107 protein-coding genes are annotated in these 113,546 nt (G+C 71.7%); 54 read left to right on the top strand and 53 right to left on the bottom strand.

From position 1 onward, the window contains the following. Nucleotides 1-46 precede the first annotated feature (46 nt). Together ACGFW6_RS12910 and ACGFW6_RS12905 are read left to right on the top strand one after the other, a co-directional pair. Nucleotides 47-847: a helix-turn-helix domain-containing protein gene (locus tag ACGFW6_RS12910; RefSeq protein ID WP_393507606.1), complete on the top strand. Its 801-nt coding sequence runs from the start codon at nt 47-49 to the stop codon at nt 845-847. 256 nt (nt 848-1,103) lie between these two features. Beyond that, a complete protein-coding gene (locus tag ACGFW6_RS12905; protein WP_393507604.1) occupies nt 1,104-1,790 on the top strand; it encodes a LuxR C-terminal-related transcriptional regulator in 687 nt (228 codons plus the stop codon). A 50-nt stretch (nt 1,791-1,840) separates the two neighbouring features. Here the strand turns inward: ACGFW6_RS12905 and ACGFW6_RS12900 are convergent, their stop codons facing one another. After that, nucleotides 1,841-2,818 (bottom strand): aldo/keto reductase, encoded by a 978-nt coding sequence (locus ACGFW6_RS12900; protein WP_393507602.1) that lies wholly within the window; start codon nt 2,816-2,818, stop codon nt 1,841-1,843. Between the two features lie 235 nt (nt 2,819-3,053). Here ACGFW6_RS12900 and ACGFW6_RS12895 point away from each other — a divergent pair, with 235 nt between their 5' ends. The 10 genes from ACGFW6_RS12895 to ACGFW6_RS12850 all read left to right on the top strand — a co-directional run bounded on the left by ACGFW6_RS12895 (nt 3,054) and on the right by ACGFW6_RS12850 (nt 11,003). Continuing rightward, a complete protein-coding gene (locus tag ACGFW6_RS12895) occupies nt 3,054-3,545 on the top strand; it encodes a hotdog fold thioesterase (RefSeq protein WP_393507600.1) in 492 nt (163 codons plus the stop codon). After that, on the top strand, nt 3,542-4,552 hold the full coding sequence (locus ACGFW6_RS12890; RefSeq protein ID WP_393507598.1) for an AvrD family protein: 1,011 nt from the start codon (nt 3,542-3,544) through the stop codon (nt 4,550-4,552). Before ACGFW6_RS12895 ends, ACGFW6_RS12890 begins: the two co-directional genes overlap by 4 nt. Beyond that, entirely contained in the window at nt 4,549-5,550 is a 1,002-nt protein-coding gene (locus tag ACGFW6_RS12885; RefSeq protein WP_393507596.1) for a beta-ketoacyl-ACP synthase III, read from the top strand. Before ACGFW6_RS12890 ends, ACGFW6_RS12885 begins: the two co-directional genes overlap by 4 nt. A 66-nt stretch (nt 5,551-5,616) precedes the next feature. Beyond that, complete coding sequence (locus ACGFW6_RS12880; RefSeq protein WP_393507594.1) at nt 5,617-5,877, top strand: phosphopantetheine-binding protein; 261 nt, start codon at nt 5,617-5,619, stop codon at nt 5,875-5,877. 3 nt (nt 5,878-5,880) lie between these two features. Then, complete coding sequence (locus ACGFW6_RS12875; RefSeq protein WP_393507592.1) at nt 5,881-6,573, top strand: histidine phosphatase family protein; 693 nt, start codon at nt 5,881-5,883, stop codon at nt 6,571-6,573. Continuing rightward, a complete protein-coding gene (locus ACGFW6_RS12870) occupies nt 6,570-6,863 on the top strand; it encodes a putative quinol monooxygenase (protein ID WP_393507590.1) in 294 nt (97 codons plus the stop codon). Before ACGFW6_RS12875 ends, ACGFW6_RS12870 begins: the two co-directional genes overlap by 4 nt. Nucleotides 6,864-6,878: 15 nt before the next feature. Next, nucleotides 6,879-8,441, top strand: coding sequence for an FAD-dependent monooxygenase (locus ACGFW6_RS12865; RefSeq protein WP_393507588.1), 1,563 nt, complete (start codon nt 6,879-6,881; stop codon nt 8,439-8,441). Between the two features lie 41 nt (nt 8,442-8,482). After that, nucleotides 8,483-9,037: a carboxymuconolactone decarboxylase family protein gene (locus tag ACGFW6_RS12860; protein ID WP_393507586.1), complete on the top strand. Its 555-nt coding sequence runs from the start codon at nt 8,483-8,485 to the stop codon at nt 9,035-9,037. 10 nt (nt 9,038-9,047) lie between these two features. After that, entirely contained in the window at nt 9,048-10,028 is a 981-nt protein-coding gene (locus tag ACGFW6_RS12855) for an aldo/keto reductase (protein WP_393507584.1), read from the top strand. 18 nt (nt 10,029-10,046) lie between these two features. Beyond that, a complete protein-coding gene (locus ACGFW6_RS12850; protein WP_393507582.1) occupies nt 10,047-11,003 on the top strand; it encodes a 3-oxoacyl-ACP synthase III family protein in 957 nt (318 codons plus the stop codon). Between the two features lie 72 nt (nt 11,004-11,075). Here ACGFW6_RS12850 and ACGFW6_RS12845 read toward each other — a convergent pair whose 3' ends face one another. Together ACGFW6_RS12845 and ACGFW6_RS12840 are read right to left on the bottom strand one after the other, a co-directional pair. Further along, nucleotides 11,076-11,936 carry a helix-turn-helix transcriptional regulator gene (locus ACGFW6_RS12845; protein ID WP_393507580.1) on the bottom strand — a complete coding sequence of 287 codons (861 nt, stop codon included), beginning with the start codon at nt 11,934-11,936 and terminating at the stop codon, nt 11,076-11,078. Between the two features lie 129 nt (nt 11,937-12,065). Then, nucleotides 12,066-13,505, bottom strand: coding sequence for an MFS transporter (locus ACGFW6_RS12840; protein ID WP_393507578.1), 1,440 nt, complete (start codon nt 13,503-13,505; stop codon nt 12,066-12,068). A gap of 1,167 nt (nt 13,506-14,672) precedes the next feature. On the opposite strand from ACGFW6_RS12840, the gene ACGFW6_RS12835 reads away from it, so the two are divergent. Further along, a complete protein-coding gene (locus tag ACGFW6_RS12835; protein ID WP_393507576.1) occupies nt 14,673-16,253 on the top strand; it encodes an alpha/beta hydrolase in 1,581 nt (526 codons plus the stop codon). 127 nt (nt 16,254-16,380) lie between these two features. Further along, nucleotides 16,381-16,587 carry a hypothetical protein gene (locus ACGFW6_RS12830; RefSeq protein WP_393507574.1) on the top strand — a complete coding sequence of 69 codons (207 nt, stop codon included), beginning with the start codon at nt 16,381-16,383 and terminating at the stop codon, nt 16,585-16,587. On the opposite strand, the gene ACGFW6_RS12825 is transcribed toward ACGFW6_RS12830, so the two are convergent. Continuing rightward, nucleotides 16,577-18,115 carry a phytoene desaturase family protein gene (locus ACGFW6_RS12825; protein ID WP_393507572.1) on the bottom strand — a complete coding sequence of 513 codons (1,539 nt, stop codon included), beginning with the start codon at nt 18,113-18,115 and terminating at the stop codon, nt 16,577-16,579. The two genes, ACGFW6_RS12830 and ACGFW6_RS12825, sit on opposite strands and share 11 nt — an antisense overlap. A gap of 247 nt (nt 18,116-18,362) precedes the next feature. On the opposite strand from ACGFW6_RS12825, the gene ACGFW6_RS12820 reads away from it, so the two are divergent. From ACGFW6_RS12820 to ACGFW6_RS12760, 13 genes are all read left to right on the top strand, one after another. Further along, a complete protein-coding gene (locus ACGFW6_RS12820) occupies nt 18,363-18,713 on the top strand; it encodes a hypothetical protein (RefSeq protein ID WP_393507570.1) in 351 nt (116 codons plus the stop codon). After that, on the top strand, nt 18,710-19,369 hold the full coding sequence (locus tag ACGFW6_RS12815; protein ID WP_393507568.1) for a DUF5819 family protein: 660 nt from the start codon (nt 18,710-18,712) through the stop codon (nt 19,367-19,369). The genes ACGFW6_RS12820 and ACGFW6_RS12815 overlap by 4 nt, the downstream gene beginning before the upstream one ends. Nucleotides 19,370-19,461: 92 nt before the next feature. Further along, nucleotides 19,462-20,391 carry an HTTM domain-containing protein gene (locus tag ACGFW6_RS12810; RefSeq protein ID WP_393507566.1) on the top strand — a complete coding sequence of 310 codons (930 nt, stop codon included), beginning with the start codon at nt 19,462-19,464 and terminating at the stop codon, nt 20,389-20,391. Continuing rightward, entirely contained in the window at nt 20,388-21,236 is an 849-nt protein-coding gene (locus ACGFW6_RS12805) for a serine hydrolase domain-containing protein (protein ID WP_393507564.1), read from the top strand. Before ACGFW6_RS12810 ends, ACGFW6_RS12805 begins: the two co-directional genes overlap by 4 nt. Nucleotides 21,237-21,427: 191 nt before the next feature. Beyond that, nucleotides 21,428-22,324: a phosphorothioated DNA-binding restriction endonuclease gene (locus ACGFW6_RS12800; protein WP_393507562.1), complete on the top strand. Its 897-nt coding sequence runs from the start codon at nt 21,428-21,430 to the stop codon at nt 22,322-22,324. Nucleotides 22,325-23,037: 713 nt separating this feature from the next. After that, a complete protein-coding gene (locus ACGFW6_RS12795) occupies nt 23,038-23,496 on the top strand; it encodes a DUF5990 family protein (RefSeq protein ID WP_393507560.1) in 459 nt (152 codons plus the stop codon). 296 nt (nt 23,497-23,792) lie between these two features. After that, nucleotides 23,793-23,996: a cold-shock protein gene (locus tag ACGFW6_RS12790; RefSeq protein ID WP_004986771.1), complete on the top strand. Its 204-nt coding sequence runs from the start codon at nt 23,793-23,795 to the stop codon at nt 23,994-23,996. Nucleotides 23,997-24,239: 243 nt separating this feature from the next. Then, nucleotides 24,240-25,733, top strand: coding sequence for a DEAD/DEAH box helicase (locus ACGFW6_RS12785; protein WP_393507558.1), 1,494 nt, complete (start codon nt 24,240-24,242; stop codon nt 25,731-25,733). Nucleotides 25,734-25,780: 47 nt separating this feature from the next. Beyond that, nucleotides 25,781-26,146 carry a hypothetical protein gene (locus tag ACGFW6_RS12780; protein WP_393507556.1) on the top strand — a complete coding sequence of 122 codons (366 nt, stop codon included), beginning with the start codon at nt 25,781-25,783 and terminating at the stop codon, nt 26,144-26,146. After that, a complete protein-coding gene (locus tag ACGFW6_RS12775) occupies nt 26,110-26,421 on the top strand; it encodes an SCO5918 family protein (protein ID WP_393507554.1) in 312 nt (103 codons plus the stop codon). Before ACGFW6_RS12780 ends, ACGFW6_RS12775 begins: the two co-directional genes overlap by 37 nt. A gap of 744 nt (nt 26,422-27,165) precedes the next feature. After that, nucleotides 27,166-27,519: a helix-turn-helix domain-containing protein gene (locus tag ACGFW6_RS12770; RefSeq protein ID WP_393507553.1), complete on the top strand. Its 354-nt coding sequence runs from the start codon at nt 27,166-27,168 to the stop codon at nt 27,517-27,519. 509 nt (nt 27,520-28,028) lie between these two features. Then, nucleotides 28,029-28,664, top strand: a complete 636-nt coding sequence (locus ACGFW6_RS12765; protein ID WP_393507551.1) for a class I SAM-dependent methyltransferase — start codon at nt 28,029-28,031, stop codon at nt 28,662-28,664. After that, complete coding sequence (locus tag ACGFW6_RS12760) at nt 28,631-29,335, top strand: aldo/keto reductase (protein WP_393507549.1); 705 nt, start codon at nt 28,631-28,633, stop codon at nt 29,333-29,335. The genes ACGFW6_RS12765 and ACGFW6_RS12760 overlap by 34 nt, the downstream gene beginning before the upstream one ends. On the opposite strand, the gene ACGFW6_RS12755 is transcribed toward ACGFW6_RS12760, so the two are convergent. Further along, a complete protein-coding gene (locus ACGFW6_RS12755) occupies nt 29,290-29,895 on the bottom strand; it encodes an FMN-binding protein (RefSeq protein WP_393507547.1) in 606 nt (201 codons plus the stop codon). The two genes, ACGFW6_RS12760 and ACGFW6_RS12755, sit on opposite strands and share 46 nt — an antisense overlap. An 849-nt stretch (nt 29,896-30,744) precedes the next feature. On the opposite strand from ACGFW6_RS12755, the gene ACGFW6_RS12750 reads away from it, so the two are divergent. The 5 genes from ACGFW6_RS12750 (at nt 30,745) to ACGFW6_RS12730 (ending at nt 39,861) form a co-directional block, all read left to right on the top strand. Then, nucleotides 30,745-32,847: a bifunctional polysaccharide deacetylase/glycosyltransferase family 2 protein gene (locus ACGFW6_RS12750; protein ID WP_393507545.1), complete on the top strand. Its 2,103-nt coding sequence runs from the start codon at nt 30,745-30,747 to the stop codon at nt 32,845-32,847. Further along, nucleotides 32,844-34,004, top strand: a complete 1,161-nt coding sequence (locus ACGFW6_RS12745) for an LCP family protein (RefSeq protein WP_393507543.1) — start codon at nt 32,844-32,846, stop codon at nt 34,002-34,004. Before ACGFW6_RS12750 ends, ACGFW6_RS12745 begins: the two co-directional genes overlap by 4 nt. A 534-nt stretch (nt 34,005-34,538) precedes the next feature. Further along, complete coding sequence (locus ACGFW6_RS12740) at nt 34,539-35,738, top strand: 4-hydroxybenzoate 3-monooxygenase (protein WP_393507541.1); 1,200 nt, start codon at nt 34,539-34,541, stop codon at nt 35,736-35,738. Nucleotides 35,739-35,861: 123 nt separating this feature from the next. Next, nucleotides 35,862-37,592 carry a methyltransferase gene (locus ACGFW6_RS12735; RefSeq protein ID WP_393507539.1) on the top strand — a complete coding sequence of 577 codons (1,731 nt, stop codon included), beginning with the start codon at nt 35,862-35,864 and terminating at the stop codon, nt 37,590-37,592. Nucleotides 37,593-37,725: 133 nt separating this feature from the next. Next, the gene (locus tag ACGFW6_RS12730; RefSeq protein ID WP_393507537.1) at nt 37,726-39,861 is read left to right on the top strand and encodes a PQQ-binding-like beta-propeller repeat protein; all 2,136 of its coding nucleotides are present in this window, start codon (nt 37,726-37,728) and stop codon (nt 39,859-39,861) included. A gap of 82 nt (nt 39,862-39,943) precedes the next feature. On the opposite strand, the gene ACGFW6_RS12725 is transcribed toward ACGFW6_RS12730, so the two are convergent. The 5 genes from ACGFW6_RS12725 to ACGFW6_RS12705 are packed head-to-tail and all read right to left on the bottom strand — an operon-like array spanning nt 39,944 to nt 45,679. After that, on the bottom strand, nt 39,944-40,588 hold the full coding sequence (locus ACGFW6_RS12725; RefSeq protein ID WP_393507535.1) for a hypothetical protein: 645 nt from the start codon (nt 40,586-40,588) through the stop codon (nt 39,944-39,946). 54 nt (nt 40,589-40,642) lie between these two features. After that, nucleotides 40,643-42,160: an ATP-binding protein gene (locus ACGFW6_RS12720; protein WP_393507533.1), complete on the bottom strand. Its 1,518-nt coding sequence runs from the start codon at nt 42,158-42,160 to the stop codon at nt 40,643-40,645. Beyond that, complete coding sequence (locus ACGFW6_RS12715; RefSeq protein ID WP_393507531.1) at nt 42,157-42,840, bottom strand: response regulator; 684 nt, start codon at nt 42,838-42,840, stop codon at nt 42,157-42,159. The genes ACGFW6_RS12720 and ACGFW6_RS12715 overlap by 4 nt, the downstream gene beginning before the upstream one ends. Nucleotides 42,841-42,863: 23 nt before the next feature. Continuing rightward, complete coding sequence (gene murJ / locus ACGFW6_RS12710) at nt 42,864-44,486, bottom strand: murein biosynthesis integral membrane protein MurJ (RefSeq protein ID WP_393507529.1); 1,623 nt, start codon at nt 44,484-44,486, stop codon at nt 42,864-42,866. Next, nucleotides 44,483-45,679 (bottom strand): lipid II:glycine glycyltransferase FemX, encoded by a 1,197-nt coding sequence (locus ACGFW6_RS12705; RefSeq protein ID WP_393507527.1) that lies wholly within the window; start codon nt 45,677-45,679, stop codon nt 44,483-44,485. The genes murJ and ACGFW6_RS12705 overlap by 4 nt, the downstream gene beginning before the upstream one ends. A gap of 277 nt (nt 45,680-45,956) precedes the next feature. Here ACGFW6_RS12705 and ACGFW6_RS12700 point away from each other — a divergent pair, with 277 nt between their 5' ends. Together ACGFW6_RS12700 and ACGFW6_RS12695 are read left to right on the top strand one after the other, a co-directional pair. Continuing rightward, nucleotides 45,957-47,120 (top strand): Ig-like domain-containing protein, encoded by a 1,164-nt coding sequence (locus tag ACGFW6_RS12700; protein WP_393507844.1) that lies wholly within the window; start codon nt 45,957-45,959, stop codon nt 47,118-47,120. Between the two features lie 317 nt (nt 47,121-47,437). Further along, nucleotides 47,438-48,001: a lamin tail domain-containing protein gene (locus ACGFW6_RS12695; RefSeq protein WP_393507525.1), complete on the top strand. Its 564-nt coding sequence runs from the start codon at nt 47,438-47,440 to the stop codon at nt 47,999-48,001. Nucleotides 48,002-48,076: 75 nt separating this feature from the next. On the opposite strand, the gene ACGFW6_RS12690 is transcribed toward ACGFW6_RS12695, so the two are convergent. Beyond that, nucleotides 48,077-48,655: an SRPBCC family protein gene (locus tag ACGFW6_RS12690; RefSeq protein ID WP_393507524.1), complete on the bottom strand. Its 579-nt coding sequence runs from the start codon at nt 48,653-48,655 to the stop codon at nt 48,077-48,079. A gap of 318 nt (nt 48,656-48,973) precedes the next feature. After that, nucleotides 48,974-50,005 (bottom strand): medium chain dehydrogenase/reductase family protein, encoded by a 1,032-nt coding sequence (locus ACGFW6_RS12685; protein ID WP_393507522.1) that lies wholly within the window; start codon nt 50,003-50,005, stop codon nt 48,974-48,976. 105 nt (nt 50,006-50,110) lie between these two features. Here ACGFW6_RS12685 and ACGFW6_RS12680 point away from each other — a divergent pair, with 105 nt between their 5' ends. The 5 genes from ACGFW6_RS12680 (at nt 50,111) to ACGFW6_RS12660 (ending at nt 54,143) form a co-directional block, all read left to right on the top strand. Continuing rightward, complete coding sequence (locus tag ACGFW6_RS12680; protein ID WP_393507520.1) at nt 50,111-50,767, top strand: TetR/AcrR family transcriptional regulator; 657 nt, start codon at nt 50,111-50,113, stop codon at nt 50,765-50,767. 183 nt (nt 50,768-50,950) lie between these two features. Beyond that, entirely contained in the window at nt 50,951-51,640 is a 690-nt protein-coding gene (locus tag ACGFW6_RS12675) for a DUF4232 domain-containing protein (protein ID WP_393507518.1), read from the top strand. Nucleotides 51,641-51,819: 179 nt separating this feature from the next. Next, entirely contained in the window at nt 51,820-52,587 is a 768-nt protein-coding gene (locus ACGFW6_RS12670) for a polysaccharide deacetylase family protein (RefSeq protein WP_393507516.1), read from the top strand. 173 nt (nt 52,588-52,760) lie between these two features. Then, nucleotides 52,761-53,333, top strand: coding sequence for a dihydrofolate reductase family protein (locus tag ACGFW6_RS12665; RefSeq protein ID WP_393507514.1), 573 nt, complete (start codon nt 52,761-52,763; stop codon nt 53,331-53,333). A gap of 27 nt (nt 53,334-53,360) precedes the next feature. Beyond that, complete coding sequence (locus tag ACGFW6_RS12660) at nt 53,361-54,143, top strand: DUF899 family protein (protein WP_393507512.1); 783 nt, start codon at nt 53,361-53,363, stop codon at nt 54,141-54,143. A gap of 82 nt (nt 54,144-54,225) precedes the next feature. On the opposite strand, the gene ACGFW6_RS12655 is transcribed toward ACGFW6_RS12660, so the two are convergent. Continuing rightward, nucleotides 54,226-55,056, bottom strand: a complete 831-nt coding sequence (locus ACGFW6_RS12655) for an alpha/beta fold hydrolase (RefSeq protein ID WP_393507510.1) — start codon at nt 55,054-55,056, stop codon at nt 54,226-54,228. Between the two features lie 241 nt (nt 55,057-55,297). On the opposite strand from ACGFW6_RS12655, the gene ACGFW6_RS12650 reads away from it, so the two are divergent. Beyond that, nucleotides 55,298-55,936, top strand: coding sequence for a DNA alkylation repair protein (locus ACGFW6_RS12650; RefSeq protein ID WP_393507843.1), 639 nt, complete (start codon nt 55,298-55,300; stop codon nt 55,934-55,936). Here the strand turns inward: ACGFW6_RS12650 and ACGFW6_RS12645 are convergent. The 4 genes from ACGFW6_RS12645 to ACGFW6_RS12630 are packed head-to-tail and all read right to left on the bottom strand — an operon-like array spanning nt 55,927 to nt 58,734. After that, nucleotides 55,927-56,283 (bottom strand): MmcQ/YjbR family DNA-binding protein, encoded by a 357-nt coding sequence (locus ACGFW6_RS12645; RefSeq protein ID WP_393507508.1) that lies wholly within the window; start codon nt 56,281-56,283, stop codon nt 55,927-55,929. The two genes, ACGFW6_RS12650 and ACGFW6_RS12645, sit on opposite strands and share 10 nt — an antisense overlap. Further along, nucleotides 56,280-56,714 carry a VOC family protein gene (locus ACGFW6_RS12640; protein WP_393507506.1) on the bottom strand — a complete coding sequence of 145 codons (435 nt, stop codon included), beginning with the start codon at nt 56,712-56,714 and terminating at the stop codon, nt 56,280-56,282. The genes ACGFW6_RS12645 and ACGFW6_RS12640 overlap by 4 nt, the downstream gene beginning before the upstream one ends. After that, complete coding sequence (locus ACGFW6_RS12635; protein WP_393507505.1) at nt 56,711-57,394, bottom strand: hypothetical protein; 684 nt, start codon at nt 57,392-57,394, stop codon at nt 56,711-56,713. Before ACGFW6_RS12635 ends, ACGFW6_RS12640 begins: the two co-directional genes overlap by 4 nt. Continuing rightward, complete coding sequence (locus tag ACGFW6_RS12630) at nt 57,391-58,734, bottom strand: APC family permease (protein WP_393507503.1); 1,344 nt, start codon at nt 58,732-58,734, stop codon at nt 57,391-57,393. The genes ACGFW6_RS12635 and ACGFW6_RS12630 overlap by 4 nt, the downstream gene beginning before the upstream one ends. A gap of 72 nt (nt 58,735-58,806) precedes the next feature. Between ACGFW6_RS12630 and ACGFW6_RS12625 the strand changes: the two genes are divergently transcribed. From ACGFW6_RS12625 to ACGFW6_RS12615, 3 genes are all read left to right on the top strand, one after another. Beyond that, nucleotides 58,807-59,814: a GlxA family transcriptional regulator gene (locus tag ACGFW6_RS12625; protein ID WP_393507501.1), complete on the top strand. Its 1,008-nt coding sequence runs from the start codon at nt 58,807-58,809 to the stop codon at nt 59,812-59,814. 80 nt (nt 59,815-59,894) lie between these two features. Next, the gene (locus ACGFW6_RS12620; protein ID WP_393507499.1) at nt 59,895-61,124 is read left to right on the top strand and encodes an amidohydrolase family protein; all 1,230 of its coding nucleotides are present in this window, start codon (nt 59,895-59,897) and stop codon (nt 61,122-61,124) included. Between the two features lie 17 nt (nt 61,125-61,141). Next, nucleotides 61,142-61,501, top strand: coding sequence for a hypothetical protein (locus ACGFW6_RS12615; RefSeq protein ID WP_393507497.1), 360 nt, complete (start codon nt 61,142-61,144; stop codon nt 61,499-61,501). 177 nt (nt 61,502-61,678) lie between these two features. Here the strand turns inward: ACGFW6_RS12615 and ACGFW6_RS12610 are convergent, their stop codons facing one another. From ACGFW6_RS12610 to ACGFW6_RS12530, 17 genes are all read right to left on the bottom strand, one after another. Next, a complete protein-coding gene (locus tag ACGFW6_RS12610) occupies nt 61,679-62,953 on the bottom strand; it encodes an MFS transporter (protein ID WP_393507495.1) in 1,275 nt (424 codons plus the stop codon). Between the two features lie 6 nt (nt 62,954-62,959). Then, nucleotides 62,960-64,249, bottom strand: a complete 1,290-nt coding sequence (locus tag ACGFW6_RS12605) for an ATP-grasp domain-containing protein (RefSeq protein ID WP_393507493.1) — start codon at nt 64,247-64,249, stop codon at nt 62,960-62,962. 121 nt (nt 64,250-64,370) lie between these two features. Then, complete coding sequence (locus ACGFW6_RS12600; RefSeq protein ID WP_393507491.1) at nt 64,371-65,699, bottom strand: cation:proton antiporter; 1,329 nt, start codon at nt 65,697-65,699, stop codon at nt 64,371-64,373. Nucleotide 65,700: 1 nt separating this feature from the next. Then, nucleotides 65,701-67,491, bottom strand: a complete 1,791-nt coding sequence (locus ACGFW6_RS12595) for an ABC transporter substrate-binding protein (protein WP_393507489.1) — start codon at nt 67,489-67,491, stop codon at nt 65,701-65,703. Further along, nucleotides 67,491-67,817 carry a hypothetical protein gene (locus tag ACGFW6_RS12590; protein ID WP_393507488.1) on the bottom strand — a complete coding sequence of 109 codons (327 nt, stop codon included), beginning with the start codon at nt 67,815-67,817 and terminating at the stop codon, nt 67,491-67,493. Before ACGFW6_RS12590 ends, ACGFW6_RS12595 begins: the two co-directional genes overlap by 1 nt. Then, nucleotides 67,814-68,608, bottom strand: coding sequence for a dimethylargininase (gene ddaH, locus ACGFW6_RS12585; protein ID WP_393507842.1), 795 nt, complete (start codon nt 68,606-68,608; stop codon nt 67,814-67,816). The genes ACGFW6_RS12590 and ddaH overlap by 4 nt, the downstream gene beginning before the upstream one ends. A gap of 137 nt (nt 68,609-68,745) precedes the next feature. Continuing rightward, nucleotides 68,746-70,026 carry an ATP-grasp domain-containing protein gene (locus tag ACGFW6_RS12580; RefSeq protein ID WP_393507486.1) on the bottom strand — a complete coding sequence of 427 codons (1,281 nt, stop codon included), beginning with the start codon at nt 70,024-70,026 and terminating at the stop codon, nt 68,746-68,748. Continuing rightward, nucleotides 70,023-71,639 carry a class I tRNA ligase family protein gene (locus tag ACGFW6_RS12575; protein WP_393507484.1) on the bottom strand — a complete coding sequence of 539 codons (1,617 nt, stop codon included), beginning with the start codon at nt 71,637-71,639 and terminating at the stop codon, nt 70,023-70,025. The genes ACGFW6_RS12580 and ACGFW6_RS12575 overlap by 4 nt, the downstream gene beginning before the upstream one ends. Continuing rightward, entirely contained in the window at nt 71,636-72,004 is a 369-nt protein-coding gene (locus tag ACGFW6_RS12570) for a cupin domain-containing protein (RefSeq protein WP_393507483.1), read from the bottom strand. The genes ACGFW6_RS12575 and ACGFW6_RS12570 overlap by 4 nt, the downstream gene beginning before the upstream one ends. 59 nt (nt 72,005-72,063) lie before the next feature. Further along, the gene (locus ACGFW6_RS12565) at nt 72,064-73,359 is read right to left on the bottom strand and encodes a lysine N(6)-hydroxylase/L-ornithine N(5)-oxygenase family protein (protein WP_393507481.1); all 1,296 of its coding nucleotides are present in this window, start codon (nt 73,357-73,359) and stop codon (nt 72,064-72,066) included. A 17-nt stretch (nt 73,360-73,376) separates the two neighbouring features. Next, entirely contained in the window at nt 73,377-73,616 is a 240-nt protein-coding gene (locus ACGFW6_RS12560; protein ID WP_393507479.1) for an acyl carrier protein, read from the bottom strand. After that, on the bottom strand, nt 73,609-75,483 hold the full coding sequence (locus tag ACGFW6_RS12555; RefSeq protein WP_393507478.1) for an HAD-IIIC family phosphatase: 1,875 nt from the start codon (nt 75,481-75,483) through the stop codon (nt 73,609-73,611). The genes ACGFW6_RS12560 and ACGFW6_RS12555 overlap by 8 nt, the downstream gene beginning before the upstream one ends. A gap of 27 nt (nt 75,484-75,510) precedes the next feature. Next, nucleotides 75,511-76,539, bottom strand: a complete 1,029-nt coding sequence (locus tag ACGFW6_RS12550) for a 3-oxoacyl-[acyl-carrier-protein] synthase III C-terminal domain-containing protein (RefSeq protein ID WP_393507476.1) — start codon at nt 76,537-76,539, stop codon at nt 75,511-75,513. 218 nt (nt 76,540-76,757) lie between these two features. After that, on the bottom strand, nt 76,758-77,783 hold the full coding sequence (locus ACGFW6_RS12545; RefSeq protein WP_393507474.1) for an NAD(P)/FAD-dependent oxidoreductase: 1,026 nt from the start codon (nt 77,781-77,783) through the stop codon (nt 76,758-76,760). A gap of 7 nt (nt 77,784-77,790) precedes the next feature. Beyond that, nucleotides 77,791-80,283: an aminopeptidase N gene (gene pepN, locus ACGFW6_RS12540; RefSeq protein ID WP_393507472.1), complete on the bottom strand. Its 2,493-nt coding sequence runs from the start codon at nt 80,281-80,283 to the stop codon at nt 77,791-77,793. A 128-nt stretch (nt 80,284-80,411) separates the two neighbouring features. After that, on the bottom strand, nt 80,412-81,515 hold the full coding sequence (locus tag ACGFW6_RS12535) for a ParB/RepB/Spo0J family partition protein (RefSeq protein ID WP_393507470.1): 1,104 nt from the start codon (nt 81,513-81,515) through the stop codon (nt 80,412-80,414). Nucleotides 81,516-81,908: 393 nt separating this feature from the next. Beyond that, a complete protein-coding gene (locus ACGFW6_RS12530) occupies nt 81,909-82,838 on the bottom strand; it encodes a LysR family transcriptional regulator (RefSeq protein WP_393507468.1) in 930 nt (309 codons plus the stop codon). A gap of 108 nt (nt 82,839-82,946) precedes the next feature. Here ACGFW6_RS12530 and ACGFW6_RS12525 point away from each other — a divergent pair, with 108 nt between their 5' ends. Further along, on the top strand, nt 82,947-84,146 hold the full coding sequence (locus ACGFW6_RS12525; protein WP_393507467.1) for a cysteine desulfurase-like protein: 1,200 nt from the start codon (nt 82,947-82,949) through the stop codon (nt 84,144-84,146). Here the strand turns inward: ACGFW6_RS12525 and ACGFW6_RS12520 are convergent. Both ACGFW6_RS12520 and ACGFW6_RS12515 read right to left on the bottom strand, forming a co-directional pair. Further along, nucleotides 84,143-84,859 carry a hypothetical protein gene (locus ACGFW6_RS12520; RefSeq protein WP_393507465.1) on the bottom strand — a complete coding sequence of 239 codons (717 nt, stop codon included), beginning with the start codon at nt 84,857-84,859 and terminating at the stop codon, nt 84,143-84,145. The genes ACGFW6_RS12525 and ACGFW6_RS12520 overlap by 4 nt on opposite strands. After that, the gene (locus tag ACGFW6_RS12515) at nt 84,849-85,364 is read right to left on the bottom strand and encodes a SigE family RNA polymerase sigma factor (protein WP_393507464.1); all 516 of its coding nucleotides are present in this window, start codon (nt 85,362-85,364) and stop codon (nt 84,849-84,851) included. Before ACGFW6_RS12515 ends, ACGFW6_RS12520 begins: the two co-directional genes overlap by 11 nt. 294 nt (nt 85,365-85,658) lie before the next feature. On the opposite strand from ACGFW6_RS12515, the gene ACGFW6_RS12510 reads away from it, so the two are divergent. Then, a complete protein-coding gene (locus tag ACGFW6_RS12510; protein WP_393507462.1) occupies nt 85,659-86,723 on the top strand; it encodes a sigma factor-like helix-turn-helix DNA-binding protein in 1,065 nt (354 codons plus the stop codon). A gap of 5 nt (nt 86,724-86,728) precedes the next feature. Next, the gene (locus ACGFW6_RS12505; protein WP_393507460.1) at nt 86,729-88,459 is read left to right on the top strand and encodes a transglycosylase domain-containing protein; all 1,731 of its coding nucleotides are present in this window, start codon (nt 86,729-86,731) and stop codon (nt 88,457-88,459) included. 150 nt (nt 88,460-88,609) lie between these two features. On the opposite strand, the gene ACGFW6_RS12500 is transcribed toward ACGFW6_RS12505, so the two are convergent. Next, complete coding sequence (locus ACGFW6_RS12500; RefSeq protein WP_393507458.1) at nt 88,610-89,962, bottom strand: MFS transporter; 1,353 nt, start codon at nt 89,960-89,962, stop codon at nt 88,610-88,612. 247 nt (nt 89,963-90,209) lie between these two features. On the opposite strand from ACGFW6_RS12500, the gene ACGFW6_RS12495 reads away from it, so the two are divergent. Genes ACGFW6_RS12495 through ACGFW6_RS12485 form a run of 3 tightly spaced genes read left to right on the top strand, consistent with a single transcriptional unit; the run spans nt 90,210 to nt 92,106 of the window. Beyond that, entirely contained in the window at nt 90,210-90,386 is a 177-nt protein-coding gene (locus tag ACGFW6_RS12495; RefSeq protein WP_393507456.1) for a hypothetical protein, read from the top strand. A 58-nt stretch (nt 90,387-90,444) separates the two neighbouring features. Next, nucleotides 90,445-91,473: a Ppx/GppA family phosphatase gene (locus ACGFW6_RS12490; protein WP_393507454.1), complete on the top strand. Its 1,029-nt coding sequence runs from the start codon at nt 90,445-90,447 to the stop codon at nt 91,471-91,473. A 36-nt stretch (nt 91,474-91,509) separates the two neighbouring features. Beyond that, complete coding sequence (locus ACGFW6_RS12485; protein ID WP_393507452.1) at nt 91,510-92,106, top strand: isochorismatase family cysteine hydrolase; 597 nt, start codon at nt 91,510-91,512, stop codon at nt 92,104-92,106. Here the strand turns inward: ACGFW6_RS12485 and ACGFW6_RS12480 are convergent. After that, a complete protein-coding gene (locus ACGFW6_RS12480; protein WP_393507450.1) occupies nt 92,081-92,206 on the bottom strand; it encodes a hypothetical protein in 126 nt (41 codons plus the stop codon). The genes ACGFW6_RS12485 and ACGFW6_RS12480 overlap by 26 nt on opposite strands. Nucleotides 92,207-92,385: 179 nt before the next feature. On the opposite strand from ACGFW6_RS12480, the gene ACGFW6_RS12475 reads away from it, so the two are divergent. The 4 genes from ACGFW6_RS12475 (at nt 92,386) to ACGFW6_RS12460 (ending at nt 95,323) form a co-directional block, all read left to right on the top strand. Further along, the gene (locus ACGFW6_RS12475) at nt 92,386-92,706 is read left to right on the top strand and encodes a GYD domain-containing protein (RefSeq protein ID WP_393507448.1); all 321 of its coding nucleotides are present in this window, start codon (nt 92,386-92,388) and stop codon (nt 92,704-92,706) included. 138 nt (nt 92,707-92,844) lie between these two features. Then, a complete protein-coding gene (locus ACGFW6_RS12470) occupies nt 92,845-93,414 on the top strand; it encodes a tellurite resistance TerB family protein (RefSeq protein ID WP_393507840.1) in 570 nt (189 codons plus the stop codon). Nucleotides 93,415-93,566: 152 nt separating this feature from the next. Further along, complete coding sequence (locus ACGFW6_RS12465; protein WP_393507446.1) at nt 93,567-94,223, top strand: RNA polymerase sigma factor; 657 nt, start codon at nt 93,567-93,569, stop codon at nt 94,221-94,223. After that, nucleotides 94,220-95,323, top strand: a complete 1,104-nt coding sequence (locus tag ACGFW6_RS12460; protein WP_393507444.1) for a CU044_5270 family protein — start codon at nt 94,220-94,222, stop codon at nt 95,321-95,323. The genes ACGFW6_RS12465 and ACGFW6_RS12460 overlap by 4 nt, the downstream gene beginning before the upstream one ends. A gap of 48 nt (nt 95,324-95,371) precedes the next feature. Here the strand turns inward: ACGFW6_RS12460 and ACGFW6_RS12455 are convergent, their stop codons facing one another. The 5 genes from ACGFW6_RS12455 to ACGFW6_RS12435 form a co-directional block, all read right to left on the bottom strand. After that, nucleotides 95,372-95,890 (bottom strand): universal stress protein, encoded by a 519-nt coding sequence (locus ACGFW6_RS12455; RefSeq protein WP_393507442.1) that lies wholly within the window; start codon nt 95,888-95,890, stop codon nt 95,372-95,374. A gap of 4 nt (nt 95,891-95,894) precedes the next feature. Continuing rightward, nucleotides 95,895-97,154, bottom strand: a complete 1,260-nt coding sequence (locus ACGFW6_RS12450; protein ID WP_393507839.1) for an SLC13 family permease — start codon at nt 97,152-97,154, stop codon at nt 95,895-95,897. 318 nt (nt 97,155-97,472) lie between these two features. Beyond that, a complete protein-coding gene (locus tag ACGFW6_RS12445) occupies nt 97,473-98,465 on the bottom strand; it encodes a phosphotransferase family protein (RefSeq protein WP_393507440.1) in 993 nt (330 codons plus the stop codon). A 148-nt stretch (nt 98,466-98,613) separates the two neighbouring features. Beyond that, a complete protein-coding gene (locus ACGFW6_RS12440) occupies nt 98,614-99,462 on the bottom strand; it encodes a DUF2993 domain-containing protein (protein WP_393507439.1) in 849 nt (282 codons plus the stop codon). Nucleotides 99,463-99,522: 60 nt separating this feature from the next. Further along, entirely contained in the window at nt 99,523-100,206 is a 684-nt protein-coding gene (locus tag ACGFW6_RS12435; protein ID WP_393507437.1) for a TetR/AcrR family transcriptional regulator, read from the bottom strand. A 120-nt stretch (nt 100,207-100,326) separates the two neighbouring features. Here ACGFW6_RS12435 and ACGFW6_RS12430 point away from each other — a divergent pair, with 120 nt between their 5' ends. Continuing rightward, a complete protein-coding gene (locus ACGFW6_RS12430; RefSeq protein ID WP_393507435.1) occupies nt 100,327-102,003 on the top strand; it encodes an MFS transporter in 1,677 nt (558 codons plus the stop codon). A gap of 260 nt (nt 102,004-102,263) precedes the next feature. Here the strand turns inward: ACGFW6_RS12430 and ACGFW6_RS12425 are convergent, their stop codons facing one another. The 10 genes from ACGFW6_RS12425 to ACGFW6_RS12380 form a co-directional block, all read right to left on the bottom strand. Further along, a complete protein-coding gene (locus tag ACGFW6_RS12425; RefSeq protein ID WP_393507434.1) occupies nt 102,264-102,920 on the bottom strand; it encodes a TetR/AcrR family transcriptional regulator in 657 nt (218 codons plus the stop codon). Nucleotides 102,921-102,985: 65 nt separating this feature from the next. Continuing rightward, nucleotides 102,986-104,233, bottom strand: coding sequence for a sensor histidine kinase (locus tag ACGFW6_RS12420; protein WP_393507432.1), 1,248 nt, complete (start codon nt 104,231-104,233; stop codon nt 102,986-102,988). Nucleotides 104,234-104,346: 113 nt separating this feature from the next. Beyond that, nucleotides 104,347-106,551: an MMPL family transporter gene (locus tag ACGFW6_RS12415; RefSeq protein WP_393507430.1), complete on the bottom strand. Its 2,205-nt coding sequence runs from the start codon at nt 106,549-106,551 to the stop codon at nt 104,347-104,349. Between the two features lie 161 nt (nt 106,552-106,712). Then, complete coding sequence (locus ACGFW6_RS12410; RefSeq protein WP_393507428.1) at nt 106,713-108,209, bottom strand: VWA-like domain-containing protein; 1,497 nt, start codon at nt 108,207-108,209, stop codon at nt 106,713-106,715. Then, nucleotides 108,206-109,459, bottom strand: a complete 1,254-nt coding sequence (locus ACGFW6_RS12405) for an AAA family ATPase (protein ID WP_393507426.1) — start codon at nt 109,457-109,459, stop codon at nt 108,206-108,208. Before ACGFW6_RS12405 ends, ACGFW6_RS12410 begins: the two co-directional genes overlap by 4 nt. A 56-nt stretch (nt 109,460-109,515) precedes the next feature. Beyond that, a complete protein-coding gene (locus ACGFW6_RS12400) occupies nt 109,516-111,198 on the bottom strand; it encodes a hypothetical protein (RefSeq protein WP_393507425.1) in 1,683 nt (560 codons plus the stop codon). A 151-nt stretch (nt 111,199-111,349) separates the two neighbouring features. Then, nucleotides 111,350-111,886: a hypothetical protein gene (locus ACGFW6_RS12395; protein ID WP_393507424.1), complete on the bottom strand. Its 537-nt coding sequence runs from the start codon at nt 111,884-111,886 to the stop codon at nt 111,350-111,352. Further along, nucleotides 111,870-112,361, bottom strand: coding sequence for an RNA polymerase sigma factor (locus ACGFW6_RS12390; RefSeq protein ID WP_393507422.1), 492 nt, complete (start codon nt 112,359-112,361; stop codon nt 111,870-111,872). The genes ACGFW6_RS12395 and ACGFW6_RS12390 overlap by 17 nt, the downstream gene beginning before the upstream one ends. Before the next feature lie 131 nt (nt 112,362-112,492). Continuing rightward, the gene (locus ACGFW6_RS12385) at nt 112,493-113,122 is read right to left on the bottom strand and encodes a class F sortase (protein ID WP_393507421.1); all 630 of its coding nucleotides are present in this window, start codon (nt 113,120-113,122) and stop codon (nt 112,493-112,495) included. Next, nucleotides 113,119-113,529: a sortase-dependent protein gene (locus ACGFW6_RS12380; protein WP_393507419.1), complete on the bottom strand. Its 411-nt coding sequence runs from the start codon at nt 113,527-113,529 to the stop codon at nt 113,119-113,121. The genes ACGFW6_RS12385 and ACGFW6_RS12380 overlap by 4 nt, the downstream gene beginning before the upstream one ends. Nucleotides 113,530-113,546 lie beyond the last annotated feature (17 nt).

The following is a 113,546-nucleotide window of genomic DNA, read 5'->3' as shown; positions in this document are numbered from 1 at the left end:
TCCGACTAGTGTTTGATCGTTAAGGCATGACGCGAACGGGGGAGACATGACGAAGGCGCGTAATTCGGATATATCCGAACCAGCGGAATTCCAGCTCGAATTCGCCGACCTTCCACACCTGTTGCGGGCCTGGCGCGCCGAGGCGGGCACCAAGCTCGGGCGCGGCAAGGCACTGCCGCAGAGGGAGGTCGCCCAGCGGATGGGCGTCAGCGAGCGCTGGTACCGCGCGCTGGAGAGCGGGGCTCAGGTTCCGCTCACCCTGGACACATTGACCCAGCTCGCGGAGGCGCTGGCCCTCGGGCCGGACGAACGTACGGCGTTGTACTGGTACCGGCTGACCGAGGTGTCGGACGAGAGGCAGACGGCGGACGACAGCGGCAGACTGGGCCGGCTCAAGGATTTGGTCGACGCGCAGACAACGTTTCCCGCCTATCTCATCGACCACGCATGGAACATCATCGCCTACAACGCGCTCATGGCCCGATGGTTTCCCTGGGTCCGTGAGCCGGAAGCCAATCTGATGCGCTGGGTTCTACAGAGTCCGGAATCGCGTGAACAGATAGTGGACTGGAAGAAACAGGCCGCGCTGTATCTCGCACAGTTGAGATTCGCGCTTTTTCGCAGTCCGGACGATCCGACCCTCAATGATTTACTGACGAGTGTCCAGCACGAGCCGGTGTGCCGTGAACTCTGGAACGCCGGGCCACGCATCATCGCGTTCCGGCAGGGCGGAAGATTCCGCCTGGCACTCCCCCATGTTTCCCAGACCGAGTTGGTTGTCACCGCCCAGGTCCTCCTCCCCGCTTACCGTCCAGGCGCCCGCTTCGTGGCACTGATGCCGGCGTAGCGGCGCCCGCCCCGCGGCCAACTCTACACAGAGAGAGACGGCTGCCAAGCGGCAAGTTTTTGCCGCTTGACAAACATTGAACGACCCTTGCAACCTCAATAGTGCGCAACCTGAGACCCGTTTGGCTTCTGCCAACTTCATCGGCAGTTCTTTACCTTCCGTTCCGGGTCTTTACCTCTTCTTGGGGATGGGTGACTGCGCTGCACGGGGGGTCCGTGCCAGGTCCGGGTATCTCTTTTTGCTGCGGAATGGTGACATGGAAAGTCAGACGCTCGTCAGATCCGACACCACACGGACGGCACTTCAGCCGCTCATCGACTCCGACTCCGTGGCGAACCAACTGGACGCCCTGCACGGCCGCGCGGTGCGCGAGTTACGGCTCGCGCTGCCCCGGCGCCCCTACGACCGCCGAGTGCGGGAGCGGGCGGCACTGCTCAGCGCGGAGCTGGTGCGCCGTGGCGCGCGGGTGCGCGTCCTGCATCTGGCAGACGTCGCCCGCGATCCTGCCCAGGCCGAGGACTTGCGGCGGATCGCGGCGTCCGGCGCGCAGCTGCGGGCCCTGCCGCGTCTGCCGGTCTGGATGGCCGTGGTCGACCGCGATCTGGCGATCGTGCCGTCGGACCCCGCTCTGGGGGAATCCTCGGCCACACTGCTGCGCGGGCGGCCCCTGGTGGCAGGCCATCAGGCCCTGTTCGACCAGGTGTGGGCGAGCGGCGCGCCGATGGACAGGCGCGTCGGCGGGCCCGGGCGCGGCGGGCTGGACGAGCGGGAGCGGGAGGCACTCGTGCTTCTCGCCGAGGGGCTGACCGACGAGGGCATCTCCCGCCGCACCGGCCTGTCGGTCCGCACGGTCCGCCGGACCATAGCGGGCGTGATGTCCAGGATGGGCGTCCAGAGCCGCTTCCAGGCGGGAGTGGAAGCGGCCCGGCGGCAGTGGATCTGATACGGCCATGACCCATGACCGGGGCCCCTCGTGCGGGCCCCGGCGAGGTCCTACAGTCCCGTACGGGCCAGGTCCTGCTCGGCGTAACGGTCGCCGACGGGCGGGGTGAGGGCGTCGAGCCGGGCCAGTTGCCCGGCCGTGAGGACGACCCCGGCCGCGGCGGCGTTCTCCTCGACGCGGGTCACCCGCCGGGTGCCGGGGATGGGGACGATGTCGTCGCCCTGGGCGAGCAGCCAGGCGAGCGCGATCTGCGCGGGGGTGGCCCCGACGCTCCGGGCCACGCTCTCCACCTCGTCGACGATCCGCAGGTTCCGCTCGAAGTTGCCCTCGGCGAACCGGGGCGTGGACAGCCGGAAGTCGTCCGGGGCGAACTCCTGGGTGGAGCGGATCGTGCCGGTCAGGAAGCCCCGGCCGAGCGGCGAGTAGGCGACGAGCCCGGCACCCAGCTCACGCAAGAGCGGCAGCAGCGTCTCGGCGGGCTCGCGGGACCACAGCGAGTACTCGGTCTGCACCGCCGTCACCGGGTGCACGGAGTGGGCGCGCCGGATGGTGTCCGGGCCGGCCTCGGAGAGTCCGACGTGCCGGACCTTGCCCTCGCGCACCAGCTCGGCGAGTGCGCCCATGGTGTCCTCGATCGGCGTGTCCGGGTCGACGCGGTGCTGGTAGTACAGGTCGATGCGGTCGGTGCCCAGGCGCCTGAGCGAACCCTCCACCGCCTTGCGCACATTGGCCGGTGAGCTGTCGAGCACATCGGGACCGGCGCCGTCGTGCGAGACCAGCCCGAACTTGGTGGCGATCACCACCTCGTCACGCCGTCCTGCGACGGCCCGCCCGACCAACTCCTCGTTGACGAACGGGCCATAGATCTCGGCGGTGTCGATGAGATCGACGCCGAGGTCCAGCGCCCGCCGGATCGTGCGGACGGCCTCCTCCTCGTCGCTGCCCGCTCCCGTGTAGTAGTCGGACATCGACATGGCGCCCAGGCCGATGCCTGATACATCGAGACCGCCGAGCGAAACGCGCTGCACTGAGACCGCGCCCCTTCCTTTTCTCAACTCCGTACCCATCCAAGCGCAATTGGGCGTGCGCACCGAAGCATTCCCAGTTTTCCTTCGGGTTACCTGGCGAGAACAAGTCTTCCTGGATTTGGCAAAAGTGGCAGCGACTTGGCAGCAACAGGCCATGAGGCTGTCGCTGTTCGCACCGCGGTGTTTGACTCGAATCGGCCCGCCGGTGCGGGCCCGGAAACAGACGGAGACCGTGATGCCGAACATCATGCTCGGCCCGATGCGGGTCGACGGCGCATACGAAGGCGAACAACTGACCCGACGCATGGGTATTGAAATCATCACCTGCGAACCGGGACTTGTGGTGGGCACCATGCCCATCTCCGGCAATCGCCAGCCGGTGGGGATTCTGCACGGCGGCGCAAATGCCGTTCTCGCGGAGACCCTGGGTTCCCTCGCTGCGTTCCTTCACGCGGGCCCCGGCGGCAACGCCGTGGGGGTTGACCTGTCGTGCACCCACCATCGCTGGGTCTCCTCGGGGACCGTCACCGGGGTGTGCCGGCCCCTGGGCGAGCGGCAGGCCATGGCCTCGTACGAGATCGTCATCACCGATGACTCCGGCAACCGGACCTGCACGGCGCGGCTCACCTGCGCCATCCGGCGCGGCGATCGCCGCGGACCGGGCGGGCGCACGGCGTCCGGCCGACGGACCCCGCGGGACCAACCCCGACGAACGGAGCACCGATGACCCCGACTTCAGCACGGACCGTGGTGGCGTCCGTCGACGATCACCTCGGCCCGGCCGAGCAGCGCTTCTTCGGCCGCGGCTTCCGCCGGGTCGGCTACGACATCGGCGAACTGCGCCTCACCCGCGGGGCGGACGGGACCGTGCGGGCCGCTTCCTCGGTGGGCGTCAGCTACCCCGCCGATTGGTCGAAGAAGGCGGCCGGCACCGATCTGCTCCCCCACTTCAGCACCGTCGACGGCCTCGTCGTCGCCGCCCAGCTTGCCGAGGCGTGCCTCGCCGGTCTCGTCCCGGATCTGCGCGACGGCTGGCTGCGCAAGGTACGCATCACAGCCGGCACCAGCCCGCAGGAGGACCTCGCGCGGCTGCCGGCCGAGGCGACGCTGCGCCGCACCGACTCGCTCACCGGGGAACCCGGGCGCGCGGTCTCCCTGGTCGACTGCACGGTCGGCACCATGCGGATGCGGTGCGAGGTCGTCCACGCCCTGCCCACGGGGACGGTGCGGGACGCCGGCACGTACGCCGGCCTGGACGCCCTCCTCGGCCCGGCGGCGGACCGGTACTTCGGTACCGGGTTCACCACCCGGCGGCAGTTCATCCGCGAAGTGGCGGTGGACCACCGGGCGCTGAGCGCCGACGCCGCGCTGACCGTCGTCCATGAGGACGGCGCGGTGGTGCCCACCGCGGGTCTGGAGGGGGCGCACCAGCCGTCCATATCGATGATCGACGCCTTTGTCACGGCCCTTCAGCTCGCCCAGATCATGCTCTACGACCTCGACGGCATGCGCCGCCAGGACAGCAACACCCTGTGGATGCGGCAGACCACGCTGACCGCCGCCCGCCCCGACCGCCCCACGGCGGCGGCGGTGACGACCAGGCTGGACGAGCCCGGACTGCTGCGCATGGGCGGCGGCACCTGGCGCACGCTGGACGTCGTGGCCGAACTCGCCGGCCTCCGGGTGCGCTCCGCGGTCGCCCACCAGCTCCCGGAAGGGAACGTGCCGGCATGACCCGGGCCGCCGTACTCGCCGGCGTGGGCGGCTTCGTACCCCCGCGCGTGGTGACCAATGACGAGCTGTCCCGGCAGCTGGACACGTCCGACGCCTGGATCCGGACCCGGACCGGCATCGCCGAGCGCCATGTCGTCGACCCGGGCACCAGCACCGGCGACCTGGCCGTCGAGGCCGGCGGGCGGGCGCTGAAGAGCGCCGGTGCGGACGGCGCCGACCTGGTGATCGTCGCCACCACCACGCCGGACCGCCCGTGCCCGGCGACCGCGCCGGCCGTGGCCGCCCGACTGGGCCTGACCGACGTACCGGCGTACGACGTCGCGGCCGTGTGCTCCGGCTTCGTCTATGGCCTCCAGGCCGGTGCCGCCGCCGTGACCGCGGGATTCGCCGAGCGGGCGCTGGTCATCGGCGCCGAGTCGTTCAGCACCATCCTGGACCCGGCGGACCGCACCACGTCCGTGATCTTCGGCGACGGGGCGGGCGCGGTCCTGCTGCGGGCCGGGGAGCGCACCGAGCCGGGCGCGGTACTCGACGTCCACCTGGGCAGCGACGGCTCGATGGCGGACCTGATCACGGTGCGGGGCGGCGGAGCCGAGGAGCGGTCCCGGGGCGAGGCACCCCGTCCGGAGGACCGGTACTTCCGGATGGACGGCAAGTCCGTGTTCTTCGCCGCGGTGCGCCGGATGGCGGAGTCCTCGCGCACGGTCCTGGCCCGCACCGGCTGGGAGGTCGCCGACGTCGACCGGCTCGTGGGGCACCAGGCCAACACCCGCATCATCCACGCCGTGGCCGAACAGCTCGGACTGCCGCCGGAGCGCGCCGTGCTCAACATCGAGCGCGTCGGCAACACCTCCGCCGCCTCCATCCCACTCGCCCTCGCCGACGGCCTGGCCGACGGCACCCTCACGGCGGGCGACCGGGTGCTGCTGACCGCGTTCGGCGGCGGCGCCACCTGGGGCTCGGCCACCCTCGTCTGGCCCGACCTGCCGATCGGCTGAACCCGGCGGGCCCCATCGTCGTGGCCTGCTCAACTCCCGTACACCCCTCACGTTTCGAGGTGCCCCATGACCGGTTCCGTGTCCACGATGATCATCGAGATCCTCACCGGAAAGTTCGAGATACCGCAGGAGGAGGTCGCCCAGAGCACCGTCTTCGAGGACCTCGCGGTGGATTCCCTGGCCCTGCTGGAGATGTCGCTGCTGCTGGAGAAGCGGCTCGGCGTCTCCATCGCCGAAGGTGTGCTGACCTCCCAGCAGAGCATCGACGAAGCCGCCCGCGCCGTCGAGGCCCTCGGTGCCCCGGCCGCCGCCGGCAGCACCGTCTGAGCCGTGCGCGTCGTCCTGCTCCGGCACGCGGAGACCGACCGTAACGCCGCCGACCGTTTTCAGGGCCAGGCCGACATCCCGCTCAACGACGAGGGGGTGCGGCAGGCCCAGCGGGCCGCACGCTCGCTGCCGCCCGGCGACTGGGCGGCGGTCTACTCCTCGCCGATGGCCCGGGCGGCCCAGACCGCCGCGTACGCCGCGGGCCGGCTCGACGTACCCCATCACCGGATCGACGACCTGCGCGAGCGCCATCTCGGCAGCTTCGACGGGCTGCCCCGCGCCGAGTTCGGCCGGACCCGGCCCGCGACCATGCGGCAGCTGGTGGGCGACCCCGACTACGCGCCGCCGGGCGGCGAGAGCGGCCATGATGCGCGCGCCCGGTTCTGCGCGGCGCTGCACGAGGTGCTCGCCGCCGAGCGGACCGCCGAGCAGGTCCTGGTGGTCGCGCACGGCGGGGTGCTGAACCTGCTGGCCAGGGCCCTCCTCGCGGCCGGTGACGAGCCGCCCCGCGGCATGGTCGGCACCTGCCGCGCGCTCCGCCTGGACACCGAGTGGACCGCGCAGGGCCGTGCCCGGATCGCCCTGCGCCGCTGGAACGCCGACCCGCGGGAGTGCGCCGGAACGGACCGCCCCTCCACACCTGTGACCTTCGTCGACCTCGACGACCTCACCGCCAAGGAAGTGACCCACACATGAGCATCGAGATCACCGTTCTCTTCGACGTCGTGCCGGACCGCATGGACTCGGTCGTGGCCGCGTTCCAAGGGCTGTGCGAGGCGACCCGCGAGGAGGAGGGCGCACTGCGCTTCGACGCCCTCCGGTCCGAGGAACACCCGCACGTCGTCGTGCTGGTGGAGGACTGGGCCGACCAGGCGGCCATCGACCTGCACATGAAGGAGCCGTACGTCGCCGATTTCCTGGCCCGCACCGAGGGCTCGTTCCTCCGCCCGCCGTACGTCCACCGCCTGCGCGCGCTCGACGCCTGAGCCGTGGTGAGCGACATGCAGCGACCGCGCGTCCTCGTCGTCGGGGCCGGTCCCGTGGGGATGGTGCTCGCCGCCGAACTCCTCGCGCACGGTGTCCGGGCCGACGTCATCTCCAAGCTCCGCAGGCAGAGCCCGCACTCCCGGGCCACCATCCTGTGGCCGCGCATCCTGGAACTGCTGGACCGGGTGGGCGTGGGCCGGAAACTGGTCGAAGGCGGTCACTACTTCGACCAGATGAACTACTACTCGAACAAGAAAATGATCGGTCTGGTCCGCTTCGACCGGCTGCGGGGCGTCGGCTATCCCTTCGCCATCACCATCCCGCAGTGGCGCACCGAGGCGATCCTCGAGGAGCACCTCTCCGGGCTCGGCGGCGGCATCGACTACGACCACACGTTCCTCGACGGCACCCGGCACCCGCACGGCGTGGACTGCCGACTCCGCCTGCCCGACGGTTCGGAGCAGACGCGTACCTACGACTACGTGGTGGGCGCCGACGGCTACGGCAGCGTCGTCCGCGAGGCGTTCGGCTTCCGGTTCGCCGGCCGCACCCTCAGGACCCGACTGGCCATCACCGACGCCGAGATCCTGGGCGAGACGACCAGCAGCGAGGCTGCGTACTACCTGACCCGCACCGGCAACATGGTGCTGGCGCCGCTCGGTGACGGCGTCTTCCGGGTCGGCGCGAGCGTGCCCGACGACTACACCGGCGACTCCCCCGACCGCGCCTTCTTCGAGACACTGCTCGCCGAACGCGTCCCCGGGGCGCGGCGGCTCGGCGAGATGCGGTTCAGCGGCATCTTCACCGCGCACGTGCGCTCGGCGGGCACCTACGGCAGCGACCGCGTCTTCCTCGTCGGCGACTCGGCACACGCCATGAGCCCGTCCGGCGCGCAGGGCCTGAACACCGGCATCCAGGACGCGGTCAACCTGGGCTGGAAGCTGGCCGGTGTGGTGCGCGGCGACTACCGCCCCGAACTGCTGGACAGCTACGACACCGAGCGCAGGCCAGCCGTCGACCATGTGGCCGCCCTGTCCACCCGGCTCGCCCGGATCGGCCTGTATTCCACCCGGCACCAGACCATCGCCCGCGACGCCATCTACCGGCTGGGCAGCGCGACCCAGACTCTGGAGAAGGCGCTCGCGCCCCGGCTCGCCCAGATCGACACCCACTACGGTGTTCGGCCGAGGCGGCGCACGCTGGTGCCGGGCGAGCGGCTGCCGCTGGGCTGGCGCGGGTCCAGCACCCAGCCCGTGCTCGCCGTGGACCGCTTCACGGTCCTGCTGTGGCCGGGGCTTCGGTACCGCCACGAGCACTGGACACGGGTCGTCGACGCGGTGCGCGCCAAGACGTCCGGCGCCGCGCTCGCCGACCTCGGCGGCCGGCCGCCCGGTCCGCTCCTCGGCAAACTCCCGCGCGAGGCCCACGCGTTGCTCGTCCGGCCGGACGGCCACCTGGACACCCTCGTCCCGCTGGACACGCACTCCCCCGAGACCTGCGTGCACACGGTCGCCCGGGCCCTTGCCCGCCATGTGCGCGACACGGCACCGGCGCCCCTCACCGCCGTACCCGCATGACCCCTCACCTCATCCCCGTACCGAAACCCAAGGAGCTCCCGATGGCCCCCCGCGTCACCCTCACCGAAGTCGCCGACATGACGCCCGAACAGCGCGCGGTGTACGAGAAGTTCGAGTCGAACCTGACCCGTGCGCTGCTGCTGACCAAGAACTCGGCCGCCGCCCACCTCGCACTCGGCGGCACCTTCACGGTCGGGCTGCTGAGCCTGCTGGACCGCGAGGTGATCGTGCTGCGCGTGGCCAAGCTGCGTGACAGCGAGTTCGAGCGCCTCCTGCACTACCCGCTGGCGAAGAAGGCCGGCCTGGAGGACACCGAGATCAAGGCGATCGAGGACGCCCTGTACGACGAGCTGCCGGCCGAGCGCGCCGCGCTGGTCCGCTACGTCACCGACTGCATGGTCGACCACAAGGCGAGCGAGGAGGCGTACTGGGGGTTGCGCAAGTACTACTCCCAGAACGAGATCGCCGAGGTCACCCACCTCGCCGGCCACAGCGCCATGACCGCCATGTACCTCGCCAGCCTGGACATCCCCCTCGACGAGGGCATCGCCTCCTGGGGCCGGCTGACCGAGGTCCAGGACGAGGTCAAGGGCTGAGGTAACCGACGTGCAGTACGTACGACTGGGCTCGTCCGGCCTGAAGGTGTCCCGCCTCGCGCTGGGCTGCATGAGCTACGGCGAGCCCGGCCTCGGCACGCACCCTTGGTCGCTGCCCGAGGAGGAGAGCCTGCCCTTCCTCGCGCAGGCCCTCGACCTCGGCGTCAACTTCTTCGACACCGCGAACATCTACTCCCTCGGCACCAGCGAGGAGTTCCTCGGCCGCGCGCTGCGGAAGCTGACCCGCCGTGAGGACGTCGTCGTCGCGACGAAGGTGTACGAGAAGCTCGACCCCAACCCGCTGTCCGGCGGCCTGTCCCGCTCGGCGATCATGCGCGAACTCGACGCCAGCCTGCGCCGGTTGGACACCGACTACATCGACCTCTACATCGTCCACCGCTGGGACTACGGCACACCGATCGAGGAGACGATGGAGGCGCTGCACGACGTGGTGCGCGCCGGAAAGGTCCGCTATATCGGCGCGTCGTCGATGCACACCTGGCAGTTCGTGAAGGCGCAGTACGTCGCCGACCTGCACGGGTGGACGCGGTTCGTGAGCATGCAGAACCACTACAACCTCATCAACCGCGAGGAAGAGCGGGAGATGCTGCCGTACTGCCTGGCCGAGGGCGTCGGTGTCACCCCGTGGAGCCCACTGGCCCGCGGCCGACTCGCCCGGGACTGGGAGACGGAGTCGGTGCGCACGGCCGGCGATCCGATCCAGGACCGGTTCTACGGCCCCACCGAGGAGGCCGACCGCGCGGTCGCCCGGGTGGTCGCGCAGATCGCCGCCGAGCGGGGCGTGCCCATGGCACAGGTGGCCCTGGCGTGGCTGCTGCGGCAGCCGGCGGTCACCGCACCCGTCGTCGGCGCGACGAAGCCGCATCACCTCCAGGACGCGGTGGCCGCCCTGGAACTGGAACTCGACGACACCGAAGCGGCCCGGCTCGAGGCGCCCTATGTGCCGCACGCCGTCGTGGAATACGTCTGACAGACAGGTGGAGAAACCGTGGGAATAGCCGACTACGCCCTGGCGATGCCCAGTGGCAAGCGCAGCGTCGACGAGGTCAGCCGGGAGTCCGGCTACGGCCTGGACAAGCTCGGGCAGGTCCTGCCGTCGGGGAAGTTCTCGGTGCTGGCCGAGGGGGAGACCGCCTGGGGCCTGGGCCGGGACGCCGCGGCCCGGCTGCTGGACCGCAGCCCCGTACCGCTGGACGAGATCGGCCTCGTCCTCTACGCGGGCTCCAGCGAATGGGGTACGCCGTTCTGGTCGCCCGCGGCCAAGATCGCGGCGGAGCTGGGGATCACGCAGGCGCACTGCTACGAGGTCTCCAACTTCTGCAACGCCGGCATGGTGGCGGTGAAGCTGGCCGACGACCAGGTGCGGGCGGGCACGCACCCGCACGCGCTGGTGATCATCGCGGACCGACTCAGCGAACTCGTCGAGTACGGCACCGGTTACATCGAGCTGTTCAACTTCGCGGACGGCGCGGCCGCGGTGCTGCTCACCGCCGACGCCGCGGCCACCCGGTACGAGGTGCTGGGCGGGGCCCACCACACCGACCCGCAGTGGGTGGACTCCTACTACGGCGAGATCAAGAACGGCGAGATCAAGGTCGAGCGGGGCGAGAAGCTGGACGGCCTCGGCGAGGCCTTCCTGGACAACTTCACCACCCTGACGCACAAGGTCCTCGCCGGCATCGGCGCCGGTGTGGCCGACGTGGCCCACTTCCTCGTCACGCACGGCAACCAGGACACCCACCGCAAGTACCTGGCCGCGCTGGGGGTGGACGCCTCCCGCAGCGTGTTCCAGTACGAACGCGACGGCCACCTGGGCGGCGCCGACCCGCTTCAGGCCCTTGAGGAGCTGGAGCGGGAGGACCGGATCGGCTCCGGCGACCTGGTGATCGTGGCGACGGCCGGGTCGGGCTTCACCTGGGGGGTCACGGCGCTGCGGCGGACGTGACACCCCCGTCAGCCGACTGCACCCCGGTCCATGCGGGCCGGGGTGCAGTAGTCGTACGGTCGTTTCCGCAGCTCAGCGGTGGTGCACCGAGTCCAGGTCCACCATCAGCAGCTGGAGTGCCGCCTCGTGCGGGGAGTCCGGTTCCGCGTGGTAGAACTTCAGGATGTTGCCGTCCTGAAGATCCGCGGACTGGTACATCAACTCCAGCTCGCCCACGACCGGATGGTCGAAGAGCTTGGTGCCCTCGATGCAGTTGGACACCCGCTGACGGCACCACAGCGCGGCGAACTCCTCGCTCTGGATGGTGAGTTCGCCGATCAGCTCGGCCAGCTGCGGATCGTGCCGGTGGTCCCCGGAGATGAACCGCAGATACGTCACGTTCGACTCCGACTCCGCGGCCCAGTCCGCGTACAGCGACCGGACGTTGTCGTCGAGGAAGTTCATCTTGATGATGTTCGGCCGCTGTTCGGTGCGTTCGGGGGCTTCGAAGTCGATGTGCGGCGCGAACAGCCGGTGGTAGAGGGAGTTCCAGCTGAGGATGTCGCAGCGGTAGTTCAGCACGGCCGCCGCCACGTTCCCGAGCGATTCCACCAGCATCCTCGTGTACGGGCTCACCTGGTCGCCGCTCGGCGCCGGCTCATGCGGGTTCTGCACCGGCGTGCCGATCTTGAGCAGGTAGTCCCGTTCGTCGGCGCTCAGTTGCAGGGCACGGGCGATGGAGAGCAGGACCTGCGGCGAGGCATGCGCGGTCTGCGACTGCTCCAGCCGCGTGTAGTACGTCTGGCTCACCCCCGCGAGCGCGGCCACCTCCTCGCGCCGCAGACCCGGAACCCGCCGGGAGCCGCTGGACCGCAATCCCATCTGCTCGGGCCGGACGCGCTCGCGCATCTGCCGCAGGTAGCTGCCGAGGTCCGTGTTCACGATGTGCTCCACCCTTTCGATTATGAAGTGCCGTACGGGATCGGCAATGCCGCCCCGAAGAGGGGTGACCGATGCCACGACGGCCGGGAAGGCGGTACGGGGGATCCGCCTTCCCGGCCGCGTGGGGCCGCTGCCCGGGTCTCAGCCCGGCAGGGCCGTCTTGCGGCGCAGCACCGCCCACAGCAGCAGGCCGACCACGACCTGGCAGCCGCCCGCAACGCCGATCGCCGTGTGGATGCCGCTCAGTTCCTCGGCTGCCGTCACCGTGCCCTGCCCGATGACGGCCGCGAACACCGCGCTGATCAGCGGGATGCCGATGGCGATGCCGACCTGCTGGCTCTGGGTGGCCATGCCGGTCGCCATGCCCTGCATGTCGGACTCGACGGAGGAAGTGGCGATGACCATGAAGGACAGCGCCGCCGTCATGGAGAAGAAGGCGTTCACGAACTGGGTGGCGATCAGCGGGATCAGCCAGCGCGAGTCCGACGTCGCCCACATCGCAGGCAGCATGAACGCGCCCTGGAGGAACAGGGAGACACCGAGCAGGGTGCGCGGCTGGACGCGCTGGAGGATGCGCGGCCCGACCGTACCGGCGATGATCTGGCCCACGCCGATACCGAGCAGCACCAGACCGGCAGTTAGGGAGGACAGACCAAGCACGTCCTGGACGTACAGGCCGGTGAAGAAGATCAGCGCGGTCTCGCCGCCGAAGATGAACAGGGCGGCCAGGTTACCGAACGCGATGTCGGGCTTCTTCAGAACCCGCACCGGCACCAGAGCGTCTGCGGTACGGCTCTGCACGGCCCAGAAGACGCCGAGCAGCACGGCGGAGGCGATCAGGGAGACGCCGGCGACGAGGTCGAAGCCTGCCTCGCCGACCCGGGTGACGCCGTAGATCGCGGAGAACAGGCCGAGGGTGATGAGCACAGCACCGGGCAGATCGATCCGGCTGCGCGTCTCGGCCCGACTCTCGTCGACGACCAACGGCACGATCAGGATGGCCGCGATGGCCACGGGGATGTTGATGAAGAACGCCCAGCGCCAGGAGAAGACGTCCGTGAGGAATCCGCCGAGGATGGCGCCGGCACTGAAGCCGGAGCTCATCATCACGCTGTTCAGGCCGAGCGCGCGGGTGCGCAGGGTGGGCTCGGTGAAGGCAGTGGTGAGCAGCGCGAGTGCGGCGGGTGTGACGGCCGCTGTGGCCAGGCCCTGAAGGGTACGGGCGGTCAGCAGCATCGCAGGCGACTCCGCGATGCCGCCGACGAGGGACGAGAGGGCGAGGACGACCATGCCGGCGGTGAAGATGCGCCGGCGTCCCACGTAGTCGCCGACGCGTCCGAAGACCAGGGTGCATCCGGCGGCGCACAGGGCGAACGTGGTGGAGATCCACTGCAGGCTGCCGGTGGAGAACCCGAGGGCGGTGCCGACCTCGGGCAGCGCGACGTTCAGCACGGAGAAGTCGGCGGCCATCATGAACTGCGAAGCCAGGAGCACCACCAGGGCTGCGACCTGGCGTCCGGTCATCCGGACGGGGGTTGAGTGCGCGGCTGCGGCGCTCGTACTGGTATCGGCTGTGGTCATGCCCCCATGCTCGGCTGCCGGGATCGGGCCAGCCAGCCCCTCCCTGAGGGCAGTCCTGCGGAGACTGTCACTGGCAGTGTCACCTTCGGCGTCGGCCGTGTATGGGGCGTCGTTACCCGACGTCGCCACCGCGTCGAGTGCCGGGGACCTGCCCGGCGTACCGGCGCCGACCCGCGAACAGACGCACGCGAGACTCGCCGCCCCGGGACCGGTCGGCAGGCCGCTGACCTGGCTCGCGGTACGAGGCCGGCCCGGATCACCACGGCAGGGTAAGGGGCACGGCCGTCCTGTGCCTGTCGACCGCGCGGGGCAGCACCGACGACACGCTGTCCCGTGCCCCTCACATGCGCACCAACTTCGTGTGCCCCTGCCATGGCCCGGTACTCGGCAGCACCCCGGTCCGAGCCCGAAGACACAACAGGCCGCTGCGGACCGCATTTCGACCGGCACCATGACCGGCGTGCCCTCAACGTGCCCACAAGAGCGGACAACCACGGTCGACAGCGGTGCGATCAGACTCGCGCAACGCTCCAGAGATAACGAATCGTCGCAGCTCAGCGCCCTTAGAAGCCCGCAAGCGCCGTCGCTTCCCAAGCTGAGAGCGCGAGTTCGATTCTCGTCACCCGCTCCAGATTGAAAACCCCAGGTCAGCGGCCTGGGGTTCGTGTATTTTCCAGGGGTTGTCCCTGGACCCACGAGCCGAGGGGCAGGCTGTCACCGGGTCGGTGTCGATGGCACCGCCCGGGCAAAGCGCACGCCCGAGGTCTCCGTAGAGGACACAGGAGCGTTGCTGGCCCGGCGGTGGGGCCGATCACGATCAGCGGGTACTCGACGCCGCTATCCGCCGCTGCCGCTCGCGGGCAAGGCGTTTCGGGTCGAGGTGGGCCGGGGCGGGAACCATGGAGAGATCGGTACGGCGCCGACCTGCTCCGACCCTTGCCTCAGCAGGTCGGTCAGATCCGCGGGGACTCCGTCACCAAGCCTTGCCAAAGGGTCATTTGGGGAAGACGACACGGAGCCGATCTTGGTTGTGCGACTCGGGGACCATCCGGCACGCCGCCCGTCCGTCCACGGTCGGAGAAACCTTGTCTCCTGGATGGATTCGCCCAGCTCCGCCGCGCGAAAGGGTTGCTGCGTTTCATACGCAACAACCCCGAGGCCCCCCACGTGCGAAGCAGTCGAATAGCTACTCTCCTGGCGGTCAGTGCCGTCGCCACCCTCGTTCCCGCGCTCGCACCGGCCACAGCATCCGCCGCGGCGAATCCCCTGGATCAGTACCTGCGGCAGACGCCGGCCTGGCACCGCTGTGACAGAGCGATGCCGGCGAACTTCCAGTGCGCCACCGTCAAGGTGCCGCTCGACTACAGCCGTCCCGACGGCAAGAAGCTCGACCTCGCGATATCGAGGCTGAAGACGAGCACCAGGGCCGAGCGTCGCGGTGTGCTGCTGCTCAATCCGGGCGGACCCGGCGGTCCGGGCCTGGACATGCCGCAGATGATGGCGGGCGAGCTGCCCAAGAGCGTGAAGAACAAGTACGACCTCATCGGCTTCGACCCGCGAGGCATCGGGCAGAGCTCGGGCGTCGGCTGCGGCATGTCGGACGCCGAGCAGAACTGGGAACGGCCGTACAAGGCCGCGATGTTCGCCAAGGACGTGAAGTGGGCCCGGAGCGTCGCCGAGAAGTGCGACGCCAGGCAGGGCGACAAGCTGCGGCACATCACCACCCGCAACACCGCGCGGGACATGGACGTGATCCGTGCCGTGCTCGGCGAGAAGAAGATCTCCTACCTGGGGTACTCGTACGGCACCTACCTCGGCGCGGTCTACACGCAGATGTTCCCGGGGCGCTCCGACCGCTTCGTGCTGGACAGCGCCGTCGACCCGGCCCGGATCTGGCGCGGCATGATCCAGGTCTGGGCGGAGGGCAGCGAGCCCGCCTTTACCCGGTGGACCGAGTGGACCGCCGAGCGGCACTCCACGTACAAGCTCGGCAAGACTCCCGAGGCCGTCCGCAAGACCTTCTACGACCTGGTCGCCCAGGCCGACCGCAAGCCGATCGACTTCGACGGAACCAAGCTGAGCGGCGACGACCTCCGCGCCGGCCTGCGTGCCACTTTCTTCAGCGTACGCGACGCCGCCGAGGCAGTCGTCGAACTGAAGAAGGCCGCCGAGGGAAGGGCCCGGTCCGGTGACCGGGAGATCGAGACGCCCGCGCCCCTGCCGCCCTCGTTCGGCCGTGTCGTGCCTGCGGACAACGGCACCGCCGGCTTCTGGTCCGTCGTCTGCGCCGACACCCGCAACTGGCCGCGCGATCCGGAGCAGTACCGCAGCGACGCGATCCGGGACAAGGCCAGGTGGCCGCTGTACGGCGACTTCGTCTCCAACATCATGCCGTGCGCGTTCTGGAAGAAGACCGGCAGCGAGCCCGCCACCAAGGTCGACAACAAGGTCGGCGCGCTGATCCTGCAGAACGAGTGGGACTCCCAGACCCCGCTGGCCAGCGGGCAGGGCCTGCGCCGGGTGATGAAGGGCTCGAAGATGGTCACCGTCCTCGGCGGCGTCGGACACGGCATCTACGGCTCCAAATCCTGCGCGGACAAGACGGCCACGACCTACCTGACCACCGGAAGACTGCCGGCCAAGGACGCGACCTGCCAGGCCGCACCCACGGCCCGCGAGCGCGCCACCCCCGACCCACTGCCCCTCCCGACTCCGCCGGGTATCCCGGGCATGGTCAGCCGCTTCTGAACCCGGGACGCCGGTGATCAGGACGGGGCTGTCTGGCGCCCGCCAACGGGCCTGGCTTCAACCGCGGTTACCGGCAGGTAAAGTTATCGGCTGGTTTGTTCGGATATCACAGGGAATGGAGCGTAAGGTGCGTCGACTGACTGGCGTTGTGTTGGCAATCGCGGCGATGGGTCTCGCTTTCTGGTTGGTTCTCGGGCCTTCGACCGAGTGGGACGGCGCCGCGAGGGTCGCCCGCTTTGCCCTCCTACTGAGCTGTTTCGGGGCGATCGGCGGCGGTTCGCGTCTGGTCTTCCCCGGCAAGGCGGAGGACCAGCAGGCCCAGGTCACCGATTGATCGGCAGCGGTCCGAGATCCGGAGGGGTTCGGATACCGAACTCGTGGCGCAGGGCGGACAGTGCGGCGAGGTAACCCGACATGCCGTGGACGCTCGGTCCGGGTGGCGTTGACGCGGAGCACAAGTACACACGGGTCAGCGGAGTGCGGTACGGGTCGAATCGGGGGACGGGACGCATCAGGGACTGCCACAGGGTCATAGCGCCCGCTCCGATGTCTCCGCCGACGTAGTTCGGGTTGTACGCATGGAGTCCGGCGCCGCTGACGCCGCGTCGATGGATCACCGTGTCGGTGAATCCGGGTGCGTAGCGTTCGATGCACGCCGTGACCATCGCGGTCGGGTCCGTGGTGTCGCCGTTGGGGACGTGGGCGTAGGCCCACACGGGACGTCGCCCCGGTCTGGCGCGGCTCGGGTCGGCCTGTGCGGGGTCGACCAGGAGCACGAACGGCTCTTGTGTGCGGATGCCGGCGGCTGCAGCTGTCTCGGCCCGGAACATCTCCGCCTGGGTTCCGCCCAGGTGGACGGTGGCTGCCTGGCCCACGGCCGGGTTCGCCCAGGGAATCGGCTCGGAGACGAGAAAGTCGACCTTCGCCGCGGCGGGCCCGTACCGGAAGCGGGCCAGACCTCGCCGGTAGCCGACCGGGAGTCGATCCCCGGCGATCCGCGCGAGCGTCCTCGGGCTCGTGTCGAGCAGCACCACCTTCGCGCGCGGCAGTTCATCGAGGCTTGTCACGTGGTGGTCCGTGTGGAAAATTCCGCCGGCCGCCGTGATGTCGCGGGCGAGTGCGTCGGCGATACGGGCGCTCCCTCCTTCGGGGATCGGCCAGCCCGTACCGTGCGCGAGGTGGCCGAGGAGCATCGCGACCGCACCGGAGGCAAGAGACGGAAGCTTTCCGACCGCGTGGGCGGCCACCCCGGTGAGAAGGGAACGGGCCACTTCGGTGCGGAAGCGACCGGGGGCCAGCGCGGTGCCGTGAGCAAGCATGCGGGAGAGCAGCAGCGCTGGGGCGGAGGGGTTTCGCGGGAGGCTTCTCTGCCCCGACATGATGAAGTCGACCAGTTCTCGGGAGTGGTCGAGCAACGGCTTCATGAGGCGACGCCAGCGATCGCCGTCGGGCCCGAGGTGGGCGCAGGTCGCCTCCAGATCCCGATAGGCAAGGCCGGCCTGCCCGTTGTGCAGGGGGTGGGCGTAGCTGACGGAGGGATGCATCATGTTCACCCCACGCGATGCCAGATCGAACTGCCGAAAAAAGGGAGACACAACGGCCATGGGGTGAACGGCGGAGCAGATGTCGTGTTCTATGTCGACGTCGAAAAGAGGCTCCGTACGCAACCCGCCGCCGATGGTTTTTCGCGCCTCATACAGTGCGACTTTGAGGCCCGCCCGACTGAGAGTAACTGCCGCTGCAAGACCGTTCGGGCCGGTTCCGACCACAACTGCATCGGGTTGCACGCATCCTCCATAGAGGCTCAGAGCACGACGCTCGATAAATGATTCAAAAGGCAACGAAGGCTCGGTGATGATCATCACATGGCCACCCGTTGAGACGCCCACACTAACCGCCTTAAGATGATCATCAATCGCGATGAGCATCGCCGCCCTGCAATGGCAGGTCGGCATGACGGGGGCGTATCTCGCGACAATTCTCGCGTCCCCGCAGAGAACCTGGATCACCCCTGAGGGGCGAGCGGTTGAAGCTGTCTGACCAACATCTTCTGGCGCGCCGCCGCTCTCTCCTCAGACGACCAGGTAGCACATAAACGAGGGGCAACAAATGAAGAAGAAGAATGCCGCTGTCGTCTTCGGTGCGGCCCTTGCGGGTACGCTCCTGACGGTGTCGATGCAGGGTTCCGCCCAGGCTTCCACGCCGCCTCAGGCGACCGCGAGCCTGAGCACCAAGGCCACTGCCAAGGACTCCGCAGCGGCGCCGAAGGCCGCGGCCGGCGCCCGGGCCGCCCGGGCCGCCGGCCGAGCTGCCGGACGGGCTGCCGTGCACGCACGGGCCGCGGCGGGCTCTCTCGCCAGCCAGGCTTCTGAGGTCGCCAACAACTTCGCTCTCTTCCACGCGCCTGCCAAGGTGTCGAGCGACGGTGCCTCTGCCGCTGCGACGGTCTTCGACAAGTGACAGTGCGCCATCGGCGCATCCAGAGGGCGGCACTGTTGGCTGGTGCCGCCCTTCTGGGCGCCCATTTCTCCATCGCAGCGTTCTCGCAGGCGCCACTCAGTCCAGCCAAGATTCAACTGCACGCCGTCATCAGCGGCTATCTGGAGCCCTACTTCACCCAGAACTGGAGTCTCTTCGCTCCGGAGCCGGTCAAAGACAACCAAGGCATAGTGGCGCGCGCGAAGTGCGCCGACGGTTCCGTCACGGACTTCTACGACGTGACCGCTCCCTTGATCAAGGAGACTCAGAGCGACCGATTCTTTCCCTCCCGTACGGTGCGGCTGGTGAGCAACGGAATTCAGCAGCTCAATGATTCGGATGACCTCCTTCTCCGCCTCCGCCAGAATGACTCGGAGACAAAAGACGGAAAGCGCGATCGCCCCATCCCTCTGACGCCGTATGAGAAGCGCCAGCACGAGGAAGCCGAATGGTCCTTGTCCCGCTTCGCATTGACACAGGTGAACAATGTCTGTGCCGGTGGTGCGAGGCCGACCGCCGTCCAGGCACGTATGTACGTCGAGAAACTGCCTCCGTGGTCACAGCGGAACAACTCCGCGGCAAAGAGCAAGCTGGACCTCTACGACTTGCCGTGGAAAAAGGCGGTTGAACTGCAGTGAGCATCAAGGAATCGATCGACTCAGCCGCCAGTCGCCCCATCGCGGCCTTGGGAGTGTCCGGAACCCGCGCGCTCCTGGGCTTGGTCGGCCTCATGTACTACCTGAGTCACTACAGCGACCGGCACTATCTCTTCGGCCCGGGAGCGGATTCGGCTCTGCCGCACCGCCTCTTCGTCGAACAGGTCCAGGAGAAGGACAGTTTCAGCCTCTACGCCTGGAGCACTTCGGAAGCCTGGTTCGAAGGGGTCTTCCACCTCGGCCTGCTCGCCGCCCTGGCGGTGACCCTGGGCGTGGGAGGCAGGGCGGTCCTTGCCGCGCACGGCGTCCTGCTGTGGTCGCTCTACGAGCGGCAGTCGGCATTTCTGGACGGCGGGGACAACCTCGCCCAACTGGTCATCCCCATGCTGCTCCTGACCAACTGCTACCAGTACTTCTCCTTCCCCAGCGGATTCGCCGACCGCGTCATCGGACGCATCCCGGCGAGCGTGCGCTGTCTCGGCGTTCCCCTGCACAACCTCGGCGTGGCCGCGATCGCGATACAGATCTGCCTCGTGTACGTCGTGAGCGGTCTGTACAAGGTGCAGGGTGAGGTCTGGCAGGACGGCACCGCGCTCTTCTACATCATGCGCGTCCCCGAGTTCGAGCTGCCGGGCGTCTCCAGTCTGGTCTACGGCAACGACGTACTGGTCTTCCTCGGCACCTACGCCACGACCCTGTTCCTCGTGTATTTCCCGATGGGGATCCTGGTGCCCAGGCTGCGCCCGTGGACGGCCGCCGCCTCCATCGCGTTCCACGTATCCATCGGCGTACTCATGGGACTGACCGCGTTCGCTCTGACGATGATCGCCTGCGACCTCATCTTCCTTTCCTCCGCCCTGTCCCGCATACGTCAGGCAGCACGCACCATCGGCGCACGCTGGGCGCGGAAGCGTCCCGGGAGCCTCGGCGCAGCGACGGCCGAAAAGCACACGACGGAAGGCGACACCACCGTCGACGCCCCCATTCCCCAGGCCGCAGGATGACCCTGCGCCGCGTTCCCACCTGCATCATCGGAAGCTCCCACAAAGAACCGATCGTCACCGGCGGGCACGACCCGGACAAGTACGCCGAGATGGGCTCGTTCACCAAGGTCGTCACGGCAACCATCCTGAAGCAGTTGGCCGAACAAGGTGTGCTCACTCTCGACGACCCCCTCGAACGATGGCTCGGCGTTCCGGCGGGGACAGGCATCACCCTGCGCCATCTCGCCCGGCACACTTCAGGGCTGCCACGGCTGCCTCCCGGCACCGCCCGGTTCGACCCCTACCGGAAGTTCACCGGTGATCGACTGCGTGAGCTGCTCTGCAGCCTCGACCGTCTTGTGACAGGCCCTGTGGGAGAGGAGGAGTACTCCAACCTCGGATACGCGGTGCTCGGGGCGGCACTGACCCAGGCGGCAGGACCGGCATACTGCGACCTTGTTGCAGAGCATGTGCTGTCTCCCCTCGGCCTGCCACATGACGCGATGGTCGTCGAACCACCGCGGCACAGTCGGTCGCTGCCCACTCGATGGCACGGCCGCAGCGCGAAACCGTGGACCATGAAGGGAGCCGTCCTGCCCGCGGGCGGCCTCTGGGCAAGTCCTCGCACGATGGCCACGGTGCTGACAGGTCTCGTGGTCGACCGCGTTCTGGGGGAACCCGCCCTGGGGTGGCAACGTACGGGACCGCTGCCCTTGATATGGCACAACGGAGGGACGCGTACGGCATCCGTGTTCGCCGGCGCCCTGCCCGACGGCCGTTGGACGGTGGTCCATCGTCTGAGCAACTCGCACGACGTGACGGACAGCGCTGGCCTGGACTACCTGCGCACAGCGCATTCATGGTGAGGAATGGGCCCACGCGACGGCTTCAAGGCAATCGTGGCGAGTCCATGGTCCGCGATGGGCTCACTCCTCTGCATCACGGTGCTGAAGCAGGGACTTCAAGCGTGCGCCCCACAGGTCAGCCCAGGTGACGGGCCAGGTCCTGCGAACTGGAGACCTTCATGACCGTCAGTCCGTCGCTACGATCACTGGCCATGGACTGGCTCGAGCGCACCACGAACCTGAGGCAGTGGACCAGAAGCGGGACGCGCGCGCCGCACAAGCCCCTCCTGCTCCTGTACGCCCTTGGCCGGTTCCAGGAGGACGCCGACAGCGAGCTGCGCTACAGCACGGTCGAGGAAGACTTGCAACGGCTCCTGACCGAATACGGCCCGCCCAACAAGACGACGCCCGCCTACCCCTTCCATCACCTGGTCAGCGACGGCGTATGGGAAGTGCGTACCGACCGTGGTCCCGGCAGTCCAGGCAGTGGCCTGCGCGTTCTCAGGGAATCGGGTGCCACCGGACGACTCGCGCCAGAATTCGGAAATGCTCTCCGGCGCGAACCCGAACTGCTGCACCGAATAGCACGATCGCTTCTCGACCTGCACTTCCCTCCCTCGCTCCACACCGAGCTGTGCGAAGCCGTAGGCCTGGACCTGGAACCGACGGAGACCGGCCGGTTCTCCGCCGCCCGGAGGCAGCAGCGGGACCGAAGAATGCGCGAGCTGGTGCTGACCGCCTACGAGTACCAGTGCGCCTTCTGCGGCTACGACGGCCGGATCGGCGCCGTACCCGTAGGGCTGGAGGCCGCGCATGTGCGCTGGTGGGCGTTCGACGGCCCGGACGACATCGACAACGGCCTGTGCCTGTGCGCCCTCCACCACAAACTCTTCGACAAAGGCGTCCTCAGCATTGGCGACGGTCACCGCATTCTGGTCTCACAGCGCTTCGTGGGCCACAGCCCTGCCGCCCGTGAACACGTCACAGCCCTCGCGGGCCGTCCGCTCCTCGGCCCGCAGCCAGGTGCACTCCCTGTCGCCGCCCACCACCGCACCTGGCATACCAGTCAGGTCTTCCACGGCACCCCACGCCCTGCCATACCAGCCTGACGAAGTTCCGTCGTCTCGGCAGTGTCGCCCGGTCGCCGCTGAGCCCTCCTCCACATGCTCCTGCAACGGCGGTCTCCCGGCCAGGGCTTACTTCCCGGCGCCTGAGTAGTTGTCACCCGCCAAGAGAGACCTCCAAGCGCCCCCGGCCCACGGCGTGCCCAAAGCGTGCCCGTAGGATCGGTGAACCACGGTCAATAGCGGTGCGCTCCTATCCCTCCAGGCCGCGCTCCGAAGCACATTCACCCAGGTCAGATGCCATCCGGCTGCCCAAGCGCCATCGCTTCCCAAGCTGAGAGCGCGAGTTCGATTCTCGTCACCCGCTCCATGATGAAGCCCCAGGTCAGTGACCTGGGGTTGTTTGTTGTCCAGGCCAAGGTGGGGGGGCGTGCCCTTCGTGTGCCCTGAGTAGGGACCGTCGGCGCGGATCCTCCTCGTCGTCGGCTCCCAGATCAGCGGCGCCCCGCGCATCGGCACCTCGCTCGTGCAGTCCCTGGCCTTCGCGGTGGCCGCCCGTCCGTGCGACCGCTTCGGTATCGGCACCGCGGTGTCCGTTCCCGCAGGCGCACTTGGCGCTCTTGGGCCCAATGGCCGTCGAGGGCGCGGGGGGGGGTGTCGTGCAGGACCACGTGAAGAGATGAGGTCACCGCTGCCGTGACCGGCCAAGTTCGAGGTCGGCCGACCTCTACACGGACGATGGCGGGATGATGGCCGCCATGCTCATCCGCATCGACGCCGTCGACCTGCCCGGCCTGGCCTCCGTCGACGGCACGGTCCCGGCGTACGGCAACATCCACGTCGCCGTGCAACGCCGCGACCGTCCGGCCGAACTCCTCGCGCCACAGCCCGGCGACGCACCGTCCGCGACATGGACCCTGGAGTGCACCACGAGCGCTTCGCCGACCGGCACCGAGGTCAAAGGCCCCTACGTGCAGGACCGTCTGGGCCGACGGTTCATCTACCTGTCGTGGGGCACGGTCGACGAGTCGGGCACCTTCACGATGTTCCGCCGCGCCAAGCTCCTGCTCGACGTCATACCCGCCGACGTACTCGCCGCCGCCGCACGGGACGGGCTACTGGTCGGACGCCTCGGTCTGACCGACGCGCAGGGCGGGCCCCTGTGCGGACGAGTCGAGCCCCCGCACATCACCTGGACCGCCGAACACGCCGACTAGGAGGCGTTGCAGGCCGCCCCTGGCCCCTCAGGGTGCAGGAGTCCTGAAGCAGGCGCCGTGCAGATCAAATATCTGTATCCGTGAAGTGAGAAATAGGTACGGCACACGGCGAGTATTCCTGGACCGTCAACCCGAGCGGAATTATTGACCAGGCAGAGCCGGCCGCGTCATGCTAACGTCGCCCTCAGTTGCAGGTGTGGTTGCCGGAAGGTTCATTTTCCGACGGGGTAATCAACACGGCGACGCGGAATTCGCACAGGGCGAATTCCGAACATCGTCTCCGAAGGAGAAATGACATGGCTACTGGCACCGTGAAGTGGTTCAACGCGGAAAAGGGCTTCGGCTTCATCGAGCAGGACGGCGGCGGCGCCGACGTCTTCGCCCACTACTCGAACATCGCCGCCCAGGGCTTCCGTGAGCTGCTGGAAGGTCAGAAGGTGTCCTTCGACATCGCGCAGGGCCAGAAGGGCCCGACGGCCGAGAACATCGTTCCCGCCTGACACCGGCAGCAACGCATACTTCGCAGCTGGGGCCCGCACCTTGGGGTGCGGGCCCCAGCTCGCTGCATTTCAGGGCGCGTGACGGGAAGGCCCACTCCATCACCAAAGGGTGACGTATTCCCCCGTCCATACGACTCGCCGCCCATCACCTCCGGCTCGTTCTCGCGATTCTCTGCGCCGTTCATTTTGCTGCGGAAATTCCTTGCTACGTGCCCACGTGCTCACATCGAGGAAAGGTTCCGCTTGAACCGCGCACGCACCGCCCGCACGGCCCGTACCAACGACCGCTCCCGGGGTTCCGCCACCCAGCGCTCGGGGGCTCCCCGGCGTTCCAGGGGCAACGATCGCCGGCAGACCGCACCCCAGGGCGAGTTCGCGCTGCCGGTGACGGTCACGCCCGCGCTGCCCGCCGTCGAGTCGTTCGCCGACCTCGCCGTGCCGGCGCCGCTGCTGGCCGCGCTCGGTCACGAGGGCCTGACCGTACCGTTCCCGATCCAGGCGGCCACCCTGCCCAACTCCCTCGCCGGACGTGACGTGCTGGGCCGCGGCCGCACCGGTTCGGGCAAGACCCTCGCCTTCGGCCTGGCGGTGCTGGCCCGTACCGCGGGGCGGCGCGCCGAGCCACGACAGCCGCTGGCCCTGGTCCTCGTACCCACCCGCGAACTCGCCCAGCAGGTCACCGACGCGCTCACCCCGTACGCCCGCTCCGTGAGTCTGCGGCTGGCCACCGTGGTCGGTGGGATGTCGATCGGCAGACAGGCCGGTGCCCTCCGCGCCGGCGCGGAGGTCGTCGTCGCGACCCCGGGGCGGCTCAAGGACCTCATCGTCCGGGGCGACTGCCGGCTGGACGACGTCGCCATCACCGTCCTCGACGAGGCGGACCAGATGGCCGACATGGGGTTCATGCCCCAGGTCACCGCGCTGCTCGACCAGGTGCGCCCCGGAGGGCAGCGGATGCTCTTCTCCGCCACGCTGGACCGCAACGTCGACCTGCTCGTCCGCCGCTACCTGACCGACCCGGTGGTCCACTCCGTCGACCCGTCCGCGGGAGCGGTCACCACGATGGAGCACCACGTGCTCCACGTGCACGAAGCGGACAAGCACCGGGCGACCACCGAGATCGCGGCACGAGACGGCCGCGTGATCATGTTCCTGGACACCAAGCACGCCGTGGACCGGCTGACCAAGCACCTGCTGAACAGCGGCGTCCGCGCCGCGGCCCTGCACGGTGGCAAGTCCCAACCGCAGCGCACGCGGACTCTCGCCCAGTTCAAGACCGGACATGTGACGGTACTGGTGGCGACCAACGTCGCGGCCCGCGGCATCCACGTCGAGGGTCTCGACCTCGTCGTCAATGTCGATCCGCCCACCGACCACAAGGACTACCTGCACCGCGGCGGCCGTACCGCCCGCGCCGGAGAGTCCGGCAGCGTCGTCACCCTGGTGACCCCCGGCCAGCGCCGCGGCATGAACCGGCTGATGGCTTCGGCCGGCATCACCCCGCAGATCGTCGCCGTACGGTCCGGTGAGGTGGAGCTGACCCGCATCACGGGCGCCCAGGCCCCTTCCGGTGTCCCCGTCGTCATCACCGCACCGGCCGTGCCACGTCCCCGCCGCGCCGTGTCCTCCGCGACTGCCTCGTCCCGAGGCCGCCGCGACCGCTCCGCCCAAGGGCGCCCCACCGGACAGGCGAAGCGGCGCAGGGCGCAGCGGCCCGCCTTCGACCCGGCGGGCTAGGCCCGGGGGCGTCGATCAGAAGCTCACCCAACTCCGAGGAGGCAGCTTTGACACCGGTTCAGACGCAGCGACAACAGGCGGTTCTCTCCCCCAGGAGCGCGGTCGACGACATGGAGGCGGCCGGCCCCCGGGTCAGTGACGACATGACCGTCGAGGTCGCCCTGTCCGTCATGGCCAGTGCCCGTGTCGAGTACCTCCTCCTGTGCGACGGAGACGACCAGTGCACGGGCTCGATCACCCTGGCCGAACTGGCCGTCCACCGCGGCAGTTCCACGTACACGGACCGGATCCGACTACGGGACGTCCTGGCTGATCGCCTCCCCCGCTCAGCCGGTTCTCCCTCTCCCCGCCCGTTCTCCTTCCCTGTGAGGGCATCATGCGCTGTGTCATCGCCCGGTACCCGTTCGACCTGACCAAGAACGGCGTGCTGGCCTTGATGAAGGGCGTCACGCCCGAACTCGTCACGGGTGAGTCCGTGACCATCGGCCGCCGCCGCTACCCCGTCAAGCAGGTGGGCCAGGTCATCACCCGACAGGACCGCCGCGACTTCACCGGCGGCGAAGTCATCCGGGCCATGACCCGCCTCGGCTTCACCTGCCATGCCTGCCCCGACGCCACGCCCGTGCGTGTCCCCTCTCCCCTCCAGTCCGCGTCGGCAGTGCTCGGCGCCGCCTTCCTGGACGGATGAGGACGGGCGGCAAACCGCCATCAGGATCCCGGTGAGGGCCCTGCCGACATGTGTCGGCAGGGCCCTCACGGCTGTCTCGCCGTCCGTTCTCCGCGGCTGGGCCGCGGGCCGCGACACTCAGCGACACCTGACGGCCTGACCGGGATTGCACGGCGTCGGGCGACTCACGACGGCTGCGCCATCCGTTGCTGCAGTTCACAGGCTATCTGTTCCCCCACAGGGCTTAAATCTGTTCTTGCCAGAGTAGACATTGGGCTCTGACACGGTTAGCCTTTTTCTCGTTGACACCGGTCAAGCGAAACCCGGCAGACACGAACTGGCGGGTTGCAGTACATGAAGTTCGCAGGTCAGTGCGGTTCTGGAGTCCCGAAGCCAAGGTGTTCGCAGGACGGTGACGCGGCTGAGGACCGCACTGGGCGGCTCGCAGGTCGAGGGGCCGCCGACAGCACCACCTAGCAGTACCGCCAGTACCAGTTCACCAAGTTCGGAGAAAGGACGGAGGAGCAGACGCCATCAGGATCGCCCGGTCCGAGAAGCACTCGCCCCGGGTACCGCAAGACCCCGGATTGGAAGGTGGTCCCCGGTCACGCAGCCGCGATCCACGCACCCCCCTCTTCTGCAGGGCTGGTAGCGGAAACAGAAGGTCGGCACAGCATGAGGGCCGACAGATGGTGTTGAATTTCCTTCGGGGCCCTGGTGCCGTACGGCACCAGGGCCCCTCGACGCGTTGTACTACGAGGTGACATGACAGCAGATATCCCCCTCAGTGATCGTCTGGACGACGACGACTACCCCGCATACACGATGGGGCGGGCCGCCGAGATGCTCGGCACCACCCCGGCCTTCCTCCGAGCCATCGGCGAGGCTCGTCTGATCACGCCACTGCGCTCGGAGGGCGGACACCGCCGGTACTCCCGCTACCAACTCCGGATCGCGGCGCGCGCCCGCGAGCTCGTCGACAGGGGCACTCCGATCGAGGCCGCTTGCCGCATCGTCATCCTTGAGGACCAGCTCGAGGAAGCTCAGCGCATCAACGCCGAGTACCGCCGCCGGGCCGGGCATGAAGCGCCCGACAATTCCGTTCCCGGTGCCGGCTGATCACGTGGAAACGTGCCGGTCGGCTCGAACGCGTACTACGCCCGATCGACCACGAGGCCCGCACGGAAAGCAGGTCGTGCGCCGTGAGCCCACATCCTGCGGAGGGGGACGGCGAGGTCGCGCCTCCACGGTCGTCCACCTCTCGGCCGTCGTGCCCATAGCGCGCCCATGTCGTGCCCTTCAGAGCGGACGACCGCAGTCAACAGCGGTGCCAACAGACCCGCACCCCTGCCGCTGCGTAACGCATCTACCCAGGTCAGCAGCCATATGGCTACGCGAGCGCCGTCGCTTCCCAAGCTGAGAGCGCGAGTTCGATTCTCGTGACCCGCCCCATACGAAACCCCCAGGTCAGAGACCTGAGGGGTTGTCTTATTGCCACCCGGGGGGCGCCCGTGTCGGGGACTTCGCAACAACCTGTCAGTACGTCGTGAGCACCAGGTGCGACTGCCGGTCACATGCTTGGCTGCCCTGCGTGACGAGGAATCCGACGTTTCGCCGGAGGGCCCGAGATGGAGAAATACGGCGAGACACTCGTCGCTCTCGACCAGGACGAAGAGGCACGCCTCCGTCTGCTCGCCGAGGTCTTCGACCCACTGTGCACACGCACGCTTGACGCACTCGACGTGGACCGAGCTGCCCGTTGCCTGGAGGTGGGTGCGGGTTCCGGGTCTGTCGCGCAGTGGCTGTGCGGCCAGGCTCGGGACGGTGAGGTGATCGCCGCGGACCTGGATCTGCGACTGCTGGAGCGCGTGCCGGAGCCCCGGCTGCGCCGACTGGTGCACGACGTCACCACCGACCCCTTCCCGGACGGCTCTTTCGACGTCAGCGCTGGAGCAGCCTTATCTGCGGGACTCTCGGCACCGTTAGCTGGTGGGCTCACAGTCAGCCCGGGTCGTTCATCGACTACGGCTACCGCGAGGTCGGCGCCCATACGGTCACTCAGCATCTGCGGCGGCACACGGCTCGCCGACTTCTGGCGGCTGACCGTGGACATGTCGCGTGAGCAGCTCATCGCGGGCGGCCATGTGACGCCGTACGAACTGGACGAGTTCTACGCCCTGTTGCATGACGACGCCTTCTGGGATCTGGCACCCGCCCTGGTGCAGTCGACGTGCAGCATGTACGACCGGGCTCGTCCGGCCTGAAGGTGTTCCGCCTCGCGCTGGACTGCTTGAGCTACGGCGAGCCCGGCCTCGGCACCCACCCCTGGCCGCTGCCCGAGGAGGAGAGCCTGCCCTTCCTCGCACAGGCCCTCGACCTCGGCGTCAACTTCTTCGACACCGCGAACGTCTACTCCCTCGGCACCAGCGAGGAGTTCCTCGGCCGCGCACTGCGCAAGCTGACCCGCCGTGAGGACGTCGTCGTCGCGACGAAGGTGTACGAGAAGCTCGACCCCAACCCGCTGTCCGGCGGCCTGTCCCGCCTTCAGTCGCGTGGATCGCCGGATACGCGGCATTCTGCGTTCCGGCCGAGCCCCTCGCGAGGCGACCCGCAGAACCCGGAACAAGACAGCGCCCACCAGTGGCGTGATACGGCCCGTCGCCGCCTCGCGGGGTCCCCCAGCCCCGGACGCGCCTCGCCGACCCACCCTGCGCCTCGCAACCAGGCCGTGGGTCACACCCTTCTCTACGGTTCAAGGCAGCTCGCTCCGCTCCCCACTCGCGGCCCGGCCGGGAGATCGGCCGAGGGACGGCTACCCTGCCCACCAAGGAAGCCGGCTGGAAGTACGGGGAAGCAGCGTCATGACCTACTCGTGTCCAAGGGTCAGGTTCAGACGCCGGCCCGGTCCAGCGCGCTCTGCAAGGACTGTCTGTAGCCCGCGCTGGTGTATGTGGCGCCCGACACCGTGTCGATGTCCGCGCTCTGTGCCCGCAGCGTCTCCTGGTTGAGCTCGGGGACGGCCGTCGCGTTGATGTCCCGGCTCCGCGCCGCCTCATCGGGGTACCGGACGGCGCTCGCCGCGGTGATCCGGCTGCCGGTGAGGGTGATCCGTACCTGGACCGGGCCGTACTTCGTCTCGGCCGTGGATCCGGTGACGGTGCGGGTGGTGGGGGCGGCCGAGGTGGTCCTCGGTGCGGAGGGGGCGCTGCCGGCGCTCGTGGGGGCGGCCGACGCCGTGCGCGCCGGCTGCGTGCTCGTCGAGGACGCGGACGGGGTGCGCTTCTTCTCGGACGTCTTCGAAGGCGGCGGTGACGCCGAGGTGGCGGGCGCGGACGCCGAGGGGGAAGCGGACACGGTGGCGCTCGCCGTGATCGCGGGCTCGGCCCGCGCCGACGACGGGTCCGTGGTCGGCTTGAGCGCGAGCAGCAGCACGATGCCGGAGACGGTGCCGACCGTGGCCAGCAGCGCGTGGCGGAACGGGTGCTTCTTCCTCATGGGACTCCCAGCGCATCAGCGCCGCGAGGTGTCACCGCTCCGCGTCAGAACTCGAACGACTCGTGGTGGACACGGCGGTGCGGGGCCCCTGCCTCGCGCGGCCCGGCCCGGCCCGGCGACGGCGACAGCGACGCGACTACGGCGACGGCGGCTACGGCTACGGCTACGGCTACGGCAGGGGTGTTGAGCCACCACAGCCACAACACCCCAGCCGCGCCTGTCCAGGAGAGCACCAGCGGCGGTGCCGCGGGGGAACGCCGGGGCCGGATCCGACGCATGGCCTGCCGTCTTCCCGCCCGGCCGTGCTGGATCGTCGTCACAAGGCCGTGCTTCCCTCCACGCAATTCGGTTCCCGGCCCCGCACCCCGGCACGGTGGCCGAAAACAGCTGGTGCGGACGGGGGTTGCCGCCCTCGGCAGATCCACTTCCAGGCAAGGTGCGCGAGGGCCCACTTCCCCATATCCACCTGGTTCAGCGCACCGGCGGGGCCGAGTGTCACACCCGGTGCGGCGGGACGGCCGACCGTCCCTTTCGGACACACCCACGGCCTCTCCCGTGGCTACACTCGCCGCCCATGCAACAGCTCGGCCGGAAGACAAATCAGCAGATAACGCATGCACCTTCATCGGGTGCGAACACCGTCGACACCCCTGTGAAGAGCACGTGGCGCGCCCCCTCCCCCGCCGCCGTCCACGCCGTCAGATCGACCCCGCCCGCACGTTCCCGCGCTCTCCGGCACGAGCTCCCCCCGCCTGTCCGCACCACCCCCGGCGCGCTTGCGCCCGCCCCGAACTCCCGCCGAACAAACACCCGTTCAGCTGTGATTAACGTCACCACGGGGAGGGTGGTGTGAGCCGCTCGGTACGCCGCCGCCACGCCCGTTCCCGCGAGCCCCGCCGGCACTGGCGCCTGCTGGCGGCTTCCCTGGCCGTCGTCCTCACCGCCCTGCTCTTCGAGGGCTGGACCATCCACGAGGTCGACGCCGCCAAGTCGCGGCTCCCCTGCACCCGGCCCGCGCCCGGGGCCGTGGGCCGGAGCGGACCGGTCCTGCGCCGTATCGGCGCGAACGGCGACGTCACGTCCTCGGCCATGCCCGCGGGGACCGTCGCCCTCACCTACGACGGCGGCCCCGATCCCCACTGGACCCCGCGCCTGCTCGACCTGCTGCGCGAGCACCGTGCCCACGCGACCTTCTTCCTGTCCGGCGCGCAGGCGGCACGCCATCCGGAGCTGGTGCGGCGGATCCTCGACGAGGGCCACGAGATCGGCTCCAACACCTACACCGGCGCCGACCTCGGCTCCTCCTCGCGCGTCCGCACCGCGATGGAGCTGACGCTCACCCAGAAGACCCTCGCCGGTTCGGCGGGCATCCGCACCGGCCTGCTGCGCATGCCGCTGACCACGCAGGTCGACACGCTGTGCGGCGCCGAGTGGACGGCGGCCCGGCGCGCCGCAGCGGACGGCTACGTACTGGTCGCCGCGGACCGGCCCGACCGCGATCCGCAGCGCGGCCTGGTCCGCCAGTTCAGCCAGACCGATCTGGCGTACGAGGAGACGAAGGACCTCCTCGGCGATCCGCGCGCCGCCCGGTTCACCACCGTCACGGACGGGCTCGGCATGCCCGCGGCCGGCACGCGGGTGCCGACGTCCGAACGCTGGCAGGGCAAGGCGCTGATCTGGACCACGACCGCCGGACACGCCTTCACGAACGTCATGACCTGGGTGCTGCTCGCGCTGGGTGTGCTGGGCGTGCTGCGGCTCGTGATGCTGACCGTGTTCGCCCGCGCCCACGTCCGGCGCCTGACCCGCTACCGCCCCGGAGCGCCCCGGCTGCGGGAGGTCGGCGCACCCGTGACGGTGCTCGTACCGGCGTACAACGAGGAGGCCGGCATCGAGTCCACCGTCCGCTCGCTGCTCGCGTCCTCGCATCAGCACCTCGAGGTGATCGTGATCGACGACGGGTCGACGGACCGGACGGCGGACCTCGCGACCTGGATCGACGACCCCCGGGTGCGGGTGATCCGGCAGCCCAACTCGGGCAAGGCCGCGGCCCTCAACACCGGTCTGGTGCACGCCTCGTACGACATCGTCGTGATGGTCGACGCCGACACCGTCTTCGAGCCCGACGCCCTGTACCGGCTGATCCAGCCGCTCGCGCACCCGGCTGTCGGCGCGGTCAGCGGCAACACCAAGGTCGGCAACCGGCGCGGGCTGCTGGGCAGATGGCAGCACCTGGAGTACGTCTTCGGCTTCAACCTCGACCGGCGGATGTTCGAGGTGCTGGAGTGCATGCCGACGGTTCCGGGCGCCATCGGCGCCTTCCGGCGCGACGCGCTGATGGGCGTCGGTGGGGTCAGCGAGGACACCCTCGCCGAGGACACCGACCTCACGATGGCCCTGTGGCGGGCCGGCTGGCGCGTGGTCTACGAGGAGTCGGCCATCGCCTGGACCGAGGTGCCCACGTCCCTGCGGCAGTTGTGGCGGCAGCGCTACCGCTGGTGCTACGGCACCCTGCAGGCGATGTGGAAGCACCGCGGAGCCGTCCTCGAAGTGGGCGCCGCCGGACGCTTCGCGCGCCGCGGACTGACGTACCTGACGCTCTTCCAGGTGGTCCTGCCCCTGATGGCCCCGGTCGTGGACCTGTTCGCGCTGTACGGGCTGCTCTTCACCGATCCCGTGCGGGCGCTGGGGGTGTGGCTCGCCTTCCTCGTCGTCCAACTGCTGTGCGCCGGATACGCGTTGCGGCTCGACCGGGAGAAACTGTGGGCCCTGTGGTCGATGCCGTTCCAGCTGTTCGTCTACCGGCAGCTGATGTACCTGGTCGTCATCCAGTCCGTGTTCGCCCTCCTGGGCGGCACCCGGCTCAAGTGGCACCGCATGCAGCGGGCGGGCACGGCCGCCACGGAGCAGTTGCGACAGCCGGTCGCCGCCCGGGAGTTGTCGTCGCGATGAACGACTGGAACGAGGAGACACAGGCGCCCCGCGTGATCCCGGGACAGGTCATCGCACACACGGAACCGACACGGCCGTACGAGGAGTACGCGGAACCGGCCCCGAGCCCGGGCGCCGTACGGCCCGGTGGTGGTCACGCCCGCAGTACGCGCCCTCCGTGGAAGCGCCCGAGCCGGCGCCGCCGTACCGCCCGTCTGCTGGCGCTGCTGCTCGGCGCGCTGCTGCTCACCGGCTCCGGCACGTACGCCTGGGCCCACTTCGCGCTCGACCGGGCGGTCGACCTCGGCGCTGCCGGTGACCGTCCGCCGCGGGGCAAGGGAACGACGTACCTGATCGTGGGCTCCGACAGCCGGGACGGTCTGTCCGAGCGGGACCGGGAGGATCTGCACGCCGGCGGTGGCGGCGGCAGCCGTACCGACTCGGTGATGCTGCTGCACACCGGCGCCCACGGCACCACGCTGGTGAGCCTGCCCCGCGACTCGTGGGTGACCCTCCCGTCGTATCTCGACCCCGGCACCGGAAAGCGGTACCGGCCGGCGAAGAACAAGCTGAACGCGGCCTACTCCCTGGGCGGCGCCCCGCTGCTCGTTCGGACCGTCGAGCGCAACACGGGCCTGCGCGTCGACCACTACGCGGAGATCGGCTTCGGCGGCTTCGTCGGTGTCGTGGACGCCGTCGGCGGCGTGGACATGTGCGTGGACCGGGACATCAGGGACAGCAGGTCGGGACTCGACCTGACCCGGGGCTGCCACACCCTGGACGGCGCCCAGGCACTCGCGTTCGTCCGCCAGCGGCACCAGGAGGCCCAAGGCGACCTGGGGCGCAGCAGGAACCAGCAGAGGTTCCTCGCCGCGCTCGCCCACAAGGCGGCCACACCGGGCACCGCGCTCAATCCGTTCCGTGCGTATCCCACGCTGGGCGCGGTGCTGGACACCCTCGTGGTGGACCAGGACATGGAACTGCGCACCCTCGTGTCGCTGTTCCGGGCGATGCGGAGCGTCTCGTCCGGGACCGGCGAACAGCTCAACGTCCCCGTGGCCGGACCCGGCGTCAGCACGTCCAAGGGCAGCGCCGTCAAGTGGGACACGGCGAAGGCGCAACGGCTCTTCACCGCGCTGCGCAACGACCGGCCGGTACACATCGGGCAGAGAGGCTGACCGGCCGGTACACATCGGGCAGAAGGGCTGACCGGCCGGAGACATCGGGCAGAAGGGCCGACCGGCCGGGGACATCGGGCAGACGGGCCGATCGTCCGCCGGAGATCGGGCAGAAAGGCCGACCGGCCGGTGGGCATGGGGCGGTGGGACGGGCCGGACGCTGCCGGTCCGAAGGGTGTGGGGGCGGCCGGGTCCCCGTGCGTGGCGGAGCCCCGGCCGCCCCCGGCCCTCTCCATCCCGCTCCCGGGGGGAGTCAGGGGCGGCACGGAGAGAGGTCAGTGCAGTCCGGAAGAGACACGCCGTGACGGCGGACTCGGTACTCACAGAGCGCACGGCCGGCACGAAGCGTCACCCGGGGCCCCGACGACGCCGACCGCACCCGGAGTTCACGCCGGCGCCACCTGCCCTTGGTCGCGCGCCTGCGCCAGGTCGGCGCGCTCCGTCGGCCTCGCGCCCCACCGCACTGCTACGGCTCTTCACGTTCAGGTGATTTCTGTCAAGTAAGCCACTTCACGGGACCTAACATCCCGTCTCGTGACAGACAGGCAGACCCGGAGCGCATCCGACGTGGTCATCCTCGGTGCCGGACCGGCCGGGCTCGTGCTGGGCAATCTCCTTCAGGACAGCGGGATCGACTGCGTCGTCCTCGAGCGTGCCGAGCGCGCGCACCTCCAGACGCGGGCGCGCGCCGGGTTCCTGGCCGCCGAGACCGTACGGACCCTGGAGCGGCACGGGCTGGCCGAGGGACTGCACCGGCACGGAAAGCCGCACAGCACGTGCGAGTTCCGCACCGACGACGGCCGGTTCCGGCTGGACTACAGCGGGCTCGGGCGCGGTGAGCGGCACACCGTCTATCCCCAACAGCAGCTGGTCACCGACCTGCTGACCCGGTTCCTGGCCGCCGGCGGGCGGGTCGACTTCGCCACCGAGGCCGTGGCCGTCGTCGACACCGACACCGTCCGGCCCTCGGTGACGGTGCGCGAGGCGGACGGCCGGCCCGGCCGGTGGCGGGCGCGGTACGTCGCCGGGTGCGACGGACGGCACGGCGTGGCCCGGCGCTCGCTGCCCGCCGGCTCGGTGCGCCGGCAGCACTGCGATCACGGCGTGACCTGGCTCGGACTGCTCGCCGAGGCACCGCCCAGCCTGGACGCCGTCGGGTACGCGGTGCACGAGCGGGGTTTCGCCGGGCACATGGCGCGGACCAGTGAGATCACCCGCTACTACCTGCAGTGCGAGCGCGGCACCCCGGCCGACGCCTGGTCCGAGGAGCGGATCTGGGACGAGCTGGACCTGCGGATGCGGGGAACGCGGTACGGCCCGCTGCACCGCGGCCGCGTCGTCCAGCGGGCCGTCGTCGACCTGGAGTCCGATGTGCTCGAACCGCTGCGTCACGGTTCGCTGTTCCTGGTGGGCGACGCCGCCGGCCTCATCAGCCCGTCCGCGGCGAAGGGCGCCAATCTCGCGGTGCTGGAGGCGTCGCTCCTCGCCCGGGCCCTGATCGACGACCTCGTCCACGGCGACCCCGAAGGGCTGGAGACCTACTCCGAGCGGTGCCTCACGTACATCTGGCGTGCGCAGGAGTTCTCGCACTGGATGATCGGGCTGCTGCACGGCCCGTCCGGCTCCGACGCCACGGCGCTGTTCCACCACTCCCTGCGGCGCTCCCGCATCGCCTCACTGCGTACGTCGCGCAGCCGGCAGGACTGGTTCGCCGAGCACTACGTCGGCGTGTGAGGCCCCTCGGGTTTCGCACCCCCCGAGTTCCGCACACCCGAGTTCCGCACACCCCCCGAATTCCGCACACCCCGAGTTTCCGCACACCCCGAGTTCCGCACCCCCCGAATGAGGATCCCCGCAATGATCACGACGTTGTCGGGCGACACGTCCCGCCTGCTCGCGACGGTCGACTTCGTCAAGGAGCAGGACACCGCCACCCTGCTTCCCCTCCTGCTTCCAGGGCTCGACGGCCCGGAGCTGCGCACTCTCGCGGAGCACTGCCGCTTCGCCCATGCCGCGCTGCTCGTCTTCCCGTCCGACGAGGCGGAGTTGCGCACCATGCTCGACGACTGCGGCCTCGTCGCGGCCCTGCCGCCGCGGCCGAGTGTCGTCGTACGTGAGCGACTGGCCGTGCGGCACCGGCGCCCGGCGGCCGTGCTGGACGTCGGCATCCTGCGCCCCGCGGTGGTCGGCGCCGACGGGGAACGGCGGATGGTCGAGGTGTTCGCGCTGACCGTGCCGCCCGGATCGGGCCTGGACCCGATCGCCGCCCACGAGCGGGAACAGCAGCACGAGACACATGTCGCCTTCGAGGTCGCGGCGCCGGACCCGCTGGTGCTGCGCGGTCTGTGCGCGACCTTCGCACGCCACGGCGCCACACCGGACGGCGGCGGATACAACCCGCACGAGAACGGCACGGTGTTCTACTTCACCGCCCCCGCCGAAGCCAAGGTCGGCTACCGGCGCGTGGAGCTGTACGTCCCCGGCGACCACCGCGACATGCTCGCCGCCCACCTCGACGAGCATCGCGCCCGGCAACCCGCCGAAACGCTCCTGCGCCTGCTGACCGGGGCGTGGACGACGCAGGCACTGGCCGCGTTCACCCAGCTCCGGATCCCCGACGCCCTGGACGGCGAGCGCGGGGTCGGCGTCGAGGAACTGGCGCGGGAAGTCGGCGCACGACCGCGGAACCTGGCGACACTGCTGCGCTACGTCGCGATGCTCGGCGGGGTCACGGAGGGCCGCGACGGGTTCCGGCTCACCGCGCTGGGCGCCCTGCTGCGCACGGACGCCCCGGGGTCGATGCGGGCGCTGGCGCTGATGTACGGCGGCCCGTTCTACGAGTCGTTCGCCGGGCTCGCGCACACCGTGCGCACCGGAGAGGTCGCCTTCGAGCACCTCTTCGGCGAGAACCACTTCGACCACTTCGCCCGCGACCCCGAACTCGCGGAGCTCTTCGACCGGTCCATGGCCGCCGGATCCGCCATGTTCGACCCGGTGCCCACGCATCCGGTGCTCACCGCCGCGGCCGAGACGCCCGCCGGGGCCACGGTGGTCGACGTCGCGGGTGGCAACGGGGAACTGCTCGGCCGCATCCTCGCCGCGCACCCACGCCTGCACGGGATCCTGCTGGAGCGTCCGCACGCGGTCGAAGCCGCCCGCCTCCGGCTGGAGGAGGCCGGCCACGGCACGCGGTGCGCCTTCCTGGCCGGCGACTTCGCGGACGTGCCCGAAGGCGGTGACGTCTACGTCCTGTCCCGCGTCCTGCACGACTGGGACGACGAGCGCTGCCGCGAGATCCTGCGCCACTGTGCCCGCGCGATGCCCGACCACGCCGATCTGCTCGTCGTGGAACGGGTCCTGCCCTCCGACGGCTCGGTCTCGCTGGCCACCGCCTGGGATCTGCACATGATGTGCAACGTCGGCGGGCGCGAACGGCACGCCGACCACTACGCCGCGCTGTTCGCCGACGCCGGTCTCGCCCTGGTGGATCGGGCCGGACTGCCCCTGGACGGCAACGTGTTGCATGTGAGGAAGGCGCGGTCGGGGCCGGCCGGTCCGTGCGGCGGCCGGCCCGGGAATCCCGGGTAGCGGGCCGGCGGCCGTACGACCGCCGCGGTCCCGGCGGGACACCGACCCGCCCCGTGGGCGGCTCCGCTTCCGGGACGGCAGGCCCTACGCTGATCCCCGTGAGGCAGGCAGGCGCTGGGGAGGATGATCGGCGATGACGCCCCTGAGCAGCGGGGACCCGGAGTCCATAGGCGGGTACACCCTGCTCGGCCGGCTCGGGGCCGGTGGCATGGGAGTCGTCTACCTGGGGGTCTCCGCCTCGGGACGGCAGGTCGCGGTCAAGCTCGTCCGCGGGTCGTACGCCCAGGAAGAGGAGTTCCGTACACGCTTCCGGCAGGAGATCGCGGCGGCGCGCAGAGTGAGCGGCGCCTTCACCGCGCCCGTCGTGGACGCCGACCCGGACGCCGAGCGGCCCTGGATGGCGACGCTCTACGTGCCGGGGCCCACTCTGGCCGAAGTCGTCGAGAAGAACGGCCCGTTGTCCCTGCGGGACCTGCGCACGCTGGGACTGGGACTCACCGAGGCGCTGCGCGACATCCACCGGGCGGGCCTGGTGCACCGGGACCTCAAACCGGGCAACGTCCTGATGACCGGGGACGGGCCGCGCGTCATCGACTTCGGCATATCGCGCGCCTCCGACAACCAGAGCCTGACCGTGACCGGGCGCATCATCGGCACTCCGCCCTTCATGTCGCCGGAACAGCTGGCCTCGCCCCGCGAGGTCACCTCCACCTCGGACGTGTTCTCCCTCGGGTCCCTGCTGGTGTTCGCGGCGGTCGGCACGAGCCCGTTCGACGCCGACAGCCCCTACATGACCGGCTATCAGGTGCTGCACGAGCCCCCGGACCTCGACGGCGTACCCGAAGCGCTCCTGGGCATCGTCGGGCACTGCCTGGACAAGGACCCGGCCGCACGGCCGGAGCTGGCGGACCTGCACCGGATGCTCCGCGCGCTGCCGGAGTCCGACAGCGTCGCGCCCCCGAAGACCCTGGACTCCGCGAAGCCCCGGCCCCGCCCGGCCCCTTGGGGCACGTCCACCGCCAGCCCCGGCGCCGCGACCCGCACCGGTAAGGCGCGCCGCCCTCGGATGCTGATCGCCGGTCTCGTTGCCGCGCTGGCCGTCGCGGGGCTGAGCGCCGGTGCGGCTGCGTTCGTGTCCGGCGAGGACACGACGACCACCGCCGCGACCCCCGAGCGCACCGCGTCCCTGCCCGACGGATGGCAGCCGTGGCGCACGGCCCTGCGCCGCGACGCGAAGGGCGTCCCCCTCGACTACCAGAGCCTCGGCTGCGTGACGGACGCGACCGCCCTGTTCTGCGGCGGAACCGGTTTCACGGTCGCCGGGATCGACGCGGCCTCCGGCCGCACCCTGTGGCGGACCGGCACCCGCCCCCAGGGGGTGCGGCCGATCGGCGTACGCGACGGGCTGGTCTACGTGTACGAGGATCCGGACGACTCGATCAGACGCGTGGTGGCCCTCGACGCCGGCACCGGGCAGCGCCGGTGGCAGCGCGACATCAGCAAGTCCGAGGACGCGATCCTGTACGACGGCGGACTGCTGACCCTGTCCCCCGACCACTCGACGTTCCTCGCGTACGACCGCTCCGGCAAGGAGCTGTGGCAGGCGCCCTCGCTGGACGAGTACTGCACCACGTCGGTTCTCGGAGGCACTCCGTACGCCCTGTGCACGGCCGCCGACGAGCCCGGTCAGGCCCCGGTCGACCTGATGAGGCTCGGCCCCGGCAGCCTGACCGAGATCGCCACGCTCCCCAAGAAGGCGCAGGCGCTCGGCGCCGTCGACGGCCAGCCCCTGTTCCTCGCCCCGCAGACCGCGAAGGACGTCTACGAATCCGGGTACGAGCGGCCGTACAACGCGCTGCTGCGGGTGGACCCGAAGTCCGGGCAGATCCGACGCACGCCCCTGGCCCGCCCGCTGACCGGCACGGCCACCCTCGCGAGGGGCGTCGTCTACTTCGTGCGGGCCAACGGCTCGGTCACCGCGGTGGCGGCGGACAGCGGCAAGCGGCTCTGGCAGAAGTCGACGGACATGGAGAGCCTGTCCGAGCCCGCGGTGTCGACGCCGTACAAGCGCGTCTACTTCTCCAACCGCTTCGGCCGCCTGCTCGCCCTGGACGCCCGCACCGGAGCGGAGATCTGGCGCACCTCCGCGCTGGACGACCCCGGGGACAAGGCGCAGGGCACTCCGCCACGAGTCCTGCTCGTCAAGGACGCGCTGGTGGCCACGGCCGGCGACACGGCGTTCTCACGCGGCCCGGACGGGGGCAGCTGACCCCGCTCACGGACCCGCCCCCGGGCATCACCGTCCGGTACGTCCCCGCCCGGAACGAGCGGTTGAGCACGCGCAGTACGGGTTACTCGGGGGCCTTCGTCCGTGCCCCGGTCCGCGTCGCCGCGGGTTCGTCCCCGGCGCGGCCGGGGGCGAGTCCGCACGTGCCCGACCTCGCTGCCCCGTCCTGCCCCCTGAGCTCCACCTCGACCTGGCCGTCGGCATCCTGGCTGTACGCGATCGTGCAGGTCAGCTGGCGGAGCGCCGTGCTGTCCAGGCCCGCCAGGGGGAACGGGAGATGGGCTGTGACCTTGACGTCCCGGGAGAGGTCGACCTTGACGGTGGTGCCGGGAGGGGTGCTGGGCAGGGCGGTGGTCAGGCCGGCCGCGCGGTCCTCGGGCCCGGGGCCACCGAGGAGGGCCTGGACCACCTTCCGCGTCGGTACCGGCCCTTCCGCGTCGTCGGCGTTCCCCGCTCCGGAGCCCGACTCGGCGTATCCGGCTCCGAACTCGGTCGCCGACTCGGTCGTCCGGATCACGGGCGTCAACCTGCCGTCGGGGGCGCGGAAGAAGAGCAGCATGTCGAAGTCGCGGTTGAGGAACGCCTGGAAGCTCGCGGGGCCGCCCGCCTCGATGACGTCGGTCCCCTGGATACCGCAGCCGCCGAGCAACGGCACGGCCGCCGCGACGGCGACGACCAGCGCCCCCCGATGCCTTCCGGCACGCCGCATCCCCCGCATCCCCCGTCCCCCTCCACGCGAGGCGGCGTCCCGCCCGCGCCCGCCTCATCCCCCGCCGTCCCCCTCCGCATGAAGCGGAATCTCGAGCGTGAAGACGGCACCGCCCTCCGGCCGGTTCCCCGCGTGGATCGTGCCGCCGTGCAGCCTGACGTTCTCCAGCGTGATCGCCAGGCCCAGACCGCTGCCCGCCGAACGGGTACGGGCGGCGTCGGCCTTGTAGAAGCGGTCGAAGATGTGCGGAAGCACCTCGGGACGGATGCCGGGGCCACGGTCCATGACCTGCGCGATCAGCACGGGCGTGCCCGCGGACCGCGCCTCGGTGCCCAGCCGCACCGACACCGGCGCACCCCCGTGCCGCAGCGCGTTCCCCACCAGGTTGGCCATCACGACGTCGAAGCGGCGCAGGTCGAGGCGGGCGCGGATGCCCTCGGGGAGGTCCGTGCGGATCCGGTCGTCCGTCCAGTGGCGGCTGTGGAGGGTCTTGCGGATGGCCTCGGCGACGTCGACCTCGTCGGCGTTGAGTTCGGCCGCGCGGGCGTCGAAGCGGGAGATCTCCATGAGGTCCTCGACGAGTACGGCGAGCTTGCCGGTCTCCGCGCTGACCAGCCGGACCGCCCGGGCGGTGTCCGCGTCCAGAGCGTCCGCGTCCTCGTCGAGGACCTCGGTGACGGCGAGCATGCCGGCGAGGGGCGTGCGCAGTTCGTGCGAGACGTCGGAGGCGAACCGTCGCGCGCGGGCCTCGGCCTGACGCAGTTCCCGTACGGTGCGCTCCAGTTGGGCGGCCGATTCGTTGAAGGTGCGGGCCAGGTCGGCCAGTTCGTCGCTGCCGCGTACCGCGATGCGGGTGTCGAGTCTGCCGCTGCCCATGCTCCGGGCCGCCTGGCGCAGTTCGCGCACCGGGCGCAGCACACTGCGCGCGGCGAACAGGCCGGGGATCAGCGCGACGGCGAGGCCGGGCAGGGCGCCGTCCCGTGCGGCCATGAGGAGGGCGTCGACGTTGACCTGTTCGTCGGTCATCCGCATGACGGCGTACAGGACGAGTCCGCTGGGCAGCACGCTGTCCGGGCTCGTCCTGAAGACCATGGGCATGGCGATGGTCAGGTAGGGCACGCCGTCCTTGACGACCCGCTCGAAGGCGCCGTGCGGGTTGGCGCGCGCGGCCCGGCGCAGTTCGGGTGTGATGACGGTGGAGACGGGGTTCTCGCCCGACGAGGCGCGGACCGAGCCGTACTCGGCGAACACCACCCAGGGGTGCGGCTTGCCCTTGCGGGCGATGTCACGCAGGACTTCCTGCAGGCCGCCGCCCTCCTCCCGTACGGGCAGCCCGAAGCCGGTCAGCTGGACCTGGTCGCGGAACGACGTGACCGCCGTGTCCTGGGCCGTCTGCAGCACCGCGGTGCGGGCCTCGCGGTAGGTCAGCGCGGCCGTCGTCCCGGCGCTGACGGCGGCGACCAGCAGGAACGCCAGCAGGAGCCGGGTGCGCAGCCCGAACGCCCGGAACCCCGACCGCTCGCCGCCCTCCGTACCGGCCCGCCCGCGGCCGGGCCGGAGACCGGACCTCACAGTGGTCCGAAGCGGTAGCCGAAGCCCCGCAGGGTCTGGACGTAGCGGGGGCTGCCGGCCTCGTCCTCGATCTTGCCGCGCAGCCGGGCGACACAGGCGTCGACCAGCCGGGCGTCGGCGTGGTAGCTGTGGTCCCAGACGTGCTCCAGCAGTTGCTGTCGGCTGAACACCTGCTCGGGGGCGGCGGACAGATGCAGCAGGAGCTTGAGCTCCGAGGGCGCGAGCGCGAGCGGCCGGCCCGCCTTGGCCACGGTCAGTCCGACCCGGTCGATGGTGAGTTCGCCGTAGAACTCGATGGCGGGGCGGCCCTGGCCGCCGTCGTCCAGGCGGCGCAGTACGGCCCTGATCCGGGCCTCGATCACCTCGGTACGGGCGGGCTTGACGATGTAGTCGTCGGCGCCCGCCTCCAGACCGATGACCACGTCGAAGTCGTCGCCGCGCGCGGTGAGCATGATGATCGGCAGCTGGCTGCGGTCACGGACCTGCCGGCAGACCTGTACGCCGTTCATGCCGGGCAGCATCAGGTCCAGCAGCAGCAGATCGGGGCGGAACTCGGCCAGCGCGGCGAGGCCGGCCTCGCCGGTCGCGGCCGCCCGTACCTCGTGGCCGCGGCGGCGCAGACCGAGTTCGACCCCCTCGCGTACGGAGGGGTCGTCCTCGATGAGGAGCACGCGGGACATCGGCGGTTCTCCCTCGGTGGTGGTCAGGCCCGGGTCCGGGGCCGGTTCGATCTGCGGCGTACGCCGGCGAGCAGCGCGTCCAGTTCGGTGAGCCGCAGCGGACGGGCCAGCAGGGCGTAGGTGAGGACGACGGCGCTCGCACCGGCAACCGTGGAGACCACCGCCCCCACCCGCGCGGTTCCCAGGACCGCGAAGTGGCCCAGCGCGGTGGCGGGGACGGCGGCCAGCAGCAGCCGTACATGGGCGCCCGCGGCGGACGAGCGCAGGGGCCGGACGACGGCGAGCCGGCGGCTCAGCACCCGCCCGGTCAGCGCCCAGCCCGCGCACAGCGCCAGTGAGTACGCCGCCGCCATGCCGGTCACCGCCCAGCGGGCCGGCAGCACCTGTGCGGCGGCCACGGACAGTCCCGCGTTGAGGGCGACGATCACGAGGTTCAGCAGGAACGGCGTACGGGTGTCGGAGAGCGCGTAGAAGGCACGGGACAGGACGTACTGGCCCGACAGGGCGATCAGTCCCGGTGCGAAGGCCATCAGGATCGCGGCCATCGCGGCCGTGTCGGCGGCGCTGGTCCGGCCATGTCCGAAGACGAGGTCCATCACCGGCCGGGCGAGCGCGAACAGCGCGCAGGCGGCGGGTACGACGGCCGAGGCGCAGACGCGCAGGGCGTGCGAGACGTCGCGGCGTACGGCGGCGGTGTCCCCGTCGGCGGCGGCCGCGCTCATCCGGGGCATCAGCGCGGTCACCACGGAGACGGTGATGATGCCGTGCGGTACGACCCACAGCGCATAGGCGTTGTTGTACGCGCCGTATCCGGGACCACCGTCGAGGCCCGCGGTCGTGGCGAGGCGGGTGGTGACCCAGTACGCCGCCTGGTTGGCCAGGACCAGCAGCACCAGCCAGCCGGCCGAGCGCAGCGGGCGGGTCAGTCCGCTGCCGCGCCAGTCGAAGCGGGGCCGCCAGCGGAAGCGGGCCGCGCGCAGGGCGGGCACGAGAGCGAGGGCCTGGGCGGCGATGCCGGCGGTCGTGCCCCAGCCGAGCACGGCGGTCTCGGTGGCGGTGAGGGTGTCGCCGCCGCCCAGGGCCATCGCCAGGTACAGGCCGAACACGGTCATGACGACGAGGTTGTTGAGCACCGGCGCCCACATCATCGCGCCGAACCGGCCGCGGGCGTTGAGTATCTGCCCGAGCAGCGTGAACAGTCCGAGGAAGAAGATCTGCGGCAGGCAGGAGCGGGCCAGGGCGGTGGTCATGGCCGCCTGGCCGCCGGTGTAGTCGGTGTACGCGTCGATGATCGCCGGGGCGGCCCACACCGCGGTCGCCGTGATCGCGAGCAGGGCGATGACGCAGACGGTGACGAGCCGGTCGGTGTACGCGGCGCCCCCGTCGGCGTGCTCCTTGGCGGCCTTGACCAGTTCGGGCACGAAGACGGCGTTCATCGCGCCGCCGAGGAGCAGCATGTAGACGATGGTGGGCAGGGCGTTGCCGACCGCGTAGCCGTCGGGGATCGGCCCGATGGTGCCGATCGCTGCCGCGACGACCGCGGAGCGGGCGAAACCGGTGGCGCGGGAGACCAGGGACCCGGCGGCCATGACGGCGCTGCCGCGGGCCGGGGTGGTCTTCGCCGACTTGGTCGCCGTCCGGCTCATCGGCGGTTCAGATACGCCAGGAAGGCGCGGTGGAGCGTGTGGTTGGCGCTGCCGCCCAAGGGTCTCTCCCATTCCCCCAGCGTCTCGACGACCTGTCCTCCGGTGCCGAGCTTCCAGCGCAGCAGTCCGTACGCACGTTCGCCTGGATCGAGAGTGGAGGGTACCCCGCGCATGTCGTAGACGTCGGCGCCGAGCGCGTGGGCGTCCAGCAGCATCCGCCACTGCAGGGCGTTGGAGGGCCGGACCTCGCGGCGGTGGTCGGCCGAGGCGCCGGTCTGGTACCAGGCACGGCGGCCCACCGTGATCAGTGTGTGGGCGGCGAGGATCTCCCCGCGGTGACGGGCGAGGTACAGCTTCATCCGGCCCGGTTCCTCGGCGTTGAGGGCCGCGTACTGTCGCTCGTAGTAGGCGAGCGAGCGGCCGAGCCGGAAGCCGTCGCGTCGCTCGGTGATGCCCAGCAGCCGGTAGAAATCGGGGAGTTCGGCCGCGCTGCCCACGACCACCTCCACGCCCTCCTTCTGGGCCCGGCGGACATTGCGGCGCCATTCCTGGTTGAGCCCGGTCCACAGCTCCTCGGTGGTGCGGCCCGCGAGCGGTACCTGGAAGACATGCCGGGGCTGGGCGTCCCCGTCCTCCCCGGTGCCGTCACCGCCGCAGCGGCGCCAGTCCCGGGCCCGCAGCCGTTCGGCGACGGCGGTGCCGAGCGGATCGACCTCGCTGGCGAGGACGTCGCCGAGGCGCCGGCCCGGTCCGGTGAGCGGCTTGAGCCGGGCGGCGTCCCAGCGCCGGTAGGCGGGCGACGGGCCGATGCGGACGGCGAAGGCGCCCGCGCGGCGCAGATGTTCGAGGAGCGGGCCGAGCCAGCCGTCGATGTCGGGGTCGCTCCAGTCGGCGACGGGGCCTTCGGGCAGGTAGGCGAAGTACTTGCGGGTGCCGGGGAACTGCCGAAGCAACACGAGGGCCACGCCGGTCAGTTCGCCGGCCTGCGGATCGGGCCCCCAGCCGAGGAGCTGGGCACGCCAGCCCTCCTTCACGTCGGCCCAGGACGGGCACTGGAGGAATCCGGCGCCGAGCGCGGCGCCCTCGGGGGAGGCGAGGAAGGCACGGTAGGTCTGCGCGGAGATGGTGCGCAGAGCGGAGCCACGGTCGTGTGCCCGGTGCGGGCGGCCGGGCGGAACGAGCAGCGCTGACACGGTCTGAGCCTCTCCTTCTCCCCGGGCCTGTCGCGGGGACGTACAGGAGGCTCACAGCGGCCCATGACCGCTCCGTCCGGCGAATGTGACGGGACCATGACCGTTCCTCACCAGTCGCCGTCACATCGCTCCGTAGCCGCTGACCTCGGGTTTTCCGGCTCTACAGTCACGACATCGCCGACTCTTCCCACTCGTTCGCTTCCCTCCGGAGGTCCCGTTGTCGCGCACCCGTGCACTTGACCGAGCCCGTGTCCGGGCCGTCGTGGTGGCCACCGCCATGGCCGCCCTGCTGACGCCGCTCGCCGCCTGCTCGTCGAGCGGCTCCGCCGGCTCCTCGGGTTCCTCGGACGCCGGGGAGAAGCCGGCCGCCGCCGACCGCCCCGTCACGGTGACCGTCACGCCCGAGGGGGAGAAGGTCCCGGCGGGCGAACCCGTGAAGGTCACGGTGACGGGCGGCAGGCTCACCTCGGTGACCGTCACCGACGGCGAGGGTCACCGGCTCGCGGGCGAGGTCGCCGCCGACGGCCGGTCGTGGGTCTCCGCCCGCAAGGCCGTGCCCGGCGCGGCGTATGCGGTGACGGCGGCGACCCGGACCGAGGCCGGAACCGCGAAGACCACCAGGACCGCCTTCACCACGGCTTCCGCGGACAAGGTCAACAAGGTCGACTGGCGGCCGGGCACCGGCACCACCGTCGGCGTCGCGCAGCCGATCTCCCTGGTCTTCGACCACCCGGTCCGGAACAAGGCCGAGGTCGAGAAGCAGCTCAGGATCACCACCTCGAACGACACCGAGGGCTCCTGGGGCTGGATACGCGACTTCTCGGGCCGGGACCGGGTGGACTGGCGGCCCAGGGCGTACTGGAAGCCCGGCACCGAGGTCAGGCTGAACGCCGAGCTGAACGGCACCGACTCGGGCGCGGACGGCGGCTGGTTCGTACGCGACTACACGACCACCTTCACCATCGGCGCCCGGCAGATCGTCGAGGTCGACCTCGACAGCCATCGGCTCACCCTCGTCCGCGACGGGGAGACGGTGCGGCGCATACCGGTCTCCGGCGGCACGCCCGGCGGTGACAAGCGCTCCTGGCGCGGGACGGCCGTGCTCATGGCCAAGGAGGGCACGATCAACATGAACTCCGAGACGGTGGGCCTCGCCGACGCCTACGACAAGATGGTCGACTACTCGATGCGCCTGACCTGGTCCGGCATGTACGCCCACGCCGCCCCGTGGAACGCCCGCTACTTCGGCAACTCCAACCACAGTTCCGGCTGCATAGGCATGAGCGACGCGAACGCCGCCTGGTTCTACGCCCAGGTACGCCCCGGCGACCCCTTCGAGATCACGGGCAAGGACACGAAGGGCGTGGTCGAGCCGGGCAACGGCTTCGGGGCGTGGAACGTGTCGTGGGAGGAGTGGCGGGGGAAGAGCGCGCTGCGCTGAGGTGCGAGAACCCGCACCCGCTGTTACTCACTTTCGGGTGATGGCCCGACCCCTCGGGGGGTGCCTCACTGCGGCGGAGCGACGTCAAGCCCCAACGCCCACAAGGCTTTCCGACCTGTCGTCGCGTACGCCCTGAGCCAGGGAGCGCATAGGTGGACATTGCATCCGAGGGTCATAGAAATATGGGCAATAGGTAACAGAGGCGACGCCTTCTCCTGAAGTTCTCCACAACGTGGACAAGGTGTGCGTGCGGCCAGCCGGTCGCACGCACACCGCACCGACCCTCGGGGAAGGTGTCCGCACCACAGGGAGACCCCTTGTCCGCTTCCGCTTCTGTCAGCGCCCGCCGTCTCGCCGCCGCCGCGCTCGCCGCCGGCGCCCTGGTCTCGGTCGTCACGCTGCCGGCCTCCGCCACCGACCACTCCCACCACGCCCGTCCCGAGCGGTCGAAAGTGCAGATCTCGGACGTCCAGTACGACTCCCCGGGCCGCGACGACCGCTCCAACCGCTCCCTGAACCGGGAGTGGGTGGACATCACCAACACCACCCGCCACACCGTCGACCTCGACGGCTGGACCCTCGAGGACGAGGACGGTCGCACCTACACCTTCGACCACTACCGCCTGGAAGGCCGCGCCACGGTCCGCGTCCACACCGGCGTCGGCCGCGACACCGACAGCGACCTCTACCAGGACCGCCGCCAGTACGTCTGGGACAACCGCTCCGACACCGCCACCCTCCGCAACGACCGCGGCCGCCTCGTCGACAGCGAGTCCTGGGGCTACGACCGTCACCACGGCGAGTCCCGGGGCCACGACCGTCACCACAGCGAGTCCCGAGGCCACGACCGTCACCACCACAACGGCGGCCACCACCGCTGACCCCGACACCACCCGTCGGCCGCTCCGAGCGTAAGGCCCAGGCCGGAAGCCTGGGCCTTCTTCTTTGCGGCGTGCTCAGTTGTCGCGGCCCCCGGAGTGGGCCTCGGCCGTGGTTTTGAGGTCGTGGAGCCAGGCTTCGAGGCCGGCGCCGAGGGCGGCCGTCGCGGTGGGGACGTCCGCTTCGACCTGGTCGCCGGTCCAGGTCTCCTCGGTGTGGACGTGGACGCCGCCCTTGACCTTGCGGAAGGTCCACAGGTGGACGCCCTCGTCGATGCGCAGGCCCTCGCCTATCGCCGGTCCGCTCCACAGGACGCAGTGGTTGCGCCGGAGTTCCTGGACGGTGGAGGTGATGGAGAGGGTGGTGGCCGGGGTCGTCGGGGTGGCGGGGGCCGGGGTCGTCCAGTGGAACCGGGAACCCGGCTTGAGGCGGCCGGAGTCCAGACGTTCGGCGCTGGTGACCGGGGGCTGCCAGGACGGCCAGCGTTCGACGTCGGTCTGGAGCTTCCAGATGGTGCTCAGGGGCGCCTCGATCACGACGTCGGACTCGTAGCGGATGACGGCACCGGCGTCGACGCCGCGGCCCTGGCACTGGGACGTGCCGCCGTGCGGGGTCGCCTGGGCGGCCGGGACGGTGCCGGCGAGGACGCCGGTCACGGCGAGCGCGACCGTGACCGCGGCTGCGGCTGCGGCTGCGGCTGCGGCGCTTCGCGACCGACGCGACCGACGCGACCGACGCGACGGCTGGACAGGGGACTTCGAGGGACGGTTGCTGAACATGGCGGGTTCCTCTCGGTGGTTGGTGCGAAGGGGGTGGGTCGGCGATGCTCCGGTGCTCGTCGGCGGGGTCGGCCGCACTGCGGCGCTCGCCGGCTGGGTGGCCGCACTGCGGCTCTCGTCGGCAGGGTCGGCCACTGCGGTGCTCGTCGGCCGGGCCGGCCGCACTGCGGCGCTCATCGGCAGGGCCGGTGCTCGCTACGGGTTCAGGACGATCTTTCCGGCGACCGTGCCCGACTCGGCCAGCCGCAGGGCGTCGGCGGCGCGGGTGAGGGGCAGTTGTGCGGCGATCTGGGCGCTGACCTCACCGCGCTGGAAGGCGGCGAAGACCTGGGTGAGGTCGCTGCGCAGACGGGCGCGGAAGCGGTTCTTGGCCAGGGCCCGGCCGGCCCAGACGTTGAAGAAGTAGGCGCGGCGGCGGTTGGGCAGGGCGTTCCACAGCCACACCCGGAAGAGGAGCTTGAGGACGGGCCACTGCTTGGAGCCCTCGTCGTCACGGGTGGAGGCGCTGCCGTACGAGACGAGCGTGCCGCCGGGGGCGAGGAGGCGCCAGGAGTCGACGATGCCGCGGCCGCCGACGTGGTCGAAGACGGCGGCCACCCCGCGCGGGGCGAGTGCGCGGATCCGGGCGGCGACGTCGCCGGCGCGGTAGTCGACGGGGGCGACTCCCCGCTCCCGCAGGGCGTCGTGGTGGCGCTCGGACGCCGTACCGATCACCCGTGCGCCCGCGGCCTGGGCGAGCTGGACCAGGACCGATCCGACACCGCCGTTCGCGCCGTGCACCACCACGGTGTCCCCGGCGCGGACCCTGGCCCTGCGGTGCAGCATCTGCCAGGCGGTGATGCCGTTGACGACGAGGGTCTCCGCCTCCGCCGCGCCGATCCCGTCGGGCACCGGCACCACGTCCGCCGCGTCGACGCGCACATGGCTGGACCAGCCGCCGACCTTGAGCAGCGCGGCGACCCTGGTGCCGGTGAGGCCCGGGTCGACGCCCCCGCCCGTCGCCAGCACGGTGCCCACGAGGTCGTAGCCGGGGACGAACGGGAAGGGCGGCTGGTCGTAGTAGCGGCCGCGCCGCATCTGCTGCTCGGCGAAGGAGACGCCGGTCGCCTCCATCCGGACGACGACCTGACCGGGGCCCGCGACGGGGACGGCCCCGTGCCGCAGCTGAAGCCCTTCGGGCTCGACCTTGCCCGGCAGCACGACCTCGACGAGTCCTTCGGTGTTCATGGCGACGACCTCCACAGGCCCTTGGGTTACTTGGCTTCGCGTTCGTTAGAAGTTATAACGCAACCGATTCGAGAGTGTCAATAACTTCAGTGATAACCTCTAACTATGGTGAACTCGGAAGCGAAGACCCCGCGCGAGCGCTACCGGGCCCAGGTCCGCGCGGAGATCAAGGAACGGGCGTGGGAGCAGATCGCGACGGCGGGCGCCTCGGCGCTCTCGCTGAACGCGATCGCCAAGCAGATGGGCATGAGCGGCCCCGCCCTGTACCGGTACTTCGGCGGCCGCGACGAGCTGATCACCGAGCTGGTGAGGGAGGCGTACCGAAGCCTCGCCGACACCTTCCGCGCGGCCTCGGAGGCCGGCGCCGACCTGACCGGCCTGGCGCACGCCCTACGGGCCTGGGCGCTGGAGGACCCCCAGCGCTACTTCCTCATCTACGGCACACCCGTCCCCGGCTACCACGCGCCCGACGACACCACCGCGATCTCCTCCGAGATCATGGCCACTCTCCTGGACGCCTGTACCGCACTGCCCCCGCACGGCCCGGCGACACCGTTCGACGCGCACCTGGAGAGCCACCGGGACTGGGCGGGCGGCCATCCCGCTCCGCCCGCGGTCCTGCACCGCGCCCTGACCTTCTGGACCCGGCTGCACGGCGTCCTGTCCCTCGAACTGGCCGGACAGTTCTCGGGTATGGGGTTCGACCCCGCGCAGCTCTTCGCCGCCGAACTCGACGTCCTGGTCGGCATGCGGGCCGACTGACCGCGCGGGAGCGCGCGCCGTACCGCGGCGGGGCCTCGTGATCATGTCACCGCTCTGTGACAGCGCTGTCCTGGAACGAAGGCGCCGGGATCCCCGCGGACCGCAGTCCCCTCCTAGTGATCGAGCAGCATCGAGCAGCCGAAGGCGCTTCGGCCTCAACCGACCGATCACCAAGGGGATTTCATGTTCGGCAACCGTCGCAAGGCCCTCCTCGTCTCCGCGGCCCTCGTGGGCGGCGCCATGCTGATGACGGCATGCCAGGACAAGGACGCGGCCACCGACACCGGCGCCGCCAAGGGCTCGTCCTCCTCCCCCGGCCGGTCCGGCGACGACGCCACCCCGGCCGGCTCGTCGAACAACGGCGGCAGCGGCAGCGGCAGCGGCACCGGCAAGGACACCGGCAGCTCGGGCAAGGGGAGCGACGACGGCGCCGGATCCGGCGCCGACACCGGCAACGGCGGCCGCGAGCAGGTCGAGCAGGGCTGCGGTGCCAACGACATCTCCTGGAGCACCAGGTCCGAGACCCAGGCCGGCGGCTACATCCTCGTCATCGCCAAGGCCAAGCCGGGCATCACCTGCTACCTGCCCGCCGAGCTCCCGACCGTGGCCTTCGGCTCCGACGGCACGCAGGCCGGTCCCGCGGAGCAGTCCGTCGGCGAGCAGATCAAGCTCAGCGGCAGCACCGCCGCCTACGCCGGCGTCAACCCCAAGACCACCAACACGGACGGCGGCAAGGAACTCGACAGCATCATCGTCGCCGTCGGCGACAACGACCCCAACCCCGAGTCCCTGCCCGTCGGCACCATCACCGTCGACAAGCCGATCGTCACCAACTGGCACACCGCCCCCGCCGACGCCGTGCCCTTCAGCTGAACGAACCGGCGCCACGACAGGGCCGGTTGCGGGCACCGGCCGTCGAGTTGTCCGCGAAATCCCCCGGGATTGTCCTTGATCGGTAACGGACGGATCCCGGGGCCGTCGTCCGTCGTCCTGCCAGGTGGCCGCGATGCGGCCGGGGGATCGGCGAGGAACTACGCGAAGGTGGGGCGGACATGGCGCGGCACGGTGGTGGGCGGGGCTGGTACGGCAAGCTGATCGGGGCGGCGCTCGGTGTGACGGTGCTCGCCACCGGCGCCTCGGTGTGGACCGCGCAGGCCGGTGCCGTGGACGGCTCGTCGCCGAAGGCGACCGCGCCGGCCGCGCCCGCCGTCAAGCCGGTCGACGTGAGCATCGTGCACGCCTCCGACAAGGGAGCCCGCGGCGTCAACATCACCATCGACGACGGCCCCGACCCCGTCTGGACCCCGCCCATGCTGGACCTGCTGCGGGAGTACGGCGTGAAGGCCACGTTCTGCATGGTGGGGACGCAGGCGCAGGCCCATCCCGACCTGGTCCGGAGGGTGGTCGCGGAGGGGCACCGGCTGTGCGACCACTCCGTCTCGCACGACACCACCATGGACAGGAACACCCAGAGCTACCAGTCGCAGCAGATCCTCGACGCCGAGCGCATGATCACCAAGGCGTCCGGGGGCGTACGGCCGATGTACTACCGGGCGCCGGGCGGTGCCTTCACCCCCTACAGCCGTAAGGTCGCCGCCGCCCGGGGCATGCGTCCGCTGGGCTGGAACGTGGACACCAAGGACTTCGAGCGGCCGGGCACGGACGCCATCGTCGCCACCGTCCAGCGGGAGCTGCCCAACGGGCCGACGCTCCTCTTCCACGACGCGGGCGGCGACCGCTCCCAGACCGTGGAGGCGCTGCGCCGGCTCATCCCCTGGCTCAAGGACCAGGGCTACTCCTTCGGCTTCCCGGTGCGCTGAGCCCGGCCCCCGGCCGACCGGCGTACCGGGGCGCGTCGCTCCGCTCCTCGGGTGCGGCGGGCACAACGATGAGTTTCGGATGCGGACCGGGTCTACGGGTGTGACGGTCATCGAGACCCACCCCGAGGACCGCCGGTCCGCAGCCTCATCGAGCCCGCACCGAGGAGAACGCCATGACGGCCACCTACACCTTCGACGTCTTTTCCAGCCTCGACGGCTACGGCGCGGCCGGCGCCGACTGGTCCGGCTACTGGGGCAAGCAGGGCCCTGAACTGCTCGACCACCGCCTCGCGTTGTACGAGACCGATCAGCGGATGGTCTTCGGGGCCAACACCTACCGGGCCTTCGTGCAGATTCTTGCGTCGAACACCGAGGAGTCGGTGCGTGACCCGTGGGTCACGCGGATGCGGCACATGCCGGCGACGGTGGTGTCGAAGACGCTGCAGGGCCCCCTCGACTGGCCGGACGCCACCGTCGTCAGCGGTGACGCCGTCGACGTCGTCGCCCGGCTCAAGGAGGAGTCCGAGGTGCCGTTGCGCTCGCACGGCAGCCTGTCGATGAACCGGGCGCTGATGGCCGCCGGTCTGGTCGACTTCGTGCAGGTGACGCTGTTCCCCGTGATCACCGGCCGGACCGGCCTGGACCCGATCTTCCGGGGCGCGGCCGACTTCGACCTGGAGCTGGTCGAGCACCACACGCTCGACGGTCACATCCAGGAGCTCGTCTACCGGCCCACCCTCCACTGACCCGCACGCAGACACCCCGGAGGAACCATGACGAACACGCCCAGTGATCCGAGCACCGCGCCGTCCGGGCGGCCGCCCGTCGTCGACCTGGCCACCTGGCAGGCCGCCCGCGACGAGCTCCTGGTCCGCGAGAAGGCACACACCCGTGCCGGCGACGCCCTGGCCGCGGCCCGGCGGCGGCTGCCGATGGTGGAGTTCGACGGAACCGTCGAGGTCGTCGGGCCCGACGGTCCGGTCCCGTTCCTGGAGCTGTTCCAGGGGCGTGACGAGCTCGTGGTCTACAAGCACATGTGGTACGACGGCGCGCCGCACCAGGGGCAGTGCGAGGGCTGCACCACCACGGCCTGGCATCTGAGGGACTCCGTGTACCTCAACGCCCGCGGCGTCTCGTTCGCCGTCCTGACCACGGGCCCCTGGGAGGAGGTGGCGTCCTACGTGACGTTCATGGGCTACACGGAACCCTGGTACTCGGTGCGGGGCGTGGAGGGGCCGGCCGGCGGCCCCATGGGCTACCTCACCTCCTACCTGCGCGACGGCGACCGGGTGTTCCTCACCTACTCCACGACGGGCCGCGGCAACGAGCGGGTCAACCCGGCCATGGGCCTGCTCGACATGACGCCCTACGGCCGCGGCGAGGCGTGGGAGGACGACCCCGACGGATGGCCCGAGGGGCGCGACGCGTGCTGGTCCTGGCGCTCGGACGCGGACGGGAACCCCACCTGGGGGCCGACCAGCCGCCCCACAGCGCAGTGGACACGCCCCGGCGCGGGCCCCGTGGAGACCCTGGGCCGCCGAGGCCACCACCACTGAAACACCCTTGCCCGCCGCGCGGGGCTGAGCTCGCGCGCACGGTCACGCAGCGGGCCGGACGACGAGGCCCGGCCCGCCGGGGTCAGGAACGGATGAACGCGAGGATGTCCGGGTTGAGGACTTCCGGGTGGGTCGTCAGCATCCCGTGCGGATAGCCCTCGTAGCTCTTGAGCGTGCCGTTCTTCAGGAGCTTGACGGTCAGGGGCGCCGAGTCGTCGTACGGGACGACCTGGTCGTCGGTGCCGTGCGCGACGAGGACGGGCACCTCGATCTGCCGGAGGTCCTCGGTGAAGTCGGTCTCGGAGAACGCCTTGATGCACTCGTAGTGGGCGTTGGCCGCGCCCATCATGCCCTGGCGCCACCAGTTGTCGATCATGCCCTGTGACACCTGCGCGCCCGGCCGGTTGAAGCCGTAGAACGGTCCGGTGGGGATGTCGATGAAGGACTGGGCCCGGTTGCCGGCGACGCCCTCGCGGAAGCCGTCGAAGACCTCGATCGGCAGACCGCCCGGGTTGGCCTCCGTCTTCAGCATCAGGGGCGGTACGGCACCCACCAGCACCGCCTTGGAGACGCGGCCGGCCTTGGCGCGGGCGACGTAGCGGGTGACCTCGCCGCCTCCGGTGGAGTGCCCGATGTGGACGGCGCCGCGCAGGTCGAGTGCGTCGGTGAGGGCGGTCACGTCCGCGGCGTAGGTGTCCATGTCGTGGCCGGTGGCGGTCTGCGTGGAGCGTCCGTGGCCACGGCGGTCGTGGGCGATGACCCGGTAGCCCCGCGCGAGGAAGAACAACATCTGGTTGTCCCAGTCGTCCGCGCTCAGCGGCCATCCGTGGTGGAAGACGATCGGCTCCCCGTCGCGGGGACCCCAGTCCTTGTAGAAGATCGTGGTGCCGTCGCCGGTGGTGACTGTACCCATCGCTGATCCTCCGCTCGTCCGGGCGCACCCCTGCCACGGAGAGGTGGGGGGAGGCACCCGGGACCTACGAATGCACGCCCCTCGGGCGCGGTCCGGATGTACCCGGCCCACACTACGCTCGGGCCGTGCGGGCCACATCCGCAGAGGGTCGTGCTCCGCCCGGGCCGGGCGGAGCACGTGCGAGGGACAGGAGGCCGACGTGGCCGATACGACGGTGACCGAGGCGACCGTGGCCGAGGTGATGGCGGAGCTGGCGGGGCTCGAGGACGCGAAGACGCGCGCCGTGAACGAGCGGCACGGTGACGATCACGGGGTGAACCTCAGCAAGCTGCGGGCGGTCGCGAAGCGGCTGAGGACGCAGCAGGACCTCGCGCGCCGGCTCTGGGCCACGGACGACAGCGCCGCGCGGCTGCTGGCGCTGCTGATCTGCCGGCCCCGGGCGTTCGAGCGGGACGAGCTGGACGCCATGCTGCGCGAGGCGCGGACGCCCAAGGTGCACGACTGGCTCGTGAACTACGTCGTGAAGAAGAGCCCGCACGCCGAGGAGCTGCGTCTGGCCTGGTTCGCCGATCCGGACCCGGTGGTCGCGAGCGCCGGCTGGGCGCTGACCACCGAGCGTGTGGCGAAGAAGCCCGCGGGCCTCGATCTCGCGGGGCTGCTCGACCTGATCGAGGCGCGGATGAAGGACGCCCCGGACCGCCTGCAGTGGGCGATGAACCACTGCCTGGCGCAGATCGGGATCGAGCACTCCGAGTACCGGGCCCGCGCGCTGGACATCGGTGAGCGCCTGGAGGTGCTCAAGGACTACCCGACCTCCCCGGGCTGCACGTCCCCGTTCGCTCCCGACTGGATCAACGAGATGGTGCGCCGTCAGGGCTGAGCGGGCAGCGACTCGAGGTAGGCGTCGCCCACCGACCGGGGCACCGCCATCAGCCAGGCGTCCAGGACGAGCGGGACCAGCTCCTGCCGGGTGAGGACCGGCATCCGCAGGTGGACCCAGTTGTAGCGCAGGTCCGAGGCCCGTGGGAGCTGGAACTTCTCGGGCTCGGCGGCGATCAGCGACTCGCGTTCCTCCCTGGGGAAGGCGAAGCCCATGGTCGTCTCGTCCGGGGAGACCGAGGCGTACACGATGCGGCCGACCTTGAACTTCACGTACTCCCGGATCAGGTGCTCCTCGGTGCGGGGCAGGTGCAGCGCCGCCGCCCGGACGTCGTCGAGGGTGATCACACGGCCCTCCCCAGGTCCGGTGCGTAGTGCACCAGCTCGATCAGCAGGTTGGCCGGTGCCGGGGCGTACAGGAACGCCACCGTCATGCCCTCGCGCGCGCCCTTGCAGGGCTCCGCGTCGACGGCGGTGAAGCCCTGGCGGCGCAGCCGGGCCGTCTCGCTCTCCAGGTCGTCGACCTCGAAGGCGAGGTGGTACAGCCCCGGGCCCTGACGCTCCAGGCGGCCCTCGATGGCGGAGCGCTCCTGCGTCGGGGAGACGATCTCCACGGCCGGGTTGCCGAGGCCGCCCCCGAACTGCCAGAACGCGCAGGCCACTCCGTAGTCGTCGGCATGGCCCTCGTCGTACTTGCGCATGCCCAGCGTGGTCATGAAGGCGGCCACACCCTCGGGGTCCTCGGTGGCCAGCCCGATGTGGTCTATGCGAAGGATCACCGTGTGTCCGATCGGGTCAATGTGAGGTACGCGTAGTCGTCCAGCATCTTGGAAAGCGGTCTGCCGGGACACCCGTACAAGTTGGCGAGCGCCTCTTCGTCGCCGCCGCTCTCGGCGAGCACGCGCCGCGCCCAGTCCCGGTTGAGGCGCTGGTGGGCGGTGTAGGCCGCCGCGTCGCGGGCGCCGTGCAGCTTGCGGGCGATGGCCTCGTCCCAGGGGACGAGGGCGTAGGGGCGCAGGCCGTGCAGGAGTTTCGAGGCGGCGGTCGCGCCCAGGGTCCGGGGGCGCTCCGGTGTCCCGGCGCCGAGCGCGCACAGGCCGGCGTAGCACTCGCCGAGGGGCTCGATGTCGTCGTCGGTGAGGTCGCTGAGCCGGGTGTCCGGTGCCGGGAGGAGCTTGTACCAGCGAGCGGTCCACTCGCGCAGGGCGGGACCGAAGACGTCCGGCTCCCCGGGGCGGGGGTAACGGATCCTGCATCCCCAGGAGTTCAGCCACTTCAGGGCGGCCGGAGGGTCGTCGTGCGGCAGCGGGGCGTACGAGGCGGGCGCGGGCGGGGCGGCCCCGCCGGCGTCCAGTCCGAGGAACGTGGCCACCGCTGCCCGCAGGCTCCGCGCGGTCGGTACGGCGTCCGCGGTCACGGACTCCCCGTCCGTGCCCGCGGACTGCGGCTGAGGTGTCACGAGGCGGATTCCCGGGCGTCGGAGGCCGTCTCCAGCGGCGGCGTCGCGGGTACGGCGTTCTCCACCGGCGCGGCGGACCGGCGGCGGCGGTTGATCCGCAGGTAGAGCAGGGCCGCCCCGGCGACGGCCAGCGGCCAGAGCAGATAGACACCGGCCATGATCAGCAGCGCCGTGACGGCCACGCACGCGCCCAGCGCCGAGGCCCGGCCCTTGGTGCCCTTGGGCAGCAGCTTCACGGCGGCGGCGACGCCGATCGCGTAGACGGCGACGAACGAGCCGGTGGTGAGCAGGACGAGCGGTGCGGTGCCGAGGCCGGAGGTCACGACGGCGAACAGGGCCAGGAAGGACAGGCCGGACACGACCGCGAGGCTGCGCCGCGGCACCTCGCCGGCCACGCTGCCCCGGGACATCCACGAGGGCAGCGCGCCGTCCCGGGCGAGGGCGGCGCCGAGGTTGGCGGCACCGGCGTAGTAGGCGTTCATGGCGCCGGTGGTGAGCAGCAGCGCCGCGCCCGCGGCGAGGTAGCGGGCGTCGCCGCCCAGGCCGGCGGCCATCAGGTCACCGAGCGGCGCGTCGGACTCCGATGCCTTCGCGCCCAGGACGACGATCACCGCGAAGGCCACCAGCAGATACAGCCCGCCGACGATCACGACGGCCGAGTAGGTGGCCCGGGGCAGGTCCCGCGCCGGGCGCTTGAACTCGCCCGCCAGGTGTGTGATCGCCTCCCAGCCCGCGAAGCTCCACACCAGCAGGGCGGCCGCCGGCAGGACCGCGGACCAGCCGTGCGGGGCGAACGGTTCGAGGTTGGCCGTGTCCGCCTTCGGCAGCGACAGCGCGACCGCGATCAGCAGCAGCGTGACGAGCAGGCCGGCCAGCATGAACTGGAACCGCCCGGTCACCCGCAGGCCCAGCGTGTTGGCGGCGGTGACCACCACCATCAGGCCGACGGCGGTCACGGTCGTGGTGGTGGTGCCGCCGCCCACCGCGGAGGAGACGTAGGCGCCGCCGAAGAGCGCCGCCGCGGCCGCGCCGGGCGGTACGGCGAGGTAGAAGCACCAGCCGACCACGGCGGAGGCACGCTCGCCGAACGCCTTCATGGCGTAGGTGGAGACGCCGCCGGCGTCCGGGTAGCGGGCCCCCAGAGCGGCGAAGGCAGCGGCCAGGGGGGCCGACAGGACGACCAGGGCCAGCCAGGCGAGCAGGGACGCGGGGCCGGCCTCCTCGGCGGCGAGGGCGGGCAGGGCGATGACACCGGTGCCGAGCACGGCGCCCACATACATCGCGGTGCCCTGGACCGCGCTGAGGGTTCCCCCGGAGGGTTCTGTCTTGGCTTCGCTCATGCCGGCCAGCATCGCCCGCGGGCTCTCACCGACACCATCGGCAGTTTTGACATCGTGCGCTAAATTACCGACATGCGTCCCCACGTGATCGCGCTCGCCATTACGGATGCCACACCGACGTTCGAACTGGCCGTTCCCTGCGAGGTGTTCGGGACCGACCGCTCCGATCTCATCGACCCCTGGTACGAGTTGCGCATGTGCGGGGACTCCTCCGGACCGCTGCGCACCGCGACCGGCCTGGACGTGCACACCCCCTACGGCTTCGACGACCTGCTCGACGCCGACACCATCCTCGTCACGGCGTGCGCCCGGCCCGTCCAGCTCGACCCGCCGGCGCGGCTCGTCGAGGTGCTGCGCGAGGCGCACGCCCAGGGCAGGCGGATCGTCTCGATCTGCACCGGCGCCTACGTACTGGCCGCGGCGGGACTGCTGACGGGCCGTACGGCGACCACGCACTGGATGAACGCCGGGGACTTCGCCCACCGCTTCCCCGAGGTCGACTTCGTGCCCTCCGCGCTCTACACCGACGAGGGTGACATCCTCACGTCGGCCGGCACCGGCTCGGCCATCGACCTGTGCCTGCACCTGGTGCGCCAGGACCACGGCGCGGCCGTCGCCAACGAGGTGGCCCGCCGGATGGTCGTACCGCCGCACCGCGAGGGCGGCCAGTCGCAGTACACCAAGCCGGTGGTGCGGGCGGAGACCAGCGACGATCTCTCGCCGGTCCTGCAGTGGGCGCAGGACCGGCTGCACGAGCCGCTGACCGTGCCCCAGCTCGCGCGCGTGGCGCACCTGGGCGAGCGCACCTTCGCCCGGCGGTTCCGGGACCGGCTCGGCATCACCCCGCTGCAGTGGCTGCTCCAGCAGCGGGTCCGCCTCGCGCAGGAACTGCTGGAGACCACGGACGAGCCGGTGGAACAGATCGCCCGGAGCACCGGGTTCGGCACCGCCGCCAACCTCCGCTATCACTTCGGCCGGGTCACCACCGTGTCGCCGCAGACCTATCGCCATGTGTTCCGGCACCGGGCCGCTCAGCACGCCGGAAATCCGCAGTCCGCGCAGACCGTATTGACACCCTGAATACGGCGCGGCCGTAAGCAACAACTTGGCTGCCCCGAACACCTGTTGTCGTCGGAACACCACTTTGATTTGCTCGCTGCATGTTGCAGCGAATCGAAGCGGAACAATTAATTCCCGGCCGTGGCCAGCCGATTCAGAACGGCTGCGTCATATTCGACGAGGAGGCCATCAGTTACGCCGGCCCTCTCGCCGAGGCCCCCGACACACCGGAGGCGGAGACCGTCCGCGCCCGCACCGTGATGCCCGGGCTGTGGGACTGCCACGGCCACTTCATGGGGCTGCGGTCGGCCGACCTCTCCCTGCTGCCCCAGGAGCCGATCGCCCTGCGGGCGGCCCGGATCACCACCGATCTGCGCAACGCGCTGAACGCCGGAGTGACCTCCGTGCGCGAGACGGGCGGCCTCGGTATCCACCTGGTCCGCGCCATCGAAGAGGGCACCGTGCAGGGCCCGTCGATCTACCCGGCCGGCACCACGCTGTCCACCACCGGCGGCCACGCCGACCTGCACAGCTATCCGACTTCGTGGGTGGAGGACTTCGGGCACCTCGGCGGTGAGCTGCGGCTGGCCGACGGGCCCGCGGAGTGCGCCCGCGCCGCCCGCGAACAGCTGCGCCGCAACGCCAAGCTCATCAAGGTCTGCGCCTCCGGCGGCGTGCTGTCCGAGGTCGACCACCCCATCCACCAGCAGTTCACGCACGCGGAGCTGCGCGCGATCGTCGAGGTCGCCGGGATGGCGGACCGGATCGTCGCCGCGCACTGCCACGGCAAGCCCGGCATCATGGCCTCGCTGGAGGCCGGGGTCAAGACCATCGAGCACGGCACCTACATCGACGAAGAGGCCGCCGTGGCCATGCGCGAGTGCGGCGCCATCCTCGTCACCACCCGCACGATCTTCCAGGAGCTCCTCGACAACGGCCACATGCTCCCGGCGTACGCGCTGAAGAAGCTCCAGGCCACCGCGGGACGGCACGCGGAGGCCGTCGCCATCGCCCGCGAGCAGGGGGTGACGATCGCCGCCGGCACCGACGTGGCGCTCACCGGCACCGAGATGCCCGACTCCTGGGGCCGCAACGGCCGGGAGCTGCCCCTGCTGGTGAAGTGCGGCCTGACCCCGCTGGACGCCATCGAGTCCGGCACCGCGATCGGCCCCTCCACCCTCGGACCGCAGGCCCCGCTCTCCGGCCGGCTGCGCGAGGGCTACGACTCCGACGTCCTGATCCTCGACGAGGACCCGCTCGTGGACATCGAGGTCATCGCACAGCCCGAGCACATCACCGGGGTCTGGAAGGCCGGAGTCCGGGTCAAGTGAGAAGCGGAGGAGACGACATGAGCAGCGCCGACGCCCCCTGGCTGCTGGAGATCCGGCTGTTCACCGTGAAGCCGGGCCTTCGGCCGGAGTTCCACCGGATCAGCGAGGAAGGGACGGTCCCGCTGATGCGCGAGTGCGGGATCACCGTGCTCGCCCACGGCCCGTCCCTGAACGACGAGGACGGCTACTACCTGCTGCGCGCCTTCCGTTCCGAGGACGAGCGCGTCGAGCTGTCGCAGTCCGTCTACGCCACCGACGTCTGGCTGCGGAAGTACGAGGACGTGATACCGCCGATGATGGCCGGCTACCAGACCTCCGTGGTCCCCGTACCGGGCCCGGCGCTGCGGGAGTTCGCCCGGAGCCTCGCCCTCGGCTGACCGGCGCCGACGGCAGCACGACGGCCGCCGCCCCTTTCGGGGCGGCGGCCGTTTCGTGTGGGGGGAATCCGCTGCGGTGCGGCAGCGCCCCGGAGGGGCGCGGGGAACTGCGCGGCCGGTCACGACGGAACCGCAGTCGACCGACGGCCCGTCGCGCGCGCGTTTCCAGCGGAGCGCTCAGGCCTCGGCCGGCTGCGCGGCCGGTTCGTCGGTCGGCTCGCTCTGCTCCGGCGCCGGGGTACGGATCGCGGCGATGCCCAGGCCCGCCGCGGCCAGCCCGATCACTCCGAGCAGCGGCCACACGTCATGGCCGAGCCGCACGAACAGCAGCCCGCCCAGGACCGGGCCGATGGCCGTGCCGAGCGCGTGCATGAACTGGAAGGCGCCGATGTAGCGGCTGCGCAGGTGCGCCGGGCCCGCGGTCGCCGGGTGGGCGAACACCGCCGGACCGCCGATGATCTCGCCGAGCGTCCACACCAGCGTGGCGCCGATGATGACGGCGGCGCCCATCGGCATGCCGTACAGCGCCACGCCCAGGCCGACCAGGCCGAAGGACAGGCCCACGACGATCCTGGTGCTCCACTGCCCGGTCACCTTGGTCAGCGGCAGTTCGAAGGCGATCACCATGAAGCCGTTGAGGGAGACCGCGGCCGTGTACCAGAACAGGTCGAGGTCATGGGCCTCGACGTCCAGCGGCAGCGTCGACAGGTACTGCACGTAGATGATCGCGTTGAACAGGGTGGCCGTCAGATAGAGGACGTACCGGCGGTCGCGGAGCATCGCCCGGTACCCCCCGGCCGTGCCGCCCTCCTCCTCGGTCGGGCCCTCCGGAGCCGTGCCCTGCGTGGCCCGCCGGGGCAGCACGGCGGCCGCGACGACGGCGTAGGCCAGCGCGATCACCGCCTCGCCCCAGAACAGCAGGGTGTAGCTCTCCCCGTCGAGGTGGTAGAGCCCGAGGCCGACCATGGGCGCGGCCATCGCGCCCACGTTCAGGCACCAGCGGTACATGCCGAAGACGACGACCTGGCTGCTGCCCGAGGTGAGTTCGGACAGCAGGGCCGCGGCGGCCGGCCGGTAGAGCTGGGCCATGAGGCTGGCGAGGACCACCGCCACGACGAGCGTCGGATAGTTCGGCAGGTAGAGCAGCGCCGCGGTGAGCACGGCGGTGCCGGCCATGCCCAGGATCGTGGCGTTGCGCGCCCCGAGCCGGTCCGCGAGGGTGCCGCCGAGCAGCACACCCGCCACGCCGCCCGCTCCGTAGGCGCCCAGTGCGTAGGACGCCTCGCTCTCGGAGTAACCGCGGTAGGTCAGATAGAGCACGATGAAGACGTTGAGGAATCCGCCGAGCTTGCTCAGCAGCACGCCCGCGAGGATGGTCTTCACCGCCGCCGACGAATCCCGGAACGTGGCCCAGATCGCCACGTTGCTGTCCTTCTTCTCCTCAGTTGCCATGCACGTTCACTCTTCTCTCGCATGGGTGGCGTCCTGACCGCTGCGCACGTGCAGTGCCGACTCGGCGGCGTCCAGTGCCGTGCCGCACTCCTCGATGGCGCCGCCGGTGGCGATGGCGAAGGCGATCCGTCCCCAGACCGTGCCCTTGGGCGGCGGGGACACGACGGCGCCGGCCCGGGCCACGGGCACCAACTGCTCGACGGCGGCGGGCAGACCCGCCTCGTCGAACGAGACGGACTCGATGCGGGTGTCGTCGTGCTCGACGTAGAAGAAGCGGATGCCCGCGACCCGCTCGCGGGACGGCGTGGTGTCGGGGGTGATGCCGCAGGCGACGCGCGCCGCGGCGAGCCCCGGGTCGATGCCCGTGGCCAGCATCCCCAGGTAGGGGATCATGTCGCCGCCGAGCCTGCCGTTGACCTCGATCAGCCGCGGCCCGGCGGCGGTCAGCATGAACTCGCTATGCGTCCAGCCGTCCCGGAAGCCCAGCGCGGTGTGGGTGTCCTGGAGCGCGTCCAGCAGCTGCGGGTCGGTGAGCAGCGGGTCGTGGGCGTCGACGAAGTGGCCGATCTCCTCCGCGTACGGCGGGTAGCCCACGACCTTGCGGCCGACGAACAGCGGTATCGCCTTGCCGTCCTGGACGACCGCGTCGACGCTGATCTCCTCGCCGGTCACCAACTCCTCGACGAGGACCGGCTGATCGGTGCTGTAGAGCAGCGGCTCGGGGTCGGGGCCCTTCATCCCGGCGGTGAAGGGGAACCGCTCCGCGAGCTCGGTGGCGTTCTCGACGCGGACGACGCCGAGGCTGGCGCCGAGTCCGCGCGGCTTGAGGATCGCGGGGTAGCCGACGCGGTCGGCGGCGGCGAGGGCCTCGTGGAGCGTCTTGACGGCGACGGAGCGGGGCTGGGCGACGCCGGCCTCGTCCAGGGCGGCCCTGGTCTGGCCCTTGTCGCGCAGCCGCCAGATCACGTCCGGCTCGCCGTTGCGCAGACCGAGGGCCTCGGCGACGTAGGAGGCGGCGTGGATGCGGCCCTCGTCCCAGCACAGGACGCCGGCGACGGGCGTGGCCGCGTGCAGTTCACGGGCCGCGCCGGCCATGGCCTGCCCGTCCAGGGTGCTGGGCAGGACGGTCCAGCCCGAGATGTACTCCTTCTCCCAGGTGGGTTCGTCCCCATGGAAGAGATGGATGTCGAACTCGCTGCGAATGGAGCGCAGCAGATACTCGCGATACGTCCGCATGCCCGTCGCCACCACGAGCAGCAGCGGCCGCTCTCCCGTCGCCTTCTGCACTTCTCTCATGTCACCTTTCCTTTCACGGAGTTGGGGGTGGCCGAGCGCGCACAGGGTGGACGGGTCGGCCTCACGGTAGTGCCGGATCACCGGCGGAAATCCGGAGCGTCGGAAATTCAGTGCGTCTGCGTCAGGAATTCGACTCCAGCGCCGGACCGCCCGCCATCACCCGCTCCCGGACCCGCTCCTCGCGGGTGACGGGCATGCGGCGTACGGCGACGCGCAGCAGGGGCGCGGCCATCACGGACGTCACGATCGCGACGAGGACGACGATCGTGTACATCTCGGTCGTCAGGATCCCGAGCCGCAGCCCGACCATCGCGATGATCACCTCGATCACCCCGCGGGAGTTCATCCCGGCGCCGAGCGCGAGCGCCTCCCAGTGGCCGAGCCGGCCGGCCCTGGCTCCCGCGTACGCCCCGGCGAACTTGCCGACGACGGCGACGGTCAGCACCAGCAGGGCGGACAGGGCGACCTCGGGGCGGGCCAGGGCGGTCAGGTCGATCCGCAGCCCGGCGGTCGCGAAGAACAGCGGGGCGAGGACGGTGACGGCCATGATCCGCAGCGGGGCGAGCCGCTCGCGGGCCGGCTCCCCGGACGCGCCGATCAGGACACCGACGAGGAAGGCGCCGATGATCGCCTCCAGGTGCAGGGCGTGGCTGGCCACGGCCCCCAGGACGATCAGCACGGTGCACACGGCCGGGACCGACTCGCCGTTGCCGGCCCGGGCGGACCATCGCAGCAGACGGCCCACCAGCGGCCGGCCCACGAACCAGGCGCAGGCGAGCATCACGATCAGGTTCACCACGGACAGGGCGACGTCCGGGCCGTGCACACCGGTGGTGGCCATCGCCGAGACGACCGACAGCAGCAGCCAGCCCGCGATGTCGTCCACCACGGACGCACCGACGATCAGCTGGCCGATGTCGCGGTGCAGCAGGCCCATGTCGAGCAGGGTCTTGGCGATGACCGGCAGCGCGCTGACGCAGAGCGCGACGCCGGCGAACAGGGCGAAGACCGTGCGGTCCACGCCGTCGACGAGCAGGGCGGCCGGGATCGCCAGGGCGACGGCGACCCCGCCGGCGAACGGCACCACGAGGCCGCCGGTGCTCACCAGGACGGCGGCCCTGCCCTTGCGGCGGACCAGGCCGAGGTCGATGTTCATGCCGGTGATGCCCACCAGCAGCAGCACCCCGAGCTGGCCCGCCGCGTCCAGCAGGTGCAGGGACTCCGGCCGCTGGGGCAGCAGCCAGGCCGAGAAGGCGGGGGCCAGCGGGGTGAGCAGGGACGGCCCCAGCACCACGCCCGCGCAGAGCTCGCCCACGATGGAGGGCAGCCCGAGCCGCTGAGCGAGCCGGCCCAGGAGTACGGCGGTGCCGAGCAGGACCCCCACCTGCAGCAGGAACATCAGCAGCGCGTGGGAGCCCAGGGGCGCCACGGGAGTCGCGGACAGCGTCACGTCACGCGTCCTCGCGGTAGTACCAGTTCTCGGGGTTGATCATCCCGAACGGGTTCACGGGCCCGAACCCGCCGAGGTTGTTGGCCACTTCGAAGAGCCGGATGGGGAAGTTGGGTGTGAAGATGACCGGCACCTGCTCGGCGACGAAGTCCTGGTAGGTGTAGAGCGCCTGAAGGTCGTCGGAGGTGACGGACGCCTCGATGAGCCGGTCGGCCCTGGGGTCGCTGTAGTGCCCGAAGTTGCCGCCGGCGCCGGTCTGGAACAGGATCTCGCCGCTCGGGTAGTGGTAGGCCCAGCCCCCGTTCCAGCAGGTCATCTCCCACAGGCAGTCCGGCCCCGCGGAACAGGGCGCGTCCTCGGCGACGAGCACCGAGCCGTACACCTCCTCCATGCGCAGCTCGATCCCGGCGGCCGCGGCGTCCTTGCGGTACTTCTCCATCAGCCGGGTCAGCGCCGGGCGCCCCTCCACGTAGCGCAGCGAGAAGCTCAGCTCGGTGCCGGCGGGTATGCCCTCGCCGGCCTGGCCGGGCCCGGTGCCGGGGTTCACGCAGACGGCCGGAGTGGTGCTGGTGTCCCAGCCGTTGGCCGCGAGCAGCTCACGGGCCCGGTCGACGTCGAAGGGCAGCGGCCAGGCCCCGTCGCGCTGGCGCGGGGAGACGAGGTCGGTCGCCGGGACCATCGGCACGGGGCCGTTCTGCCGGTAGGCGTAGCCCTGGTAGATGTCGCGTACGGCGGAGTCCTGGTCGAGGGTGCTCTGCAGCGCCTGCCGGAAGTAGGTCTGCCGGAAGATCTTCGCGGCCACCGTGGGGTTGTTGTAGTTGAGGCAGAAGTAGCGGATGCAGAAGGCGACCTGCGGGACCAGCGTGTAGGTGTCGGCCAGCGGGTTGGGGCCGCCCACGGTGGGGTCGGTGGCCGGCTCCGAGGCGAAGCTCAGCGGCAGGTAGCCGACCTGGATGCCGCCCTCGGCGTGCGGGCCGGCCTTGAGCATCTCGTACTCTTCGTCGTCCGAGAACGTCGGCACCTGGCGGAACTCGTCCAGGTAGGGCTTGTTGGGCCCGGAGTAGTGCTCGTTGGGGACGAAGGTGACCAGGCCCTCAAGGGTGTAGCTCTTCAGCCGCCACGGTCCGCTGACCACGCTCCACACGGGGCTGTCGGCCCACCGGGTGCGGTGCGCGTTCCCCTCGTCGATGATGTCGCCCTGCTCGGCCATCAGGTAGTCGTAGACGGCGGGTACGTCGGCGACGCCGCCGGACGCGTTCGCGGGCCCGTCGGCGGTGCGGTCCCACGCCCTGGGCAGCGGGGTGATGGTGCTGAGCTGGTTCATCAGCACCCACTTCTTCGAGTAGGCCTTGTCGAAGGTGAAGTAGACGGTGTCCTCGGCGAGTTTGCCGTAGGAGGTCAGGTTGTCCGGGAAGTAGCCGGGGACGTACTCGCCGTACCGGTCGCCCTTGACCTTCATCAGGTTGACCCAGAACAGGACGTTGTCCGCGCACAGCGTCTCGCCGTTGGACCACTTCCACGGCTTGACCTTCACGGTGACGGTCAGCCCGTCCTCGCTCCACTCCGGGGGCTCGCCGATGCTCTGGTCGTAGTCCACGTCCGGGGTGCCCCGGCTGCCGAAGTAGTACAGCGGCCGGTACATCAGCATCTGGAACTCGTAGATGTTCCGGGTCCCCATCCGCTCGGCGGGCGTGAAGGGGAAGATCACCGCGGGCGGGAACCCGGGGGCGCACGCCCAGGTCACCGTGCCGCCCTTCCTGGGGGTGGGCGACGGGGCCGTCGACGGCGACATCACTTGACCTCCTTCAGATACGAGACGCCCTTCGCGGCGTGGGCGCCGAAGCGCTCCCACTCCTCGCGCAGGTCGATGCCGCCGTCCTCGCGGAGCTCCGGGGTGCTGCGGCAGTGGCCGGACACGATTTCGCCGTCGTCCAGGACCATGGAGTAGGCGAAGTCCAGCGAGCCGTCGGGGGCGCACACCCCGGTCAGGGAGCCGCGCCGGGCCCGGCCGCCGGAGAAGGTGCCCCACAGCAGGTCGCCCTCCTGCCGGTAGAGCGCGGTACGGCCCTGGGCGTCCGCCTCGGCGGGGGCGAACCGGCGTCCGTCGTAGTTGATCATGCGTCGGCCCCCGGCCCCGCGTCGCGGATCTCGAGCGTGCAGCACTTGGAGCTGCCGCCGGACTTGAGCAGCTCGGACAGGTCCACGCCGATCGGCACGAAGCCGCGCGCCCACAGCGCGTCGATGAGGTGGGTGGCCTGCTCGGGCAGCAGCACGTGCCGCCCGTCCGACACGGCGTTCAGGCCGAACACCGCCGCGTCGTCCTCGGTCGCCTCGATCGCGTCCGGGTACAGCTCGCGCAGGGTCGCGCGGCCCTCGGCGGTGAAGGCCGCCGGGTAGTACATGATCTCCTCGTGGTCGAGGACGGCCAGCGCGGTGTCGAGGTGGTAGAAACGCGGGTCGACCAGGTCCAGGGTCACCACCGGCAGACCGAGGAAGTGCTCCGCCTCGGCGTGCGAGCGCCGGTCGGTGCGGAAGCCGGTGCCGGCGAGGATGCGCTCGCCGGTGACGAGGTAGTCGCCCTCGCCCTCGTTGACGTGGAAGGCGTCATGGACGTCGTAGCCGCGCGCACGGAACCAGTCGGCGTAGGCCGGCCCCTCGGCGGCGCGCTGCTCGTGGCGGAACCGGGCGGCCAGGACGCGGCCGTCGACGACGGTGGCGCCGTTGGCCGCGAAGACCATGTCGGGCAGTCCCGCGACCGGTTCGATCAGCTCGACCTCGTGGCCGAGGCCCAGGTAGAGGCTGCGCAGCCGCTCCCACTGGGCGACGGCCAGCGCGGCGTCGGTGGGCTTCTCCGGCTCCATCCAGGGGTTGATGGAGTAGACGACGTCGAAGTGGACCGGCGAGCACATCAGATAGCGCCGGGGCCGCACCGTCCTCACCGGGCGGCCGCCCTGGGCCGCGGTGTTCCGGCGTACGGACGAGGTGTCTTGCTGCACTGTCGATTCTCCTTGCGCGGAAGGGGACGGAGGCGTCGGGCGGGGAGGGCTCAGGAGGCCGTGGCGGCGTCGGTGAGCGCCGGCGTCTGCTGCCGGAACGTCACCTCGATCCGGGCGGCGAAGTCGTTCATCGTGCGGAACGCCTCCTCCTGCGAGGCCCCGGTCGTCCCCAGGAAGCCGAGGATCGTGTTGCCGTCCGGGGGGCGGCGGATGACGTCGCCCGGCCGGGCGGTGATCTTGAGCAGGAAGACCTTGTCGGACTCGGCGACCTCTGCCGGCACGTCGACCCTGTCGACCACGCCCGCTTCGCTGATCAGGCACATCGCGGTGATGTGGACACCGGTCGGCGTGAAGTGCCGTACGTCGGGGCGCACTCCGAGCCCGATGTCCACGACCGCCTTGATCGGGTCGTGGTCGGCGGTCCTGCGGGCGATGAGGTCGAGGCCGCCGCCGCCGACCCGGGCGGCGATCTCCAGCAGGTGCGGCTCGCCGTCGTGGAACCTGACCTCGGCGTGCATGACGCTGCGCCGCAGTCCCTGGGCGTGGGCGCCGGCGCGCACGGCGCGGTGCACCTTCTCGATGTCCTCGGGGCCGAGCGAGGTCGGCGCGTGGTGGACGTCGTCGTCGAAGGTGCCGCCCTCGGCGGTGATGCGGTCCACGATCGAGCCGAGGTAGACCTCGTCGTCCCAGACGACGGCCTCCATCAGGAACTCGCGGCCGTCCAGGAAGGACTCCACGAGGAGTCCGTTCGGGCCGAGGTCGACGCCCTCGGCCTCGGAGTTGACCCAGAACAGGTCACGGATGCCCTCGGCGGCCTGGGCGTGCCGCAGCGCCATCTCCTCGGGGTTGTCGACCCGGAAGACGAAGTGGCTGCCGGCGCCGAGGGTCGGCTTGAGGATGACCGGGTAGCCGAAGTCGGCTGCCGCGCCGAGCGCGTCGTCCAGGCTCTCCACCAGCCGGTACGAGGGGATCGGGGCGCCCGCCCGCTCGTAGGCCTGGCGCATCAGGTACTTGTTCCTGCTGCACACGGCGGCCGGCACCCCGATGCCCGGCAGGCCCAGTGCGTCGGCGACCGCGGCGACGGTGATGACGGAGGACTCGGAGAAGGTGATCACCCCGTCGAAGCGTTCCTCCGCATGCCATGCGCGGGCCCGCTCGACGATGTCGTCGATCTTCCGGGAGCCCGCCGTGCGATAGCGGTCCGCCCGCCAGAAGTCGTCCGTGCCCTCGCCGTTGAGGACGTAGAGGTCGACGCCCAGGTCCTCCACCTGCCGGTAGCGGCCGTGGTAGTAGTTCAGGTACTGCACCGTCTCCAGCGTGAGCAGCTTCATGCCGCCACCTCCGTGCGTGCGGCGCCGGCCCGGGCCGCCCGCGGCAGCCGGGGCAGGGCGAACGGGGTGATCTTCTCGGGCTGTTCGGCGTCCAGCGCCAGGTCCACGCCCGCGGCCGTCGCCTCGGCGGCGGCGTCGATGAGCAGCGGGGCGGCGCAGGCCAGCAGCGCCCGCACCTGGAGCAGCAGGTCCCCGGTGCCGAGCGAGTCGTCCCGCTCGCGCGGCTCCTGGGCCGCGGCCGCCAGCCGGTCGAGGGCCGCGACGACGTTCTCGGCGCTGCGGCCCAGGTTGAAGCCGTCCAGCTCATAGGTGAGCCGGAACCGCTCGATGATCCCGGCCGCCCGGTCCCGGCCCGTCGCGGTGGTCGGCAGCGGGCTCCCGGCACCGGCCGGAGCGAGCGCGTCCAGCGCCTCGGCCAGCCGGTTCCACGGCCCGATCAGCCGTCGCTCGGTCACCTCGGTGAGGGCGGCGGTGCTGAAGTCGGTGCGCTGGAACTCCGGTGCGGTCAGCGCCAGGTAGAAGCGCACGAGGTCCCTCGGCACCTCCGCCAGCAGGTCCGCCGACCAGATCAGGTGGTTGCGGCTGGTGGAGAACTTCTCGCCCTCCAGGTCGTAGAACTCGTTGCTGATGTTGGCCTCGGGCAGCACATAGCGGTCGCCGTGCGCCATCAGCAGCACGAGGTCCAGCAGACCCCAGTGGTAGACGTTGTCGAAGCCGTGGAAGTACACGAGCTCCGTCCCGCTGCCGGCCCGCCAGAGCTCGTCGACGGCCTCGGTGCGCTCGCCGCGCCGGTCCGCGGACCACCAGGTGCTGTACATGACGGCCGGCATGGCCTCCACCCACGGGTAGAGGATCTGCCCCGGCGTCTCGGGGAAGGGCGCCGCGATGCCCCAGTCGCCGGGCACCGTCACCGGTATCTCCGGCAGCGGACGCGCCAGCAACTCGCGTACCAGCTGGGCGGCGTGCGGCCGCCAGCGTCCGAGGCGCTCGGCGAAGTAGGAGGTCAGCCGCTCGCGGTACTCCTCCATGGGCAGCACCAGGATGGTGACCTCGCGGGTGGTCACCGGCGAGTCCGGCTCCAGCACCGAGCGCGCGCCGAGCAGTTCGTCGGCGTTGTTGGGGTGCCCGCAGCCCTCGCAGACGCCTCCCGCGCTGCCGGTCAGGCAGACCGGGCAGCTGCCGGTCATCAGGCCGTCGTACAGATACCGGCCGGACTCCTGCGCGTACGGCAGCCGTACGGTCCGCTCGCGCAGCCGGCCCGTCTCGTGCAGGCGGGTGAAGAACTGAAGGACCGTGGCGCGGTAGCGGTCGTCGATGGGCGGCAGCCCTTCCATCGACAGGCCCATCGCGGAGATGCTCCGCTCGATCTTCGCGGTGGACTCGGCGCACAACTGCTCGGCGGACACACCGAGTCGGCGGGCCGTGGTGGTGACGTAGGTCTGGCTGTCGTCGGTGCAGGTCGTGTAGATCACGTCCCGGCCGTCGGCCGCCAGGTAGCGGCTGTAGACGTCACCCGCGAGGTAGGGGCCGGCCATGTGGCCGATGTGCAGGTCCCCGTTGGGGGTGGGGGTCGCCGCGACGACGACGGCACGGCGCCGGCTGCGCCCGCTCATGCCGTCTCCTCCCGGTGCCGGACGGAGAACTTCTCCGCCAGCTCGGCGTCCCACCAGACCGCGTACATCTGGAAGTCGGCGTCGGAGTCGTTGACGACCTGGTGGCGGGTGCCGGGGCGGAAGTGGACGACGTCACCGGCGGTGAACGGCACCTTCCTGCCTTCGCTGAGGATCGCCGCCTCCCCGGTCATCGCGATCCAGACCTCGTACTCGTGGTGGCTGTGCGGGCCGGACGCCGCGCCCGGGGGCACGACGCACCAGGAGCCCTCGAAGGGCGCGTTCAGGGCGGGCCAGGGGAACAGGCGCTGGGCGCGCAGTCCGTTGTCCGGTGCGAGGTTGTCCCGGTCGAGCTCTCGGATTTCCATGTGTGTGTCCTCTGCCGCTGGGTGCGCCTCGCGGCGCTGACGGATTCGGCCGGCCCCGGTCACAGGGCCTTGGCGAGCAGGGCCTCGTCGGACGCGGCACCGCGGCGGGCCAGCAGGTCGGTGACGATGTCCTGGGAGCGCATGGCGAGCACGCTGAGCAGGGAGTCGGCGATGCCGTGGGTGGCTTCGTTGACGCCCTGGAGGTAGCAGTTGGCGGTGTAGGAAGCGGGCAGCCGCATCCGGTAGTTGCGGTCGACGGTGGCCTCGCCGGCGCCGGTCGTGGCCGCGAGCTCGCGCACCATGGCGGGCATGTCCCGCACGAAGCCGGTGCCGAGCAGCACGAGGTCGCAGCGGAGCTCGGCGCGCTCGCCGGACTTGCGGTCGAGGACGTCGAGGACGACCTCGTCGCCGTCCATGCGGGCCCCGGCCAGATCGGTCAGGGTGCGCATCCGCAGCCGCTCGGTGCCCTGCAGCCGCTCCTGGTACATCTCGCGGTAGAGCGTCTCCAGCATGGCGGGGGCGAGCCCGGCGTAGTTGGTGACGTGCATCTCGCGCAGCACCTGGCGGCGCGTCTCGGACCGGGTGGCGTAGAAGTCGTCGATGAAGGACGGGTAGAACAGCTCGTTGGTGAACTTGCTGGTCTGGTAGGCGTTCAGGCCGATCGAGCGCATCAGCATCGTGCACTGCGCCGCGGGGAACCGCTGGTAGGCGGCCCACAGCAGCTCGGCGGCGCTCTGCGCGCCCCCGATCACCACGATCCGCCGCACGTCGGACGGGTCGAGCGCCTCGATCCGGTGCGAGTACCGCGTGCTGTGGATGACACGCCGCTCGGGCAGCGCGGCGAGCTCGGCCGGTACGAACGCGTCCCGTCCCGCGCCGATCACCAGGTTGCGGCTGGAGATCACGGCGCCGTCGGCGGTGCGCGCGAGCCAGTGGGAGACCTCACCGCCCCGCGACGGACCCGGTTCGATCGACACACAGCGGCGCCCGTACTCGACCTGCACCTCGCGCAGCGAGGAGGCCACCCACTGGAGGTATCCGGAGATCTCCGAGCGGTACGGCGTGAACGTGCCGAGGTTGATGAACTCGTCCAGCCTGCCGATCGAGTGGAGGTAGTTCACGAAGGAGAACTCACTGCGCGGATTGCGCAGCGTCACCAGGTCCTTGAGGAACGAGACCTGGCTCTGGGTCCACGGCAGCAGCATGCCCCGCTGCCACACGGTGTCGTCGTGCTGCTCGATGATCAGTGTGCCCGCCGCGAGCTCCTTGGGGGCCAGCTCCTCCAGCGCTATGCCGAGCGCGAGGTTGGCCGGGCCGGCGCCGATGGCGAGGACTTCGACTTCCTGGTGCCGCAATTGGTCCCTCCCTGAATTCATTGGAATTTCTCGACCAGCGCAACCATGTCGGTCACGGTGTAGGCGGCGTGAAAGGACCGCAGGTCCAGATCGACGGCGAACTGCTTCTCCAGGCGCACCAGCGCCTCCATCGAATTCATGCTGTCCCACCCGAGCGCGGCGAGTGCCTGGTCAGCGGGGATGTCCGCGGGGTCGGCGCCCAGCACGTCGGCGATGATCTCCCTCACCGACTCCTCGATCGAACCCGATTCACTCATGCGGGTTTCCCTTCCTTTCGTTCAGTGCGATCCATTCCGGTGCGATCCTTTTCGCGGTGTCCGCGTCGAGAGTGAAGACCTCGGTGTCCGGCTCCTTCGGGGAGCCGGCCGGGACGAAGCCGGCGCCGGTCCAGAAGTCCGCGGCCACGCCGTTGCGGTCGGAGCGCCGGTAGTGCCCCTCGACGGTGCGGGCGCCGGCCAGCGCGGCCCGGCCGGCCAGCCATCCGAGGGCGGCGCGTTCCACGCCGCGGCTGAGCACCCGGCAGCTCAGGACGAGGTTGCGGACCCGCCACACCTCGCTGGTGCGCTCCACCCACAGGGCGCCGACGATCCCCTCGTCGCCGAAGCGGTCGGCGACCGACACGGACAGCACCAGATGGCCGTCGTCCTCGCTCATCCGCCGGGTGGCCGCCTCGTCGTAACGGATCCCGGTGAGGTTGAACTGGTTGGTGCGGGCGGCGAGCTGGGAGATCCGGCCGATGGTGTACTCGGTCGCGGGCGCCACCTCGACCCTCAGCTCCAGCGCCCGCAGGAAGTCCTCCGAGGAGTCGAACCCGGACGAGAAGTCGCCGCGCTGCGCCCGGTTGCGGTACAGCTCGGGCCGTTTGCGGTCGGTGTCGGTGAGCGTCATGACGTCGAACCAGCCGTGCCGCAGCAGCGCGTCGACCAGATGGGCGGGATCGCCGGCCGCGGAGACCACGGCGACCTCGGGCAGTTCGTCGCCGACCTGGGCGCGCTCGAAGTCGGAGTCGTCCATGAAGACGAACGACTCGGTCGACAGGGACAGCGCCTCGGCGGCCCGGCGCAGATTGCCCGCCTTGGCCGACCAGTCGACCATCCGCGCGGAGAACGCCTCGGGCCGCAGCAGCACGTCCGGGTGCTCGGTGAGGACCTTCTCCACCTGGTCCCGGTCGTTCTTGCTGGCCAGGACCAGCACGACGCCCTGGTCGCGCAGCCGGGCCACGGTGCGCTGGAGTTCCGTGTAGCAGTTGCCCGGGTACAGGCCGCCCAGCTGGACGCCCCGCGCACCGACCTCGCCGAGCACCCCGCCCCACAGGGTGTTGTCCAGGTCGAGGGCGAGGACCTTGCGGGACAGTCCCGAGCGGGCCTGCGCGACCCGGCGCACGAGGCGGGCCAGCAGCAGCAACGCGTCGTCGCTGTAGGGCAGATCGCCGTACCGGTGCAGCCGTACGTCGCACGCCTGGACCGGGGCCTCGGCCAGCTCGCCCACGAGATCGACGGCGACCACCTGGTCGTGCTCCTCGGCGAGGGCGAGCAGGGCCGCGTTCAGCCGGTACCACGCGCCGGCCACCCGGGCGCGGGCCCGCACGCTGATGATCCCGTCGCGTACCTGGGCGGGCAGCGGCACCGTGTGGACGACGAAGGTGGCGGCGGTGTGCTTCAGGGCGCCGGCCAGCAGGCCGCGCAGCTCCTCCAGCCGGGCGTCGAGGTACTTCTCCAGCACGTCCGGCTCGGCCGCGCCGAAGTCGCCCGGCAGAAAGTACCCGGCGTCCATCAGCACGGCGACCAGGCCGGGGTCGCCGTCCCGGGTGAACGACCCGGTGGCCAGCGACATGTCGAAGGTGCCGTAGTCCGCGGTGCGCAGCACGGGCAGCAGCCCGGCTCCGGTCAACTGGGCCCGCAGCAGCGGCTCGAAGGGGCCGACGGTGCAGGTGGCCAGCACGGTCACGGCGGCCTCACGAGGCGTTTCCCCGGTCACGGCCAGGTCCTTCAGGATCCGGCCGGCCTGCCGGGCCAGGGCCGGATCGTCGCTCTCCAGCAGGGCCCTGCGGACGCGGGGGCCCGGCATGCGTCGTTCCCGTACGGCCGTACGCAGCGCGGCCGCCGGGTTGTCGCTCTCGCTCACGGTGCGGTGCCTTCCTGTGGACGCGGGTCAGGCCCGGACGAGGGAGCAGTACCAGCGCATCCCGATGGAGATCCCGGTCAGCGCGACCAGGTCGCCGGGTGCGATCACGCCCTGCTCGATCAGCTCGCCGAGCGCGGTGAGCTGGTCGGCGGAGCCCATGTGGCCGTGGGCCCGGGCCGGTGCGGTGTTGGTGCGCTCCAGCGGGATGCCGAGCGGCTCGGCGATGTCGGCGATGCCGTCGGGGTCGTTGATGTAGATGACGTGCGTCACCTCGTCGCGGCCGACCCCGGCCCGCTTGCACGCCCCGTCGACGACGTCGAGGGTGCGGGTGATCGCGGCCTGCCCGAACTCCCGCAGCTTCGCGGGGTCCTTGCGGAAGTGCTCCTGCACGCGCACATGGCCGGCCGGTGCCGTCCTGCTCGACCAGCCCTCGGGGGGCAGGGGCGCCACGGCGCCGCCGTAGTCGGTGCGGAACCAGTCGCACAGGTCCGGGACCGTGAACTGCTCGGTGGCCAGCCACGCGTTGCGCTCGTGGCCGCGGCGCAGGACCGCGGCGACGGCGCCGTCGCTGTGCACCGCGTTGTTGACCGTCATGCGGTTGCGGTGGAACTCGCTGACCCTGTTCACCGCGACGAACAGCACGGTGGTGATCTCCGGCTGCACGGCGAGGATCCCGGCCACGATGCCCAGTCCGGTGACGCCCGAGGCACAGCCCTCGTTCAGCAGCAGGGTCTGCCGGCTCCCCATCTCCAGAGCTCGGCCCAGCGCCGCCGAGCCGTCCCAGTGGGGGTACTCGGGGTGCTCCGAGGTGGCCAGCACGAGCAGGTCCACGTCGTCGGCGCGCACCGAGGTGCGGGAGAGGGCGTCGCGTGCGGCCCGTGCCGCCAGATCGGTCGTGGTGATGTCGTCGGATGCCCGGTGAAAGGTGTGATAGCCCCACCGGACAATGCGTTCCGGGTCGGGGACATAGGTTCCCGCTACTTCTTCGACATTCTGGTCCGCTCCGAACGAGTAACCGAAACCGGTAATTCCGAAGCCATGCGGAAGCTGCGCCATTGATATCTCTCTCTCGCTGCGATTCCTGCGGCCGCGTGAAATCTTCGCGGGTTCGCATGGCCGAATCAACAGCCGTGGAGACGGGCGGAGTTGAACGGAAAACCTAAGTTGAACGCGCGTAGATCAGGGAAGTTGAACACACGCGAAAAAAGAGTGCGGGCCGGGGGAATTCCCCGGCCCGCACTCATTGCGGACTGCCTCGATATCGCGTACGGAACTCAGGCCAGCAGTGCCGCCGCGGCCTTCCTGCTCGCGGCGACGACGGTCTTTGCCGCGCCGCCGCTGCCCCCGGTGAAGGTGTGCACTCCCGGCCCCAGGGAACGCAGCTCCAGCCCCGCCGGGTCGTGATAGCAGTCGCAGGAGGCGACGGTGCGCCCCACGGCGACGGACACACCGAACACCCGCCGTGCGCTCTCGGCGACCCGCTCCGCCAGCGGCCCGTCCGGTGTCACCGCGTCCGGATCGACTCCCCACCGGTCGCAGGGCAGACCGAGCAGGAACCCGCCGTCCTCGTGGGGCCGGCCGTACAGGCCGGAGTTCTCCTCGACGAAGGGCCCGAGCCCGTCCAGCGGCGCCCGGCACAGGCTGTACTGGATGTGCTTGGTACGCAGACCCGCCACCGGCAGCCGGCTGCGGGCCAGCAGCTTCGGCGTCCAGGCGCCCGCGGCGAGAACCACCCGGTCGTAGCGCAGGGTCCGGCCGTCCGCCGTGCGCACCGCCGGGTCCCGCGTCACCTCGTCCACCGGTGCCTCGTGGACGGTGACGCCGGCCTCCGCCGCCGCCCGCAGTGCCGCCGTGCGCAGCCGGTGCGGGGAGATGTGCCCGGCGTGCCGCTCGACCACGGCGACCGCGTCGGCGGGCAGGGTGCGGAAGGGAAAGACGCCGACCACCCCGTCCCGGCCGACGACTTCGGCCGAGCCCGGGAGATAGGCGTGCAGGACCTCGGCCGGCTCCCGCGCGTCGGCACCGGCGGGCAGGACGTACACCGCTCCGGTCTCCCGGTACCCGGACCAGGCGCGCAGGACGGCACTGGCCCTGATCTCGGCGAGGCTCTCGGCGGCCGGGCCGGTCGCCGCCACGGTGGGCTCGAACCCCCGGACCAGCCCGCCGGAGACCCTGGAGGCGTCCGCCCGGCACCCGGCGCCGCCGGTGAACAGGTCCACCGACGCGCCGCCCGGCGCCCGCACGGTCCGCCAGGCGAGCAGGGTGCCCGCGACCCCGCCGCCGACGATCGCGACCCTCACGCCGGCGTCACCCCTCGTCCGCCCGGGCCGCCCGCGCCGCGACCACCCGCCGCAGATCGTGGGTGTGGTCCGCCGCCCGGCGGCGCAGCGTCACCGGGAGCCCTTCGAGCCCGAGCATCCGCTGCGCCGATGCGAGCGTGCCGGGGGTGGCGGCGTAGCGCGGGTAGAGGAACCGCAGCAGCAGATCCAGCACCAGGTCGCCCCGGCCCCGTGCGGCGGCGGGCATGTCCCGGAAGAACCGTTCGACGTACGGCTCCGTCAGCGGGGTCTGCTCGGGCTGCCAGAACCCTTCGGCCAGGGACCACAGTTCGTAGTTGGACAGGTCCGTGCCGCGCATGATCGCGTTCCAGGCCGCCTCCTTGGCGGCCGCGTGGGGCAGCGCGGCCCGGCACTTCGCCGCGAACTGCTCGGCGACGGCCCCCGGGCCGGCGCTCAGCGCCGCGGCGATGTCGGTCTCGTCCAGCCCGCCGAGCACGGCGAGCCGGTAGCGGATGCGCCAGCTCACGTCGGTGTCGAGGGTCAGTCCGGGGGGCAGTCCGTCGCCGGCCAGCCAGCCGGACAGCTCCATGGTGTCGGCGGTGAAGTCGATCAGCCCCCGGAAGAGGGTGATCAGCCGCTCGTCGTCGGCGTCGGTGCGGGCGAGCCGTTCGCGCAGGGCGGCGGCGATCCGGGCGGTCGCGGCGGGCCGCAGGCCCGGCGCGAGGAACCGGTCGGCGACGTCGTGCCGGGCCTGCTCCAGGACCTCGGCCAGGATCGACAGTTCGCTCTCCTGAAGGACCATCCCGCTCACCAGCTCCAGGTGCGCGGAGGCGGGATACGTCCCGTCCTGCACGCCCAGCAGCAGGGCGCACCACACCATCGCCCGGTTCAGCGGGGACAGCGCCGGCAGCGTGTCCGGGAGCGCGGCCCGCGAGACGGGGTCGAAGCCGATCTTGGCGTAGGTCAGGTCGCCGTCGTTGAGCAGGAGGAACAAGGGTGCCGGGCGGCCCACGAGTTCGGGGAGTTCGGTGCGCCCGCCGTCGATCCGGACCCGGACGGTGGTGCTGCCGTCGGCGTAGTAGAGGCCCACGTCCATGGTGTGCGGGCGCAGGACCGGATGGCTGTCGGGGGCGCCCTGGAGGACGGCGGCGGCGGTGATGTGCCCGTCGGCGACGGTGAGTTCGGGGGTGAGCGTGTTCACGTTGGGCGTGTGCAGCCACTTCTCGGCCCAGTCGGTCAGGTCGGTGCCGGCCGCCTCGCCCATCGCGGCGAGGAAGTCCGCGAAGGTCGCGGTGGAGTAGGCGTGCCGGTCGAAGTAGGTCCGCAGTCCGGCGGTCAGGGCGTCGTCGCCGATGTGCGCGGCGAGCTGGCGCAGCGCCGAGTGGCCCTTGAAGTACGAGATCCGGTCCAGCTCCAGCTGCACCGTGCGCACGTCGGGCCCCTCGATGCTGACCGGGTGGGTGGAGGGACGCTGGTCGGGCAGATACGCCTGGCCCTTGCGGCGCGCGGCGAACGTGGTGGGCGGGCCGGGGAACCGGGTCACCTCGCTGGTGACCCGGTGCGCCATGTAGTCGGCCAGGGACTGGCCCAGCCACAGGTCGTTCCACCAGGCGTTGGTCACCAGGCCGGCGAGCCAGAGCAGGGAGATGCCGTGGGCGAGGACGACGGCCCGGGTCTCGCGCTCGCTGTCGGCGGCGGCCGAGCTGAACAGGTACTGCTCGCGCAGCAGCACACAGCCTGGATGGTCCAGCGACAGGACGCCGAACTCGGGCACGAAGACCTGGTCGAGCTTGGCGAAGGGGTGCCCCACGCCGAACAGCCCGGTGTACGCGTCCAGACACTGGGCCGTGATCTCGAAGATCTCGTCGACGTCGGTCTTCAGCGAGTCCGCGAGCGAGGCCCGGCAGTGCAGCCCGAGCGGTATGCCGTCGTGCTCGGTCCGGAAGGAGGCGTACGGCCCGGCGACCAGAGCGGTCAGATAGGTGGCCAGCGCCGGCGACTCGGTGAGCCTCCAGCGGCCCGGGCCGGTCCGGACCGCCTCGCTGTTGCCGAGCACCTGCCAGGTCTCGGGGACCGTCAGCTCGAACTCGTAGGGGGCCTTCAGGTCGGGCTGGTCGAAACAGGCGAAGACACGGGGCGCGTTGTCGACGTAGACGAAGGAATAGACGTAGGTCTCGCCGTCGGCCGGGTCGACATAGCGGTGGAGCCCTTCGCACTCATTCGAGTAGCTCATGTCGGCCACCACGACGAGTTCGTTCTCCGTGTCGAGTCCGGACAGCGGAAACCTACCGTCCGCCCATTCCGCGGTATTCAGTTCCCGGCCGTTCAACGTGATGGATCGAAGCGTCTTGGGATCGATGTCCAAGAACGTTTCCGCCCCCGGACCGCGGGCGTCGAAGCGGATTTTCGTCGTCGAGCGAAAAGTGTCCGATCCGGTGGTCAGATCGAGGTCGACACAATAGGAGCGGACCTGGAGCAGAGAACCACGTTCCCGGGCTTCCTCACGGGTCAGACTTGGCATACGACCTTCCTTTCGCGAGAGGCCAAAGAATCGTCGTACGACCGGGTTCGAGCGTCAAGGAGAGTATAAGAATGCCGATGGCCGGGAACCTATTCGGTTCCCGGCCACCGGCATTGCCCGGGCGCGCATCACGCCTCTCTCCGTTGACCTTCCAGCTCTCTCGCTATATTCAGCCAGATTTCCCCGCAGGAACGCGCCACGGCGGCGATCTCATTGACCCAGTGCGGAGGCACGCCCTCGACGCCCGCCACCACGTCCCGCGTGCCGATCGTGTGCGTGTCGTACCAGCGGAACAGGGACCTGCCCGATTCCGAGTACCGCAGCAGGGGGTCCTGCAGGAGCTTGGCGCGCAGCACCGACCAGTCGGCGGGGGCGAAGACGGCCGGCCGCGCCCGAACGGAAACGGGCTGCTCACCGACCATTCGGTCGGCCGGTGGGTCGAGTGCGCCCCGGTCGTCCTCACAAGGGGCCTCCTGTCCGGCCGGCCGCAGCTTGGGAGGGAGCGGATCCGCCCCCCGCTGGATCCGCTGGCGGACATCGCGTGCGGTGGCCACCGACACCCCGGCCTGACGTGCCACTTCCCGCAACGGCATCTCCGGATAGGCCGCGACGACCTCACTGGCGCGCAGCCGGCCCTGGCTGTAGTTGACCGGCCGGTACCTGCCGTCCCGACCCAAACGCACGTTCAACTGCGGCTGGTTCGCAGTTGAACGCTCAGTGATCGTCCTGCGCAGCGCGGCCACGGTTCTCGCGGCGAGTCCGGTGACCGCCGCGACGGCCCGGTCGGACCAGTGGGGCTGCGCGGCGAGCACCCGGCGCGCCGCCGCCTCACGGTCGGCCCGCGAGAGCGGCAGTCCGTGCGTGACGTTCTCCTGCACCGCGATGAGGAACATCAGCTCCTCCGGGCCCTCGAAGAAGCGGACCTCGATGGTCTCCCGGCCTTTCATCAACGCCGCCAGGAGACGATGCGAACCATCGATCACACGCATCGAACGGCGGTGCACGATGATCGGCGGCAACGCGTGGTCCACATCTGCAAGAGTCTGGGCATGCGAAGGGTCCTCCCCCTCCAGTCGGGGAGAGTCACCGGGCCGGATCAATTTCGTCGGAACGGCTTCGACCGGACTCAATTCGACCGATAAACCATGCTGCTCCCCGGGCTGCCGGCCAGGAATCTCATCCGCCTCGGACTGACCCTCTTCATCAGTAAGAGCCTCCCCCGTGTAATCCACTGCAGAATCCTCTCCCGAGAAATCTCCAACGCTCCCACCTGCGCTGTTCCTTGGAATACGGATCTCACTCGCCGTGCCACTTCTCTTTTGCCGTGAAGCAGAGCAACAAGAATGCCGCCGGACTGCCGTGAAGGCTACTGCAGGGTCTGCTTGCTGTCACCTGCGGTGCTGCATGACAGAGCGGGCAGGAATGTTTTCTTCGAGGGGCGACGCGAGCAACGTCATGTGATACGCGTCGCTTCAGTCAACGCGCGTGTTCGCGGGTGCAGCAGTACCGTCCGGTTCGCCCGGACCCCTGCGAGCGTGGATTTTCTCGGGGAAGCCTGACAATCGATCCCGAAATGTGCGGCGCGCCCCGCCGCACGCACTTTGCACAAGCGAGGGGCGACACCCTCAGCCCTGTGATCGCAGGCCCCGCAGGGCCGCCCGCAGGAGCATGACCAGCTCGTCGACGACCGGCGGGGGCTCGCTCGGCCGGGCGACCGCGAGGATCTCCCGGTGCAGCCGCGCGACACCGGGCGGCAGGACCACCCGCTCGACCCCGGTGTCCTGTCCCCGGCCGAGCAGCGTGGCAGGGATCAGGCCCACCGCGAGACCGGCCCGGATCATCGCGAGCATGCTGTGCAGGTCGTCGGTCTCCAGCGTGACCCGGGGCGCGATCCCGAGCTCTCCGGCCCAGCGCAGCAGCAGCCGGCGGTCGGGGTTGTGGACATGACCCGAGACCCACTCCCCTTCGAGGCAGTCGGCCAGCTCCACCGGGCGGCGGCGGCCCGGATCGGCGCCGGCGACCAGGACCAGCGGTTCGCGTCCCAGGCCGGTGACGGTCAGCGCCTCGGACGGGGCCGGCGGGTCCTCCGGCAGATAGCGGTAGGCGACGAGCAGATCGAGGTCCCCCGACCGCACCCTCGGTACACCTTCGTCGGTCTCCACGACGACGAGCCGGATCCGCGGCCCCGGGCGGCGGTCCCTGAGCGTGGCCAGGATCGGCGGGAGCAGATACGTCATCGCGCTCGGGTAGATCCCCACGCGCAGTTCGGCGATCTCCCGGCTCGCGATGGCGTGGGCGGCGTCCTGGAACCGGGCCGTCGCGTCGAACAGCGTCCCGGCGGCCCCTGCCAGGGAGCGGCCGGCGGCGGTGAGGATCAGCCGGCTGCCGGGGCGGCGGACGATCAGCTCGACGCCCAGATCGCGTTCGAGGGCGGCGATGTGCTGGGACACCGCCGAGGGCACAAAGCCGAGTTCCACCGCGGCCTGCGCCATCGAGCCCCGGCGCACCACGGCCAGGAAGGTGGCCAGGAGCTTCAGATCCGGCTGGGACTTCACCGCTCGTGAACCTTCTCTTCGGAATCCATCGCTTTACGTGTCGCGAGGTCGCCGACAGAGTAAGGGCAGTCCGACGCCAGGAACCCCGCCCGACAGAAAGCCGAGACCATGGCCATCGACGTCACCGCCCTGCGGGCCCACTTCCCCGCCCTGGACAGCGGCCTCGCCTTCTTCGACGGTCCGGGCGGCACGCAGACCCCCCGCCCGGTCGCCGACGCCGTCGCCGCGACGCTCACCGGGCCGCTGTCCAACCGGGGCACCGTCAGCCCGTCCGAGCTCAACGCCGAGCGCGCCGTCGCCGGGTTCCGCGACGCCTGCGCCGACCTGCTGAACGTGCCCGCGAACGGCGTCGTCCACGGACGCAGCGCCACCCAGCTGACGTACGACTTCGCCCGTCACCTGGCCAAGGACTGGAGCGCGGGCGACGAGATCGTGCTCAGCCGGCTGGACCACGACGCGAACGTGCGCCCCTGGGCGCAGGCCGCGGAGCGTGCGGGCGTGACGGTCCGCTGGATCGAGATCGACCCGGAGACCACGCAGCTCGACCTCGACTCCTACGAGCGGGTTCTCTCGTCCCGGACCCGGCTGGTCGCGGTCACGGCGGCCTCCAACGTGCTGGGCACCAAGCCGCCCCTGCGCCGGATCGCCGACCGCGCCCACGAGGCCGGCGCCCTCGTGTACGTGGACGGCGTCCACTACGCCGCACACCACCTGGTGGACGTACCCGCGCTCGGCGCGGACCTGTTCGTCTGCTCGCCGTACAAGTTCCTCGGACCGCACTGCGGGGTGCTCGCGGCGGCACCCGAACTGCTCGGCACCCTGCGCCCGGACAAGCTGCTGCCCTCGCCGGACACCGTGCCGGAGCGGTTCGAGTTCGGCACCCTGCCCTACGAGGTCCTCGCCGGCGTCACCGCCGCCGTCGACTTCCTCGCCGCGATGGACCCGGGTGCGGGGAGCGGGCGCCGGGAGCGGCTGACGCACTCGCTGGCCGCCCTGCACGAGCACGAACGGTCACTGCGGACGCGGCTCCAGGAGGGCCTGTCGGCCCTGGGCGACGCCGTCACCGTGCACTCGAAGGCACCCGACCGCACCCCGACGCTCCTGATGACGCCGGTGGGCCGGGACGCGCGCGAGGCGCAGGCGCATCTCGCCGGGCGCGGTGTGGTGGCTCCGGCGGGTTCGTTCTACGCGTACGAGCCGTTCACCGCGCTGAAGCTGGAGAATCCCGCACTGCGCGTGGGCCTTGCCCCCTACAACACCGTGGAGGAAGTGGACCGCTTCCTCGACGGCCTGACCGCCTTCCTCTAGCCGCTCGGGGCCCGGACCGCGCCCGCCCCGGGGGACTCCGGGGCGCTCGCGGAGGGGGTGTCGGCCGGCGGGACGACGGTCGTCACGGCGAGGGCCTCACCGATCCGGGACCGGGCGTAGAACCACGCGGCGTCCTGCGTCCCCAGGCCGATCCAGTCGCTGCCGGTCTCGAAGTCGCCCAGGGCCAGCGACTTGGTGAACGTGCCGACGTAGAAGGGCCGCTCGTCGGTGTCGCGGAGCTCGACCACGTAGGGCACGTTCACCTCGACGGGGCCCTTGGAGCGCACCTCGAAGGGCAGGTCGCGCGAGGCGTGCTTGGCGGCGACCCGCAGCGGGCCGGCGAAACCGGCCCGGCCGTCGTACTTCGACAGCACCGGCATGACCCGGCCGTCGACCGTCAGGGTGTGCCGGCGCAGATCGAGCGTGCCGACGCCGGGCGTCGGCGTGGGCGTGGGCGACGGGGTGGAGCCGGTGTGCGCCGCCGCGGGCGGGATCCGGTCGGCGGGCGGACGGTCCGGCTCCGCGCCGCGGTCCAGGTTCACCGCGAAGCCCAGGACGACGAGGGCCGCGCTCCCCGCGCCGAGTCCGAGGGCGGTACGGCGGCGGCGTCTGCGGCGTATCGCGCGGGCCCGGATCCCGGCGCCGTCGACGGCCGGAGCCGTCGCCCTGCTCGCCGCCAACTCGCGCAGCGCGGCGGAGAGTTCATCGGACACGGCCGCTCTCCTTCCGGACCGGCACGTCGGCCTCGTCCCCCGCGAGACGCTTCGCCAGTTCCGCTCGCCCCCGCGACAGCCTGGCCTTGACCGTCCCCACGGGGGCACCGGTCTCGGAGGCTACCTGTTCGACACTCAGGTCGCACAAATGGTGCAGGACGATCGCCATCCGCTGTGCCTCGGGCAGTTCGCGCAGGGCGGCGACGAGCGCGGTGTACTCGGGACCCGGGCCCGGTGCGGGATCGGGCGGCGGGGTGCGCCGCATCAGCTCCAGCCGGCGCTTCGCCCGTCGCCAGCGGCTCACCGCCAGCCGCATGGCCACCGTACGGATCCATGCCTCGGGGGCGCTGTCCGCCAGGAACCGCCCACGCCGGTCCCAGGCCCGGACGAACGCCTCCTGCACGACGTCCTGGGCCTCGCCGTGGTCTCCGGTGAAGGCGTAGAGCTGGCCGGTCAGCCGGGGGAACGCGGCGGCGTAGAACGCGTCGAACTCCTCGTCGGTCATGCCCCCACCGGATTCCCTGGCCTTTCCGTGCAACCCGGCCACCTCCGCCGTGCGTACAGGTCCCGTAGGTCGCTCCATCCACTCAGGTCGCACTCCGAGAAACGCAACCCCATCAGGAAGACGGCGCACACGGGTTCCCGGCTCCCTTTTCCGCGTGCGGGTTGGCCGCTTCCCGGCCGTGCGGCCCGACGGCTGGTCAACCTACCGGTACGGGAGGGCAGTTGCCCGTGCCGACCAGGCCGGACGCCCGCGCGTGCGGCCACGCCCGTGTTCCCGGAACGAAGGACCGCCCAGGTGCCCCCGACCCACGACGTGCTCCCCCGCCATGACTTCGCCGCGTACGCCCGTGCCCACTGGCCCCGGCTGGTGGTGACCGCTCGGCTGCTCACCGACGACGCCGAGACGGCCGAGGAGCTGGTGCGGAGAACGCTGGCGCGGATGTGCGCGTCGTGGCGCCGTGTGCCGCGCGACGACGTCGACTTCCACGTACGGCGCTGTCTGGTGCGGGGCCATCTGCGCCGACTGCGCGGCCGGCGGGCCGCGCGGCGGCGGACCGTGCTGGTGCTGCGGTTCCGGGAGGGGCTGGCGGAGGCGGAGATCGCCCAGCTGCTGGGTTGTTCGGCGGGCGCGGTGCGATCCCTCGTCCGGCAGGGGATGCGGGCGGCCGGCGCCGACTCCGCACGGCTGCGCGAGGTGTACGCCCGTGTCGTCGAGGACGTCGTCCCGTCCGAGGCGCCGCTGACCGAGATCCAGGAGCGGGGCGGGGCGCTGCGGCGGCGCCGGTCCGCCGTGGCCGCTGTCGCGTGTGCGGCGCTGGTCGTGCCGGGCGCCCTGTTCGCCGCCGACCGGATCGGGGACGGCATGGAGCAGGACGGGGCGTACGGAGTGCGGGACGAGGGCGGTGCGACGAGTCCGGTCCGGGTCGTGGCGCCGGGCGAGCGGGTGACCGCCGGGCCCGGGGTGCGGGTGTGGCTGACGGCCGACGGCGGGCACTGGGCGGTGCCCGGCTCCACCGCCGGCCCCGGTGAGCGGGACGACAGCGGCGTCCCGCTCGACGAACCGGGCGTCTCGCTGCGGATGGACAGCGTCAGAGGCGGCTTCCTGCTGTCGGGCGTCTTCCACGGACTGGACGGCGAACCGGACCGTATCGAGGTCAGGACCGGCGAGCGGCGGAGCACCGCGAAGGTCCTCGTCCTGGCGGGCAGTGAGGGCTGGGGCCTGTGGTACGCGAGCACGCCCGTGCCCGACGACGAGATGAAAGCGGTCCTGTCCACCGGCGAGGGCGCGGACGACGAGCGGATCGTCACGGTGTACGACGCCTCCGGCAAGGTCGCCGCCCGCTCCGAGCGTGAGTGGTGACGGACATGAACGACAGGACGACGACCCCGCAGTCCCCGTCCGGCGGACGGCACCGTGAGCGCACCCCGCTGCGGATCCGGTTCCGGCGCACCCGGGGCCGGCGGCTCCGCCGGCTGCTGTACGCCTTCCTCGCCCTGCTCGGCCTGCTGTGCGCGTCGGTCGTCGTGGCGTACCACCTGACGGCCATTCCGAAGCCGCACCCCGAGACCGTCACGCAGAGCACCGTGTTCCTCGACTCCGGCGGCGCCTATCTGGGCCGGCGCGGGCCGGTCGACCGGCAGGACGTCCCGCTGTCCGCGGTGCCCCGGCATGTGCAGGAGGCGGTGATCGCCGCGGAGAACCGCTCCTTCCGGACCGACCGGGGGATCTCGCCGCGGGCCATCGGACGGGCCGCGCTGGCCGCGCTGACCGGCGGCGAACAGCAGGGCGGCTCCACCATCACCCAGCAGTACGTGAAGAACGCGCTGCTCAGCCCGGAGCGGTCGCTGTCCCGCAAGGTCCGCGAGGCGCTCATCGCGATCAAGCTGGACCGCACGCGCGGCAAGGACGAGATCCTCGAGGGCTATCTCAACACCGTGTACTTCGGGCGCGGCGCGGCCGGCATCCAGTCCGCCGCGCGCAACTACTTCGGCGTGGACGCCGAGGACCTGACGGTCGCGCAGGGCGCGGCGCTGGCGTCCATCGTCAACATCCCCTCGTACTACGAGAAAGCGGGCTCCGACACGAAGGTCACCACGAAGCTGGCGGACCGCTGGGAGTGGGTGCTCGACGCGATGGTCGACAGCGGTGCCATCACCGCCGAGCAGCGGGCCGAGGCGCGTTTCCCCGCGTTCCGGTTCTATCCGCCGGGCGAGACCGAGGGACAGCGGCAGTATCTGATCGACGTCGCCGCGAAGGAGGCCGCGGACCGGCTCGGCATCACCGAGGACCAGCTCGCGAGCGGCGGTTACCACGTGACGACCACCTTCGACCTGGCCCTGCAGGACCGGGCCACGCAGCTGGTGCAGGACCGCCGTCCCGAAGGCGGGCGGAGCGTGCGGGTGCACACGGCCGTGGTGGGGCTGGCACCCGGCGACGGGGCGGTACGGCTGCTGTACGGGGGCTCGGACTACGCGCGCCAGCCGTTCAACGACGCGGTGAGCGGTGCGGTGGAGGCGGGCACGGCGCTGGAGCCGTTCGGCAAGGTGAAGTGGGGTGACCCGCTGGGCGGGCTGCTGCGGACGGCGGCGCCGACGCCGCTGAACCTGGCCTCGGCGTACGCGACGCTGGCGGCGGGCGGCCGGTACGCCGCCCCGTACACCGTCACCCGCATCACGCGGGAGGGCCGCACCGTCTACCGGGCGCGTCCGGAGGTGTCGCGTGTGTTGGACCGCAGGGAGGCGTTCCTGGCGGACGCGGGGACGGGAGCCGTGCCCACGCCGGTCGTCGTGGGCGCGGAGCCGGGTTCCGGTGTCGGCTCGCCCTCCGGCTCCTTCCCGGTGGAGGCGAAGGGCTTCACCACCGGCGGGGCGGGCGGCGGGTCCACCCGGCGGACCGTGTGGACCACCGGCTACGACCCCCGACTCGCTCTGACGGTCACCCTCTTCGCCGACCGGCCGGGCACCAGGAAGGGCACGACGGTCCCGGCCCGCCTCCCGAACGCCCCGTCGCCGACGGAGTACGCGCAGCGGCTGGCGACGGGGCTCTGGGGAGCGGCGACGAAGGAGACGTCCGGGAACGCCTCGAAGGGCGGGTGACCCGGGACGCTTCCCCTGCGGGGAGCCGCCGCGAACGCCGGTCCCCGGCCGGCCTCGCGGCGGCGGCCGGGAGGGCGGCGGCCCGGGTCTTCGCCGTGCCCGCCGTGCCGGCCGGCGCCCGCCGGCACGGCGGGCACGCGGCGACCCGCGTCACGAGCCGGCGTTCGCCGTCACGGGTGCGGGGGCGGCCTTGTTGTCGCGGCCGAGCCTGCGGGCCGCCGGGACGAGGCAGATCGCGAGGGCTCCGCCGAGTCCGGCCAGGGCGAAGGTGGTGAAGCCCCAGCTCTCGTTGCCGCTCGCGGCGAGCTCGCCGATCAGCCAGGGCCCGACGACGGCTCCGGTGCGGCCGACGCCGGTGACCCAGCCGAGGCCCGCGGCCCGCTCGCTGTCGCGGTAGACGGTGTTGGTGGCGGCGTAGACCATCACCTGCGCGCTGAACAGCCAGACACCGGTGACGGCGACGACCACGTAGGTCACTCCGAGCGGCAGGTGGGCCTTGAGCAGCAGGGCGCCTGCGGCGGTCAGCACGAACCAGATCGCCGACACGCGGACCGCGCCGAAGCGGTCGGCGACCCGGCCCGCGATGAGCAGTCCGACGATGCCGCCCGCGTTGATGACCAGCAGGAAGCTGACGGAGGAGTTCAGGCCGTAGCCGGAGGCGCGCATCATCTGCGGCAGCCAGGTGCTGATGCCGTACACCAGCAGCAGTCCGCAGAAGGAGGCCAGCCACAGCAGCGGGGTGGCCCAGCGCGACTCGGGCCGGAACAGTTCCCGTACGGCGGCGAGCCTGCCCGCCGCGCCGGCGGCCGGGGCGGCGACCTCGGTGGGCCGGGGCAGCCCGAAGCGGTCGGCGACGGCGTCGGCCTTCTCCCGCTCGCCGCGCGCCAGCAGCACACCGGGCGACTCCGGCAGCAGACGCAGCAGCAGCGGCACGGCGACGAGGGCCGGGAGCACGCCCGCCCAGAAGACCCAGCGCCAGCCGGCGGCGGGGGCGAGTGTCAGGCCGAGGCCGGTCGCCGCCATGCCTCCGAAGTGGTACGACGTCATGAGCAGACCGGTGGTCAGAGCGGCCCGGCGCGGCGGCGCGAACTCCAGGACCATGGCCAGGCACAGCGGCATGAGCCCGCCCAGGCCGAGACCGGAGACGAAGCGTCCGGCACCGAACAGGGCGATGTCGCCCGCCACCGCGCACAGCGCGGACCCGGCGGAGAACAGGCTCACGCTGGCGACGAGCATCAGCCGGCGGCCGAGCCAGTCGGTGAGGTTTCCGGCGGTGAGGGCGCCGATGAGCATGCCGAACGTGGTCCAGCTGCCGATGGTGCCGGCGCTGTCCGGGGTCAGTCCGAGCCCGGCGTCGTCGAGCATGTGCGGCATGACGGCGCCGTAGATGTTGACGTCCATGCCGTCGAAGAACACGGCCAGCCAGCACAGGGCCAGGACCGGGAACACGGTGCGGAAGGTGTGCGGGGGACGGGGCGCGGGGGGCGTGAGGGAGCGGGACATCGGCGTCCTTGTTCGCTAGGTGAAGTTTCTTTCGTCGACGACGGACCATGAGTCTCAGGTCGGGGCAGCCGGGTGTCAACGGTGTCGCGCAGGTTGACAGTGGCCGGACAGCGAAGCCCGCGACCGGTGCGGGGCAGGCGGGTGGGCGGCCTGCGGTGTTTTGCGACCGTGATCGCGGGGAACCCGGTCGCGCGTCATCGGGGGCCGGGTCCGGCCCCCTTCGTGCGGAGAGAGAAGTTGACGTGCCGTGACCGCGCGCACCGCGAAGAAGGATGTCCTGCACGTGCCGGAGACCGGCTGGATCAAGGCCCGTCATCTGCGCGGCAAGCCGATACGCACGTGCGTCGCCCCGTTCGAGGACCGGCGCTCCGCGCGCCCGGCCCGTTCCGGCAGCGAGGGGAACATCGTCCGGGGTGAGGACTGAGGGCACGGCGATGGCGTTCCCGGCGCATCAGACGTGCCGTCCGGGGTACGCCGCACCCATGAGGATCAGTGTGCTGGACGCCGGCTCCAACACGGTCAGACTGGCCGTGTGCGACGTCGGGGACGGGGTGCCGCTTCCGGTGCACACCGCCAAGTGGAAGCTCCGCCTGTCCGAACAGGTCGGTGCCGACGGCTGTCTCGGTGAGGAGGCCACGGACCGTCTGGTCAAGGCGCTCCGCGCCGCCTGCGAGATGTCCCGGCAGTGGGACGCGCCGGAACCGCTGGCGTTCGCGACCGCCGTGGTGCGCGACGCACCCGACCGGCCGGACGTCCTGGGAACCGTGCACAGCCGGACCGGTCTGCGTCTGCGCGTACTGCCGGGTGAGGCGGAGGCCCGGCTGACGTTCCTGGGCGCCCGGCGCTGGATGGGCTGGCGCTCCGGGCCGCTCGCGCTCTTCGACATCGGCGGCGGCTCCCTCGAAGTGGCCTTCGGCCGGGGCCGGACACCGGACTTCGCGGCCTCGCTGCCCCTGGGCGCCCACCGTCTCACCAACGAGTTCTTCGGCTCCGAGGACCCTCCCTCGCAGGCCAACATGGTCGCCCTGCGCCGCAAGGTGCGCCATCAGCTGCGGGACGTCTCCGCCCGCATCCGCTGGGAGCATCCGCACACCGCCGTCGCGACCTCGCGGACGTTCCAGCAGCTGGCGCGGCTGTGCGGCGCCGCCCCGGGACGGCACGGCCCGTTCGTCGAACGGGTGCTGCGCCGCCAGGACCTGCGCCGGGCGATCGTGCGGCTGGCCGGGCTGTCCGCCATCGAGCGGGCCGGACTGCCCGGCATCTCCGGCCCGCGGTCCCGGCAGAGCCTGGCCGGCGCGATCATCGGGCACGCCGCGATGAAACTGAGCGCCGTGAAGAGCCTGATGATCTGCCCCTGGGCCCTGCGCGAGGGCATCCTCCTGCGCTATCTGGAGGACGGGGCCGACTGGTGGGCCGACCTGGAGCGGCCCGAAGCCACCAGAACGCACCGGGACGGCGCGCCGGCCGACGCACGCCCCCTGCGCGTGGCCACGCCACCGGCGATGACCTGAGGCACCACCACGACGACCGGATCGAACAGAACGGACATGGCACGGACGGCACGGACAGAGGACCGGCGGAGCGGGCCGGGCGGGCTCGCACTCGTCGTGGTCGACATGATCAACACGTACGACCACGAGGACGCCGAACTGCTCGTGCCGTCCGCGCGCGAGGTCGTACCCGTCCTGTCGGGGCTGATCGACCGGGCCCGTGAGGCGGACGTACCGGTGATCTACGCGAACGACAACTTCGGGCTCTGGCGCTCCCACCACGGCGAACTCCTGGACACCGCGCTGGCCCGGCCGCACGCCGACCTGATCGCGCCGATCCGCCCCGACGAGCGCTCGCTGTTCGTCGTCAAGGCCCGCCACTCCGCCTTCTACGAGACCCCGCTGTCCTACCTCCTGTGGCGGCTGGAGGTAGGACACGTGGTGCTGGCCGGTCAGGTCACCGAGCAGTGCGTCCTGTACTCCGCCCTGGACGCGCACATCCGCCACCTCCAGGTGACGGTGCCCAAGGACGCGGTGGCCTCCATCCATCCCCATCTGGCCTCCGCGGCGCTGGAGATGATGGAGCGCAACATGGGCGCGCACATCCGCGACGCGAAGGAGATCGACTTCACCCGCGCGCGAAGCGGTACTTGAGGTGGGTGGCGAGGGGCGTCGCGACGACCCTGAGCGGCTCCAGGTCCCGCCGCCCGGGGCCGAGTCCCTCGAAGAGCCGTAGTCCCGCGCCGAGGAGCACGGGTACGCACATTCGACACGTGGGCGTCGGCCAGGAGAGCGCCCGCGACCCGGCGACGGGCGTCCTGGAGAGCGGTCCGGCTGCCAACGGGTGAACCTGCCGTCCGGCGGGTGGCGGCCGGTCCGGCAGCGGGAAGGCCCTTGCGCATACCGGACCAGCGACGGGCAGGGAGCGTCCCGATGCCGAAGTTCCTCATCCAGGCGACCTACACCTCCGAGGGCACCAAGGGGCTGCTCAAGGAAGGTGCGAGCGGCCGCCGCGCCGCCGTGGACCAGGTCGTCAGCGGCCTCGGCGGCAAGGTCGAGGCCATGTACTTCGCGTTCGGGCAGGACGACATCGTCATGATCGTCGACTTCCCGGACCCGGTGTCCATGGCCGCCGTCAGCCTCACCGTCAAGGCCAGCGGGGCGCTGCACACCCGGGCCACGCCGCTGCTGACCGTGGACGAGATCGACGAGGCGTCCCGCCGCCAGGTCGCCTTCCGCGCGCCCGGGTCGTAGACCTCGCGGCCGACCGGCCTCCTCCGCGGCCGACCCGCCCCGCCGTGGAACTCCTGGGGCGGGGCGGACGTTGGCCGGATGACACGCGAAGCGCACGAGGACTACCGGAACGACCGGGCTGAAGCCGAGGTGGCACGGATGGCGATGTGGGATCGGATCAAGGACCAGGCCAAGGGACTGCAGCAGCAGGCCCAGGGCGCGCGGGGCGGTGCCGGACACGGGCACGCCGGTGCGGGGTCCGGTGGACACGGACGGCCGGGCGGGGGATCCAAGGCACAGCTGGTCAGCGCGCTGAAGTCCCAGCTCTCCTCACTCAAGACGGAGCTGAAGAGCGGTGCCTACCGGGACGCCAGCATGGCGATGTGCGCCCTGGTCGCCGCCGCCGACGGGAACGTCGACCCGGCCGAGCGGCAGCACGTGGAGTCGCTGATCCTCAACAACGACGTCCTTCAGAACTTCCCGTCCGAGCAGCTGCGCCAGCGGTTCAACAAGCACGTCGACCAGATGTCCTTCAACTTCCAGCAGGGCAAGGCCGAGGCCCTTCAGGAGATCGGCAAGGCCGCGAAGAAGCCCGCGGAGGCCCGGGCGGTCGTGCAGACCGGTTTCGTGGTGGCGGGCGCCGACGGGTACATCGCGCCGGCCGAGGAGCAGGTCCTGCGTGAGGCGTGCCAGGTACTCGGGCTGCCCGCCCAGGAGTTCGGCCTCTGACGCGCCGGCCGCGGCGGCGGTGAGCCGCCGCGGCCCCCGCGCACGGCCGGGCGGGCCGCCCTCACGGGCACCCGGAGCGGACCCCGGCATGTGACACAGGTCACGGGAAGTCGGTCCGGGGTGCCGGACAGCTCATTGAAGTGAGCACTCCTATGCGAACCCGGGTACGGGCCGGGCAATCGAGCGCGTTCGCGGAGCTCTTCGACAGCTACGCCCGCGCCGTCTACAACCATGCCTTCCGGCTGACCGCCGACTGGTCGCTGGCCGAGGACGTGATGGCCGCGACCTTCCTGGAGGCATGGCGGCTGCGCGACAGGGTGGACCCCGAAGGCGGCTCGCTGCGGCCCTGGCTGCTGGGCATCGCCACCAACACGGCCCGCAACCAGTACCGCAGCAACCGGCGTTACCGGGCCGCCGCGAACGCCGCCGCCGCGGCCGAGCTGTCGGTGCCCGACCATGCCGACGAGGTGGCCGACCGGGTTGACGACGGCCACCGTCTCGCGCTGGCCCTGACCGCGCTCGCGAAGCTGCGCAGACCCGAACGCGAGGTCGTCACGCTCTGTCTGGGCGAGGGCCTGGACTACGAGGCCGCCGCGCTGGCCCTGGGAATCCCGGTCGGCACGGTGGCCTCCCGGCTGTCCCGGGCCCGCAAGAAGCTGCGCGCGCACGCCGGGGACGCGGCGGCGCGCCCCGCGGCCGGGACGCCGTACGAGAAAGTTCGCGGAAATCGGGAAGGCGGCCGGCCCGCCCGACAGACAAGAGGTGATCACACGAGCGTGATCCGGCCCGCACAGGAGGGAAACCGATGAACGCGAACACGCCCCGGCCGCACCCGGCCGACACCGACCGGAGCACCTCCGAGCTGCTCTCGGCAACGGCGCGTGACCTGCCGTCGGGCCGCCACGAGTTCCACAAGGAGCGTCTGATGGCCCAGATCCACGACCTGCAGCGCGACGAGCGCACCGCGACCCCCGCACCCGGGCGCAAGCGCCGCCTGCGTCTGCCCCGCCCGGCGGTCACACTGCCCCTGACGGCGGTGGCCGTGGCCGCGGCGGTCGTCGCCGGGGTGTGGCAGAACGGCGGTGGCGCCGGGGTCCGCGACAGCGGCGTCGCCACCGGACCGGCGCTGACCACGAAGATCGGCACGGCCACCACCAAGGGCATGCCCCAGCTGCTCGACCGGATCTCGCTGGCGGCGGCCGACACCTCCCACCCGGACGTCGCGCCGGGGCAGTTCATCTACATCGAGTCCAAGTCAGCCGACAGCTTCATCAAGACCGTCGGCGACAAGTCCAGCCTGGCCAGTCACGCGCTGCACACCCGTCAGGTGTGGGAGTCCGCCGACGGCACCGAGGGCTGGCTCATCGACCCCTCGGTCAACGACAGCCCCGAGGGCGAGACCCTGAGCCTGCCCGACGAGCAGGGCAACACCCCCGAGGCGACGCTGAACGCCCCCTCCTTCGACTACCTCGCCAAGCTCACCACCGACCCCGACGAACTCCTCGCGAAGATCTACAAGGAGACCGAGGGGATGGGCAACACCCCCGACCAGCAGGCGTTCACCACCATCGGTGACCTGCTCGGCGAGAGCTACCCGCCGGCCGACCTGTACCCGGCGCTGTTCAAGGCCGCCGCGAAGATCCCCGGTGTCGTCGTGGTCGACGACGCGGTGGACGCGGCCGGACGGCACGGCATCGCGGTGGCCCGGCTCGACGAGACCAGCGGCGAGCGCGAGGAGTGGATCTTCGACCGGAAGACCCATGTCTTCCTCGGCGAGCGCACCGTCCAGGTCCGCAAGGGCACCGGCACGGATGCCCTCATCACGCCCGGCACGGTCACCTACACCAGCGCGATCATGAAGCGGGCCGTCGTCGACGAGATGAAGCAGACCCCGTCGCAGACGGGCTGACCCGCGACGCCCGTACCCCTGTCGCCCCTTCGCCTGCCGCCCCTTCCCTCACCGGTGGTGCGGCGGCGGGGGCGGCATGGTCGTCAGGCCGGGGGCGGGTTCGGGCCACACCAGCAGCAGCGGACAGGCCGCGTGGTCGACGACGAACCGGCTCGCCGGGCCGAGGCTGTGCGGGCCGAGATGGGCACGGTCGCCGTCGCGGGCCAGCACCAGCAGATCGGCGCCGTCCGTCGCGGCGACGACCTCGCGCTCGACGCGGCCGGTGCGCTCGACGCGGGTGCAGGGCCGGCCCAGGCGCTCGGCCGCCGCCTGCAGGAGGCTCTCGGCGGAGGCCGCGGCGAGATGCTCGACGCGGGTGCCGGGGTCGCTCCCCCAGCCTTCGGCCGGGCGGTGCCCCATGGGGTGGCCGCGGCCCATCAGCCCGGCGAACGCGCCGTGCGCGGCGTCGGCGACATCGTGCCCGGTGACGTGCAGCAGGACGACCTCGGCGTCCCCCTGGGCGTGCGCACGCGCGGCGTCCACACAGGCGGGCCAGGTGCCCTCGACGACCCAGACGACCACCGCCATGGGATCAGCCTCCTCCGATCACGGCCAGTGAGGCCCACAGTGCCAGGACCGCGGCGCACAGGCTCGTGGGCACCGCGAGCAGGCCGAGCCGCGTGAACTCCCGCAGCTCCACCTCCGCGTCATGGGCGTGCACGATACGCCGCCACAGCAGGGTGGCCAGGGATCCGGCGTAGGTCAGGTTGGGCCCGATGTTCACGCCGAGCAGCACGGCGAGGACGGCGCCCGGGCCGGAGCCGGCGGCCAGCGGCAGCAGCACCAGTACCGCCGGCAGGTTGTTGATGACGTTGGCCAGTACGGCGGCGAGCGCGGCGATCCCGAACAGGGCCGCGAGCCCGGTGCCGTCGGGGATCAGCCACCCGAGGGCCGTGTCGAGCCCGTTGTCCACGACCGCGCGGACGACGATGCCGAGCGCCAGCACGAACGCCAGGAACGGCACCGAAGCGGAACTCAGCAGCGCCTTCGGTGTCGTACGGCGCCGCAGCAGCGCCCGCACCGCGAGCACGGCCGCGCCGGCCAGCGCCGCCCAGGCCGGGTCGACGCCGAGGGCCGAGGTCAGCACGAACCCGGCGAGTGTGCCCGCCACCGTGAGCAGCGCGAACAGGGGCAGTTCGGGGGTGTCGCCGGTGGCCGGGGCCTGGGCGCCGGCGTCCAGGTCGGTGGCGAAGAAGCGCCGGAAGACGACGTACTCGACGGCGATCGCGGCCAGCCACGGCAGCGCCATCAGCGCGGCGAACCGGGTGAAGCTCAGCCCGCTGGCCGCGAACGCCAGCAGGTTCGTCAGATTGGACACCGGCAGCAGCAGCGAGGCCGTGTTCGACAGATGGGTGCAGGCGTAGACGTGCGGCTTGGGGCGGGCGCCGAGCCGGGCCGCGGTGGCGAACACGACCGGGGTGAGCAGCACGACCGTGGCGTCCAGGCTCAGTACGGCCGTGATGGCCGACGCGGCCAGGAACACCTGTGCCAGCAGCCGGCGCGGCCGGCCGGCCGACGTACGCGCCATCCAGGCGCCGCACCACTGGAACAGGCCCTCGTCGTCGCAGAGCTGGGCGAGGACGAGGACGGCGGCGAGGAAGCCGATCACCGGCCCGAGCCGTTCGGCCTCGTCCAGGGCGTCGCCCACGGAGATCGCGCCGGTGGCCATCACGAGCGCCGCGGCGGGTACGGCGACCACGGCCTCCGGCCAGTTGAAGGGACGGACGACGGCGCAGACCAGCACGAGCACGAGCATGGCCACGGACAGGGTCTCCGCGAGCGGGGTGTTCAGCGTCGGGTCCTTCCGGGCATTGCGGATACCGGCGAGCGGCGACGGACGCCCCGCCGGTGGCTCTCGCCGCACGGTACTCCGTCGAGGTGAGCGATCCCCTCACCCCAAGGCGCCTGCCCCCCGGTCGGCGCTCCCCCGGGGCACCTGCACCGACGGCCCTTCGCCGGCCGCCCGGGCGCACGCACTTCCGCCGCGCTCCCCCACATCCACCCCAACCCACCACCCCCGGCGAGGTGTCGCCGGCTACCCCAGCCCACCACCTCCGCCGCGCTCCCCCACAGCCACCCCAACCCACCACCCCCGGCGAGGTGTCGGCGGCTACCCCAGCGCGCGTACCCCGGCGAGGTTGTCGTCGAGGGTGCGGCGGCAGGACGCGAGATGGTCGGAGCCGAAGCCGCGCGGACCGCACTCCACGACGAGCAGCAGGCCGAGGTACAGGTGGTACAGGGCCAGGCGGTGGCGGAGGGCGGGGGTGAAGTCGAGGGTGCCGCCTGCCTCGGTGTAGCCGGCGACCAGGTCGCTGTCCGGGCCGGTGGGGCCGCCGTAGGCCAGGGAGACCAGCTCGGCCGCCGGGTCGCCCCAGAACGCCCGTTCGTGGTCGATGAGTCCGGTGACGCGGGGCCGCCGGCCGCCGGCGCCGGCGTCGATGAAGATGTTGCCCGGCCACAGGTCGGAGTGGACCAGCCGGGGTTCGGTGACCTCGTCGAGCGCGTCGGCGCCCTCGGCGACCAGGGTGCGGATGTCGGCGGGCGGCACACCCAGCGGTGCCCCCCAGCGCTCGGCGTCGTCCAGGAGCGCGTCGACCATGGCCGTGAACGCGGTCCGCCAGTCCGGGGCGGACAGCGCGGACTCGGCGGCCGGGTAACCGAACCGGCCGTCCTCGGAGGCCAGGGTGTGCAGCCGGGCGGCGACGGCGCCGAGTTCGCGGCGCAGCGCCCGCTGGATCGGCGCGGGCAGCCGGTCGCCGGCTTTGTCCCAGGGAGTGCCGTCCAGGACGGAGACCGCGAGGAACTCCTCACCGGCGTGCAGCAGTTCGGGCGTCGGCACACCGCCGCCGGGGAGCCGCGCGATCCGGCGGTAGACCATGGCCTCGGTCGCGAGGATGCCGCGCTCGTACCGCAGGACCTCGGCGTCGGGCAGCGGGGCGACCTTCACGACGGCGGGCCGGCCGTCGTCGAGCAGCACGCGGTACGCCGTGTTGAACCAGCCGTCGGTCAGCTCCGCCTCCAGGCGGCACCCGATGCCGAGGGAACCCAGGAGCAGGGCGTCGAGGTCCCCGGGAGACAGATGGCGCTTGGTCAGGCTCTGCATGGCGGCACGCTTTCGGACGGCGGGAGCGACAACGAGTCGATCGCGGGGCGCCGGCGCGCCACCTGCGGGAGCGACGACGCATCACTTGCGGGAGCGCTCCCACACTGCCGACCGCGCCGCCGCCCGGTCAAGGGTGGCGGCGCGCCGCTCACGCCTCCTCGGGCCGGAAGGTGACCGAGCGTCCGGTGAATTCGGCGTCGAGACCTTCGGACGTGGTGGTGACCGAGCGCAGTTGGAGGCCGTCGGGGATGTTCCGCAGCTGGACCGGCCGCTCGAAGACCTTGTCGAGGATCACGCTCCCGGCGGCGGGCAGCGAACCGGCCGTGACGGCGAAGTCCTTGAAGGCGATGCGGTTCCCGGGGACCGCCGAGACGGTCGTGGTCACGGTGACCTCCTGCCCCAGCGGCAGCAGGACGACCGCGTTCACCCGTCCCGGGCGGTCGCCCTGCGAGATCTCCAGGCCGAGGGCGTCGGAGACGTCCGGGTAGGACAGGAAGGCGCCGGCCCGCGCGCTGCGGGCCCGGGCCTCGCTGTCGTCGTCCGCCTTCGTCAACCCGTCGAGCCGCAGGGCGAGTTCGGACACCGGCAGCGGGCGGGTGCCGCCGTGCGCCGGTATGTCGTGGGCGGTGATGTCGACGTGGCGCAGCGTGCCGGAGGCGGCCTGGGTGATGACCGGGAAGCCGCGCACCTCGACCTTCGGCGGCTCGGGCGTGTTCATGCCCTGCTGGAACGCCTTCGCGGTACGGGACTCGATGCGCGCGGCGACGGCCCGGTCCACGGCGACGGGGAGAAGGGCCAGGGTCACCAGGGCGGCGGTCACCAGGGCGAGCGACCGGCGGCGGCCGGGCCGGGGACCGGGGAAGTACGGCTCCCCGGGGTCTTCGGGCACCTCGTGCGCGGCCCCGTACGCGTGTCCGCCTTCCTGGAATCGGCCGTACTCGTTGCCGTGGTCGTAGTCGTATGCGTAGTCGTCGTGTCCGTGCCGGCTGCGGTGCATGGGAGTGCCCTCCTCGGTGGGTCGGTCGTGGGGTCGGTCGGCGTTTCGGGGGAGCAGGGGTCAGGGGTGCCGGCGGGTGCGTGGGGCGGCCGGGAGGCGGCCGGGGTCGTGCAGCCGGCGCACGGTGGCGGTGGCGGTGGCGCTGTCGACTCCGGCGGCGATCAGCGCGGAGGTGGCGGCGCCCGAGCCGTCGTCCGCCCAGATCCCGGCGTTGACGGTGCCGAGGAGCGCGAGCAGATGGGCCTCGATGGCGGCGCTGAGCGGGCCGGGCGGGACGACCGTGTGGAAGACGCCCCGGCGCTGGCCCTCGGCGAGGATGCCGGCGACCGTCTCGCGGGCCGGGGCGAGGAGCCGGCTCACCTGGTCGGGCCCCAGGTCCTGGCGGGCGAGGCCGATCAGCGTGCGGTAGGCGTCGCCGACCGGCCAGAGGGTGAGGACGAAGCGGGCCAGGGCACTCGCGGGGCCGGCGCGGGTGCCCGGGCCCGGACCGGTCGCGCTCGCGTCGGCCATCGCCTGCCGTATCGCCCGCACCGCGTCCTCGGTGAGGCCCTTCACCAGTGCCGCCCGTCCCGCGAAGTGCGTGTACAGGGTGCGCCGCGCCACTCCGGCGGCCTCGGCGATCGCGCCGAGGCTGCTGTCGGGGTTACGGCCCAGTTCCCGCAGGGCCGCGTCGAGGATGCGGGCGCGTGTGGCACGCGTCCTGCGGCGCTGTCGTACGGGTGGCCGGTCGGTCGGGCTGCTCACGGCGGCACCTCGGTGCGAAGGGAGGGGTCAGGGGGGCGACCGAGATATTTGCACATTGACGGGTAAGAAACTAGTCTGCTCATTGATGTGCAATTAACTCGCAGCCCCCTGGGAGTCCCCGTGCCCTTCCTTGCCCACACACCCGTCGAGAAGATGACCGGGCCGTACGCACGGCGCTGGTGGGCCCTGCTCGTGCTCTGCCTGAGCCTGCTGATCGTCGTCATGGCGAACACGTCGCTGATCGTGGCCGCGCCCGACATGACCCGCGATCTGGACCTGAGCAGCAGCGACCTCCAGTGGGTCATCGACGGCTACACCGTCCCGTACGCGGCGCTGATGCTCGTGCTGGGCGCGATCGGCGACAAGTACAGCCGCCGCGGCGCGCTGGTCACCGGCCTGCTGATCTTCGCGGGCGGTTCGGTGATGGGCAGCCTCGTCGACGAGACCGGCCTGGTCATCACCGCCCGCGCGGTCATGGGCGTGGGCGCCGCCGTCGTCATGCCGGCCACCCTGTCGCTGCTGGTCGCGATCTTCCCCCGCGAGGAGCGCGCCAAGGCCATCACCGGCTGGACCGCCACCTCCGGCCTCGCCATCGCCGTGGGCCCGCTGGTCGCCGGCTGGCTCCTGGAGGACCACGCCTGGGGTTCGACCTTCCTGATCAACGTCCCCATCGCGCTGGTCGCAGTCGTCGGCGCGCTGGCGCTCGTGCCGCCGTCGAAGGCGCAGGGCATGGGCCGGATCGACTACGTGGGCGGTCTGCTGTCCATCGTCTCCGTGGGCTCGCTGGTCTACGCGGCCATCGAGGGCCCGCACTTCGGCTGGGGCACCGGCCCGATCGCCGCGGCCGTGGCCGCCGGGGTCGGCCTGCTGGCCTTCGTCGCCTGGGAGCTGCGCCACCCGCACCCCATGCTGGACGTGCGCAAGTTCGCTCAGCGACCGTTCAGCGGCTCGATGCTCGCGGTGCTGTTCTTCTTCTTCGGCACCTTCGGCGCGCTGTACTACGCCACCCAGTACCTCCAGTTCGTGCTCGGCTACGACGCGCTGGAGACCGGCGTACGGCTGCTGCCGCTGGCCGGTGCCGTCTTCGCCGGCGCCGCGGTGACCGGGCGGCTGACGCCGAAGCTCGGCGTGAAGGCCATGGTCGTCACCGGCATGCTGATCGGCAGCGCCGGCGTGTTCCTGCTCACCCGGATCGACGCGGGCTCCTCGTACACCGACTTCCTGGCGTCACTGATCATGCTGGGCTTCGCGATCGGTCTGAGCGTGTCCCCGGCCACCGACACGATCATGGGCTCCTTCCCGGAGTCCGAACTGGGCGTCGGCGGCGGCGCCAACGACACCTCGCTGGAACTGGGCGGTGCCCTGGGCATCGCGATCCTCGGCTCGCTGCTGGGCACCGCCTACCGCGACAAGCTCTCCGACCTGATCGGCGGCCACCTCCCGCAGGCCGCGCTGGACACGGCCAAGGACTCGGTGGGCGCCGGGCTGGCGGTCGCCGAGGAGGTCGCGAAGAACCCGGCGGGCGGCCGTCAGCAGGCGCAGGCCCTGGTCGACGCCGTCCACGAGGCCTTCGCGCACAGCGTCGCCCAGACCAGCCTGATCGGCGGGATCATCATGGCCGCCGGCACGCTGATCGTCCTCGCGGTCCTGCCGGGCCGCCGGGCGGCGGGCACGGGCCGGGCGGCGAAGACGCGGGAGGCCGGGGCCGGCACGACCGATGAGTCCGGGCAGCCGCGGGAGTCGGAGGAAGTGCGGGAGCCGACCGATGCGCAGGAAGCACGCTCGGGCATCGCCTGAGCGCGGCCGCCCGAGAACGGGCCGTGCCTTGAGCGGCGCACGGCCCCCGGACGGTGCCGGGAGGGGACGCCCGGCACCGTCCTTCCCACGTCCGGTCCCGCTCGTCCTCGCACCTCGGTCAGCCGTCGGCCGTGCCCGGTGTCACCTCGGCAGCCGCAGCGACGCCTCCACCACGGGCCTCGCCCGGTCACCCCACTGCGGCACGGGCCCCACCGGAAGGGACGCGCCGCCCGGCACCGGCCCCGCCCGGCACCGCCCGGTCAGCCGTCGGTCGTGCCCGGGCCGGCGTCGGAGGTCGCAGTGGCCGTCCCGACCAGGGATCTCGCCCGGTCCTCCGGCACGCCGGCCGCGATCAGCAGGGCGACGGCGACCCGGGTGCCGTCGTCCTCCAGCAGGCCGTCGTTGACCGACTCCAGCAGCGCGACCGTCATCGCTTCGAGGCCCGCGCTCATCGCCTCGGCCGGCAGATGCGTGTGGAAGACGCCGGCGCGCTGGCCGCGGTCCAGGATCGCGGTGGCCGTCGCGCGGGCCGGGGCCAGTACCTCGGCCACCCGCTGCGCGCCCAGGTCCCGCCTGGCCAGCGACAGCAGCAGCCGGTAGCGGTCGCCGACCGGCCACAGCGAGAGCACGAAGCCGGCGAACGCCCGCTCGGCCGGTTCGGTCTCCGCGAACGCCGCGACCTCCGTCAGCGCGCTGCGCAGCGCCTCGGACGCCTCCTGCGCGAGGGCTTCGAGCAGCGCCTCACGGCCGGGGAAGTGACCGAACAGAGTGCGCCGTACGACACCCGCGGCGCGGGCCAGCTCCTCCAGCGTGGTGTCCGGGTTCCGGCCGAGCTCCTGACGGGCCGTGGCCAGGATGCGCTCCCGGTTGGCCCGCGCGTTGCGCCGCAACGGCTCGCGGGCGACGGGCTTGGTCACGGGAACCTCGATGGATCGGCTGCGGACGGACGTAGCCGGATTCTCGCACGCGGCCCCCGCGCCCCTCACGCGGTCGCGTCCTCCTGCCCCGCGCCGTGCGGCTGCAACGGCAGGGCGGTCGTGACCTCGAAACCTCCCTCGGGGCGGGGCCCGGCCCGCAGTTCGCCGCCGATGGACTGGGCCCGTTCCCGCATGCCCATGACGCCGAAGCCGTGGTTCCCCGCCGTCGCGGCCAGGAGGGCGCGTGTGGTGGCGGGGCCGTCGTTGGTGACGGTGATCCGCAGCCGGGAACCGGAGTAGGCGAGCCGGACGCAGGCCGCTTCCGTGGTGGCGTGCTTGGTGACGTTGGTCAGGGCCTCCTGCACGATGCGGAAGGCGGTCAGGTCCACGCCGGGGGACAGCGGCCGCGGCTCCCCTTCCGTGGCGACGGTGACGGTGACACCCGCGGACGCGCACGCCGACACCAGCTCGGGCAGCCGGGCCAGTCCGGGCGAGGGCTCCAGCGGCGGGGAGTCCGGGTCGCCGCTGTGCCGCAGCAGCCCGAGCGTCGCCTTGAGCTCGCGCAGCGCGGAGGAGGTGGTGCCGGTGAGGTCGGTGAGGATCTGCTGCGTCTGCTCCGGGCTGGTCAGCGCCAGATGCGCGGCCGTGCCCGCCTGGGCGTTGGCCAGGGCCATGTGGTGGGCGACGACGTCGTGCAGCTCACGGGCGATGCGCATGCGCTCCTCGGTGACCCGCAGCCGGGCCTCCTCCTCGCGGGTGCGTTCGGCGTGCTCGGCGCGGGCCTGCACCGCCGCCACGTAGGCGCGCCGCAGCCGGGTCATGTTGCCGGCGGCCAGGGGCAGCAGCAGCCAGAACAACGGACCGATCGTCCTGAGCAGCAGCGACACATGCTCCATGGAGTCGGAGATCGCCGCCGCGACGATCACCGCGACCAGGGTGGTGATGCCGTAGGCGCGGGTGGTCCTGCGGTCGGTGAGGACGGCCAGCCAGTAGAGCGCCGCCATGACGGGGGCCAGCAGGAGGGGGGTGAGCAGATACCCGAACCCCACCACGATCGCGGCGCAGGCCGCGGAGACGACGACCGCGAAGCGTGGGTGCGTGCGGTGCTTCAGCAGCGCGAGACAGGCCACCCCCAGGAGGACGGTCGCGGTCCGGTCCTGGTCCGGCGGGTCGGCGCCGGGCAGGGTGAGCATGCTGCCGAGGGTCGCGCAGCCCATCAGGGCCATGACCAGCACCGCGTCGACGACGAGGGAGTGGCGGTCCGCGAAGTCCTCGACACGGTGTGCGTAGCGCCGCTCCGGGCTGGTGCTCATGGTGCTCTCCGGTCGGTGGGCTGGGTCCCATGGTGGACGCCCGCGGGTACGAACGGCCGACGGGACCGCCCGTGTCCTTCGTCACGGACGGTCCCTGCGGGGGTGGACGAGGATCAGGTGCGCGCCACTTCCAGGTCGGCCGGGGCGGGCTCCGGCGCCTCGGACCGGCGGCTGAGCGCCTCGCCCTCCACGTCGACGCGGGGCAGGATCCGGTCCAGCCACTTCGGCAGCCACCAGGCCCTGTCGCCGAGCAGGGCGAGCACGGCCGGCACGATCGCCATCCGGACGACGAACGCGTCCAGCAGCACGGCGGAGGCGAGCCCGAACCCGATCATCTTGATCATCGAGTCGCTCTCCCCGATGAACCCGGCGAACACCGCGATCATGATCAGGGCGGCGGCCACGACCACGCGGGCGCTGTGCCGGAAGCCGGACGTGACGGCCTGCGGCGCCGACTCGCCGTGGACGTACGCCTCCCGCATCCGCGACACGAGGAAGACCTCGTAGTCCATGGCGAGTCCGAAGACGATGCCGACCAGGAAGATCGGCATCAGGCTCATGATCGGCCCGGTCTGCTCCACGCCCAGCAGCTCGGCGCCGTGCCCCTGCTGGAAGACCACGACGACCGCGCCGAGGGAGGCCAGCACCGACAGCAGGAAGCCGGCGGCCGCCTTCAGCGGGACGAGCAGCGAACGGAAGACCACCAGCAGCAGCACCACCGCGAGGCCCACCACGACGATCAGATACGGCACCAGCGCGGCCTGCACCTTGTCGGCGATGTCGATGTTCATCGCGGTCGTGCCGGTGACCTCGAAGGTCGCCCCCGTCTCGGCCTCCGTCGCCGGACGCTCGTCCCGGATGGTGGTCACCAGGTCCTTGGTCTTCTCGTCGGTCGGCGCGGTGGAGGGCACCACGGAGAAGACGGCGGTGTCCCCGGCCTCGTTGAAGCGGGCGGGAGAGACGGACACGACGCCCTCGGTGCCGGCGATCTCCCGGGAGACGGTGGTGACGGCACCCTCGGCATCGCTGTCCCCCTTGGCGTCCACGACGACCGTCAGCGGCCCGTTGAAGCCCGGTCCGAACGCCTCGGCGAGCGCGTCGTAGGCCCGCCGCTCGGTGGTGGACGTCGCCTTCGCCTCGTCGCCGGGCATGCCCAGCTGGAGCTGTGTCATCGGCACGGCGAGCGCGCCGAGACCCACGACGCCCAGGAGCAGCACCGGTATGGGGCGGCGCAGCACGAACCGCGCCCAGCGGGTGCCGCCGTTGCTGTCGGCGCTCTCCTGGATACGGCCGCTCTTGCGGGCCCGCCTCGGGAGCACGGCGTTGGGCCAGAAGCCGAGGACCGCGGGGACCAGCGTGAGCGCGATGAACACGGCGACCACGACGGCGCCGGCCGCGGCCAGGCCCATCTTGGTGAGCATCGGGATGCCGACGACCGAGAGCCCGGCCAGCGCGATGACGACGGTGAGCCCCGCGAAGACGACCGCGGAACCGGCCGTGCCGGCGGCGAGTCCGGCCGCCTCCTGGGGGGCGCGGCCCTTGGCGCGTTCCTCGCGGTAGCGCGAGACGACGAACAGGGCGTAGTCGATGCCGACCGCGAGGCCCAGCATCATCGCGAGGGTGCCGGTCGTGGTGGACAGGCCGAGCGCCTGGGACAGGGCGAGGATGGTGGCCATGCTGACGCCGACGCCGACCACCGCGGTCAGCAGCGGCAGCCCGGCGGCGGCCAGCGAACCGAACGTCACCAGCAGGACCACGGCGGCGATCGCCATGCCGATCACCTCGGCGGCGCCGCCCGCGCCGCCGCCGTCGTCCATGGCGCTCCCCCCGGCCTCCACGGTCAGGCCGCTGTCGCGGGCGTCGTCGAGCGCCTTCTCCAGATGGGTGCGGCTGGCGTCGGTGAGGTCGTCGGAGGCGACCTTGTAGGTGACGGTCGCGTAGGCGGTCGTGCCGTCCTTGCTCACCGCCTTCGCCTGGAACGGGTCGACGGCGGACGCCACTTGCGAGCCGTCGCCCAGCTCGGACACGGCGTCCTCGACGGCCTTCCTGTGGTCGGCGGCGGTGACCTTCTCGCCGCCCGGCGCGACGAAGACGACCCGCGCGGTCGCGCTGTCGGCCGTCGCCCCCGGGAAGCGCTCCTCCATCAGGTCGAACGCCTTCTGGGACTCGATCCCCGGCATGGAGAAGCCCTCGTCGGCGGCTCCCGGGGCCTTCAGCGCGCCCAGGCCGACGGCGGCCAGGACGGCCGCCCAGACCAGGGCGACGTACCAGCGCCGCCGGAAGGCCAGACGGCCCAGTCGATACAGGAAAGTAGCCACGGCAAGGGGTCTCCACATCTGGGACTCGAACGTGTGCCCAGGCTCTCGGGGAGAGGGGTGCCGTGTCGTCGTGCGGCTGCCGACAATCGCCGCTACTGAGAATGCAGTACGGGAGGGGGGCGGGTCCGCCGGGAGTACGACCGTCCGATGGGCCCCTGGTCTCACCTCCCCGTGGCACCCGACCCGATCTCGACGACGCGCGCCCAGGCCGGCGGGGTGTCCGGCTCGTAGTCGGAGCGGTTCTCCGCCGAGCCGCGCGAGTGGCGGGGGAAGCGGGGGAACAGCCCCACCACCGTCCGGCAGGGCGGCCGGGTGCTCGGCCACGGGGTCTGACCGTCCGTCAGAGCCACGACGACATCCGGCCGGGGTCGGCTCCGCAGCGCCGTCGCGAAGCCCTCGCGCAGATCCGTGCCGCCGCCCCCGACCAGCGGAATCCCCTCGGCACGGCACATCCGGTGCACACCGCCGGCCGCCGCGTCGCACGACACCACGCTGACCAGGTCCGGGCGCCCGCCCACGGCACGGGAGATCGCGGCGACCTCCAGCAGGGCGCTGCCCAGTTCGGCGTCGCTGACCGAGCCGGAGGTGTCGATGACGACACAGACGTGCGGCGGGCGGCGCCGCAGGCTCGGCAGCACGACGCCGGGCACCGAGGCGGAGCGGCGGGAGGGACGGCCGTAGGTGTAGTCCTCGCCCACGCCGGGGCCGGAGGCGGCCGACCGCACGGCCGCGCCGAGCAGCTCCCGCCAGGGCTGCGGCGGATGGAAGGCTTCCTCCGCCCACCGCTGCCAGCTGTGGGGGGCGCTCCCCGGCCGGCCCGTGATGCCCTGCGCGACCCGGAACCGGACGGCGTCCCGCTCCTGGGCGCTCAGGCCGTGCGCGCCGTCCGGCCCGAGGTCCCACGCCCGCTCCAGGCCGTCGGCGCCGCTGCCGCAGTCCAGCCAGGCCAGGTCCTGCGTCCGCGGGCCCAGCCGGAACTGGCGCAGGTAGTCCTCCATCAGCTCCCCGTCGCGCAGCATCAGGCTCGCCGGGTCGACGGCGCCCTCGGGCCGGGCCAGCCCGTCGCCGTACACGTCGTCGTTGATCTCGCAGTCCGCGGCGATGTTCATCCGCAGCCGCTCCCCCGGTCCGGACAGCCCCCGCTGCCGGGCCACCCGGTCGCTGCGCCCGTGATGGTCCCGCAGCAGATGCGACACCTCGTGCACCCACACCCCGGCCAACTCCTCCACCGGCGTCCGCTCCACGAACCCCGGCGACACGTAGCACCGCCACTGCCGGTCCACCGCCATCGTCGGCACCGTCCGCGACTCGACGACATGCAGAGCGAAAAGGGCGGTCGCCAGATAGGGCCGCACTCGAGCGGCATGCAACCGGGCGGAGAAGAGTTTGTCGCGGTCGAGGGGGAGGGGGAGGGGGTCGCCAGGGGCGGGGGGCGGGAGCGGGTCGGGGGCGAAAATCCTGGCGGCATCGCGGGGACGAGGTCCGGGCGAGGCCGCTTCCCCACCCCCACGGTCGCGGCGCCCCGCGCCAGGGCGGGGACGGCCGGGAGGCTCGTCGTCGGCAGCGGGCGGGAGCGGGGCCCGGGCGGAGGTCCCGGCGGGGGCGAAGGGGTGGGGGCCGGGCGAGGCTGCTTGCGCGTGGTCGCGGTCCTCGGTCATCGGCGGCCCGCCTTCGTCTTCGCGGCGATCTCCGTGGTTCTGGCAGCCGCTCGGTCCGCTCGGCGGGACAGGGTGACGACTCCGGAGAGGCGCTCGATCGCCTGCGGGACGTCCCAGTCCTCCTGGCGCAGGGAGGCGAGGGTACTCGCGGGGACGACGACCAGGTCAGGGGCGCCGGTTTCCAGGGCGCGGACCAGCAGGGCCCAGGCCGCGTCCCAGCGGGCCTTGTCCGGACGGGCCCGTACCGCCTCCACGACACCGTCCAGCGCGGCCTGCCGCAGATCTCCCCGTGCGGGCAGCTCCGCCCCCGACGGGTCGGCGAGCAGCAGTTCAGGGTCGGGCAGGTCCATCCGGTCCAGACACGCGAGCAGTTCCAGGCCGGGTCCGTCGCCCACGGTGCCCCGCACCAGCATCGACAGCACCTCCCGCGAGGACCCGGCGGCGGTGGCGAAGGCGACCAGGGACTGGGTCATCTCCCAGCTGCGGGGCGACGGCCAGGCCCCGCCCCGCCGGGCCTCCCCGCTCGGCAGCCGGTGCACGAGCGCCGGGCGCCCGGAGAGCAGCCCGCGGACCGCGCGCCGCGCGAAGTCAACGGCCCCGGCCAGTTTCTCCGGGTCGAGCCGCGGCAGGGTCGCCCGGGGCCAGGTCCCGCCGAGGCCGCGGACGACGACCTCGTGGTCGTGGGTCCACTGCAGATGCACGAACCGGTTCGCCAGCGGCGCGCTCAGCTCCCAGCCGTCGGCGGCCGAGGAGCGCGGGTTGGCGGCGGCCACGATCCGCACCCCGGGCGGCAGCCGCAACGCCCCGACCCTGCGTTCCAGCACCAGCCGCAGCAACGCGGCCTGCACCGCGGGCGGCGCGGTCGACAACTCGTCCAGGAACAGCAGCCCCCGCCCGGCCTTCGCCAGCCGTACGGCCCAGTCCGGCGGGGCCATCGGCACACCCTGCTCGGCGGGGTCGTCCCCGACGACGGGCAGCCCGGAGAAGTCGGACGGTTCGTGGACGCTGGCGATCACCGTGGTCAGCGGCAGGTCGAGTTCGGCGGCGAGCTGCGTGAGCGCGGCGGTCTTGCCGATACCGGGCTCGCCCCACAGCAGGACGGGCAGATCGGCGGCCACGGCCAGCGTGAGCGCTTCCAGCCGGGGATCGGGCCCAGGTTCGGTGGTGGTGTCACGCAGCAGCGCCAACAGGTCGGCTGCGACGTCGAGTTGGGAGACGGAGGAAGCGGAGGGCGAGGTGCGCGTGGGCATGTGTCATCACCGTGGGTCTCGTGAGAGGGCTGGGGAGGAAAGCGGGTCGGGGCGGCTCAGGCGAAGGTCGCGTGACGGGGGCGCGAGCGCCGCGCACCGGGGCGTCGGGGGAGGCGTTCGTCGTGGCGGACAGGTCCTGGCCGGGGTCCGGCCAGCCCGGCCCGGAAGAGTCCGTACGTCACCCGCCGCCGCGCGATCGCCTCCAGCTCGTCCCGCAACGCACCGTCACGCAGCACCGCGTCCGGCCCCAACAGCCCCTCGACGACGGCCAGTGCGCCGGCGATGTCGCCGTGCCAGAGGCGTTCACGGACGTCGGGCAGGCACTCGGGACGACGGTGCGCGTCGTCGACGGCCTGGAGACAGGGCAGCGGAGTGCCGGTCAGCGCGGCGAGGAGCTCCTCGCGCCGGATCTCGTCGGGGGCGTGGTCCAGCGGAGCCAGCACCCCGTCGACCAGCCCGATCCGATGCCGGTCGCCCCGGCACAGCACGATCCGCTCCGGCCCGGCCCGCTCCGGGGCACGCCCCGCCCGGGCACGCTCCGGTACGAGCGCGGCGGCGACCAGTGGATGCAGCCGGCCGGCGTCGATCGCACCGGCCCGCAGCAACTCCAGGTCGGGCAGGACCCAGGTCGCGGCGTCGGGCAGTACGGGCAGGGCGGACGACGCGCGGGCACGGCGCCCGGCGGACGCCAGGAACCGCACTCCGCCCACGCCGCCCGAGCCACCCGGGCCACCCGGGCCACCCGGGCCGTCCGAGCCGTCCGAGCCGTCCGAGCCGTCCGAGCCGTCCGAGCCGTCCGGGCCATCCTGGCCGTCACCGGTCAGCTCCAGCAGGAGCCGCTGCCGGTCCCCCAACCGCACGGCCACCGCACCGCCCGACCGCCCCTCGGCACGCAGCAGCAGCGCCGCCTCGTCGGCCCAGCGGTCGACGGCGCAGAGGGACTCGTGGGGCACGCCGAGGCCCGGCGGTCGCCCGTCCGGCCCGGCTCCACGTGGGGCGCGACCGCGCAGTCCACCGGCTCGGGCGTCCCAATCCGGCCACGCTCCACCCCCGGCCCGATCACGCAGTTCACCGGCTCGGCCGTCCCGATCCGGCCCAACTCCACCCCCGGCCCGATCACGCAGTTCACCGGCTCGGCCGTCCCGATCCGGCCCGACTCCACGCCCGGCCCGATCACGCAGTTCACCGGCTCGGCCGGCGTCCCAGAGGTGCCGGTGCAGGTCGAGCCGGAACCGTCGGCTGGGCCGTGGATGCGGATGGGAGCGGGGGCCGGCACGGACGTCCGGCGGGACACCGCCCCCGCCCTGCCCCCGTCCCCCGTCCCACAACGCCAGGCTGATCCGCTGGCCTGCGTCGGCCCACGCGGGCGGCGTCCGCACCACGAGGTGCAGCGGCTGCCTGCGTCCGCCGCCCGGGCCGCCGTAGCGGGCGAGCGCGAGGGTCAGTCCCGGGCGCAGCAGCCCGTGGGGAGCGATCCGGGGCATGTGCCAGCGCAGCAGATCGGGGGCCAGAGCGCGCAGGTCGGCACGGACCAGGGCGGCTGTCTCCCGCCCGTGATCCCGCGCCAGGGAGCGCAGGTTGAGATCGACGTCGATGCCCGCGGCGGCACAGGCCCCCGCCCAGTCGCCGGCGTGCCGGCGGGCGGTCGCGGTCTCGATCATGGAGGCCGGCACGGCGAACTCGCGCACGCGCGGCCAGAAGGAAAGCCGGGGTTCCTCGTTCGCGTTCGGAGTGCTCATCAGCACTCACCTTGCGCGGACGGGTCCCCCAATCTGTCAGCAGAGTGAGTCGTCATCGCGGCGAGCGTAACGCCCGGCGCGGGGACGCCGCGAGGGATTTTCCGGGTACCCCGGGAAACGGGTACCCCGGGAAAGGCGGGGGCCGGTCCGGTCACTCCCCGGCGGACGGTGTCGCCGGGTCGGTGGCGGTGGCCCTCGTCGGGTCGGTGGACGGCCGGGCCGTGGGGGTCGACGTCGCGTCCGGCGTCCGGGAACCCACAGCCTGTGGATCGCGGGTGGGCACCGAGGTCGGTGTCCCGGGCCGCACGGTCGGTGTCGGGGACGCCGTCCGGCCCGGCGGCGGCGTGCGGGTCGGGGACGCCGAGGGGGCCGGGGTGGAGGGCGAGGGGGTGGGCGGGGTACCGCGGTCGCTCATGGGCGGAGGTGCCAGCGGGGGCGCGGGGGAGGTGGGCACGTCCGGGCGGCCCGAGGTGAACGGCAGCGCGACCAGCAGCGCGACGGCGCAGGTCACGCCCACCCCGGTCGCCGTACGCACCAGGCGCCGGCGGGACGCCTTGCGGCGGAGCGTCTCGTAGTGGCCGGGAGGCGGGGCGAGGTGTTCCGCGGGCGGGCGGAGGATGACCGCGAGCGGGTCGTCGTGGGCGAACTCCGGGCCGTCCACGTCGTCCTCGTCAAAGCGTGTGGTCAAGGCTTCTCCTCAGGTGGACGCGGAGCAGTTCGCGGGCCGCGTGCAGGTCGGCCTTGACGGTCCCTTCCTTGCGTCCGGTCAGCACGGACACCTCCCGGATCGGCATGTCAGCGTAGTAGTGGAGGAGGATCGGGGTGCGGAGCCGTTCGGGGAGGGACTGGACCAGCAGGCGCACCGACGGGTCCGCCTGTTCCGTGTGGGCGTTGACGGCCGCCTCCGTCGTGGCCCGGCGCATCGCCCTGCGCTCGCGCTCCAGTTTGCGCCAGTGGTCCCGGACGAGGTTCGCGGCGGTGACGTAGAGGAAGCCGCGCGGTTCCTCCACGCGGCCCCAGCGGGCCCACAGCCTGGTGAAGGCCTCGGAGGCGATCTCGTGCGCCGTCTCGTCGTCGTCGACGAGACGGCGGCACCAGCCGGCCAGGCGCGGGTACAGGGCAGCGAACAGCTCGGACGCTGCCCTGTCTCGGGACCGTTTCAACGCACTCCATGATCGGGACGGCGCGACGCCATGCGCGGGGCCGGCTCCTGCGGGCTCATGAGGGAGGATGCCGGGCCGCCTGCTCGCGTTCCCCCGGCCGCCCGGCCCGGATCCGGATCCCCCTTCCTCGGTCAAGGGGCGGCCGAGCTCAGCGACGCGAACACGATCACGTTGTCGCGGTACTCCTGGCCCTCGCGCGGGCCCCCGCAGGTGATCAGACGCAGCTCCGGGCGGTCCACGTCCCCGTAGACCTGCTCCGCCGGGAAGTCGGCCTTGGCCACCGTCCGTACGGCGCCGACGGTGAACTCCGCCGAGGAACCGTCCTGGCGGCGCGCCACGATCCGGTCGCCCCGCCGCAGCTCCCCGAGACGGCGGAAGACCCCGTCGCCGAAGGCACCGACCGTGACATGGCCGAGGATCACCGACGGGCCGACCTGGCCGGGCGTCGGCGAGTGCCGGTACCAGCCCGCCCGGTCGTCGGCGGTGATCGGCGGCACCTCCACGGTGCCGTCCCGGGCCAGGCCGAGCCCCATGACGGGGGTGTCGACGCCGATCGCCGGGATCCGCAGCCGGACCGGGGTGGAACGGCCCATCGCGTGCCCGGAGTTCGCGGAGGCCGAGGAGCCGTCACCGGTCTTCTCGCGCCCCCGCGTCCTTCTCGCGCTCGCGTTCGCGTCCTGCTCGGTGGCCTGTCCGGCGCAGCCCACCAGCAGCGACGCCAGAGCCGCCGTGGTGAAGGCCCGCCTGGAGAGCCCCGTCATGCCCCGGTCGCCCTCCGACGCCGTACGACGAACGTCGTCGCGCCGCCGGCCAGGAGCAGTGCGGCCGCGCCCCCGCCGATCAAACCGCCGGTCCCGTTGCCGGTGTCCGAGGCCGGCGTCACGCCGGTGTCGGGCGCCCCGGACGGCCTGACGGAGACCTGGCCGTCGCCCGGCGCCCGGGTCGGCTCGGCGGACGGCGCCCGGGTCGGCTCGGCCGACGGTGCCGAGGGGACGGGGGAGGGGTGCCGGGTCGGTTCGGTCGTGGGGGTCGGCGAGGCCGTGGCCGAGGGGGCCCTGGTCGGGCTGGGGACCGGGCTCGGGGTGGCCGAGTCGGCGAACGCGGGCGTGCCGGCCGCCAGAAGGGCCGTGCAGGTCAGTGCCAGGGCGCTGAACGTGGTGCGGCGCATGGACTCGCTCTCTTTCG

This window comes from Streptomyces sp. Y7, from assembly GCF_043195415.1.
In the GTDB taxonomy this organism is placed as follows: domain Bacteria; phylum Actinomycetota; class Actinomycetes; order Streptomycetales; family Streptomycetaceae; genus Streptomyces.
The sequence above is the reverse complement of the archived record's forward strand: the minus strand, read 5'-3'. Positions and strand labels throughout refer to the sequence as shown.

Bases quoted from the DNA above. Each gene is read 5' to 3' on its own strand.
- ACGFW6_RS12910 (WP_393507606.1), top strand. From the start codon at position 47: ATGACGAAGGCGCGTAATTCGGATATATCCGAACCAGCGGAATTCCAG.
- ACGFW6_RS12905 (WP_393507604.1), top strand. From the start codon at position 1,104: ATGGAAAGTCAGACGCTCGTCAGATCCGACACCACACGGACGGCACTT.
- ACGFW6_RS12895 (WP_393507600.1), top strand. From the start codon at position 3,054: ATGCCGAACATCATGCTCGGCCCGATGCGGGTCGACGGCGCATACGAA.
- ACGFW6_RS12890 (WP_393507598.1), top strand. From the start codon at position 3,542: ATGACCCCGACTTCAGCACGGACCGTGGTGGCGTCCGTCGACGATCAC.
- ACGFW6_RS12885 (WP_393507596.1), top strand. From the start codon at position 4,549: ATGACCCGGGCCGCCGTACTCGCCGGCGTGGGCGGCTTCGTACCCCCG.
- ACGFW6_RS12880 (WP_393507594.1), top strand. From the start codon at position 5,617: ATGACCGGTTCCGTGTCCACGATGATCATCGAGATCCTCACCGGAAAG.
- ACGFW6_RS12870 (WP_393507590.1), top strand. From the start codon at position 6,570: ATGAGCATCGAGATCACCGTTCTCTTCGACGTCGTGCCGGACCGCATG.
- ACGFW6_RS12865 (WP_393507588.1), top strand. From the start codon at position 6,879: ATGCAGCGACCGCGCGTCCTCGTCGTCGGGGCCGGTCCCGTGGGGATG.
- ACGFW6_RS12860 (WP_393507586.1), top strand. From the start codon at position 8,483: ATGGCCCCCCGCGTCACCCTCACCGAAGTCGCCGACATGACGCCCGAA.
- ACGFW6_RS12840 (WP_393507578.1), bottom strand. From the start codon at position 13,505: ATGACCACAGCCGATACCAGTACGAGCGCCGCAGCCGCGCACTCAACC.
- ACGFW6_RS12825 (WP_393507572.1), bottom strand. From the start codon at position 18,115: ATGATCATCACCGAGCCTTCGTTGCCTTTTGAATCATTTATCGAGCGT.
- ACGFW6_RS12820 (WP_393507570.1), top strand. From the start codon at position 18,363: ATGAAGAAGAAGAATGCCGCTGTCGTCTTCGGTGCGGCCCTTGCGGGT.
- ACGFW6_RS12810 (WP_393507566.1), top strand. From the start codon at position 19,462: ATGTACTACCTGAGTCACTACAGCGACCGGCACTATCTCTTCGGCCCG.
- ACGFW6_RS12805 (WP_393507564.1), top strand. From the start codon at position 20,388: ATGACCCTGCGCCGCGTTCCCACCTGCATCATCGGAAGCTCCCACAAA.
- ACGFW6_RS12800 (WP_393507562.1), top strand. From the start codon at position 21,428: ATGGACTGGCTCGAGCGCACCACGAACCTGAGGCAGTGGACCAGAAGC.
- ACGFW6_RS12795 (WP_393507560.1), top strand. From the start codon at position 23,038: ATGCTCATCCGCATCGACGCCGTCGACCTGCCCGGCCTGGCCTCCGTC.
- ACGFW6_RS12790 (WP_004986771.1), top strand. From the start codon at position 23,793: ATGGCTACTGGCACCGTGAAGTGGTTCAACGCGGAAAAGGGCTTCGGC.
- ACGFW6_RS12775 (WP_393507554.1), top strand. From the start codon at position 26,110: ATGCGCTGTGTCATCGCCCGGTACCCGTTCGACCTGACCAAGAACGGC.
- ACGFW6_RS12770 (WP_393507553.1), top strand. From the start codon at position 27,166: ATGACAGCAGATATCCCCCTCAGTGATCGTCTGGACGACGACGACTAC.
- ACGFW6_RS12765 (WP_393507551.1), top strand. From the start codon at position 28,029: ATGGAGAAATACGGCGAGACACTCGTCGCTCTCGACCAGGACGAAGAG.
- ACGFW6_RS12755 (WP_393507547.1), bottom strand. From the start codon at position 29,895: ATGAGGAAGAAGCACCCGTTCCGCCACGCGCTGCTGGCCACGGTCGGC.
- ACGFW6_RS12745 (WP_393507543.1), top strand. From the start codon at position 32,844: ATGAACGACTGGAACGAGGAGACACAGGCGCCCCGCGTGATCCCGGGA.
- ACGFW6_RS12735 (WP_393507539.1), top strand. From the start codon at position 35,862: ATGATCACGACGTTGTCGGGCGACACGTCCCGCCTGCTCGCGACGGTC.
- ACGFW6_RS12730 (WP_393507537.1), top strand. From the start codon at position 37,726: ATGACGCCCCTGAGCAGCGGGGACCCGGAGTCCATAGGCGGGTACACC.
- ACGFW6_RS12725 (WP_393507535.1), bottom strand. From the start codon at position 40,588: ATGCGGCGTGCCGGAAGGCATCGGGGGGCGCTGGTCGTCGCCGTCGCG.
- ACGFW6_RS12715 (WP_393507531.1), bottom strand. From the start codon at position 42,840: ATGTCCCGCGTGCTCCTCATCGAGGACGACCCCTCCGTACGCGAGGGG.
- murJ (WP_393507529.1), bottom strand. From the start codon at position 44,486: ATGAGCCGGACGGCGACCAAGTCGGCGAAGACCACCCCGGCCCGCGGC.
- ACGFW6_RS12700 (WP_393507844.1), top strand. From the start codon at position 45,957: ATGGCCGCCCTGCTGACGCCGCTCGCCGCCTGCTCGTCGAGCGGCTCC.
- ACGFW6_RS12685 (WP_393507522.1), bottom strand. From the start codon at position 50,005: ATGAACACCGAAGGACTCGTCGAGGTCGTGCTGCCGGGCAAGGTCGAG.
- ACGFW6_RS12680 (WP_393507520.1), top strand. From the start codon at position 50,111: ATGGTGAACTCGGAAGCGAAGACCCCGCGCGAGCGCTACCGGGCCCAG.
- ACGFW6_RS12675 (WP_393507518.1), top strand. From the start codon at position 50,951: ATGTTCGGCAACCGTCGCAAGGCCCTCCTCGTCTCCGCGGCCCTCGTG.
- ACGFW6_RS12670 (WP_393507516.1), top strand. From the start codon at position 51,820: ATGGCGCGGCACGGTGGTGGGCGGGGCTGGTACGGCAAGCTGATCGGG.
- ACGFW6_RS12665 (WP_393507514.1), top strand. From the start codon at position 52,761: ATGACGGCCACCTACACCTTCGACGTCTTTTCCAGCCTCGACGGCTAC.
- ACGFW6_RS12660 (WP_393507512.1), top strand. From the start codon at position 53,361: ATGACGAACACGCCCAGTGATCCGAGCACCGCGCCGTCCGGGCGGCCG.
- ACGFW6_RS12655 (WP_393507510.1), bottom strand. From the start codon at position 55,056: ATGGGTACAGTCACCACCGGCGACGGCACCACGATCTTCTACAAGGAC.
- ACGFW6_RS12650 (WP_393507843.1), top strand. From the start codon at position 55,298: ATGGCGGAGCTGGCGGGGCTCGAGGACGCGAAGACGCGCGCCGTGAAC.
- ACGFW6_RS12630 (WP_393507503.1), bottom strand. From the start codon at position 58,734: ATGAGCGAAGCCAAGACAGAACCCTCCGGGGGAACCCTCAGCGCGGTC.
- ACGFW6_RS12625 (WP_393507501.1), top strand. From the start codon at position 58,807: ATGCGTCCCCACGTGATCGCGCTCGCCATTACGGATGCCACACCGACG.
- ACGFW6_RS12620 (WP_393507499.1), top strand. From the start codon at position 59,895: ATGTTGCAGCGAATCGAAGCGGAACAATTAATTCCCGGCCGTGGCCAG.
- ACGFW6_RS12615 (WP_393507497.1), top strand. From the start codon at position 61,142: ATGAGCAGCGCCGACGCCCCCTGGCTGCTGGAGATCCGGCTGTTCACC.
- ACGFW6_RS12610 (WP_393507495.1), bottom strand. From the start codon at position 62,953: ATGGCAACTGAGGAGAAGAAGGACAGCAACGTGGCGATCTGGGCCACG.
- ACGFW6_RS12605 (WP_393507493.1), bottom strand. From the start codon at position 64,249: ATGAGAGAAGTGCAGAAGGCGACGGGAGAGCGGCCGCTGCTGCTCGTG.
- ACGFW6_RS12595 (WP_393507489.1), bottom strand. From the start codon at position 67,491: ATGTCGCCGTCGACGGCCCCGTCGCCCACCCCCAGGAAGGGCGGCACG.
- ACGFW6_RS12590 (WP_393507488.1), bottom strand. From the start codon at position 67,817: ATGATCAACTACGACGGACGCCGGTTCGCCCCCGCCGAGGCGGACGCC.
- ddaH (WP_393507842.1), bottom strand. From the start codon at position 68,608: ATGTGCTCGCCGGTCCACTTCGACGTCGTCTACTCCATCAACCCCTGG.
- ACGFW6_RS12580 (WP_393507486.1), bottom strand. From the start codon at position 70,026: ATGAAGCTGCTCACGCTGGAGACGGTGCAGTACCTGAACTACTACCAC.
- ACGFW6_RS12575 (WP_393507484.1), bottom strand. From the start codon at position 71,639: ATGAGCGGGCGCAGCCGGCGCCGTGCCGTCGTCGTCGCGGCGACCCCC.
- ACGFW6_RS12570 (WP_393507483.1), bottom strand. From the start codon at position 72,004: ATGGAAATCCGAGAGCTCGACCGGGACAACCTCGCACCGGACAACGGA.
- ACGFW6_RS12560 (WP_393507479.1), bottom strand. From the start codon at position 73,616: ATGAGTGAATCGGGTTCGATCGAGGAGTCGGTGAGGGAGATCATCGCC.
- ACGFW6_RS12550 (WP_393507476.1), bottom strand. From the start codon at position 76,539: ATGGCGCAGCTTCCGCATGGCTTCGGAATTACCGGTTTCGGTTACTCG.
- pepN (WP_393507472.1), bottom strand. From the start codon at position 80,283: ATGCCAAGTCTGACCCGTGAGGAAGCCCGGGAACGTGGTTCTCTGCTC.
- ACGFW6_RS12525 (WP_393507467.1), top strand. From the start codon at position 82,947: ATGGCCATCGACGTCACCGCCCTGCGGGCCCACTTCCCCGCCCTGGAC.
- ACGFW6_RS12515 (WP_393507464.1), bottom strand. From the start codon at position 85,364: ATGACCGACGAGGAGTTCGACGCGTTCTACGCCGCCGCGTTCCCCCGG.
- ACGFW6_RS12505 (WP_393507460.1), top strand. From the start codon at position 86,729: ATGAACGACAGGACGACGACCCCGCAGTCCCCGTCCGGCGGACGGCAC.
- ACGFW6_RS12500 (WP_393507458.1), bottom strand. From the start codon at position 89,962: ATGTCCCGCTCCCTCACGCCCCCCGCGCCCCGTCCCCCGCACACCTTC.
- ACGFW6_RS12490 (WP_393507454.1), top strand. From the start codon at position 90,445: ATGAGGATCAGTGTGCTGGACGCCGGCTCCAACACGGTCAGACTGGCC.
- ACGFW6_RS12485 (WP_393507452.1), top strand. From the start codon at position 91,510: ATGGCACGGACGGCACGGACAGAGGACCGGCGGAGCGGGCCGGGCGGG.
- ACGFW6_RS12475 (WP_393507448.1), top strand. From the start codon at position 92,386: ATGCCGAAGTTCCTCATCCAGGCGACCTACACCTCCGAGGGCACCAAG.
- ACGFW6_RS12470 (WP_393507840.1), top strand. From the start codon at position 92,845: ATGGCGATGTGGGATCGGATCAAGGACCAGGCCAAGGGACTGCAGCAG.
- ACGFW6_RS12465 (WP_393507446.1), top strand. From the start codon at position 93,567: ATGCGAACCCGGGTACGGGCCGGGCAATCGAGCGCGTTCGCGGAGCTC.
- ACGFW6_RS12460 (WP_393507444.1), top strand. From the start codon at position 94,220: ATGAACGCGAACACGCCCCGGCCGCACCCGGCCGACACCGACCGGAGC.
- ACGFW6_RS12455 (WP_393507442.1), bottom strand. From the start codon at position 95,890: ATGGCGGTGGTCGTCTGGGTCGTCGAGGGCACCTGGCCCGCCTGTGTG.
- ACGFW6_RS12445 (WP_393507440.1), bottom strand. From the start codon at position 98,465: ATGCAGAGCCTGACCAAGCGCCATCTGTCTCCCGGGGACCTCGACGCC.
- ACGFW6_RS12440 (WP_393507439.1), bottom strand. From the start codon at position 99,462: ATGCACCGCAGCCGGCACGGACACGACGACTACGCATACGACTACGAC.
- ACGFW6_RS12420 (WP_393507432.1), bottom strand. From the start codon at position 104,233: ATGAGCACCAGCCCGGAGCGGCGCTACGCACACCGTGTCGAGGACTTC.
- ACGFW6_RS12410 (WP_393507428.1), bottom strand. From the start codon at position 108,209: ATGACCGAGGACCGCGACCACGCGCAAGCAGCCTCGCCCGGCCCCCAC.
- ACGFW6_RS12405 (WP_393507426.1), bottom strand. From the start codon at position 109,459: ATGCCCACGCGCACCTCGCCCTCCGCTTCCTCCGTCTCCCAACTCGAC.
- ACGFW6_RS12400 (WP_393507425.1), bottom strand. From the start codon at position 111,198: ATGAGCACTCCGAACGCGAACGAGGAACCCCGGCTTTCCTTCTGGCCG.
- ACGFW6_RS12385 (WP_393507421.1), bottom strand. From the start codon at position 113,122: ATGACGGGGCTCTCCAGGCGGGCCTTCACCACGGCGGCTCTGGCGTCG.
- ACGFW6_RS12380 (WP_393507419.1), bottom strand. From the start codon at position 113,529: ATGCGCCGCACCACGTTCAGCGCCCTGGCACTGACCTGCACGGCCCTT.